General features: G+C 73.6%; 85 protein-coding genes (1 of these 85 only partly in view). 29 read left to right on the top strand and 56 right to left on the bottom strand.

Annotated features, from left to right (window positions below):
- Nucleotides 1–166: 166 nt before the first annotated feature.
- From ACFY3L_RS21810 to ACFY3L_RS21880, 15 genes are all read right to left on the bottom strand, one after another.
- On the bottom strand, nt 167–1,249 hold the full coding sequence (locus ACFY3L_RS21810; protein WP_389326737.1) for a methyltransferase: 1,083 nt from the start codon (nt 1,247–1,249) through the stop codon (nt 167–169).
- The gene (locus ACFY3L_RS21815) at nt 1,246–5,193 is read right to left on the bottom strand and encodes a type I polyketide synthase (protein WP_389326740.1); all 3,948 of its coding nucleotides are present in this window, start codon (nt 5,191–5,193) and stop codon (nt 1,246–1,248) included. Before ACFY3L_RS21815 ends, ACFY3L_RS21810 begins: the two co-directional genes overlap by 4 nt.
- Entirely contained in the window at nt 5,190–6,095 is a 906-nt protein-coding gene (locus tag ACFY3L_RS21820; protein WP_389326743.1) for a PEP/pyruvate-binding domain-containing protein, read from the bottom strand. Before ACFY3L_RS21820 ends, ACFY3L_RS21815 begins: the two co-directional genes overlap by 4 nt.
- A gap of 2 nt (nt 6,096–6,097) precedes the next feature.
- Nucleotides 6,098–7,966 carry a PEP-utilizing enzyme gene (locus ACFY3L_RS21825; protein ID WP_389326746.1) on the bottom strand — a complete coding sequence of 623 codons (1,869 nt, stop codon included), beginning with the start codon at nt 7,964–7,966 and terminating at the stop codon, nt 6,098–6,100.
- A gap of 27 nt (nt 7,967–7,993) precedes the next feature.
- Nucleotides 7,994–8,701, bottom strand: coding sequence for an HAD family hydrolase (locus ACFY3L_RS21830; RefSeq protein ID WP_389326749.1), 708 nt, complete (start codon nt 8,699–8,701; stop codon nt 7,994–7,996).
- Between the two features lie 107 nt (nt 8,702–8,808).
- Nucleotides 8,809–10,047, bottom strand: coding sequence for a beta-ketoacyl-[acyl-carrier-protein] synthase family protein (locus ACFY3L_RS21835; RefSeq protein ID WP_389326752.1), 1,239 nt, complete (start codon nt 10,045–10,047; stop codon nt 8,809–8,811).
- A complete protein-coding gene (locus tag ACFY3L_RS21840) occupies nt 10,047–10,289 on the bottom strand; it encodes an acyl carrier protein (protein ID WP_389326755.1) in 243 nt (80 codons plus the stop codon). Before ACFY3L_RS21840 ends, ACFY3L_RS21835 begins: the two co-directional genes overlap by 1 nt.
- Nucleotides 10,286–11,623 carry a beta-ketoacyl-ACP synthase 3 gene (locus tag ACFY3L_RS21845; RefSeq protein WP_389326758.1) on the bottom strand — a complete coding sequence of 446 codons (1,338 nt, stop codon included), beginning with the start codon at nt 11,621–11,623 and terminating at the stop codon, nt 10,286–10,288. The genes ACFY3L_RS21840 and ACFY3L_RS21845 overlap by 4 nt, the downstream gene beginning before the upstream one ends.
- A gap of 20 nt (nt 11,624–11,643) precedes the next feature.
- Complete coding sequence (locus ACFY3L_RS21850) at nt 11,644–12,606, bottom strand: AfsA-related hotdog domain-containing protein (protein ID WP_389326761.1); 963 nt, start codon at nt 12,604–12,606, stop codon at nt 11,644–11,646.
- Nucleotides 12,607–12,620: 14 nt separating this feature from the next.
- Nucleotides 12,621–13,745, bottom strand: a complete 1,125-nt coding sequence (locus ACFY3L_RS21855; protein ID WP_389326764.1) for a hypothetical protein — start codon at nt 13,743–13,745, stop codon at nt 12,621–12,623.
- Nucleotides 13,742–14,626, bottom strand: coding sequence for a hypothetical protein (locus ACFY3L_RS21860; protein WP_389326766.1), 885 nt, complete (start codon nt 14,624–14,626; stop codon nt 13,742–13,744). The genes ACFY3L_RS21855 and ACFY3L_RS21860 overlap by 4 nt, the downstream gene beginning before the upstream one ends.
- Nucleotides 14,623–15,225, bottom strand: a complete 603-nt coding sequence (locus ACFY3L_RS21865; protein WP_389326769.1) for a DUF6182 family protein — start codon at nt 15,223–15,225, stop codon at nt 14,623–14,625. The genes ACFY3L_RS21860 and ACFY3L_RS21865 overlap by 4 nt, the downstream gene beginning before the upstream one ends.
- Nucleotides 15,219–15,860, bottom strand: coding sequence for a hypothetical protein (locus tag ACFY3L_RS21870; protein ID WP_389326772.1), 642 nt, complete (start codon nt 15,858–15,860; stop codon nt 15,219–15,221). Before ACFY3L_RS21870 ends, ACFY3L_RS21865 begins: the two co-directional genes overlap by 7 nt.
- Nucleotides 15,860–16,753 (bottom strand): hypothetical protein, encoded by an 894-nt coding sequence (locus ACFY3L_RS21875; RefSeq protein WP_389326775.1) that lies wholly within the window; start codon nt 16,751–16,753, stop codon nt 15,860–15,862. Before ACFY3L_RS21875 ends, ACFY3L_RS21870 begins: the two co-directional genes overlap by 1 nt.
- Nucleotides 16,750–19,428 carry a PEP/pyruvate-binding domain-containing protein gene (locus ACFY3L_RS21880; RefSeq protein WP_389326778.1) on the bottom strand — a complete coding sequence of 893 codons (2,679 nt, stop codon included), beginning with the start codon at nt 19,426–19,428 and terminating at the stop codon, nt 16,750–16,752. Before ACFY3L_RS21880 ends, ACFY3L_RS21875 begins: the two co-directional genes overlap by 4 nt.
- Before the next feature lie 204 nt (nt 19,429–19,632).
- Here ACFY3L_RS21880 and ACFY3L_RS21885 point away from each other — a divergent pair, with 204 nt between their 5' ends.
- Nucleotides 19,633–20,502, top strand: coding sequence for an LLM class F420-dependent oxidoreductase (locus tag ACFY3L_RS21885; protein WP_389326781.1), 870 nt, complete (start codon nt 19,633–19,635; stop codon nt 20,500–20,502).
- Between the two features lie 33 nt (nt 20,503–20,535).
- On the opposite strand, the gene ACFY3L_RS21890 is transcribed toward ACFY3L_RS21885, so the two are convergent.
- The 3 genes from ACFY3L_RS21890 to ACFY3L_RS21900 all read right to left on the bottom strand — a co-directional run bounded on the left by ACFY3L_RS21890 (nt 20,536) and on the right by ACFY3L_RS21900 (nt 23,188).
- On the bottom strand, nt 20,536–21,228 hold the full coding sequence (locus tag ACFY3L_RS21890) for a MerR family transcriptional regulator (RefSeq protein ID WP_389326784.1): 693 nt from the start codon (nt 21,226–21,228) through the stop codon (nt 20,536–20,538).
- A gap of 24 nt (nt 21,229–21,252) precedes the next feature.
- Nucleotides 21,253–22,308 carry a 3-deoxy-7-phosphoheptulonate synthase gene (aroF, locus tag ACFY3L_RS21895; RefSeq protein WP_389326787.1) on the bottom strand — a complete coding sequence of 352 codons (1,056 nt, stop codon included), beginning with the start codon at nt 22,306–22,308 and terminating at the stop codon, nt 21,253–21,255.
- Nucleotides 22,309–22,372: 64 nt separating this feature from the next.
- The gene (locus ACFY3L_RS21900) at nt 22,373–23,188 is read right to left on the bottom strand and encodes a TIGR03084 family metal-binding protein (RefSeq protein ID WP_389326790.1); all 816 of its coding nucleotides are present in this window, start codon (nt 23,186–23,188) and stop codon (nt 22,373–22,375) included.
- Between the two features lie 313 nt (nt 23,189–23,501).
- Between ACFY3L_RS21900 and ACFY3L_RS21905 the strand changes: the two genes are divergently transcribed.
- Complete coding sequence (locus ACFY3L_RS21905; RefSeq protein ID WP_389326793.1) at nt 23,502–24,263, top strand: AraC family transcriptional regulator; 762 nt, start codon at nt 23,502–23,504, stop codon at nt 24,261–24,263.
- A 200-nt stretch (nt 24,264–24,463) separates the two neighbouring features.
- On the opposite strand, the gene ACFY3L_RS21910 is transcribed toward ACFY3L_RS21905, so the two are convergent.
- Together ACFY3L_RS21910 and ACFY3L_RS21915 are read right to left on the bottom strand one after the other, a co-directional pair.
- Nucleotides 24,464–25,297 carry a BTAD domain-containing putative transcriptional regulator gene (locus tag ACFY3L_RS21910; protein ID WP_389326796.1) on the bottom strand — a complete coding sequence of 278 codons (834 nt, stop codon included), beginning with the start codon at nt 25,295–25,297 and terminating at the stop codon, nt 24,464–24,466.
- A gap of 45 nt (nt 25,298–25,342) precedes the next feature.
- A complete protein-coding gene (locus ACFY3L_RS21915; RefSeq protein ID WP_389326799.1) occupies nt 25,343–26,269 on the bottom strand; it encodes a hypothetical protein in 927 nt (308 codons plus the stop codon).
- Between the two features lie 124 nt (nt 26,270–26,393).
- Here ACFY3L_RS21915 and ACFY3L_RS21920 point away from each other — a divergent pair, with 124 nt between their 5' ends.
- Together ACFY3L_RS21920 and ACFY3L_RS21925 are read left to right on the top strand one after the other, a co-directional pair.
- A complete protein-coding gene (locus ACFY3L_RS21920; RefSeq protein ID WP_389326801.1) occupies nt 26,394–26,582 on the top strand; it encodes a hypothetical protein in 189 nt (62 codons plus the stop codon).
- A 570-nt stretch (nt 26,583–27,152) separates the two neighbouring features.
- Nucleotides 27,153–30,260 (top strand): BTAD domain-containing putative transcriptional regulator, encoded by a 3,108-nt coding sequence (locus ACFY3L_RS21925; RefSeq protein WP_389326804.1) that lies wholly within the window; start codon nt 27,153–27,155, stop codon nt 30,258–30,260.
- Nucleotides 30,261–30,319: 59 nt separating this feature from the next.
- On the opposite strand, the gene ACFY3L_RS21930 is transcribed toward ACFY3L_RS21925, so the two are convergent.
- Nucleotides 30,320–32,461: an MMPL family transporter gene (locus ACFY3L_RS21930; RefSeq protein ID WP_389326807.1), complete on the bottom strand. Its 2,142-nt coding sequence runs from the start codon at nt 32,459–32,461 to the stop codon at nt 30,320–30,322.
- 144 nt (nt 32,462–32,605) lie between these two features.
- Between ACFY3L_RS21930 and ACFY3L_RS21935 the strand changes: the two genes are divergently transcribed.
- On the top strand, nt 32,606–33,274 hold the full coding sequence (locus ACFY3L_RS21935) for a winged helix-turn-helix transcriptional regulator (RefSeq protein ID WP_389326809.1): 669 nt from the start codon (nt 32,606–32,608) through the stop codon (nt 33,272–33,274).
- 178 nt (nt 33,275–33,452) lie between these two features.
- On the opposite strand, the gene ACFY3L_RS21940 is transcribed toward ACFY3L_RS21935, so the two are convergent.
- Nucleotides 33,453–34,640: a nucleotide disphospho-sugar-binding domain-containing protein gene (locus ACFY3L_RS21940; RefSeq protein ID WP_389326811.1), complete on the bottom strand. Its 1,188-nt coding sequence runs from the start codon at nt 34,638–34,640 to the stop codon at nt 33,453–33,455.
- 152 nt (nt 34,641–34,792) lie between these two features.
- Here ACFY3L_RS21940 and ACFY3L_RS21945 point away from each other — a divergent pair, with 152 nt between their 5' ends.
- Together ACFY3L_RS21945 and ACFY3L_RS21950 are read left to right on the top strand one after the other, a co-directional pair.
- Nucleotides 34,793–35,983 carry an acyl-CoA dehydrogenase family protein gene (locus ACFY3L_RS21945; RefSeq protein WP_389326813.1) on the top strand — a complete coding sequence of 397 codons (1,191 nt, stop codon included), beginning with the start codon at nt 34,793–34,795 and terminating at the stop codon, nt 35,981–35,983.
- Nucleotides 35,984–36,026: 43 nt separating this feature from the next.
- Nucleotides 36,027–36,464, top strand: a complete 438-nt coding sequence (locus ACFY3L_RS21950) for an SgcJ/EcaC family oxidoreductase (protein WP_389326815.1) — start codon at nt 36,027–36,029, stop codon at nt 36,462–36,464.
- 208 nt (nt 36,465–36,672) lie between these two features.
- Here ACFY3L_RS21950 and ACFY3L_RS21955 read toward each other — a convergent pair whose 3' ends face one another.
- On the bottom strand, nt 36,673–37,980 hold the full coding sequence (locus ACFY3L_RS21955; RefSeq protein ID WP_389326817.1) for an acyltransferase family protein: 1,308 nt from the start codon (nt 37,978–37,980) through the stop codon (nt 36,673–36,675).
- A 318-nt stretch (nt 37,981–38,298) separates the two neighbouring features.
- Here ACFY3L_RS21955 and ACFY3L_RS21960 point away from each other — a divergent pair, with 318 nt between their 5' ends.
- Nucleotides 38,299–38,745, top strand: a complete 447-nt coding sequence (locus ACFY3L_RS21960; RefSeq protein WP_389326819.1) for a hypothetical protein — start codon at nt 38,299–38,301, stop codon at nt 38,743–38,745.
- Nucleotides 38,746–38,803: 58 nt separating this feature from the next.
- On the opposite strand, the gene ACFY3L_RS21965 is transcribed toward ACFY3L_RS21960, so the two are convergent.
- From ACFY3L_RS21965 to ACFY3L_RS21975, 3 genes are all read right to left on the bottom strand, one after another.
- Complete coding sequence (locus ACFY3L_RS21965; protein ID WP_389326821.1) at nt 38,804–39,874, bottom strand: abortive infection protein; 1,071 nt, start codon at nt 39,872–39,874, stop codon at nt 38,804–38,806.
- A gap of 25 nt (nt 39,875–39,899) precedes the next feature.
- Nucleotides 39,900–41,987 (bottom strand): peroxidase family protein, encoded by a 2,088-nt coding sequence (locus tag ACFY3L_RS21970; RefSeq protein WP_389326822.1) that lies wholly within the window; start codon nt 41,985–41,987, stop codon nt 39,900–39,902.
- 202 nt (nt 41,988–42,189) lie between these two features.
- Complete coding sequence (locus tag ACFY3L_RS21975; protein ID WP_389326824.1) at nt 42,190–43,467, bottom strand: MFS transporter; 1,278 nt, start codon at nt 43,465–43,467, stop codon at nt 42,190–42,192.
- 269 nt (nt 43,468–43,736) lie between these two features.
- Between ACFY3L_RS21975 and ACFY3L_RS21980 the strand changes: the two genes are divergently transcribed.
- From ACFY3L_RS21980 to ACFY3L_RS21990, 3 genes are read left to right on the top strand one after another with little or no spacing between them, the layout of a single operon-like run.
- Nucleotides 43,737–45,026, top strand: a complete 1,290-nt coding sequence (locus tag ACFY3L_RS21980; RefSeq protein WP_389327362.1) for an FAD-dependent oxidoreductase — start codon at nt 43,737–43,739, stop codon at nt 45,024–45,026.
- Nucleotides 45,027–45,058: 32 nt separating this feature from the next.
- Nucleotides 45,059–46,450, top strand: a complete 1,392-nt coding sequence (locus ACFY3L_RS21985) for a nucleotide disphospho-sugar-binding domain-containing protein (RefSeq protein ID WP_389326826.1) — start codon at nt 45,059–45,061, stop codon at nt 46,448–46,450.
- A gap of 3 nt (nt 46,451–46,453) precedes the next feature.
- On the top strand, nt 46,454–47,596 hold the full coding sequence (locus ACFY3L_RS21990; RefSeq protein ID WP_389326828.1) for an aminotransferase class I/II-fold pyridoxal phosphate-dependent enzyme: 1,143 nt from the start codon (nt 46,454–46,456) through the stop codon (nt 47,594–47,596).
- A gap of 1,315 nt (nt 47,597–48,911) precedes the next feature.
- On the opposite strand, the gene ACFY3L_RS21995 is transcribed toward ACFY3L_RS21990, so the two are convergent.
- The 5 genes from ACFY3L_RS21995 to ACFY3L_RS22015 all read right to left on the bottom strand — a co-directional run bounded on the left by ACFY3L_RS21995 (nt 48,912) and on the right by ACFY3L_RS22015 (nt 54,903).
- Complete coding sequence (locus ACFY3L_RS21995; protein WP_389326830.1) at nt 48,912–50,522, bottom strand: MFS transporter; 1,611 nt, start codon at nt 50,520–50,522, stop codon at nt 48,912–48,914.
- A gap of 190 nt (nt 50,523–50,712) precedes the next feature.
- On the bottom strand, nt 50,713–51,333 hold the full coding sequence (locus ACFY3L_RS22000; RefSeq protein WP_389326832.1) for an anthranilate synthase component II: 621 nt from the start codon (nt 51,331–51,333) through the stop codon (nt 50,713–50,715).
- A gap of 4 nt (nt 51,334–51,337) precedes the next feature.
- Nucleotides 51,338–52,798: an anthranilate synthase component I family protein gene (locus ACFY3L_RS22005; RefSeq protein WP_389326834.1), complete on the bottom strand. Its 1,461-nt coding sequence runs from the start codon at nt 52,796–52,798 to the stop codon at nt 51,338–51,340.
- Nucleotides 52,799–52,810: 12 nt separating this feature from the next.
- Nucleotides 52,811–54,241 carry a phenylacetate--CoA ligase family protein gene (locus ACFY3L_RS22010; RefSeq protein ID WP_389326836.1) on the bottom strand — a complete coding sequence of 477 codons (1,431 nt, stop codon included), beginning with the start codon at nt 54,239–54,241 and terminating at the stop codon, nt 52,811–52,813.
- On the bottom strand, nt 54,238–54,903 hold the full coding sequence (locus tag ACFY3L_RS22015) for a flavodoxin family protein (RefSeq protein ID WP_389326838.1): 666 nt from the start codon (nt 54,901–54,903) through the stop codon (nt 54,238–54,240). The genes ACFY3L_RS22010 and ACFY3L_RS22015 overlap by 4 nt, the downstream gene beginning before the upstream one ends.
- Before the next feature lie 251 nt (nt 54,904–55,154).
- Between ACFY3L_RS22015 and ACFY3L_RS22020 the strand changes: the two genes are divergently transcribed.
- Both ACFY3L_RS22020 and ACFY3L_RS22025 read left to right on the top strand, forming a co-directional pair.
- Nucleotides 55,155–56,441 carry a phenylacetate--CoA ligase family protein gene (locus ACFY3L_RS22020; RefSeq protein ID WP_389326840.1) on the top strand — a complete coding sequence of 429 codons (1,287 nt, stop codon included), beginning with the start codon at nt 55,155–55,157 and terminating at the stop codon, nt 56,439–56,441.
- A 1-nt stretch (nt 56,442) separates the two neighbouring features.
- Nucleotides 56,443–56,652, top strand: a complete 210-nt coding sequence (locus ACFY3L_RS22025) for a DUF6052 family protein (RefSeq protein WP_389326842.1) — start codon at nt 56,443–56,445, stop codon at nt 56,650–56,652.
- Nucleotides 56,653–56,783: 131 nt separating this feature from the next.
- On the opposite strand, the gene ACFY3L_RS22030 is transcribed toward ACFY3L_RS22025, so the two are convergent.
- Entirely contained in the window at nt 56,784–57,938 is a 1,155-nt protein-coding gene (locus tag ACFY3L_RS22030; RefSeq protein ID WP_389326844.1) for an epoxide hydrolase family protein, read from the bottom strand.
- 151 nt (nt 57,939–58,089) lie between these two features.
- On the opposite strand from ACFY3L_RS22030, the gene ACFY3L_RS22035 reads away from it, so the two are divergent.
- The 3 genes from ACFY3L_RS22035 to ACFY3L_RS22045 all read left to right on the top strand — a co-directional run bounded on the left by ACFY3L_RS22035 (nt 58,090) and on the right by ACFY3L_RS22045 (nt 62,599).
- Complete coding sequence (locus ACFY3L_RS22035; protein ID WP_389326846.1) at nt 58,090–59,337, top strand: cytochrome P450; 1,248 nt, start codon at nt 58,090–58,092, stop codon at nt 59,335–59,337.
- A 12-nt stretch (nt 59,338–59,349) separates the two neighbouring features.
- Complete coding sequence (locus ACFY3L_RS22040; protein WP_389326849.1) at nt 59,350–60,957, top strand: 4-hydroxyphenylacetate 3-hydroxylase family protein; 1,608 nt, start codon at nt 59,350–59,352, stop codon at nt 60,955–60,957.
- Nucleotides 60,958–61,333: 376 nt separating this feature from the next.
- Complete coding sequence (locus ACFY3L_RS22045) at nt 61,334–62,599, top strand: hypothetical protein (RefSeq protein ID WP_389326852.1); 1,266 nt, start codon at nt 61,334–61,336, stop codon at nt 62,597–62,599.
- 43 nt (nt 62,600–62,642) lie between these two features.
- On the opposite strand, the gene ACFY3L_RS22050 is transcribed toward ACFY3L_RS22045, so the two are convergent.
- The 4 genes from ACFY3L_RS22050 to ACFY3L_RS22065 are packed head-to-tail and all read right to left on the bottom strand — an operon-like array spanning nt 62,643 to nt 70,212.
- Entirely contained in the window at nt 62,643–63,989 is a 1,347-nt protein-coding gene (locus ACFY3L_RS22050; protein WP_389326854.1) for a condensation domain-containing protein, read from the bottom strand.
- Nucleotides 63,990–63,991: 2 nt separating this feature from the next.
- Entirely contained in the window at nt 63,992–65,482 is a 1,491-nt protein-coding gene (locus ACFY3L_RS22055; RefSeq protein ID WP_389326857.1) for a tryptophan 7-halogenase, read from the bottom strand.
- A 13-nt stretch (nt 65,483–65,495) separates the two neighbouring features.
- Nucleotides 65,496–67,124 (bottom strand): tyrosine 2,3-aminomutase, encoded by a 1,629-nt coding sequence (gene cmdF / locus ACFY3L_RS22060; protein ID WP_389326861.1) that lies wholly within the window; start codon nt 67,122–67,124, stop codon nt 65,496–65,498.
- On the bottom strand, nt 67,108–70,212 hold the full coding sequence (locus tag ACFY3L_RS22065) for an AMP-binding protein (RefSeq protein WP_389326864.1): 3,105 nt from the start codon (nt 70,210–70,212) through the stop codon (nt 67,108–67,110). The genes cmdF and ACFY3L_RS22065 overlap by 17 nt, the downstream gene beginning before the upstream one ends.
- Nucleotides 70,213–70,367: 155 nt before the next feature.
- Here ACFY3L_RS22065 and ACFY3L_RS22070 point away from each other — a divergent pair, with 155 nt between their 5' ends.
- On the top strand, nt 70,368–70,622 hold the full coding sequence (locus tag ACFY3L_RS22070; RefSeq protein ID WP_344508689.1) for a phosphopantetheine-binding protein: 255 nt from the start codon (nt 70,368–70,370) through the stop codon (nt 70,620–70,622).
- Between the two features lie 72 nt (nt 70,623–70,694).
- Here ACFY3L_RS22070 and ACFY3L_RS22075 read toward each other — a convergent pair whose 3' ends face one another.
- The 16 genes from ACFY3L_RS22075 to ACFY3L_RS22150 form a co-directional block, all read right to left on the bottom strand.
- Nucleotides 70,695–71,378, bottom strand: a complete 684-nt coding sequence (locus ACFY3L_RS22075) for an O-methyltransferase (RefSeq protein WP_389326868.1) — start codon at nt 71,376–71,378, stop codon at nt 70,695–70,697.
- A gap of 63 nt (nt 71,379–71,441) precedes the next feature.
- Entirely contained in the window at nt 71,442–72,770 is a 1,329-nt protein-coding gene (locus ACFY3L_RS22080; protein ID WP_389326871.1) for a cation:proton antiporter, read from the bottom strand.
- Between the two features lie 12 nt (nt 72,771–72,782).
- On the bottom strand, nt 72,783–73,553 hold the full coding sequence (locus ACFY3L_RS22085; protein WP_389326873.1) for a class I SAM-dependent methyltransferase: 771 nt from the start codon (nt 73,551–73,553) through the stop codon (nt 72,783–72,785).
- 85 nt (nt 73,554–73,638) lie between these two features.
- Nucleotides 73,639–74,505, bottom strand: a complete 867-nt coding sequence (locus ACFY3L_RS22090; protein WP_389326876.1) for a maleylpyruvate isomerase N-terminal domain-containing protein — start codon at nt 74,503–74,505, stop codon at nt 73,639–73,641.
- Nucleotides 74,506–74,576: 71 nt separating this feature from the next.
- Nucleotides 74,577–75,515, bottom strand: a complete 939-nt coding sequence (locus ACFY3L_RS22095; protein ID WP_389326878.1) for a hypothetical protein — start codon at nt 75,513–75,515, stop codon at nt 74,577–74,579.
- Between the two features lie 78 nt (nt 75,516–75,593).
- The gene (locus tag ACFY3L_RS22100) at nt 75,594–76,595 is read right to left on the bottom strand and encodes an enediyne biosynthesis protein (RefSeq protein WP_360565905.1); all 1,002 of its coding nucleotides are present in this window, start codon (nt 76,593–76,595) and stop codon (nt 75,594–75,596) included.
- Nucleotides 76,592–78,568 (bottom strand): CRTAC1 family protein, encoded by a 1,977-nt coding sequence (locus tag ACFY3L_RS22105; protein WP_389326881.1) that lies wholly within the window; start codon nt 78,566–78,568, stop codon nt 76,592–76,594. Before ACFY3L_RS22105 ends, ACFY3L_RS22100 begins: the two co-directional genes overlap by 4 nt.
- A 299-nt stretch (nt 78,569–78,867) precedes the next feature.
- Complete coding sequence (locus ACFY3L_RS22110; RefSeq protein WP_389326884.1) at nt 78,868–80,247, bottom strand: cytochrome P450; 1,380 nt, start codon at nt 80,245–80,247, stop codon at nt 78,868–78,870.
- Nucleotides 80,244–80,783, bottom strand: coding sequence for a flavin reductase family protein (locus ACFY3L_RS22115; protein ID WP_389326887.1), 540 nt, complete (start codon nt 80,781–80,783; stop codon nt 80,244–80,246). Before ACFY3L_RS22115 ends, ACFY3L_RS22110 begins: the two co-directional genes overlap by 4 nt.
- A gap of 24 nt (nt 80,784–80,807) precedes the next feature.
- Nucleotides 80,808–81,245, bottom strand: a complete 438-nt coding sequence (locus tag ACFY3L_RS22120; RefSeq protein WP_389326890.1) for an acyl-CoA thioesterase — start codon at nt 81,243–81,245, stop codon at nt 80,808–80,810.
- Nucleotides 81,245–87,088: an SDR family NAD(P)-dependent oxidoreductase gene (locus tag ACFY3L_RS22125; protein WP_389326894.1), complete on the bottom strand. Its 5,844-nt coding sequence runs from the start codon at nt 87,086–87,088 to the stop codon at nt 81,245–81,247. Before ACFY3L_RS22125 ends, ACFY3L_RS22120 begins: the two co-directional genes overlap by 1 nt.
- Nucleotides 87,089–87,094: 6 nt before the next feature.
- Nucleotides 87,095–88,066, bottom strand: a complete 972-nt coding sequence (locus ACFY3L_RS22130; protein WP_389326897.1) for a DUF1702 family protein — start codon at nt 88,064–88,066, stop codon at nt 87,095–87,097.
- Between the two features lie 111 nt (nt 88,067–88,177).
- Complete coding sequence (locus tag ACFY3L_RS22135; RefSeq protein ID WP_389326900.1) at nt 88,178–89,173, bottom strand: DUF1702 family protein; 996 nt, start codon at nt 89,171–89,173, stop codon at nt 88,178–88,180.
- Between the two features lie 54 nt (nt 89,174–89,227).
- Nucleotides 89,228–89,806, bottom strand: coding sequence for a copper resistance protein CopC (locus tag ACFY3L_RS22140; protein WP_389326903.1), 579 nt, complete (start codon nt 89,804–89,806; stop codon nt 89,228–89,230).
- 2 nt (nt 89,807–89,808) lie between these two features.
- Entirely contained in the window at nt 89,809–90,375 is a 567-nt protein-coding gene (locus ACFY3L_RS22145; protein ID WP_389326906.1) for a hypothetical protein, read from the bottom strand.
- A complete protein-coding gene (locus tag ACFY3L_RS22150; RefSeq protein ID WP_389326909.1) occupies nt 90,333–91,454 on the bottom strand; it encodes a carboxymuconolactone decarboxylase in 1,122 nt (373 codons plus the stop codon). Before ACFY3L_RS22150 ends, ACFY3L_RS22145 begins: the two co-directional genes overlap by 43 nt.
- Before the next feature lie 306 nt (nt 91,455–91,760).
- On the opposite strand from ACFY3L_RS22150, the gene ACFY3L_RS22155 reads away from it, so the two are divergent.
- From ACFY3L_RS22155 to ACFY3L_RS22165, 3 genes are all read left to right on the top strand, one after another.
- Nucleotides 91,761–92,291: a DUF5987 family protein gene (locus ACFY3L_RS22155; protein WP_389327365.1), complete on the top strand. Its 531-nt coding sequence runs from the start codon at nt 91,761–91,763 to the stop codon at nt 92,289–92,291.
- Nucleotides 92,288–93,925: an FAD-dependent oxidoreductase gene (locus ACFY3L_RS22160; RefSeq protein WP_389326912.1), complete on the top strand. Its 1,638-nt coding sequence runs from the start codon at nt 92,288–92,290 to the stop codon at nt 93,923–93,925. Before ACFY3L_RS22155 ends, ACFY3L_RS22160 begins: the two co-directional genes overlap by 4 nt.
- Before the next feature lie 63 nt (nt 93,926–93,988).
- A complete protein-coding gene (locus ACFY3L_RS22165) occupies nt 93,989–95,041 on the top strand; it encodes a carboxymuconolactone decarboxylase family protein (RefSeq protein ID WP_389326915.1) in 1,053 nt (350 codons plus the stop codon).
- Nucleotides 95,042–95,098: 57 nt separating this feature from the next.
- Here ACFY3L_RS22165 and ACFY3L_RS22170 read toward each other — a convergent pair whose 3' ends face one another.
- The 3 genes from ACFY3L_RS22170 to ACFY3L_RS22180 form a co-directional block, all read right to left on the bottom strand.
- Complete coding sequence (locus tag ACFY3L_RS22170) at nt 95,099–95,548, bottom strand: SCP2 sterol-binding domain-containing protein (RefSeq protein WP_389326918.1); 450 nt, start codon at nt 95,546–95,548, stop codon at nt 95,099–95,101.
- 126 nt (nt 95,549–95,674) lie between these two features.
- A complete protein-coding gene (locus ACFY3L_RS22175) occupies nt 95,675–96,622 on the bottom strand; it encodes an acyltransferase domain-containing protein (RefSeq protein WP_389326921.1) in 948 nt (315 codons plus the stop codon).
- A gap of 21 nt (nt 96,623–96,643) precedes the next feature.
- Entirely contained in the window at nt 96,644–97,603 is a 960-nt protein-coding gene (locus ACFY3L_RS22180) for an SDR family oxidoreductase (protein ID WP_389326924.1), read from the bottom strand.
- Between the two features lie 86 nt (nt 97,604–97,689).
- On the opposite strand from ACFY3L_RS22180, the gene ACFY3L_RS22185 reads away from it, so the two are divergent.
- The 3 genes from ACFY3L_RS22185 (at nt 97,690) to ACFY3L_RS22195 (ending at nt 103,319) form a co-directional block, all read left to right on the top strand.
- Entirely contained in the window at nt 97,690–98,541 is an 852-nt protein-coding gene (locus tag ACFY3L_RS22185; RefSeq protein ID WP_389326927.1) for a helix-turn-helix transcriptional regulator, read from the top strand.
- 187 nt (nt 98,542–98,728) lie between these two features.
- Complete coding sequence (locus ACFY3L_RS22190; RefSeq protein WP_389326930.1) at nt 98,729–99,910, top strand: RCC1 domain-containing protein; 1,182 nt, start codon at nt 98,729–98,731, stop codon at nt 99,908–99,910.
- A 154-nt stretch (nt 99,911–100,064) separates the two neighbouring features.
- Complete coding sequence (locus tag ACFY3L_RS22195; RefSeq protein ID WP_389326932.1) at nt 100,065–103,319, top strand: tetratricopeptide repeat protein; 3,255 nt, start codon at nt 100,065–100,067, stop codon at nt 103,317–103,319.
- A gap of 59 nt (nt 103,320–103,378) precedes the next feature.
- On the opposite strand, the gene ACFY3L_RS22200 is transcribed toward ACFY3L_RS22195, so the two are convergent.
- Nucleotides 103,379–104,704, bottom strand: coding sequence for a condensation domain-containing protein (locus ACFY3L_RS22200; protein WP_389326935.1), 1,326 nt, complete (start codon nt 104,702–104,704; stop codon nt 103,379–103,381).
- Nucleotides 104,705–104,781: 77 nt separating this feature from the next.
- Between ACFY3L_RS22200 and ACFY3L_RS22205 the strand changes: the two genes are divergently transcribed.
- The 6 genes in view from ACFY3L_RS22205 to ACFY3L_RS22230 are tightly spaced (each overlapping or abutting the next) and all read left to right on the top strand, a layout consistent with a single transcriptional unit that may run on beyond the window.
- On the top strand, nt 104,782–106,284 hold the full coding sequence (locus ACFY3L_RS22205) for a class I adenylate-forming enzyme family protein (RefSeq protein WP_389326938.1): 1,503 nt from the start codon (nt 104,782–104,784) through the stop codon (nt 106,282–106,284).
- A complete protein-coding gene (locus tag ACFY3L_RS22210; RefSeq protein WP_389326941.1) occupies nt 106,281–107,738 on the top strand; it encodes a condensation domain-containing protein in 1,458 nt (485 codons plus the stop codon). Before ACFY3L_RS22205 ends, ACFY3L_RS22210 begins: the two co-directional genes overlap by 4 nt.
- Complete coding sequence (locus ACFY3L_RS22215; protein WP_389326944.1) at nt 107,719–108,741, top strand: thiamine pyrophosphate-dependent dehydrogenase E1 component subunit alpha; 1,023 nt, start codon at nt 107,719–107,721, stop codon at nt 108,739–108,741. The genes ACFY3L_RS22210 and ACFY3L_RS22215 overlap by 20 nt, the downstream gene beginning before the upstream one ends.
- Complete coding sequence (locus tag ACFY3L_RS22220) at nt 108,738–109,703, top strand: alpha-ketoacid dehydrogenase subunit beta (protein ID WP_389326947.1); 966 nt, start codon at nt 108,738–108,740, stop codon at nt 109,701–109,703. Before ACFY3L_RS22215 ends, ACFY3L_RS22220 begins: the two co-directional genes overlap by 4 nt.
- On the top strand, nt 109,696–110,829 hold the full coding sequence (locus ACFY3L_RS22225; RefSeq protein WP_389326950.1) for a 2-oxo acid dehydrogenase subunit E2: 1,134 nt from the start codon (nt 109,696–109,698) through the stop codon (nt 110,827–110,829). The genes ACFY3L_RS22220 and ACFY3L_RS22225 overlap by 8 nt, the downstream gene beginning before the upstream one ends.
- On the top strand, nt 110,826–115,343 hold the 5' portion of the coding sequence (locus ACFY3L_RS22230) for an amino acid adenylation domain-containing protein (protein WP_389326953.1). 1,572 nt of this gene lie beyond the right edge of the window; only the first 4,518 of its 6,090 coding nucleotides appear in the window; it begins with the start codon at nt 110,826–110,828; its stop codon lies off the right edge, out of view. Before ACFY3L_RS22225 ends, ACFY3L_RS22230 begins: the two co-directional genes overlap by 4 nt.

Below are 115,343 nucleotides of genomic sequence, written 5' to 3' on the forward strand. Positions count from 1 at the left end.
CTCCGCTGCGCTCCGGCGCCGGCCTGAGCTCCACCCTGTAGTCCCGATTCGCAGCCCTCCGCTACGCTCCGGACCGCTCATGCCGCCACCTCCGCTGCGCTCCGGCGCCGGCCTGAGCTCCACCCTGTAGTCCCGATTCGCAGCCCTCCGCTACGCTCCGGACCGCTCATGCCGCCACCTCCGCCACGAGCAGGCCGGTGGAGGCGGCGACCGCCTTGCTCTCGCGCAGCCGCAGGCCGGCCCCGGCGAGGAGCGCGGCGAACTCGGCCTCGGTGCGCTCGCGCCCCGGGTGCAGGGTCAGCATGATGAGGTCGCGGAGCTTGCCGTCGTGCGGGGTGTCGCCGGCCGGCAGGATCGCGTCGACGACGAGCAGGACGTCGCCGGGGCCCATGGCGCGCCGGACGTTGCGCAGGATCGTCGCGGACTGGGCGTCGTCCCAGTCGTGCAGGATCATCGACATCAGGTACACCTGGCCGTGCGCGGGGACCTCGGCGAAGAAGTCACCGGCGGCGAGCCTGGCCCGGCCCGCGACCCCGGCGGCGCTGAGCACCTCGGCGGCGTGCACGACGACATCCGGCCGGTCGAAGACGGTCACCTTGAGGTCCGGGTAGCGGCGCAGCAGCGCGGCGGCCAGGTGCCCGCGGCCGCCGCCGACGTCGACGAGCGAGCGGACACCGCGCAGGTCGTGCGCCTCGACGGTCGCCGCGTGCAGCTCCCGCGACAGGTCGCCCATCGCGGCGGCGAACACCGCGGCGCGGGCCGGGTCCTCGGCCAGCCGGCTCCACCAGTCCGCGCCGTGCAGGTGCGCGAACGCGGGCTCGCCGGTCCGGACGCTGTGCAGGAGCCCGCCGAGCGCGGCGTGCCGCTGGGTGTCGCCCCACAGCCGGGCCCAGTTGCGCAGCGACCCCTCCACCCCGTCGCGGAGCGCGTCCGAGAGCGCCGTTCCCCCGTACGTACGGGGCGCCACCTCGGTGAACACCCCCTGCGACGCGAGGGCCCGCAGCAGCCGGTGCAGGGCGTCCGGGTCGGTGCCGGTGTCCGTGGCGAGCTCCTCGACCCGGCGGGGCCCACCGGCGGTCAGGTCCGCGAGCCCGAGCTCCGCGGCGACCGCCACGGCCTGCGTGACCAGGGAAGCGTGCAGCATCCGCAGCATGCTCTGCCGCACCTCCCCTCGCACCCCGGCCACCTCGCCGGGCGCGGCCACCTCGCCGGGCGTGGCGCCCGGTGGTGCGGTCGTTGAGAGCGTCATCGCACACCTCCGGCGACTCGGTGATCGGCGACGTCGACGACATCCGCGGCGACATCGGTGACGGCATCGGTGGCGGCGCCCGCGGCGGCTCGGTCAACGGCTCGGTCAGCGGCTCGGTCGGCGGTGACCCGCTCGGCGAGGTAGGCGGCGATCGCCGCGACGCTCGGGCGGTCCCACAGCAGCGAGCTGGGCAGCGCGAACCGCGCCCGCCGGTGCAGCCGTTGCCGGATCGACTCCGACAGCAGCGAATCGACGCCGAGCTCCGACAGCGGGCGGTGCGCGTCGATCGTGGCGGGGTCGAGGCGCAGCTCGTGGGCGACGACCTCGCGTACCGCGGCCTCCACCTGCTCGGCGAGGTCGTCCCCGGTCAGCTCGGGCCAGCCGGCCACCTCCGGCGCACCGGCCTCCCCGGCCGGCACCTCGGCGTGCGACACCACGCCGAAGCGGACCCCGAGCAGCTCGGCGAGGACCACCCCGTCGAGACCCGCGACGCGGACGTCGACCACCGTGTCACCGGACGGCTCGACGGCGACGAGGTCGACCCCGACGAGCGCCTCGTCCGGCGGCGGCCCGGCGACCGCGACGTGCCGCAGCCGCCCCGGCATCCGCAGCCGGGCCGGTGCCGGGAACGTGACCGGTGCCGCCGACAGCCCCGCGTCGAACAGCGACGCCCACGTCCGGGCCGGCATGAGGCCGTCCGGGTCGGCGGCGATGCGGGCCACCACCCGCCCGCCGGTCCGCCGGACCTCGCGGACCACCCACGGGAACCCGATCCCGACGACGCCGATCTCGCGCAGCAGGTCCATCACCCGCTCGGCCGGCACGACCGCCGCCCCGGCCGGCGGCAGCTCCAGCCGCCCACACCCCACCACACCGTCGCCGGGGGCGGGCTTCTCGTCGGCGGTCGCGTTGGCGTGGGTGGCCCAGGCCGAGTCGGAGCCGCCCGCCAGCCGGGAGCTGAGGTGGACCGCGCCGTCCTGGCGGACGACCTGCACGTCGCGCGGGGCGCCCAGCGTGAGCGGCACGCGCAGCGTGACGTCGGTCAGGGCCGGCGTCCCGGCGGCCGCGAGCAGCGTCGTGAGGACCACGGCGGCGGGCAGGACCTCGGTGCCGAGGACCCGGTGCCCGCCCGGGTACGGCCGGCTCCCCTCGTCCAGCCGCGTCTGCCACAGCCACACGGGCGCGGTGCCCTGCACGACGGTCCGCCGGCCGAGCACGGTGTGGGCGGTGACGTCGTGCTGCTGCACGGGCTCGGCGGCGGCGGGCTCCGGCTCGGCCCAGAAGCGGCGGTGCTGCCACGCCATCGGCGGCAGCTCCGCGCGGCCGCTCCCGGGGAAGACGCGGGACCAGTCGACCGGCACGCCGTGGCAGTACAGCGCGCCCAGGGTCGCCAGCATCGTCGCCCGCTCCGGCTGGTCGCGGCGCAGGGTCGGCAGGACGGTCGCGCCGCCGGCGGTCTGCAGGATCGAGTGCGCGACGACCGGGTGCGTCGACACCTCCAGGAACACCCGGTGCCCGTCGTCCGCGGCGGCCTGCACGGCCTCGGCGAAGCGCACCGGGTTGCGCAGGTTCGCGGCCCAGTAGGCGGCGTCGCGCGGCGGGTCGGCCCGCGGGTCGGACAGCGTCGTGCCGTAGGCGGGGACCGTGCCGGTCCGCGGGGCGGTCCCGACGGCGAGCAGGCCCGGGACGAGCGGGTCCATGTGCGGGCTGTGGAACGCGACGTCGGTGTTGACCCGCCGCGCGGTGAGCCCTTCGGCACCCCATGCGGCGAGGACCCGGTCGAGGGCGGCGGCGTCGCCGCTCAGTACGGTCGACGAGGGCGAGGCGGAGATCGCGGCCACCACGTCCGGTGCGCCGGCCAGGCGCGCCGCGGCCTCGGCGAACGGCAGCCCGGCCAGCGCCATCGCGCCCTGACCGGCGGCCTGGCGCAGCAGCCGGGAGCGGCGGCAGACGAGCCGGGCGGCGTCGGTCAGGTCGAGCCGGCCGGACACGACGGCGGCGGCGATCTCGCCCACGGAGTGGCCGATGACGGCGGCCGGTCGCAGCCCGTACGACATCCAGACACGCGCGAGGCCGACCTGCATCAGGAACGTGAGCGCCTGCACCCTGCCCACCTCGTCCAGGTCGCCGTCGGCGATCACCTGGCGGGGCGACACCCCGAGCTCCTCGCGGTAGACGGCGTCGACCTCGGCGAACGTGCGCGCCAGCGCCGGCTCGGTCGCCAGCAGCTCGCGGCCCATGCCGGCCCACTGCGCGCCGTGACCGGAGAACACCCAGACGACCGGCGTGTCACCGCCGCGCGCCGCGCGGCCACGAACCACACCGTCGCCGCGCGCCGCGCGGTCGCGGACAGCACCGTCGCCGCGCGGCACGCGGCCACTGACGACACCGTCCGCGGGGCGGTCGGCGGCCAGGGCCGCCAGGCGCGCGGCGAGCTGGTCCCGGTCGGCGGCGACGACGGCGGCGCGGACCGGCAGCCCGGTGCGGATGCGGCCGAGGCTCGCACCGACGGCGTCGAGCGGGTCGCCGCCCGCCGCCACCCAGCCGGCGAGGCGGTCCGCGGTGGCGCGCAGCCCGGCCTCGGTCGCCGCGGACAGCGGGAAGAGCCCCACGCCGTCCGGCGCGGGCACGTCCGGGGTCCTGGCGGGCGCCTCCTCGATGATGAGGTGGGCCAGGGTGCCGCCGTAGCCGTAGTTGCCCACCCCGGCGCGGCGCGGGCGGCCGGGCATCCGCGGCCAGGGGGTGCGGTCCCGGGTGACGCGCAGGCCCGAGCCGTCCCACGGGATGCGCGGGTTGAGGCCGGTCCGCGACAACGTCGCCGGGATCATGTCGTGGCCGAGGGCGAGGACGAGCTTCATGACGCCGACGACGCCGGACGCCGCCTCCAGGTGGCCGAGGTTCGACTTCACGGAGCCGATGAGGCACGGCTCGTCGGCGGCCCGGCCGGCGCCGACGGTCGCGGCGAGCGCGGCGACCTCGATCGGGTCCCCGACGCCGGTGCCGGTGCCGTGCGCCTCGATGTAGCCGATGGACTCCAGCGGCACGCCGGCGTTGCGGGCGGCCTGGCGCATCAGGTGCGCCTGGGCGGTCTCGCTGGGGGCCATGATGCCGTTGGTGCGCCCGTCCTGGCAGACGGCGCCGCCCCGCACGAGCGCGAGCACCTGGTCGCCGTCGCGGATCGCGTCGCTGTGCCGCTTCAGCACGAGCACCGCGCAGCCCTCGCTGCGGACGTAGCCGTTCGCGGCCGCGTCGAACGCCTTGGACGTGCCGTCCGGTGACAGCGCACCGGCGGCCTCGAGGATCAGCGCGAAGCTCGGGCTGGCCACGAGCATGACGCCGCCGGCGACGGCGAGCGACGTCTCACCGGCGCGCAGGCTCTGGCACGCCTGGTGGACGGCGACGAGCGACGCGGAGCAGGCCGTGTCGACGGTGATGCTCGGGCCGCGCAGGTCCAGCGCGTACGAGACCCGGTTGGCGACGGCGCACATCGACGCGCCGATGCCCGTCCAGGCCTCGACGTTGGGCAGGTCCTCCAGCAGCCGGCGGCCGTAGTCGTCGCAGCAGACGCCCATGAAGACGCTGCCGTCGGTGCCGGCCAGGGTCGCGGGGGCGATGCCCGCGTGCTCCAGCGCCTCCCAGGCGACCTCGAGCGTGACCCGCTGCTGCGGGTCCATGAGCTCCGCCTCGCGCGGCGAGATGCCGAAGAACTCGGCGTCGAACCCGGCGATGTCGCTCAGGTAGCCGCCGGCGCGCACGGCCCGGGCGACGGCGGCCGCGTACGCCGGGCCCCGGGCGGCGTACGCGTCCCACCGGCCGTCGGGCACGGCGCCGATCGCGTCGCCGCCCTCGTCCAGCAGCCGCCACAGCGCTTCCGGCGCGTCGACGCCGCCGGGCAGCCGGCAACCCATGCCGATGATGGCGATCGGTTCCGCGCTGGTGTTCATGTCAGCCCTCCTGGACTCTGCTGGGTGGGGCCGGCGGTGACCGCCGCGCCGATCCACGCGGTGACGCCCTGCCCGGCGGCGAAGCGCGGCGGGCGGGCGCGGTTGGACCAGACCGTCTCCGGGCGCCGCTGCAGCAGCACGAGCCCGTCGTCGCCGAACGCGAACTCGACGTCCTGGGCGCGGCCCTCCTCACGTTCGACGCGCTTGCCGAGCGCGGCCAGCTCGAGGACCTCGTCGTCGCTCAGGCACAGCCGCGCCCGCCGCGCGCCGCCGACCGCGACGGCGAGGTGCCCGCGGCGGTATTCGATGCGTTTGTCGCCGGCGACCCGTTCGAGGACGGTGAGGCCGATCTTGTCGACCGTCCACCGGTCCGGGGTGATCTCGCCGCCGACGACGGCGAGGCCGAGCCCCCAGCCGGCCTCCACGACGATGCGGGACCGGTCGCCGGTGACGGGGCTGACGGTGAACATGACGCCGGCGGCGCGGGCGCGGACCATCCGCTGCACCACGACCCCCATCCCGATGCCCGGGGAGCGCGCGGTGCCGGTCCAGCACCGCCGGACGTGGTCGAGGACCGCCTCCGCGCCGGTGACGTCGAGCCAGGTGTCGAACCTGCCGGCGAGGCTGGCCGTGGTGCCGTCCTCGGTGGTGCCGCTGGAGCGCACGGCGACGGCGATGTCCTTGCCGCCGCCGAGTCGCGTGTACGACTGGCGCACGGCCTCCGCGACGGCCGCGGGAACGGTGCCGCGGGCGGCGACGAACGCCCGGTGCGCCGGCACGGTGACGACGAACCCCGGGGACACCGGCAGCCCGGCCCTGGCCAGCCCGGCGAGCCCGGCCGCCTTCCCGCCGGCGACGGCGGGGTCGGCACAGGCCGGGTCGTCGAGCGCTCGCGTGTACACGGTCACGCCGCCGGTGCCGCGCCGGAATCCGGCCGAGGCGCCGCGGCGCGGAGCACCGTCACCTCGCCGGTGGTGCCGTCGAGGCGGACCTCGTCGCCGGTGCGCAGCCGGACCGTGGCGAAGCCGGTGCCGACGACGGCCGGCAGCCCGTACTCGCGGCAGACGATCGCGGCGTGGCTCATCATCCCGCCGATGTCGGTGATCACACCGGCCACTGTGGACAGTGCCGGCCCCCACGACGGCGCGGTGATCGGGCAGACGAGGATCTCGCCGGGGCGCACGTCGCCGAGCTCGCGCTCGTCGCGCAGCAGCCGCACGGTGCCCTGCGCGACGCCGGGTGACCCACCGATCCCGCTGACGGCCGTGTCGTCGCCGGCGTCGGTGCCGCCGAGCCAGGCCTCGACCCGTTCGGTGGTGATGCCGTAGTTCATGATCGCGAACGGGTCGGTGACCTCGTCCGGCGGCAGCCCGTAGGCCAGCTGCGGCGGCGCGGCCCGCAGCGCGGCGACGATGCCGCGGCGCCGCCCGACCTCCGCCGCCCACCGCCCGGCGCCGCGCGGCGCCACCCCGATCGCCCACGACTGCACGACGTCGTGCAGGACGGCCTCGAGCTCGAAGCGGTTGAGGAAGAACAGGTCGTCGCGTTCGCGGGCGAAGCCGGCGGCGACGAGGAAGTCGCCGAGCTCCCACAGCTTGCGCCACAGCACCGCGTGCGCCCAGTGCTCGACGTGGATGTTATGTTCCTCGATGTACGGGAAGACCCGGCGGGCCAGGGCGAGCAGCTCGTCGAACTGGGCCGCCTCGTCGGCGGTGAGCAGCGCCCGGTGCTCCGCGACGATGGCGTCGCGCTCGGCCCGCAGCCTCGCCACCGGCCGGCGGATGTCCTGCCCGGCGCGCAGCCGCTCGGCGTAGCCCGCGATGCCCGCGAGGGGGATCGCCGGGTTGCCGATCCAGGTGTCCTGGTCGTGGCCGAAGCCGTACTCGGCGAAGTAGTGGAACCAGGGGTCCTTCGCCGCGTCGTAGGCGGCCAGCCAGCGCCGCCCCGCCTCGGTGCCGCCGAGCGCGTCGAACACCTTCTGCGGCGCGTCGGCGACGAGCGCCTGGTCGAAGCCGTGGTCGACGCCGAGCTGGACGGCGAGCGCGGCGAGGTCGCGCAGCTCGTCGTCGGGGCGGAACGCCAGCACGTCGATCCCCGCGACCATCCGGGCGATCCGCTGCTCGCCGATCTCCGGGAACGCCTGCTTGCAGAACTGGAAGAACGCGATGTAGCCGCCGTACCCGAGGTTGAGGAACTCGAAGTGGTGCTGCCACACCAGGAACAGGTCGTCGATCAGCCGCCGGTACGCGGCGACGACGTCCCAGCCGGTGGAGCGGCCGCGCGCCTCGGTGACGACCTCCATCGGCTCCAGCTCGGGCAGCGGCGGGAAGGACACCTGCCGCATGTCGTCGACGACGGCGGCGACCTTCGCCTTCCACCGGTCGTACAGCTCGTCCCAGTGCTCGTAGTAGTAGCCGGCGCGGGCCTGGAAGTGCTCGGCGCGGCGGGCGGTCTCGGCCGAGTCGGTCACCGGGACGGGGGCGATGTACACGTAGCCGTGCTGCACCCGCAGGTCCAGGCCGAGCGACGACGGCAGGGCGAAGATGCGGGTGCTGTTCTGCCCCGCGCCGAGGTACGCGGCCTCGGCCACGACGCTGCCCAGCGGGTAGCAGCCGCGGGACCAGTGCATCGTGTCGGCGAACCACAGCCGGCCGTCCTCGGCCTGGCGGGTCTCGGCGTCGGGCACCAGGTAGTACGGGTACATCGCCGCCCAGCCCTCGCCGCCGGGCGGTGGCGCGATCTCGTGGAAGGACGGGAACCGTCGCTCGGCCATGACTGACCTCCGTTCGCTTGTCGCGGGTCAGTCCAGACCCTGCCAATGGGTGCCGGCCGCCAGCTCCTCGTCGATCTTCTGCACGAGGTTCTGGTCGATCCGGCGGATGTCCTGCACGGTGTGCCGCACGCCGGTGCGCTCCATCTCGGCGCGCTGGAAGTTGTGCGGCAGGCCCGCCGGCACGCCGGCGAACCCGGTGCCGAGCGCCTTGCACACCTCGGCGACCCGGTTGATGTCGTCGATGAACAGCGCCTGGTGGTACTGCAGGCCGAAGACGTCCCGGACGATCTCCTTGACGCCGGGGCGGACGTCGTTGACGTCGACGTAGGGGATCTCGGCGTCGAAGTAGTGCGCGAGGTGGCCGAGGTGGGTGTCGAAGGTGTACTCGCGGTGCCGCCCGCCGTAGCAGGTCAGCCGGGCGCCGGTGGCGTGCAGCGCGGCCAGCATCTCCTCGGCGCCGGGCAGCACCTCGACCGGGTGGTCCTTGAGGTACTCGTCGCGCTCGCGGAAGAACGCGGCGATGGTGTCCTTCGCCGACCACGGCAGCCGGCACGCGAGCGCCATGTTCTGCCCGGCGGCGAGCTGCGGCGAGCCCCACACGCCGCGTTCGACCTCGGCGGTGTACGTGCCGCCGTGCTTGGTGACGAACCGTTCGATGACGGGGCTGTACGTGTCGTTGAGCAGGACCCCGTCGCTGTCGATGGCGATCAGCCGGATCGTGCGCAGTGCGGTCATCGTCCCTCCAGAAGGTGTCGGTCACGCGTTCGATCAGGCCCTCGCCCGGCCTGGTCGGGCCCTGGTCAGGCTCGGTCAAGCCCTGGTCAGGCCGGGTCAGGCTTTGGTCAGGCCCTGGTCAGCACCAGTGCCGCGTTGTGGCCGCCGAAGCCCATCGAGGTGCTGACCGCGACGTCGAGGTCGGCGGCGCGCGGCGTGCCGTGGACGACGTCGAGGTCGAGCTCGGGGGCGAGGCGGGTCAGGTTCGCGGTCGGCGGCACGCTGCGGCCGGCGAGGGCCAGCGCCGTGTACGCGGCCTCGATCGCGCCGGCCGCGGCCAGCGGGTGGCCGGTGACCCCCTTCGTGGACGTCACCAGGGGGCGGGCGCCGAGGACCCGGCGCAGCGTCCGGCCCTCCACGAGGTCACCGATCGGGGTGGAGGGGCCGTGCGCGTTGACGTGGTCGACGTCGGCCCCGCCGACGCCGGCGTCGCGCAGTGCCGTCCGCAGCGCCCGTTCGATGCCTTCGCCGCCGGGCTCGGGCGCGGTCGGGTGGTGGGCGTCGGTGCTGGCGCCGTACCCGCGGACCACGGCGTGGATCGGGGCGGTGCGGGCGCGGGCGTCCTCCTCCCGCTCCAGGACCAGCACGGCGGCGCCCTCGGCGGGCACGAACCCGTCGCGGTCGGCGTCGAACGGCCGGGACGCCCGGGCCGGATCCGCGGACCGCCCGGACAGCGCGCCCATCCGGCCGAGCCCGGCGACGGCGAGCGGGGTCAGCGCCGCCTCGGTGCCGCCGGCGAGCACGACGTCACAGTCGCCGCTGCGCAGCAGCTCCCTGGCGGCGCCGACGGCGGTCGCACCGGACGCGCAGGCGGTCGCGGTCACCCAGCTGGGCCCCTTCGCGCCGACGTCGATCGCCACCTGCCCGGCGACCATGTTCACCATGTACATCGGCACCGTCAGCGGCGACACCTGCCGCGGGCCGCCGTCGAGCAGGGCGGCCTGCGCGGCGAGCAGCGCGGGGATGCCGCCGAGGGAGTTGCCGATCACCACGCCGACGCGGGCACCGTCCCAGGTGCGCGGGTCGCGGCCGGCATCGGCCAGGGCCTGCCGGGCGGCGACGATCGCGAACTGCACGAAGCGCTCCAGCTGCCGTGCGGTGAACCCGCCGAGCAGCGCACCGGGGTCGAAGCCCGGGACCCGGCAGCTGAAGTCGACCGGGCCGCCGGCGAGGTCGGGATCGGGCGCGGCGCAGGAGACGCCGGACCAGACCCGCTCGCGGTTGGCGGCGACGCCGATCCCGGCCGACGTCACCAGGCCGAGGCCGGTGATCGCCGCACCGAAGCCGTGCCGGGTCGCGGGCGGCATCAGGCCACCGCTCCCCTGGCGGCGAGCACCCCGGCGGCGTCGGTGACGGTCATCGTGTCGTGCAGCGCCCCGTCGTCCAGCGGCACCCGGAACTGGTTGCCCAGCACCAGGATCAGCTCGACGAGCACGAGCGAGTCGAAGTTCAGGTCGGCGAAGGTCGCACCGGGCCGCAGCGCACCCGCGTCGACCTTGAAGTCCTCCACCAGGATCTCGGTGATCCGTGCCTCGATGGCCTGCATCATCGTCCTCTCGACGGGTCGGTCCCGGCGCCCTCGACGTGGCGGCGCGCGGCGGGTGACGGCTCGGGCCGGGCGGCCCGCACGGACGGGTCAGCGTGGCGGCGCGCGGCGGACGGCGGCTCGGGCCGGGCGGCCCGCGCGGACCGGTCAGTGTCGCGGCGCGGGGCGGCGGGTGGCGGCTCGGACGGGTCCGGCGCCGCCGGCGGGGCGGGCTCGGGGGCGGCCGGGAGTGGCGGGGTGGGCAGGTCCGGCCAGACGGTCGCGGCGGAGCCCCAGGTGAGGCCGCCACCGAACGCCGCCAGCACCACCCGGTGCCCGGCCCGCAGCCGCCCACCGGCGACGCCGTCGGCGATGGCGAGGGGCACCGACGCGGCGACCGTGTTGCCGACCGTGGCGATGTTGCTGACGAACCGGCCGGCCGGCACCCGCAGCTCGCGGGCGACCGCGGCGAGGATGCGGGCGTTGGCCTGGTGCAGCACCCAGCGGTCGACGTCCCCGGGCGCCCAGCCCGCGTCGGCGGCGCTGTTCCGGGCCGTCGCGGCCATCCGCGTGACGGCCTGGCTGAACACGGCCCGGCCCTGCATGCGGAAGTACAGGTCGCTCTCCTTGACCGGCTGCCCGGTGGCCCGCTGGCGGGACCCGCCGCCCGGGATCTCGATCAGCTGGTGCCGACCGCCGTCGCTGCCGAGCCGCAGCCCCGTCAGCGCACCGGGCTCGCCGGCGGCACCGGCGCGGAGCACGACCGCGCCCGCGCCGTCGCCGAAGACGGCCCGGGTGGTGAGGTCGTCGGGGTCGAGCACGGTGGTGAACGCGTCGGCCCCGATCACCAGGGCGCTGCGCGCGGTCCCGGCGGCGAGCAGCCCGGCCGCCGCGGCGAGCGCGTACAGGAACCCGGTGCACACCGCGCCGACGTCGAACGCGGCCACCGGCCCGAGCCCGAGCCGGGCCGCGACCTGCGGAGCGACCGCCGGGCTGAGCTGGTCGGCGGTCCCGGTCGCCACGACGACCGCGTCGACCCCGCCGACGCCGGCGTTGGCGAGCGCCTGCCGGCCGGCGGCGACGGCAAGGTCACCGGTCGCCTCGCCGGGGCTCACCACGTGCCGCCGCTCGATGCCGGTCCGGGCCCGGATCCACTCGGCGTCCGCCTCCCACCACGCGACGAGCTCCTCGTTGGGCACCACGACCGCCGGCAGGCACGCCCCGACCCCGGCCACCACGGCGGCCGGCACCCCGCCGTCCGGCCCGACCGGCCCCGCGGACGCCGTCGCGGGCGTCATCCCGGGCGCCGTCCCGACCGGCGTGCCCGATGCCGTGCCGGGCGCTATCGCGGGCGTCATCGCGGGCCTCATCGCGGGCCTCATCGGGGGCCTCGGTGCGCGGCGGCGACCGTGACCCGGGCCGTGGCGACGTCGGCGCCGAGCTGCCGGCAGCGCACGTCGACGGTCCAGCCGGCCGGGCCCGCGCCGACCGGCTCGGCGGTCAGCGTCAGGGGCACGTCGAGCTCGGCGTACCGGGCGAAGGTCGCGTCGAGCGCGACGAGGCTCGTGCGGTCGGGCCCGGCGCCGCCCCACGCGTCGGTGGCCAGGACGGCGAGCTGCCGGGCCGCCTCGGTGAGCACCATCGCCGGCACGTGGTCCTGGGCGTGGTCGAACAGGCTCGGGTTCTCCACCGGCACCCGCAGCCGCGCGGTGACCGGACCGCCCGCCGCGCAGACGTCCAGCAGGACCGCGTCGGTGGCCCGCAGCCGGCCGACCCGCCGCGGGTCCACGGGCCCGCCCGGCGTCGGCGGCAGGCCGTCGGAGCTCGGCGGCGGGTCGCCGCCGGGGCGGGCGCGGCGGCGCACGGAGGCGTACGCGGCGGCGGTCACGTAGCGCACGTCCATCCGGACCTGCCCGACCCACGCGTGCCGCGCCCACAGCCCGAAGTCGTAGCTCAGGCCGCTGAGCCGCCCCCCGATGCGGGTCTCGCCGCCGGTGCCGGCGGTCAGCTCCAGCTCGGTCCGGTCGTCGCCGGGCGCCGTCACGGGGAACCGCGCGGACCACGCCCGCAGCACGAACCGGTCGCCGGCGGGGACGCCGAAGAGCACGTGCGCGGCGTACGTCTCGGCCTGCCGGGCGCACTCCAGCAGCAGCAGCGGGTCCAGGTCGCGGCTCGGGCCGGTGTGCCCGCCGTAGTGCGGGTGCGCCGGCGGGAGCAGCGCCGCGGCGACGAACCCGCCGTCGCCGGTGGGCACCAGGTCGGCGAGGAACGTCTCGCCGGCGTGCCGGCGGTGCAGCAGCGCGCGGTCCACCGTCGTGGCGTACCGGAGCGGCGTCGACATCGAAGCTCCTCTCCTCAGACCAGGACCGGGTCGCCGAGCACGGCCGCGAGCAGGGCGGCGGCCGGGGTCACCGGATCGCGGGCGAACAGGGTGGTGAGGCACCGGTGCGGGTCGGCGTAGGGCGCCGGGCCGGCCAGCCGCCGGGCCGCGGCGGCGACCTCGTCCGCGGCCGGGGACGCGCCGGCGACCTCGTCGAGCAGCCGGCCGGCCCGCCGCACCCAGCGGTGCAGGTGCCGGCGCGAGAACGAGTCCGGCGTGGTCCGGCTCAGCCCGGCCACGAGGTAGCAGCGCAGCCCGAGGGCGACCGCGTCGGCGCCGTGCTCGGCGCGCAGTGGCCGGGCGTAGTCGTCGAGGGTGTAGCCGCGCCAGTCGCCGTGCCGGGCCGCCCGGGCGACCCCGCCGATCGGCACCCGCGGGAACTCCAGGCGGGTCACCCGCGCCCCGAGCACGCCCAGCACGTGGGCGACGATGCGGTAGTCGGTGCGCAGCTCCACGTCGTGCAGCAGGACCACGTGGTCGTGGCCGGGCAGCCGCGGCACCAGTTCGCCGAGCGTCGACATCAGGTAGTTGGCGTGCCCGTCGGCGGTGACGGCGGTGCGCAGCGGCAGGCCGGCGGCGGTCGCGTCGAGGAACACCGGCGCCCCGAACGGGCGGCCGTCGACGCACACGTGATGCGCCGTCAGCAGGTGTACGAGGTCGTCGACCGGCAGCACGGGCGGCCGGGGGTCGGCCAGGCCGGCGTCGGCCATGCCGAGATCGCGGTAGTGGCGCCGCCAGATCTCCAGCACCCGCAGGCTCGCCGGGTGCGCCCAGCCGCCGGCGGCCCGGCGCACGTACGGCGCGATCGCCTCGGCCGGCGCCCGGGGCGAGCGCTGGAACAGCACGTACAGCTCGCCGATACCGGCCTCGCCGAGCGCGTCGAACGCGACGTCCGGGTGCCGGCGGTCCAGGTACTCCCAGAATCCGGCGACCTGCCGGCTGCCGGCGTGCGCGATCGGGTGGTAGAGCAGCGTGACGTCGGTGAACGCCGACGTCGCCCGGTGGAGCACGTCCGCGGAGAGCAGCAGCTTCAGGTGCGACGGGGTGAGCGGCTTCGTCGGGCTGGCGGTCACCGGAGCCACCAGCACGCGAGCGGTCACCGGATGTCCTCGCGATCGGCGGCGGCGAGCGCGGCACGCAGGCGGGCGATCGTCGCCTCGGCCTCCGGCACCGTGCAGTAGCCCGGGTCGGCGATGAAGCCGCGGCCGCTGGGCACGTCGCCGACCCGCGGCACCAGCCACGTGTGGAAGTGCTCGGCACCCTCCATGCAGGAGAACACGTGGACGCGCGGCGCGCCGGTCGCCGCCTTCAGCGGCCCGACGAACCGGCGGATGAGCGGGCCGATCGCGGCGGCCTCGGCGTCGTCCATCTCGGCGAAGTCCAGGAAGTGCCGGTAGGACTCGATGAGCAGCGTGCCGGCGGGCCAGTAGGCGGTGGGGCCGTGCCCGACCCGGAACATGCCGTCGGCGACGAGGTAGCCGCCGGGCGGTGCGGTCGTGCCGCCGTACGCCGGAAGGGTGCCGCCCTTGTACTTGACGCAGATGAGGCACTCGTGCGGGATCGGCGCGTGGTGGCTCAGCAGCCGGCTGAACGGGTCGCGGAACTGCGCGAGCGGCTCGAGCTGCGCGTGCCGCATGTACCAGTCGTCCAGGGCCGCGGCGGTGCCGGCCGGGTCCGCGACCCGCTGCGCCTGCACCGCCTCCCAGCGCCGCCGGGCCTGCTCGGCGTCGACGCCCTCCAGCCGGGCGACGTCCTCCCACGAGCCGCCGCCGGCGCGGACGTGGTGGACGATGGCGTCGCGCAGCAGCGGCAGCTCGCCGGACAGCAGCGCCCACAGCCGTTGCGCGACGTCGGGGTCCGGCGCGGCGACGGCGACGCGGAACTCCTCGGCGAGGTCCCTCAGCCGCGTGGAGAGCGCGAGCCGGGCCAGGTCGGCGTCGGTGAAGTCGGTGACGTCCACGGTGGTGCCTCCGCTCGTCATGAGGTCTCACTCAGCCAGGTGTACGGCCGCAGCGCCCCGCCCGGCCCGGGCAGCACGCGCGCGTACGCGGCGGCACCGAGGCCGGCCGGGTCCAGCGCGGGCCGGTGCAGCAGCCGCAGCGGCTCGTCCGGGTCGAGCCGGCCCAGCAGCACCGCCTCGGCGACCGTGTGGTGCAGGTGCACCAGGTAGTCCACAAGGGACAGCCCGGCGGTGGCGATCCACAGTGGACGGCCGGTGGCGCCGTCGGGCAGCTCCGGCAGCCGGCCGGTGACGGGCCGGAGCAGCCGCACCGGTCCCGGCCGGTGGGCGCCGGTGAAGGGCCCGAGCCAGGCGGCGCCGCCGGCGATGAGCCGCACGTCGCCGGGCCGCAGGTTCACCGGGTCGCCGAACAGGAACACCGTGCGGGTCCAGGAGCGCCGCCACCGCCGCGCCTCGCCGGTGCCGAGCCCGGCGGCGAAGCGGGCCGCGCCGGCGGCCAGGCCGGCCGGGTCGAGGCCGCGCAGCACCACGAGCACGGTCGTGTCGGCGGGCTCCGGCGCGCCGCCGGTGACCCAGTCGACCCGGTCCGCCAGCAGGTCCCCCAGTTCCCGGGTCAGCATCGCGGCGCTCCGATCGCGGCGGCCACCTTGGCGAGGACGGCGTCGGGGCAGGCAGTCGCGTCGAGCACGGTGACCGGCAGGTCCCGGATCTCGGCCAGCATGGCGGTGCGCAGGTCCCGCTGCATGCGGACGAACCCGTCGCGGGTGGCGGCCGGGCCGTAGTGCTCGAACGCCGTGGCCCGCGCGCCCTCCCCGGACCGCCGCCACGTGACCTCGGGCGGGACGTCGAGGTAGACCACACCGGCCGGCTGCGGCATGGCCCGCCACGCGGCGAACGTCGGCTCGTGCGTGACGCCCAGCAGCGTGCACGCGGCGAGCACCTTGTAGTAGTACGAGTCCATCACGACCGGGCCCGCGTCCGGCTCCGCCGCCGCGACGCGCCGCAGCAGCTCGTCGCGCTGGTGCAGGATCACGGCGTGCAGCACGGTCAGGACCAGCTCGGCGGAGTAGCGGGTGCCCGCGTGACGCAGCGCCTCGTCGACCCAGCAGCCGCGCAGCGTCCGTACCAGGGGATGCGCGTCGAGGAAGGCGTCGTCGTGCGACACGACCTGCCAGCCGACCTCGTCGCGCACCCGGGCGAGGGCCGAGGACTTGCCGGCGAAGTCGGGGCCGAGCAGCACCCAGAAGTCCGTCATCAGAGGTGCCCTTTCGTGAGCCAGCCGACGAGCAGGAAGCTGGTGTACATCGCCGGCACGTAGGCCAGCGTCGGCAGCAGCGGCCACCGGGTCGCGCCGGCGGCGAACCGGGCCGCGGCGAGCCCCGGCAGCAGCAGCGGGGCGAGGATCAGCCAGCCCCACCCGGCGCCGTGCCACGGCCGCAGCGCCACGAGCACGATGGCGGTCGCGGCGAGCGCGGCGCCGAACGCGGCGAGGGACGTGCCGTCGGGGCCGAGGACGGTGACGTAGCTGCGTTCGCCGTCGCGCGGCGCCCGGGTCGCCTTGCGCCCCAGCTCCATGCACAGCGCCGCGACGGTCACCGCCAGGATCACGACCGGCCCGGACCCGTCGGCCCGCACGCCCTCGGCGCGCAGGAAGCCCGCGTACACGTACAGGCTGAGCATCGACAGGATCGGCAGGTTCACCGCGAGCTGCAGGGCGAGCTGCCCGCGCCGCGGCCACCCGGCCCGCCGTTCGAGCGTCACGACGAGCGTCGTGTAGGCCATCTGCCCGGCGAGGATCGCCAGTGCGGCGCCCCGGCCGGCGTTCAGCGCGAGCAGGGCGGCGCTGCCGGCGGCGACGAGCAGCACCAGGTCCCGCTCCGCGACGAGGCCGCTGGGCAGGGGGCGGCCCGGGTTGACCCGGCGGTCGTAGTCGGCGTCGCGGATGTCGTCCAGCGCCCGGATCAGCAACATCGTGACGACCAGCGTCACGCTGGTGACGGCCAGCTCCCGGCCGGGCCGCCACACGCTCACCGGCGCGCTCAGGCAGGCGAACAGGGCGGTCAGGCCGAGCGCCCACGACAGCGTGTACGGCAGCTGCACCGACGGGCGGTAGGCGGCCGCGACGTAGCGGCCCCACCGGCCGATCACGGCGCGCCGTCCAGGATCCGCACGACGCCGGCGGCGCCGTCGACCTCCAGCAGCGCCCCGTCGGGGATGCGGGTGGTGGCGCCGGCGACGGCGACGACGGTCGGGATGCCCAGCAGCCGCCCGGTGACGGCGGTGTGCGACAGCAGGGTGCCGCGCTCGACGACGAGCGCCTTCGCCGACATCATCAGGAACAGCCAGCCCGGGTCGGTCTCGCGGGCGACGAGGATGCGGTCGCCGGTCTCCTCCGCGGTGACCGACGGGTCGAGCACGACCATGGCCCGGCCGCGGACGGTGCCGGCGCTGGACGCCAGGCCGGTCAGCACGGCGCTGTCGGCCACATCGGACGCCGGGCGCGCGACGTCGGTGAGGGCGAGCGTCAGCGGCCGGTCCGCGACGGTCTCCAGCCGGGCCGGCAGCTGCCGGTCCTCGGCGGTCCACCGCTCCCGCTCCGCCGCCCGGACCGCCGCCAGCCCGCGCAGGTCGGCGCCGGGGACGGTGCCGTCGAACGCGCCGAGGACCTCCTCGACGGTCAGGTCGAGCACGTCGCGGGGCCGGTCGAGGCGGCCCGCGGCGACCAGGTGCTCGCCCTGGCGCAGCAGCAGCGCCCGCAGGTCGCCGATGAGCTGGCTGCGGCAGAACCTGGTGTCCTCCCGGTTGCGCAGGAACGTGCGCATGCCGTCGAACAGGAACCGCAGCACGGCCCGCTTGACCGGGTTGCGGCAGTGCCGGCGCAGCTCCTGCCACGCCTCGGCGCGCACCCGCTCCCCCGTGGCGACGCTGGCGGCGACGGTGCGGCCCTGGCGCAGGTACGCCCGGACGGCCGGCAGGACCGTCCACGGCGCCTGCCGGGGCGTCACCGACTCGAGCTTGTTGTCCTGGATGGCGCGGTCGCCGTAGCGCTCGATGTGCTCGCGCAGCAGGACCGCGACGGTGTCGCCGTAGGCGCCGCCGCTCAGCCGCGCCCAGAGCCGCTCGGTGTCGTCCCCCGCCGCCAGCAGCGCCTCTCGCAGCGGCGGCACGTCCGCCACGTGCTCGGCGATCGCGACCAGTGAGTGCACCGCGAGGGCGGAGCGGTTGACCGGGCCGCCGCTGAGCATGCCGTTGAGGACGCTGCGGTCCGCGTCCGGCGCCCACCGGCGCAGCGCGCCGTTCGCCGCCCACGTGGACGCGAAGAGCGCCAGCCCGTTGATCAGGGTCAGGCCCCAGCGCTCGCCGACCTCCGTCCACAGTGTCCGGTAGGCGGCCACCACCTCCGACGGGCTCATCCGGGCCACGTCCAGGTTCGCGTGTCGCTCGTCCCACCAGCCCAGGAACTCCCGGATGCGGCGCGGATGGCCGGCCAGCCGCCAGCCGATCTCGGCCAGGCTCAGCACCTTCGTCACCGGGCCCACGCGGCGGCGCCCCGGGTCCCGCCCGGCCAGCCCGAGGCCCTGCTCCCAGGTCGGGAACAGCGGGCGGAAGCAGCGCATCATGCGGTGCAGCCGGTACCAGTTGTCGATGGCGTAGTAGATGTGCCCGTCGAGGTACCCGATCATCTGCGCCAGCAGCGGCCGGTGCGCGCGCAGCGTCTCCGCGGGCACGCCCATCCTGCGGTACAGGTCGGTGAACCCTGCCTCGATGAGCGCCCGGCCCATCGAGTAGGTCAGCGCGCAGCTGACGCCGGGGAACGTCTCGGTCGCGTTGTTGTTGTCCCACAGCAGGGTCGGCGCCGCCGCGGCGCTCACCACGGGCCGGGCCTGGACGAGGTGGACCCGCCCGTCGGCGGTGATGGTGCCCTCGATGTCCTGCGGGCCGCCGAAGTGCTCCTCCACCCGCAGCGCCAGCGCGGCCAGGTCGAGCACCTCGGCGTCGCCGAGCACCGGCAGCGCCGCGCGCTCCGGGTCGACGGGGATGTCCACGACGCCGGCCTCGGGGCGCAGCGGGTCGCGGCCGACGGCGCGGGTCTTCGTCTCGACGCGCGACTCGACGGCGCGGGTGGCGCGGTCGACGAAGAAGTGGTCGACGTCGGCCTTCTCCTGCACGACGCCCTCGCCGATGCCGTACGCGGCGGCGATGACGCACCGGTCGGCGCCGTCGCGCGGGTCGCGGGTGAACGCGACGAACGACCGCTCGCCGAGCACCATGCGCTGCACGCCGACGGCCACCCGGGCGGCGAGCGGGTCCATGCCCTTGTGCAGCCGGTAGAGCACCGCCTCGGGGTTGAACGCCGACGCCCAGCAGTCCGCGACCCGGTCGGCGACGTCGGCGCGGCGCACGTACAGGAAGCTGTCGCTGAGCCCGGCGAACGGGTCGGTGGCGGAGTCCTCGCCGACGCCGCCGGCCGCGGGCACCACGCAGGCGCGGACCGCGACCAGCCCGCCCGGGCCGGCGATCGCGTCGAAGCGCTCGTCCAGCAGCCGGCGCAGCGCGTCCGGGACACCGGCGCGGCGGACCGTCTCGCGCAGCTCCCGCGCCCGGTCGACGGTCGCGCCGCCGGCGGCCTCCCCGGCGGCGGCGAGCACCGGCCCGACGACGGCGTCGAACACCGGGGCCGGCACGCACACCAGCGGCGGGACGGTGAACCCCGCGGCCGCGAGCTCGGCCTGCCGGGCGAACTTGTTGCCGCACAGCGTGGCGTCGGCGAGCATCGGGTCGTCGGCGAGCCAGTCGAGCTGTGCCAGGTCATGATTGTCCAAGGCGATCCCCCCGAAGCCGCTGTGTGCTGGTGCCGGCAGATCACGTGTGCGCCGCGACTCGGCGGCGGGGATCTGCGGGTGAACGCGGCGTGAACGCGTTGAGGAAAGTCAATCACGGGCGACCGCGCGGCAACTTCTCATGCAGTGCTCAATCGACCTTCGTCCACTTCCACCCCCGCGACGGCGCGCCGTAGGTTCGGCGGCATGAAGATTGGCCTGCACATCGCGGACTTCACCTATCCGGCCGGCCCCGCCGGCCTCGCCGACGACCTCACCCGCATCGTCGTCGCCGCCGAGGAGGCGGGCTTCGCCCGGGTCAGCGTCATGGACCACGTGTGGCAGATCCCGGCCGTCGGGCCCGTGCACCACGACATGCTGGAGGCCTACACGACACTGGGGTTCATCGCCGCCCGGACGTCCACTGTGGAGCTTCTGGCGTGGGTCAGCGCGGTCACGTACCGCCATCCCGGCATGCTCGCCAAGCTCGTCAGCACCCTGGACGTGCTGTCGAAGGGCCGTGCCTGGCTCGGCGTCGGCGCCGCCTGGAACGGCGAGGAGGCGGCCGGGCTCGGGCTGCCGTTCCCGCCGCTGTCCGAGCGCTACGAACGGCTCGACGAGACCCTGCGGATCTGCCGGCAGATGTGGAGCGGCTCCGAGGCACCGTTCGAGGGGCGGCACTACACGCTCGCGCGCACGCTGAACGCCCCGCAGCCGCTGCGCCGCCCGCCGATCCTCATCGGCGGCGGCGGCGAGCGCCGTACCCTGCGGCTGGTCGCCCGCCACGCCCAGGCGTGCAACCTGTTCGCCGGCACCGACCTGGCGCACAAGCTCGACGTGCTGCGCGGGCACTGCGCCGCCGAGGGCCGCGACTACGACGACATCGAGAAGACGGTCCTGGTCCAGCTGGACCCCGGCGACCGGGGCGAGCACATCGACGCGCTGCGCGCCCGGCTGGAGGGCTTCGCCGCGCTCGGCTTCGCCGAGGCGCACTGCTGGCTGCCCCGGATGTGGCAGACCGAGCGCCTGGCGCTGCTGGGCCGCGAGCTCGTCCCCGCCGCCGCGGCCCTGCGCTGACCCAGCCGGTCTCCCGGTGCGGGCGTCCGCGGCCTACGCGGCCGCGGACGGTGCCGGCGCGGGTGGTGCCGGCACGGACGGCACTGGCACGGACGGTACCGACGCGGACTGCACCGGCGTGGACGGCTCGGAGCGGCTGGAGAGGTGGTGCTCGACGGCGAGACGGCGCAGGGCGTCGAACGCCGCGTCCAGGGTCACCAGGCGGGCCATCATCGTCGCCCGGCCCGACTCCGCGGGCAGCAGCTCGAGCTGCCGGGCGACCAGCCGCTCGGCGGTGTCGGCCAGCACGGCCAGGTCGGTGCCGTCGAGCAGGGCGACGGCGTGGGCGAGCAGGTCGCGCTCGGGCCCGTCCGGCTTGACCTGCCAGCCGCAGCGGTCCAGCAGCGCGTCGACCTCGGCGGGCGCGGCGGCGGGCGTCGGTGTCTCGGTCGCCGGCGGCCGGACGCCACGCGCCCGGCCGAGGACGCCGTAGAGCTCCGCGGTGGGGACCGCCGGGTTGTCGAGGGCCTGCAGCACTTCACCGGCCGCGGCGATGCTGAGCTGGCCCATGCCGGTCAGCACCCGGATCAGCCGGAGCCGGGCCAGGTGCGCGTGGCCGTACACGGCCTGGTTGCGCGCGGTGGGGGTGCCCGGCGGCAGCAGGCGCTCCCGCAGGTAGAACTTGATCGTCGGCACCGGGACACCGCTGCGACGGCTGAGCTCGGAGATGCGCATCGCACTGGGCATGGGCTTCCTCATCCGTAGCGGTGGTCAGCCGGCGAGCCGGTACTGCGGGGCGGCGGTGGAGCGGCCCAGCACAGTGGTGAGGTCGTCGAGCTGCCGGGCGAGCGGCAGCAGCTCGGCACCGGTCAGGGCCTGGCCCCCGTCGCAGCGGGCCTGCTCCGGGCGCGGGTGCACGTCGATGATGACGCCGTCGGCGCCGGCCGCCACCGCGGCGCGGCTCAGCGGCGCGACCAGGTCGCGGCGGCCGCCGGAGTGCGACGGGTCGACGATGACCGGCAGGTGCGACAGGTGCTGCACCAGCGGGACCGCGGCGATGTCGAGGGTGTTCCTCGTCGCCGGCTCGAAGGTCCGGATCCCGCGCTCGCACAGCACGATGTCGAGGGTGCCGGCGCGCGCGATGTACTCCGCGGCCATCAGCCACTCCTCGATCGTGTTCATCATGCCGCGCTTCAGCAGCACCGGCCGGCCGGCCGCACCGACCGCCTGCAGCAGCGGGAAGTTCTGCATGCTGCGCGTGCCGATCTGCAGCATGTCGGCGTAGCTGGCGACCAGTTCGACGTCGCGGACGCTCAGCACCTCGGTGACGACCGGCAGGCCGGTGCGGTCGCGGACGTCGGCGAGGATCTTCAGGCCCGCCTCGCCGAGGCCCTGGAACGCGTACGGTGACGTGCGCGGCTTGAACGCCCCGCCGCGCAGCATGGTCGCGCCGGCCGACCGGGCGATCTGCGCCGCCTCGGTCGTCTGCGCCGCCGACTCGACGGCGCACGGGCCGGCGATGAGGGTGAACGTGCCGGGGCCGATCGTGACGCCGCCGACCTCGACGACGGAGCGGTCCGTGCGGTGCTCGCGGCTGACCAGCTTGTAGGAGGTGGAGACCCGCCGGACCCGGCGGACCCCTCGCATCTCGTCGATGCCGAGCGTGTCGATGAGTGCCAGGTCGCCGGTGACGCCGATGAAGGTCCGCCCGGACCCACCGGCGACGCTGAGGCGGCCCACGCTCGCTTCGCCGCCCGCTGACTCGACGGCCGCGACGACGGCGTCCACGTCGTCCGGGGTCGCGTCCAGGGACATCACGATGACCATCAGCGACATTCCTCTCGTCGGCGCGCACCGCCGGGCACGGCGCCCGGCGGTGCGGGGCGGGTCGTCAGGCGAGCTGGTGGGGCTTCGCGAACTGTCCGGGCGCCCGGCCCTTGCCGGCCGGGCCGCGGTAGGCCTGGGCCACCTCGAGCCACGCCTGCGCGTCGGCGCCGGTGGCGACCAGGTCGAGGTCGGCGTGGTGGCGGCGGCGGGTCGCGAGGAGGCACAGGTCGACGGCGGAGCCGGTGATCGACTGGGTCGCGCCGTCCGGCCCGAACACCCACTGCGCGCCGGAGGGCGCGGTGACCTCGAAGCGGAACTGCTCGGCCGGCGGGGTCAGGTCGTTGGACTGGTACCCGAACTCCCAGGTGTGCACGACGAAGCCGACGACCCGCTTGAGGCGGTCGGTGTGCTGCCGCCGCACCCCGAGCGCGTCGGCGATGTCCTGGCCGTGGGCGAAGAGCTCGGTCATGCCGGCCGCGCACAGCACGGGCGCGGGGATGGGCCGGACGAGCCACGGCACGAGGGTGCCGTCGGCGACGCCGGCGAGCGCGGCGGTCCCGGCGTCGCGCTCGGCCCGCCAGCGGGCGATCAGCGCCTCGCGGGGCAGCACGAGGTACTCCTCCAGCGCGGCGTTGACGGCCTTGTCGAAGGCGCCGAAGCCGGTGCCGATCCGCTGGGTCAGCGCGGTGAACGCCTCCGGGGTGCCGGCCGCCAGGCCCGCGATCCGGAAGACGAATGCGAGGTGGCCGACCTGGTGGGCCACCGTCCAGCCCTCGGCGGGGGTCGGCAGCGTCCATTGGGACTCGTCGAGGTCGGCGACCATGCGGTCGACGGCCTCGGCCTCGGCGGTGAGGTCGGCGATCACGTCCTGTGCGGTCACGGTTCAGCCTCCGGTCGAGGGGGTACGCGGGGAACGGGTCGGATGGACGAATCAAGCCTGCGGCGGGCGGGGCGCCGTGTCTTCTCCGCCTGTGCCGTGTGGCCGCCGTGCCTGTCCGCGGGCCTGCCGCCGCACCGCCGCTGGAGCCCTGCTGAAGTCCCGATGGAGTGTCGCTGGAGTCCGCGTACTCGCAGGCTGTGGGGCCTTTCGAGCGCCACTTGCCGGACGTTGCCGGTGCCGAGCCGGGGGTCCTACGGTCACAGGACGCAGCACACGTTCGGTCGTTGCGAACCACCGCCGAATGGAGAGAGCCATGGACAGTGTTTCGGAACGGGCCGTCGGGCGCGCGATCGACGTGATGGTGGCCAATCTGGGCGAGCCACTCACGATCGACGACATGGCCGCGAGCGCGATGTTCAGCAAGTTCCACTTCACGCGGGTGTTCCAGCGCGTCACCGGGGTGTCGCCGGGCCGCTTCCTGTCGGCGCTGCGGCTGGAGGAGGCGAAGAAGCTCCTCGTGTCGACGCCGTGGACGGTCGCCGACATCAGCCACCGGGTCGGCTACAACAGCATCGGCACGTTCAGCTCGCGGTTCAAGAGCAGCGTCGGGGTGTCGCCGACCGAGTACCGCCGCCTCGGCGGCCGGGATGTCCGCACGCCACGCTCCCCCTACGACCGCCCGGGCGGCGCCACGATCCACGGTCAGGTGCTGCCGGCCGGCGACCGCGAGATCGGCGTCCTCTTCATCGGCCTGTTCCCGGACCGGATCCCGCAGGGCCGCCCGACGCGGTGCGCGACCCGGCGCGGCGCCGGCCGGTTCGTCATGGAGCACGTGCCCGCCGGCACCTGGCACATGATGGCCCACTCGGAGCCGGTGGGCGGGTCGCCGATGCTGGTGGGCATCGAGGGCCCGATCGTCGTGCACCACGACGGCGACCGGCTGCTGGCGAACCTGTGCCTGCGCCCCCGGTCGGTCTTCGACCCGCCGATCCTGACCGCCCCGCTCAACTCGCGGGCGCTGAACGTCCAGCACCTGCCGGTGAACGCCGACGTGGCCCTGCCGGCGGCCGCGTGAGGAGTGTTCCCCCGCTGCGCGCCCGCCGCGACCTCGAGCCGCGACGGGCGCGCACGTCGTACGGCCGGGCGGGCTCGACCCTCCGGCCGTGTGTCGTGCGCGCCCGTCAGGACGACGCTGGGTTCGGGCTCAGATCCGCACACGGCCGCCCCGCCGTCCGGCGTGGGGCGGCGGTCTGCGGGGTCGTGCCGGAGCGGCGCTCAGCCGGCGAGGCTGGTCGGCTGCCGCCAGGCGGCCGACGTGGTGAAGTTCGGGTCCTCGACCGCCGGGTCGCCGCGCAGGATCGCCCGCTGGAGACGGCGCAGCGGCGGCGAGGGGTCCACACCCAGGTTGGCCACCGTCAGGGTCCGCACCCGCTGGTACGCCTCCAGCGCCTGACCCTGCCGGCCGGCCCGGTACAGGGCCAGCATGTAGAGGGAGTAGAAGTGCTCGTGCAGCGGATAGCGCGCGCACAGCGTGGCCAGTTCGCCGATCAGCTGATGGTGCCGGCCGAGCCGCAGGTCCGTCTCGATGCGCAGGTCCAGGTCGCTGAGGCGGATCTCCTCCAGGCGCGTCGTCTCGAGCCGCAGCTGCGAGCCGGCGGCGATGTCGGCGAACGCCTGCCCGCGCCACAGCCGCAGGGCGGCGGCGAGCTTGGCGGCGGCCTCCTGGTGGTCCTCGCGGTCGGCCGCCTCGTGCCCCTGCGACGACAGCTCCAGGTACCTGGTGGCGTCCACGTCGTCGGGGGCGACGTCGAGCACGTAGCCGCACCGGCGGGTGATGAGCACGTCACGCGGCGAGCGGTGCCCGCCGGCTTCGAGAGCCTGCTGGATCTTCTTGCGCAGCTGCAGCACGTACGTGTGCAGCGTCGGCACCGCGCTGCGCGGCGGGCAGCTGCCCCAGATCTCCTCCAGCAGCGTGGAGATGGTGACCACGTGCCCCGCATTGAGGGCCAGCATGGCCAGTAACTGGCTGGGCTTGTTGGCTGTCGGCACCACGGAGGCGCCGGCGACCGAGACCTCCAGCGGACCGAGGACCTTGATGTCGACTCGCATGGCTACTTCTTCCCTCGTGTGGTGGTGCCGGGCATGACGGGCCTCTCATCCGACCGGACGGCCGAGGCCGAGCCGGCGCGCGAGTTGGTGCAGCCGCCCCGCCAGCGGCAGGATCAGCAGGCCGGCGCTGAGCAGCTCGACGACGACGATCGCGTCGAGATGCGGCCGGCCCCGGTGCAGGCCGGTGAGGACCTGACCGAGGTCGGCGTCCACCGGGCGGGCGTCGTGCCTGCCCGCCGCCGTGGCGCCGAGGTCGAGGTACATCTGCGGGTCCGGGGCGCCGGTGAGCAGGCGGGCGTCGTCGACGAGGTGGACCTGGGCGCCGTCGGCGAAGCCGGCCGGCAGCTCGAGGCCCGCCGCGTTGACGACCAGCGCCCCCTTGGCCAGGTGCGTGCCGGTCGGGGCGTCGCCCACGTCCCCGGTGACGATCACCAGGTTGGCACCGAACAGCGCCTGCTCGACGCTCGCCGTCGAGGTCAGCCGCGCGCCGGCGAGCTCGAGCTGATCGAGCACGCGCGGGTCGAGCGGGGCCGCGTCGGTGGTCCCGCCCGGCCAGACGGCGACGTGGCTGATGTCGCGCGTGTGCTGGGCGTTGACCGCCAGCTGCACCTCGGCGGCGAGGCCGGAGCCGAGCACGCACGCGGTGATGAGGCCCGGGCCCAGCAGCTCCCGCACGGCCAGGGCGGTCAGCGCCGCCGCGCCGAGCAGGCGGAGCATCTCCGCCGGCATGAGGCTGCGGTCGCCGGTGCCGGACAGCTCGCACAGCACGAGCGTCTCGGTGACGTTGCCGGCGTCGGTACCGGCGTCCGCCGGCGTCCACGGCGTGAGGGTGCACCAGTAGGCTGCCGCGCCGGGGACACCTGCCGATGCACCCGGCGCGACGAGCTCCTCCGCCAGGACGTCCAGCGGGTTCATCATCGCGCCGGCGCGCCGCAGCTCCTCGCCGGTGAACAGGAGGATCGGATCAGCCATGTGCACCGCTTCTCATGCGCGCCGTGATTTTGCGCACCGAGCCTGCACGATTTCGCTTTCCGTCTGCCATCCATCCGCTATCAGGGCCGAGAAGACCATTGATTGTCGATAGATGCTTCACCGAATGCACGACCCGATGAACTCCTTCCCAGACGCCGACGGCGGCGCTGAAAAGAAACGCACATGGGGAGGAAATGTAATGTTCACCAATCGTAGGTTCATCGGCAGGCTCTTCCTCGCTGCGGCCACGGCGGTCGCACTGGTCAACACGATCGCGGCTCCGGTGGCCATGGCCTTCGAGCCGTGGCACTGACGCCGCGGGCGGCAGCTCCGTGGCGGCGCCGCACTCGCCGGTGACGGTCGGGCGACCACGCGCGACGACAGGTCCACGAAGGCGTCGACACGACGGCCGGACCCGATCCCCCGATCGGCCAGCGACCGCCCAGCGAGCCCGGCGACCACCACGAGCGGCCCGGCCGACCGAGACCATCGGCGGCCGGGCCGTTTCGGCGCGTCCGGCCCCCGGCCGGGCCGGCGCCGCCGCTCTACACTGAAGCGGCGATTCGACCATCCACCGAACAGTCATGCACAAATCCACCGAAGGGACATCAAGTAGCGTTATTCGCGGCACGCCCGCTCCGGATCGCGGATCGCCAGAACTCGCCACGAAAATATGCTTCAATCGACGTAGGCGAATTGCATTTCGGATCGGCGCAAGCCGGGAAGATCTGCTCATGGCGCCTGCGTGCGATGCTGGAGCACCGCGACGGCCCCGGCCGTCGACCCCGGCGAACGCACGCCAGGCCGCACAGAGCATATCGAACGGGGGGTCACACCAGGTGGCACGGTTGCGAAGCTCGTCCTCGGCCGATCGGGAATCCGAATGAAGTTCAGAATCCTCGGCCCGCTGGAGCTGGTGTGCGGCGGGGACGTGGTGAACATCGGCGGCCCCCGCCTGCGGGTGGTGCTGGCGATGCTGGCCCTGAACGCCAACCGGGTGACACCCGTCAACGCCCTCATCGAGGCGGTCTGGGAGCAGGACGAGCCGACCACCGCCCGCGCGCAGATCCAGATCTGCATCTCGGCGCTGCGCAAGCACGTCACCGGCGCCAACGGCTCGGCGACGATCCGCACCCGGCCGGGCGGCTACATGCTGGAGATCCCCGACGCGGACCTGGACCGCACCGAGTTCACCGCGCGGGTGCAGGAGGCCCGCAAGCACGCCGACGCCGGCCGGCCGGCGGAGGCCTCGACCGCGCTGCGGCAGGCGCTGGCGCTCTGGCGAGGCAACGCGCTGTCCGATGTGGACAGTCCACTGGTGCAGCGGGGCGCCGCCCAGCTGGAGGAGGACCGGCTCTCGGCGATCCAGGAGCTGGCCCGTCTCGACCTGGAGCTGGGCCGTCACCACGAGATCGGCGGCGCGCTCGCGACGCTGGTCGCCGAGCACCCGCTGCGCGAACGGCTGTACGAGCTGCTCATGCTCGCGCTGTACCGCTCCGGCCGGCAGGCCGAGGCCCTCGAGGTGAGCCGCCGCGCCCGGGCCACCCTCATCGACGAGCTCGGGATCGAGCCGGGCGCCGCCCTGCAGCACCTCGAACGGGCCATCCTCAACCGCGACCCGTCGCTGGAGGTGCACCCCGGTGCCCCGCCCGCCGAGCAGAGCACCGCGCCGGCGGCACCGCGGCGCGCTGGACCCGAGCTCACCGTGCTGGTGCCCAACCAGCTGCCGCGCAGCATCGCCGACTTCACCGGGCGCGAGGCCGAGATCGCCGAGATCACCCGCATCCTCACCGACGCGCCCAGGCAGGGCGACGCGCGCTACGCCATGCCGATCGTCGCCCTCGCCGGGAAGGGCGGCGTCGGCAAGTCGTGCCTCGCGGTGCGGGTCGCCCACGAGCTCAGCGACCGCTTCCCCGACGGGCTGCTCTACGCCGACCTCCAGCACCCGGCCGACGAGGACCTGACCGGGGCGCTGCTGACCCGCTTCCTGCGGGCGCTCGGCGTGCCCGGCTCCGCGATCCCCGACGACGTCGAGGAGCGGGCCGAGCTGTACCGCAGCCGCCTCGCGCACCGGCGGGTGCTGGTCGTCCTCGACGACGTGTCCGGGGAGGAGCAGATGCAGCGGCTGCTGCCCGGCAGCCCGACCTGCGCGGTGATCGCGACGAGCCGGATGCGGCTGTCCGGGCTGCCCGGCGCGTACCTCGTCGACGTCGACGTGTTCGACACCGCCAACTCGATGCGGATGCTGTCCAGGATCATAGGGCCGGTCCGGGTCGAGGCCGAGGAGCAGTCGGCGCTCGCGCTGATCGACTTCTGCGACGGCCTGCCGCTGGCGCTGCGCATCGCCGGGGCCCGGCTCGCCTTCAAGCGGCACTGGCGGCTGGAGACGGTCGTCGCCCGGCTCGACGACGAGGCGCACCGCCTCGACGAGTTCAGCCACCGCGGGCTCGAGCTGCGCTCCACCATCGGGCTGACCTACCGCGTGCTCAGCCCGCGCTGCCAGCGGCTGTTCCGGTTGTTCGCACTGATCGAGGCGCCCGACTTCCCCGGCTGGACCGCCGCGGCGCTGCTCGACAGCCCGCTGCGCGAGGCCGAGGACGTGCTGGAGCAGCTCGTCGACGCGCAGCTGCTGGACACCGTCGAATATCCGGGCGAGCGGATCCGGTACCGCTTCCACACACTCATCCGTGCCTACGCCCTGGAGAAGATGGCCGAGCAGGAGCTGGCGCAGGAGCGCGACGAAGCGCTGTCCAGGGTGCTCGGCGCCTGGCTGGGCCTCGCCGAGGACGCCTACCGCAAGGACCACGGCGGCGACTTCAACATCCTGCACGGCACCGCACCCCGCTGGCGGATCGAGGGCGTCGAGCTCGACATCATCGGCAGCCCCCTGGAGTGGTGGGAGACCGAGCGCCGCGCCCTGGTCGCCGCGGTGCGCCAGGCGGCCGCGACCGGGCTGGACGAGCTGTGCTGGGACATCGCGCTCACCTCGGCCGGGCTGTTCGAGGTGAAGGGCTACTTCAGCGACTGGCAGGAGACCACCGAGCTGGGCCTGGCCGCCGCGGAGCTCGCCGGCAACAGGATCGGCCGGGCCGCCATGCTGTACTCGCTGGGCTGCCTGCACATGGTGCAGAAGCGGCTCGCCGAGGCCAGGCAGTGCTTCGGCACCGCGCTGGGCATCTTCCGCGCCGCGGGCCACGTGCACGGCTGCGCGCTGGTGCTGCGCGAGTCGGGCATCGTCGACCGGCACCAGGGCCGGTTCGCCGAGATGCTCGACAAGTTCCAGGAGGCACGGCGGCTGCTGCAGCACGTCGGCGACGCCACCGGCGAGGCGCACGTGCTGCAGAGCCTCGCCGGCTACTGGGTCGACGAGGGCGACACCGCGCAGGCGCACGAGCATCTGACCCGGGCGCTGGAGCTGTGCCTCACGGCCCGGCACCTGCGGGGCGAGGCGCAGGTGATGCACCGCTTCGCCGAGCTGTACCTGCGCACCGACCAGGTCGAGCTGGCCCGGCAGTCGTTGCACCGGGCCCTGCTCATCGTGCGTGACCTCGGCGACCGGATCGGCGAGTGCTACACGCTCTACGGGCTGGGCGTCGTGCGGCACCAGGAGGGCCGCCTCGACCAGGCGCAGACGACGTTGCAGCACGCGCTCTCCCTTGCTCGTGAACTCGGTGAGCGGATGGTCGAGGCCAAGGCGCTCTACGCACTCGGCGAGATCGTGCTCGCCAGGGGTGCCTACTCGGCCGCCGCCGCCCACCTGCTCGACGCCGCCCACCTGCTCGACGAGCTCGACTCGGCGATGTGGCACGGCAAGACCCTCAGCCTGCTCGCCGAGGTGCACCGCAACCAGGGCGAGTTCGAGCTCGCCCGGGCCGAGACCGAGCAGGCCAGGATGCTGCTCACCGACGTGAGCTCCCGCGACGCCGCCTACCTGCTGGTGCAGCTGGAGACGACCCGGGCCGCCCTGGACGCGGAGCAGATCACGCGCTGACCCGGCGCCGCCGCTGCTGGCGGGGCGCCGGGCCGGCGGCGCGGATCATTCGATGCGGGTCACGAGACCAGGTCCGGCTGCCGCGGGGTGCCCTGGCCACCGGCCTGCGCGGGGATCGGCTCGACGTCCTCGGGCACGTCGGCCTTGGCCGCCAGCTTCGAGGGCCACCAGAGGTGCCGCCCGGCGTCCAGGCTCAGCGCGGTGACGAGCACCGAGCGCACGATGAACGTGTCGAGCAGGACGCCCAGCGCCACCGCGAAGCCCATCTCGGCGAGGAAGACCAGCGGCAGGCTGGCCAGCACGCCGAAGGTGGCGGCCAGGACCAGGCCGGCGGAGGTGATCACGCCGCCGGTGACGGCCAGGCCGACCAGCGCACCCCGCCGCGTCCCGATCCGCAGCGCCTCCTCCCGGACCCGGGTGACCAGGAAGATGTTGTAGTCGATGCCCAGCGCCACCAGGAAGACGAAGACGTAGAGCGGGAAGCTGCTGTCGACGCCGGCGAAGCCGAACACGTGCTCGAACACCAGCGTGCTGACGCCCAGCGCGGCACCGAAGGACAGCACCACCGTCGCCATGAGCAGCAGCGGCGCGACGATCGCCCGCAGCAGCACGCAGAGGATGAGCAGCACCACCACGAGCACCAGCGGGATGATCAGCCGGTTGTCGTGCTTGGTGGCCCGGTCCATGTCCAGGCTCATCGCCGTCGGCCCGCCGACCTTCGCGTCGGCGCCGGCGACCGCGTGCACCGCCGCGCGCAGCCGCACGATCGTGTCGTCGGCGGCGGCGCTGCCCGGCTGGGCCTGTAGCGTGCCCTCGATCAGGGCGAGCCCGTTCTTGACCACCGGCTCGGTGACGTCCACGACGCCGGCCGTGCCGCTGATGCCCGCCTTCAGTGCCGCGGCGCTGTCGGCCTTGCCCACCACCACGACCGGCTCGCCGGAGCCCGCCGGGAAGTGCTTGGACAGGACCTTCATCGCGCTGATCGACGGCTGCTCCGTCACGAACGTGTCCTCGGCGGACAGGATCCTGACGTTGAGCTGGGTGAGGCCGAGCGCCATGACACCGAGCACGAGCGCGGTGCCGATCCAGACGGTGCGCGGGCGGCGGGCGATCCGCTCGCCGAGCCGGGCCCAGACGCCGTGCGCGCTGGGCTCGGCGGAGCCGACCTGCGGCTTCTTCGGCCAGAACAGCCAGCGGCCGCAGATCACCAGCAGCGCCGGGAGCAGGGTCACCGCGACGAGCAGGCCGACGGCGATGCCGACCGCGGCGACCGGGCCGAGGCCGCTGGTGGAGTTCATGTCCGCGAACAGCAGGCACAGCATGCCGATCGCGACCGTGGCCGCGCTGGCCACGATGGCCGGTGCCGCGCGGCGCAGGGCGACGGCCATCGCGGCGTGCCGGTCCTCGTGCCGGCGCAGCGCCTCGCGGTACCGCGCGATGAGCAGCAACGCGTAGTCCGTGGTGGCACCGAAGACGAGCACGGTGAGGATCGAGGAGCTCTCACCGGTCGCGGTTACGCCGGCGTTCTTCGCCAGCAGGTAGATCACCGCCTCCGACGTGACGAGCGCGATCATCGCGCTGATCACCGGCAGCAGCCACAGCACCGGGCTGCGGTAGATGACCAGCAGCAGCACCACCACGACCAGGACGGTGGCGAACATCAGGGTGAAGTCGGCACCCTCGAACGCACTCACGTTGTCGGCGGTGAAGGCGAGCGGCCCGGCGATGTGCACCGTGAGTCCGGTGTCGCCGGCGGACGCGATGGCCCGGATCGCCTTGACCCGGTCGAGCGCCTTCGCCGGGTCGTCGGTGGTGACCTTCACCGGCACCACGACCTGCAGCGCCTGGCCGTCCTTGGCCTCGACGGGCGGGGAGACCTCCCCCGCGATGCCGTCCACGCCGGCGAACTTCGCCACGTCGGCCTTGACCTTCTCCAGGTCGGCGGGGGTCGTCCCGGACGGGCGCTCGTAGACGACGACCGCGGGTGCCACCTCGGTCGGCTGGAACTGCTTCTGCAGCTCGACGACCTGGGTCGACTCGGCGCTGCCGGGGAGCCACTGCGCGATGTCGTTCTTCTGCACGCCCGTGAGCTCACCCGACAGCGGCGACAGGCCCATGAACAACACGAGCCACACGCCGAGCACGATCCACTTCGTCCGGCGCCCGCTGATGAGCCTCGCGACTCCAGCTACACGCTCCATGACTCCCCTCCCCCGGTCTGCACGACCTCGGTTGGCTTCCTTGGTTGGGTTCGGCACCGTACATCGGTACTAGTTCATTTCTAAAAGCTAGCTTGCTAGAAACAAGCATACGGCGTCAAGCGCATCACGCAGTACGATCGGGTGATGAGCAAGCGAGCGTATGGGCAGTTCTGCGGCATCTCACGCGCGCTCGAGCTGATCGGGGAGCGCTGGACGTTGCTCATCGTCCGGGACCTCCTCGTCGGCCCGCGCCGCTACACCGACCTGCGGATCGGCCTGCCCGGCATCCCGACCAACGTGCTGTCCGACCGGCTCAAGGACCTCGAGCGCAACGGCCTCGTCCGCCGCAGCCTGCAGGCGCGGCCCGGCGGCGCCGTCGTCTACGAGCTGACCGACTACGGCACCCAGCTCGAGCCGGCCGTGCTCCAGCTGGGCAAGTGGGGGGCCGGCGCCCTCACCGACCCCGGGCCGGACGAGGTCGTCACGCCGGACTCTCTGGTCATGGCCCTGCGCACGACGTTCGAGCCGGCCGCCGCCGTGGGTGTGCACGCGGTCCTGGAGCTGCGCTTCGGCGAGGTCGTGGTGCACGCCCACATCGACGACGGGCGGCTCGAGGTGCACCCCGGCGGGCTCGACACGCCCGACCTCGTCATCGAGGCAGGACCCGTCCTGCGGGCGGTGATGGCGGGCGAGGTCGCCGCCGACGACGCCGTCGCCGGAGGCGACGTCACCCTCACGGGCGACGAGACGCTGTTCGCGCGGTTCGCGGAGCTGTTCCCGATCAGGCCACGCCCACCCGTCGCTGCGGCCTGACCGCGGCGGGTGCGCCGCGCGACGCCACCCACCAGGCCGCGCCCCACCAGGCCACGCCCAACCGACGCCGCGGCCTGACCGTGGTGCGTGGCCCGCGCGGCACCGCCCGGCAACCCGTGCCCCACCAGGCTGCGTCCGTCCGTCGCCGCGGCCTGACCGCGCAACGGCCTGCGCTCCATCAGGCCACGTCCGCGCGTCGCCGCGGCCTGATCGTGCCGGCGGGCAGCCCGCGGGCGACGCCGCCCAGCAGGTCGACGACCGCCGCCGGGGACGGCTGGCGGGCGATCTCCGCGGCGACGGCGCGGGCCGCCACCGCCGCCTGACCCGCACCGCGCCGCTCGCCGAGCAGTGCGGCGCAGGCCGCCACGGCATCGGGCACGGTCAGCTCGTCGGGCAGGATGCAGGCACCGGCGCCGGAGCGGGCGACCGCCTCGGCGTTGTCAACCTGGTCGTCGAAGACCGGGATCACCAGCTGCGGGACGCCGGCCATGAACGCGGTCAGCGCGGTCCCCTGCCCACCGTGGTGCACGGCCAGGTCGCAGGTCTGCAGCACCTGCCACAGCGGCATCCGCCCGACCTGACGGGCGACCGCCGGCAGCGGCGGCCAGGTCGCGGCGACCGCGTCGTCGACGGCGACGACCACCTCCACGTCGAGCCGCCCGAGGCGCTCCAGCAGCGGCACCACCACGCCGGTGACGCCGTCGGCGCCGAGCCGCGGCAGCACCGTGCCGAGCGTCAGGCAGATCCGCGGCCGGCGCGGCGGCGCCCACAGCCAGGACGGCACGCGCGCGTCGCCGTTGTACGGCACGCAGCACATCCCGTGATGGGCCGCGGCATGCCGCAGCCGCAGGCTCGGCGGCCACGGGTTGAGCACCTCGCGCGGGGCGGGCAGCGCGGCCAGGCCGTGCCGCTCGAGACCCTCCGCGAGCTGCACGGCGGCCCCGGCCCGGTACTCCGCCAGCCGCGCGACCCCCCACTGCAGCTCGACCTGCGGCACCCCGCACACCGCGGCGGCGATCGGCCCCGCGAACTCGGCCCGCTCGCTGACGATCACGTCCGGCCGCCACGCGCGGACGAGCTCCAGCATCCCGGGCAGCGCGGACGCCGCGATCCGCCCGAACGCGTGCCCGTTGGCGAGCCGCCGCTGCTGCAGGTCCTCGGGGATGCCGGCCGCCGTGGTCAGGTCCACGAAGTCGATCGCCGGGCCGCACGACGCGACCGGCAGCCCGGATCTCGTCACCTCGGGCAGGAAGTTGTCCGACGTCGCGACGAGGACCTCGTGCCCGAACGTGCGGCAGCTCCAGGCGAGCGGCACCAGCGGGAACAGGTGCCCGGACAGAGCGACGGACGTGAACAGCACGCGCATACCGGTCAGCATCCGCCGCACGGCACCGCGCCGTCTTCTTCCATCGAGCCATCGCGCACCGTGCGTGTCCGTTCCCGCACGGCAGGAGATGCACCGCCATCGGGCGCGATGCGACGGTCGGAGCGTCCCGCAGCAGCTGTGCCTAGGAGGAGATGGTGACCACGACCGAAGTCCCCGACCGCGAGGAGCTCGTCCGCCGGGCGGCAGCCCTGCGGCCGACCCTGCGTGCCCGCACGGGCTGGGCGGAGGAGCACCGCCGCCTGCACGACGAGACCATCGAGGCCCTCGCGGACGCCGGGCTGTTCAAGCTGCGCACGCCGAAGCGCTACGGCGGCTACGCGGCGGACGCCGCGACCCTCGTCGACGTCGCCACGGAGCTGGGCCACGCCGACAGCTCGACCTCCTGGGTCACCGCGGTCTACTGGATCCCCACCTGGATGGCGGGGCTGTTCCCGCAGGCCGTCCAGGACGAGGTGTTCTCGACCCCGGACGTGCGCATCTGCGGCACGCTGAGCCCCAGCGCGCTGGCCCGCCCCGCCGACGGCGGCATCGTCGTCAACGGCAAGTGGGGCTTCATCAGCGGCGCGCACCACGCGCACTGGCAGGAGATCATCGCCATCCTGGCGCCGGAGAACGGTGAGCCGTACCCGGTGATGGCGCTCGTGCCGATGAGCGACCTGCTGGTCGTCGACGACTGGCACACGACGGGGCTGCGCGGCACCGGCAGCGTCTCCACCGTCGCGCAGGAGCTGTTCATCCCGCAGGAGCGGGTCGTGCCGCTGCCGGCGGTGCTGCAGGGCTCCGCGGCCGGCGCCGGCAACGGTGCTGCTACGGAGACCATGCACCAGGTGCCGCTGCTGCCGGTCGCCTCGGCGTCCTCGGTCGGCACCGTCCTGGGCATGACCCGCGCGGCGAAGGAGAGCTTCTTCAAGCGCCTGCCCAACCGGAAGATCACCTACACCGGCTACGAGTCCCAGCGTGACGCGCCACTCACCCACTTCCAGGTCGCCGAGGCCGCGACGAAGAGCGACCAGGCGGCGTTCCACGCCCACCGGCTCGCCGCCACCGTCGACGAGAAGGCGGCCGCGGGCCTGCCCTGGAAGCTGGAGGAGCGGGCCCGCGCCCGGGCCGACATGGGCACCGCCGTCCGCCTGGCGAAGGAGGCCGTGGACATCCTGGCGTCGGCCAGCGGCGGCTCGTCGGTGTACCAGGACGTGCCGATCCAGCGCATCGCGCACGACCTGCACACCATCAACCTGCACGCGCTGATGAACCCGAACACCAACGCCGAGCTCTACGGCCGGGTCCTGTGCGGCCTGGAGCCCAACACCCTCTACATCTGACCGGCACCTGATCCGGACCGACCCGAACCGACAGGAGACTGGCATGACCACCACCACCCAGGGCCCGGCCGCGGACCAGGTCGCCGTCGCCGGCCTCACCCAGCGGGTCATCGCCGCCTGGGCCTACGGCGACGGCGACGGCTTCGCCGACGTCTTCACCGAGGACGGCACGATGATCCTGCCCGGCATGTACCGCAAGGGCCGCGAGGAGATCCGCGCGTACCTCAAGGACGCGTTCGCCAACCAGTACAAGAACACCCAGGTCACCGGGAAGCCGATCGACATGCGTTTCCTCGGCGACAGCGTCGTGGTGCTCCAGACGCAGGGCGGCGTGCTCGCGGCCGGCGAGTCCGAGGTCTCCGACGACCAGGCGATCCGGGCCACCTGGCTGGCCGTCAAGCAGGACGGGGCGTGGCGCCTGGCCGCGTACCAGAACAGCCCGGCCTTCAAGAGCCTGCCCACCCCGGGCACGCAGGGCTGACGGACCTGCCGCGAGAATCCCCTCGACCCTCCTCGCGGCGGCGCGACGGCCGGATCCCTTCAGGGGATCCGGCCGTCGTCGCGTCCGCCCCGAGCGGTGTCGCGCCCGGTCCGGCCGGTACCGACGCGACAGAAGCCAACGGGAAACGACAGAAGCCAACGGAAAAGGGCCGGTCCACTCAGGACCGGCCCTTCTCATGCGCGGTGGATCACGGCGCGGCCGGCACCTCGACCGCCTGGCCCGTCTTGATCGCGGGCTCGGCCGGCGGCGCCTCCGGCTTGCGCCGGCCCAGCTTCGACAGCGGCTGCTCCAGCAGGTAGTAGCTGACCGCGGAGACCGCGATGGTGCCCACGGTCGTCCAGGTCAGCAGCCACCAGAAGTTGGCCGCGCCGTAGAGCTCCGGGCCGAAGCCCGGCGTGTTGCCGAAGAGCGGCCCCTGCTTCAGCAGCAGCGAGACCACCACCATGTGCCACAGGTAGACGCCGTACGAGATCCGCCCGACGAACCGGATCGGCCGCGGGTTCAGGGTGAGCTCCATCAGCCGCGAGCGCACTCCGGGGACCGTCAGCGGCGCCACGATCAGGCCCGCGAAGAGCAGCACCAGGGCGTGGATGAGCAGCTCCTGGTTGAACGACGCCCAGTCGCCCATGCCGAGCTTGCCGAAGAACCGGTTCAGGTTCGCCACGAAGACGACCAGCGCCAGCGCCCACAGCACGTTGGGGTGCCTGGCCACGAACGCGTAGCTGCGCGGGGTCTTGCCGCTCACCTGGTGGTACGCCGACACCGTCGCCAGCAGCATGCCGATGGCGAACGCGTCGTAGTAGCCGAACGGCCAGTACCAGAGGTTGTAGACGACCGCGGTGTCCAGCTGCGACGGCACGTTGGTGTAGACCGTCCACGCGAAGCCGACCACCGCGAAGAGCGTCAGCGGCGCCAGCATCCGCCGCCGCTTCGCCTCCAGCGTCGCGGCCTTGCGCGCGTACCGGCCGATCAGCACGGCGATGCCGGGCAGGATCAGGTAGAACAGCATCTCCGCCGGCACCGTCCAGGTCGGCACGAGACCGGTGATCCAGGGCGAGTTCGGCCAGTAGAAGTGCATCAGCAGGTAGGGCCGCGCCGCGTACCAGAACCCGTCGATTTTGTTGATGTCGAAGACGAGCAGCGCGAACGTGACGACCACCCAGTAGGCCGGGATCAGCCGCAGGAACCGCCGCCACCAGAAGGGCCGCGCCGGCGGATGCTTGGTCCCGGCCAGCACGGCACGGGCGAAGGGCCGGTAGAGGAAGAACGCCGAGAGCACGAAGAACGGCGCCAGGCAGACGGACAGGCCGTCGGCGAGGACCGTCCAGATGCCGTGCGTCGGCAGGTCCAGGAAGCTGGTCAGACCGGCATAGAACGCGACATGGTAGACCACGACGCCGAGCGCCAGGTAACCGCGTAAGCCCTCCAGCTTGTGGTCACGTCTGGTCTCGCCGGCGTTCTCGGTGCGCACGCCGGCGGCAATGGGTGCCGTCATTCTCGCTCCTCATCTGTTCATCGGCACAGCGGCGGAAAATGCGGCCGGTTAATCGTCGAGAATCGCCGTCGCAACGCTCGGATATCCCCGCCGGTCATACCGGCGTCCAGTGGCGAAAGGGGCCGCGCGAGCCCCTTCCTCGCTTGCAGAATCTCACTCCTACGGATGACGGGACGTATTTGAGATTGCGCAGTTCGCTCCGCTGCCGCGCTCTCGCTGCGACCGCCCCGCGTATCGGACTATGCTGGCCGGGCCCGGAAATGCGGCGACCAACATCAAGTCGCGAGGGCTATCGGAATCCGCGAACAGGGGAGATCCATGACTGAAACCAAGACCGAGACCAAGCCCGACGCCGCGCTGCGCAGGCTCGAGAAGCTCCTCGGCACGTGGGAGGTGAGCGGCGACGCGACCGGCACGGTGACCTATGAGTGGGGCCCGGGCGAGAAGTTCGTGCTGCAGCACGTCGACATCACGCTCAACGATCACCACATCGTCGGGCTGGAGGTCATCGGGCGGCTGCTCCCGTTCGGCGCGGAGGAGCCGAGCGAGGAGATCATGTCCCGCTTCTACGGCTCCGACGGCGAGACCTACGACTATGTCTACGAGGTGAGCGAGGACGGCAGCACGCTCACGATCTGGGGTGGGGTCCGCGACTCCCCCGCGTACTTCAAGGGGACCTTCGACAAGACCGGCACCAAGAACGAGGGTGCGTGGGTCTACCCGGGCGGCGGCGGCTACACGTCCAACATGACGAAGGTCAAGTAGGCCGCGAAGAAGCAGAGACGGGCCGGGTGCGCGCACCCGGCCCGTCGTCGTGTCCGCGTCAGGCGACGGCCGCGGCCTTGTACGAGCCGTAGTAGCCGGCGATCGCGTGGAACGACGCCTTCGGTTCGTACGTGTACGGCGACGCGGGGTCGGCGATGCGCTCCCGGATCGTCTTGACGATGCACAGGCTCGCCGTGTCGAGGTCCAGCCGCGGGTCGTCCGGCGAGTGCGGGTGTGTCGGGTGGATGAAGTCGGTGACCGTCACCCCGCGGATGCCGGCCTCGTCGAAGATGCCGAACATCTTGGTGTGGAAGGCCGCCTGCGCCTCCTCGTCCCGCTCGATCCCGTCGAGGATCTTCAGCTCGTCGAAGTCGCTGCGGTCCACCACGTCCCAGAAGAAGAACGCCTTCTCCTCCGCACCGCGGTAGGTGGCGGTGCCGAAGCCCGCGATGTCGATCGGCTTGCCCCAGCTGCGGTACCGGTCGATCTCGGCCGCGTGCTGCTCCGGCGTCAGGTACCGCGGCTGGTAGTAGTACATGAGCCCGATCGCGTCGAACGGTGCCCAGTCGACCTGCTCGAACGGCGCCGCCGAGTAGCTGACCTCGCCGTTGAAGACGCCGCGCGCCACCGTGGCCGCCTCGGAGAGGAAGGCGTTGAGCCGCGGCGCGGCGTCGGCGAGGTCGGCGGCGCTCTGCGGGCTCAGCAGGTAGTGGTCGTTGTCGGAGTAGATGTTCGCCATGCGCTGGTGGTAGTGCTCGCCGGGGGTGATGCCGCCGGTGAAGATCGTGTGCGCGGCGCCGACGGTCAGCGCGACGTCGGCGCCCTCCAGGCGCAGGGTCTCCGCGAGCCGGCCGACGTCGGCCAGGTGCCGCAGGATCTCCTCGCGCGGGTGGTCGACCAGCCGCGGGTCCAGCAGGACATGCAGCCCGTGCCCGATCGCCGCCCGGGCGGCGGTCTCGAGGCGGGCGAGGTCGGTGCCGTACACGGTGACCGCGTTCGCGTTGAGCGCTTGCGCGATCATCGCGATCTGGGTGCGGATCTCGTCGTCGCCGACGGTCCTCGACAGCTCCCCCTGGCCGGTCGCGAAGTTGGAGCCGACGTCGTAGGCGACGCCACGGTAGGTGAACATGTCTGCGTCCTCTCAGGGTTGCGGGTCAGGGGTTCAGGTCGTTGCGGCGGGGGCCGGTCACGGTGAGGCTCCAGCCGCCGGCGAGCTGCCGGGTGTTCGGCCCGGGCAGCAGCCGCTCACCGGGTGCGGGCGGCAGCTGGGCGCTGTGCTGCTGGCCGGGGGTGAGGAAGACGTTGCGGGCCAGCTGGCTGCGCGGGATGTCGGTGTTGCGGGCGATGACGTCGCCCAGGCTCACCCGGTAGTCGATGCCGAAGAGGTTGCGCACGAGCGGCAGCAGCGGGTCGTTGGCGAAGAAGAACCGGTCGCCGTCGCGCAGCGCCTGGAACTGCTGCCTCCAGATCGCCAGCTGCAGCTCGCCGAACTCGGTGCCGGGCACATGCTGCTCGGCGATCAGCCCGGTGAACGCGTCGACCTGGTCGACCGTGCCGTAGATCGCCTTGAGCCGCGCCGCCGTCGTGGTGCGCCGCACGCCGCGGACCGCGTTGTCGGCCTGGGCGGTCGTGGCGTGGCCGTTGATGTCGTACAGGGCGGTGTAGTCCATGATGTTCGGGTCGTTGATCTCGTTGCCGGGGGTGAGCAGCGGATCGGCGGGGAACTCCTGCGTCGCCTCGCCGGTGATGGCGGTGAACGACGTCTTCGGCGGCAGCCCGTACGCGGCCCGCAGCTGGTTGTAGGTGCCCAGGCCGTGGTCCCGGCCGCGCTCGATGTCCACCGCCGCGAGGTCGTTGACGCCGGCGATGCAGGTCGGGCCGGACGGGTCCTCGGCGCAGCCCGGGTTGCCGGAGAAGTCGAACACGCCGTTGCGCATCAGGTTGTTGATGATCTCGTCGTTCTTGTTCTGCGGGATCGAGCTCACCCCGCGCAGCACCGGGCCGAGCTGGAGCCGTTCGAGCAGGTCCGGGTTGAAGAACGTCTCCTCGCCGATCGGCACCGACAGCACGACCTGGCCGCCGGTCTTGCTCACGGTGACGCCGACGGAGGCGAAGTAGTCGAGGTCCGCCTGGCTCCACCGGCCGGGCTCACCCTTCATCGTGTAGTGCGTGCCGATCATGCTGTGCGCGCGGTACCCGACGGTGGCGAACTCGTTGGTCACCCCGGCGTCGACGTTCGGCTTGTAGCCGGTGTAGGCGGGCAGCCGCACCCCGAGCGACGGCAGGAACTCCTGGTAGGTGATGTACTGCAGCTCGGCGATGAGCACCGCGCGGGCGACCTGGAACTTGTCCTGCTCCGACATCCACGACGGCAGCTTCGACACGATCCGGTTGTGCTCGCGGTTGAACAGCGTGTGGGTGGCCAGCAGCCCGGGGTTCTCGTTGGCGCGCTGGTCACCGGCGATCGCGACGACCTCCGGGGTGGCGAACAGCGACCCGACGACCATCGGCGGCGCCGTCTCCCAGTTGCCGCGGCTGGCGGCGCGGGGCAGGTAGCCGCCCGGCATGAGCAGGCGCGCCCCGTTGTTGGCCGGGTTGCCGTCGACGGTGCCCTCGCGCAGCCAGTCCAGGCGGGCGTCGGCGTTGCTGTAGACGGTCGCCGCGTCGATGTAGGAGCTGATCGCGTTGATCTGCTCGCGCGGCACCGTGACGCCGGTGCCCTCCTCGGCGATGGACCGCTCGAAGAACAGGAACCCGAGGTCGTTGCGCGAGGTCTCCAGCGGGTCGGCGTTGTTGAACGGGATGTTCGCCTCCTCGCCGGACGGACCGGTCTGGCGCCGGCCGACCCGCTGGGCGATCGTGTGGTCCAGGAACTGACCCCAGACGAAGCCCCACTGGCTGACCCCGCGCTCCGAGTACAGCTGCTGCGAGCCGCCGTTGATGACGCGGTTGCTGATGTACCGCGTGTTCGGGCCGCCCTGCGCCTGGTTGACCCCGTCGGCGTAGTGGTGCTGGCCCACCCGCGGGTAGATGGTGTTCGTCCGCCCCCACTCGGGGTGCGACCGGTTGTTGGCCCCGCCGTCGAGACCCTGCGCCTCGACGATGCCGAAGATGCCGCCGCCGGCGGGCACGGCGCCCTCGGCGGCCGAGCCGGTGCCCACGACGCTCGCGGTGACGAACGCGAGGACCAGCGCACCTCCTCGGCGGATCCGCTGCCCGCGGGTGCGGGTGGACTGCACCATGACTGTCTCCCCTCTCGGATTCGCACTGGACGTCCGGCACCACGGTCCACATCGGACCCTCACCGCTGAGGACCGCTTCGGCGTGCCGGCGTCCGGACGTACCCGAGTCTTCACTGCATCCACGGGCATCGAGTTCTTGTCACGTGCGGCCTCGCCCGCTTGGACCGGCGCTCCAGAGCCGCTCGATCCGGGGTCGATCCGCCTACCGCACGCCCCTGATCGGGCGCACCAGCACGGCCGAGCCGACGCCGACCACGGCCGCCAGCCAGAACAGCGTCGAGTAGCCGCCCAGGTGCAGGATCACCGGGCCGGACAGCGCCGGGGCGAGCAGCCCGGCGAGCGTGACGGCCAGGTTGATCAGGCCCATGTCCTTGCCCCGCCCCGCCGCCTCCGGCAGGACCTCGGTGACGAGCGCCTGGTCGACCGACATGTAGACACCGAACCCGAGGCCGAGCAGCACCGCGGCGATCAGCGCCGCCGTCCACGTCAGCGACACCGCCAGGGTGGCGCACGCGGCCGCTTGGAGCGCGGCGCTGACGATCGTCAGGTTCTTGCGCCGCAGCCGCCGGTCCGAGATCCGCCCCATCGGCACGCTGGCCAGCGACGCGACGATGACGTACACGGTGTTCAGCAGCAGCACGCCGACCGCCGGATCGGCGTAGTGGATCTCGTCCTGCAGGAAGAAGTACAGGTAACCGGAGAACAGCCCGTTGGCGAGGAAGAACAGGAAGCGCCCGCTCATCGCCCACCAGAAGTCGGGGTGCTGCCTGGGGCTGACCCACAGCGACCCGGCGAGCGCCCGCCACGTGAACGGCGCCCGCTGCGCGGGCGTCAGCGGCGTGCCGCGGGTGAACAGCGCGAAGGGCAGCACGCCCAGCACCATCAGCACGCCCATCGTGACGTAGCCGGCGGTGACGCCGGTGACCGCCACCGCGACCAGCGAGATGCACACCAGCAGGCCCAGCGAGCCGCCGACCCCGCCGCCCCAGGCCGACACGGTCGCCCGCTGCCGGACCGGCACGTCGTCGGGCACGACCGCGACGAGGCTCGTGCTGAGCACCGCGATCGCCAGGCCCGCGACGACGGCCGTCAGCAGGTAGCCGGCGACCGTGGTCTGGAACGCCTGCGCGGCGAAGACCGCGCCGGTGCCCAGTGCGCCGGCCAGGATCCACGGGTGCCGGCGGCCGGAGCGGGCCGTGGTGCGGTCCGACAGCGCCCCGAACAGCGGGCTGAAGAGCAGGGCGACGAGCCCCGTCAGCACCCCGGCGAGGGCGAACATGCCGACCTTGCCGGCCGGGTCGACCCGCTCGGCCAGCTGCGGGCCGACGACGGAGGCGGCACCGTACACGAGGCCGGACAGCATGAAGTTGGCCAGTGACCACAGCAGGATCCACCGTGCGGTGACGCGACGGGTCGGCTCCTCCAGCGCGGGGACGGCGGCCACACCGGTCTGTTCCGAGGCCGCTTCGGAGATGGTCATCGTCGATCTCCTTCCATAGACGCACACCAGGGCGAGCCCGGGACCCTCCGGCACCGCTGCACCGCTCACACCGCACTGTCGCCGCAGCGCGGGCGGCCCGCATCTCCCGCCGTGCCGACCCTCGAGGGGCCGGGCGGCACGCATTTCAGGAGATGCGGGCCGCCGCGCGGCGGTGTGACGCTACTTGGACGAAATTGCCCGGCGATTGCAGGAGGTGACCCGCTGTGGCCGATCATGTCGGAGGCCGTGCCGTGGTGCTGGGCGGAGGCATGGGCGGGCTGCTCACCGCCCGCGTCCTGGCCGAGTCGTTCAGACAGGTGTCCATTGTGGACCGCGACGCGCTCATGGGCGTGGACCGGCCGCGCCGCGGCGTGCCCCATGCGCGGCACGCGCACGCACTGCTGGCCCGCGGGCAGCAGATCCTGGAGGAGCTGTTCCCGGGGCTGCGCCAGGAGCTGATCGACGCGGGCATCCCGGCCGGTGACATCGCCGGCAACCTTCGCTGGTACTTCAACGGCCGCAGGCTCGCCCCCGGCAGTGCCGACCTGCTGAGCGTGTCGGCGACCCGGCCGCAGCTGGAGGCGCACGTGCGGGCGCGGGTCGCCCAGCTGTCCAATGTGGATTTCATGGAGCGGTTCTCCATCAACGGGCTCGTCACCGGCGCCGGCGGCCGGGTCACCGGGGTGCGGGTGCAGAGCGACGACTTCGGCATCGCGGCGACGCTCGACGCCGACCTCGTCGTGGACAGCACCGGCCGCGGCTCGCGGACCCCGGCGTGGCTGGAGGAGCTCGGCTACGGGCGCCCGGCCGAGGACAAGGTCAAGGTGGACCTCGCGTACACCACCCGGCACTTCCGCCTGAAGGACGACCCCTACGGCACCGACCTGTCCATCAACCCGGTCGCCAGCCCGGCGAACCCGCGCGGCGCGTTCTTCCCGAAGCTGGCCGACGGCTCGTCACAGCTGTCGCTCACCGGCATCCTCGGCGACCACCCGCCGACCGACCCCGAGGGCTTCATGGCGTTCGCCAAGACGCTCGCCGCGCCGGAGATCTACGAGGCGATCCAGGACGCCGAGCCGCTCGACGACCCGGTGACGTTCAAGTTCCCCGCCAGCGTCCGGCGCCGGTACGAGCTGATGCGCCGTTTCCCCACCGGCCTGCTCGTGCTCGGCGACGCCGTGTGCAGCTTCAACCCCGTCTACGGGCAGGGCATGACGGTCGCCGCGCTGGAGGCGTGGACGCTGCGCAACATGCTCGCGCACGGCCCGGTGCCCGACGCGCGCCGCTTCTTCCGCGAGATCGCCAGGATCGTCGACGCGTCCTGGACCATCTCGGCCGGCGCGGACCTGGGCTTCCCCGGCGTCGAGGGCGACCGCACCTTCCAGGTGCGGATGGGCAACGCGTACATGGCCCGCCTGCACGCCGCGGCCGTCACCGACCCCACCGTCACCGCCGCGTTCTTCCGGGTGGCCGGCCTCGTCGACCCACCCACCGCGCTCATGCGCCCCGCCATGATGCGCCGCGTCCTGGGCGCCCCCAAGCACGCCCGCGCCGCCTGACGCTCCCGCCTAGCTCCCCGAAGGAGATTCCGATGCGAGTCCTGTTCACCCCGTACCCCTCGGTCGCGCACCTGCTGCCGATCGTGCCGCTGGCGTGGGCGTTCCAGAGCGCCGGGCACGAGGTCCGGGTGGCGTCGCATGCCGGCTTCATGCCACAGATCGCGGCGACCGGCCTGACCCCCGTGCCGCTCGGCGACCCGGACTCGCACGAGGCCAGGCTGCGCGACGACGCCCGCCGGCCGGCCGAGGCCGCCGAGGTGCTGCGCTACGCCGACGTCATGGGCCTCGACGCCGTCGAACGCGAACACTGGATCACCTTCTACCAGTACCTGCTGAACCCGATCGCCGACTACGTGCGCACCGACCTGCCGGAGTGCGCCGACCTGGTCGCCTTCGCCCGCGCGTGGAAGCCCGACCTGGTGCTGTGGGACGAGCTGTTCTACGCCGGCCCGGTGGCGGCTGCGGCCAGCGGCGCCGCGCACGCCCGCTTCATGCTCGGCCCGGACGAGATCGCGTGGAGCGTCGACCGGCTGGAGGAGCACGCCGCGGAGCTCGTGGCGGCCGGCCTGTCGGCCAACCCGCTCGCCGACGTCATGCGCCCGATCGCCGAGATCTACGGTCTCGAGGTTGACCGGGAGCTGATGCTGGGCCAATGGACGCTCGACCCGATGCCGGAGCGTTTCGGGCCGCCGACCACCGAGAAGGTCGTGCGGATGCGGTACGAGCCCTACAGCGGCGCGCAGACCGTCCCGGCGTGGCTGAACGAGCCGCCGCGCCGCCCGCGGGTCGCGTTGACCCTGGGCGAGTCGACGCGCCGCTTCGTCCCCGGCGACTGGGACCGCACCCCGAAGATCCTCGAGGCGGTCGCCGGCCTGGACATCGAGGTCATCGCCACCCTCAACGCCCTGCAGCTGCAGGGCCTGGAGTCCATCCCGGACAACGTCGTGGTGGTCGACTGGGTGCCGCTGACCCAGCTCCTGCCGACCTGCTCGGCGATCATCCACCACGGCGGCATGGGCACCTTCGCGGCCAGCCGCGCCTACCGGGTGCCGCAGCTCGTCTGCGACACCGAGGAGTCCGTGCTCATGCGGCAGGAGAAGGTCGAGGCGCCCACCTACACGATCGGCCGGGAGTTCGGCGTGCGCGAGGAGACCGAGGTCGAGACGACCCAGTGGATCGTGCCGGCGAAGAAGCTGGAGGCGACCTGGACGTCGGAGTACGTCATCGCCAACCACGCCGGGGCCCGGCTCAACCATCGCGCGCTGACGGTCGAGGAGATCGGCAAGCTGATCCTCCAGGTCGTCGGCGAGGGCGTCTACCAGGACGGCGCCAACGACATCTACGAAACCTGGCTCGCCACCCCCGCGCCCGCCCAGGTCGTCAAGATCTTCGAGGGCCTCGTCTCCTTCCGAAAGGACCGGTGAGCGATGGAGCCGCTGTTCGCTGAGCACCTCCACGTGGGCCGGCCGAACGTCGGTGACCGCGGTCGCTTCCTCGACCGGATCAACGGCGCCCTGGACCGCCTCTGGCTGGCCAACAACGGGCCACTCGTGCAGGAGTTCGAGGCGCAGGTCGCGGCCGTCGCGCAGACCCGCTTCTGCGTGCCGGTCGCCAACGCGACCGTCGGCATCCAGATCGCGGCGAAGGCGGCCGGGATCGGACCCGGCGACGAGGTGATCGTGCCGTCGTTCACCTCGCCGGCGACCCCGCACGCCATGGAGTGGATCGGCGCGGTGCCCGTCTTCGCCGACGTCGACACCGAGACCGTGACCCTCGACCCGCACCACGTCGAGCGGCTCATCACCCCGCGCACCAAGGCCATCATCGGCGTCCACGTCTTCGGCCGGCCCTGCCACATCGACGAGCTCAGCGCCCTCGCCGACCAGCACGGCCTGATCCTGCTGTTCGACGCCGCGCAGGCGCTCGGCTGCACCTACCACGGCCGGCCGATCGGCGGCTTCGGCGACGCGGAGATCTTCAGCTTCCACGCCACGAAGTACCTCAACAGCTTCGAGGGCGGCGCGATCGTCACCAACGACCCCGACCTGGCCGAGGCGGCCCGGGCGATGCGCAACCTGGGGCTGGACGAGCACCGGGAGCAGACGTACCTCGGCATCAACGGGCGCATGACGGAGGCGTCGGCCGCGATGGGGCTCACGTCCCTGGAGTCGATGCACGCCTTCATCGACGTGAACCGCCGCAACGCCATGCTCTACCAGGACGGCCTGTCCGGCGTCCCCGGCGTCACGCTGCGCCGGCAGGCACCCGGCGAGCGGGCCAACCACCAGTACGTGGTCATCGAGACCGACGCCCGCGACGCCGTGCACGACCTGCTGCTGGAGCACAACGTCCTGTCCCGCAAGTACTTCTACCCCGGCTGCCACGACATCGAGCCGTACCGCTCGAACCGGGCCCGCCACACGCCGCTGCCGCTGCCGCGGACCGAGGCCCTGTGCGACCGCGTCCTGTCGCTGCCGACCGGCACGTCGATCGGCCCGGCGGAGATCGCGGGCGTCTGCGACATCATCCGCACCGCCTGCCGCCCGCTCCACCAACGCCTGGCCGCCTGACCCGCTCCTCCCCCCTGAAGCCGCCCCGCCTCCCCCCGGCGGGGCGGCTTCGTCCGCTATCCCCCGTCCACAAACCTGCCACGGTTGTGCCAGGCCCTGTCCCGTTGATCGAAGGACAGCTCCGGCCGCCCGGACGACCACCCCGCGCCGTGGATCACGCGACGGCGGCCCGAGCCACGAACCCGACGGCGATGCGGAAGCACCGACCGCAACCCACCATGAACCCGCGAACCGCGAAGATCGAAGGACAGCCCTGGCCGCCCGGACGACCACCACAGGACTTGGATCACAGCCGAGGCGCCGCAGCACCACGACGGCGGGGGGTCGCAAACCACGACGGCAACCGCGGCGCCGGCATCCGGAACGGCATGCACTGGTCGTGACAGCCAACGGCGGTGTGGAACCACCGAATGACGCCCTCGACGGCGCTGGACCATGCAAGGACGGCGGCCGCGGAACATCACCGCAACCACGCCACGGACCGCAACGACGCCACCCGGGCGCCCTGCCCCGGCCTCGGCCGGGTGGACAGAACCCACCCGCCACGCTGGCCCGTCCCCGCAACCGAGCGACGCCGCGAACCGCGAAGATCGAAGGACAGCCCTGGCCGCCCGGACGACCACAACCCGACTTGGATCACAGCCGCAGCGGCGGAGCACCTCGGCACGGACCACAACCACACCACCCGGGCGCCGACCCCGGCCCCGGCAGGGGTGAACAGAGCACACCCGCCGCGCTGGCCCGTCCCCGCAACCGAGCGACGCCGCGAACCGCGAAGATCGAAGGACAGCCCTGGCCGCCCGGACGACCACAACACGACTTGGATCACAGCCGCAGCGGCGGAGTACCTCGGCACGGACCACAACCACACCACCCGGGCGCCCGACCCGGGCCCCGGGCCCCAGCGGAAGAACCCACTCACCGCGCTGGCCCGTCCCCACAACCGAGCGACGCCACGAACCGCGAAGATCGAAGGACAGCCCTGGCCGCCCGGACGACCACAACACGACTTGGATCACAGCCGCAGCGGCGAAAGGCCTCGGCACGGACCGCAACCACACCACCCGGGCGCCCGACCCGGCCCCCCGGGCCCTGGCCCCGGCGGAAGAACCCACTCACCGCGCTGGCCCGTACCCACAACCGAGCGGCGCCGCGATCCGTGACGATCGAAGGACAGCCCTGGCCGCCCGGACGACCACCACGCGACTTGGATCACGGCCGCGGAGGGGCTGAGGTGCCTGGAGGTGCGGGTCATTGCAGCGGAAGGCGGCCCGGCACGAGCGTGCCGGGCCGCCTTCAGCCGAACAGGGAGCGGTCAGACGGGCTGGACCTTCTCGGTCTCGGGGGCGGGGACGTCCTCGACCGTGTCGGCCGGGGCCCCGTGGCCGTGGCCGCCCTGGCCCGCCATCGGCGGCACGCCGCGCAGGGTGGCCACCGCCAGGACCGCCAGGCCGACGAAGACGACCCCGCAGACCGCGGCCACCATGTTGAGCTCCGCCGTGAAGGCCGTGCGGGCCGCGGCGACCAGCGTGTCGCCGACCGCGCCGGGCAGGGACTGCGCGACGAACAGCGCGGCGTCCGCGGTCTCCGCCGCGGCGTCGCCGGCGGGGGTGCCGGCGATCTCCGGCGGGACGACCATCTCGCGGGTGTAGACGGCCGCGCCGATGCTGCCCATGGTGGCGATGCCGACCGCGACGCCCAGGTCGCCGCTGGTGGTCTGCAGCGACGACGCCGAGCCGGCCTTCTCCGGCGGGGCGGCCGGCACGACCAGCTGGCTGACCACCGGGCCGACCGGGCTGACCCCGAAGAAGACGATGCTGAAGCCGACGATGAGCATGGCCAGGCCGGCCGCGACGGTGAGCTGGCTGAGCACCGTCATGCCGATGGCCGCGATGATGGCGCCGCCGGCCACGACGTACGCGGGGCGGACCTTCTGCGCCATGCCCTGGCTCATGCCGATGCCGATCAGCAGCGCGAACGTCGGGACCAGGATCCACAGGCCGCTGCTGAGCGGGCTGCGGCCCTCCACGACCTGCAGGAACTGGGCCAGGAAGAAGCCGGCGCCGCCCTGGACCGCGCCGATGAGCAGGGCCAGGACCAGCGCGCCGCTGACCGCCTTGATCTTGAACAGGCGCACGTCGAGCAGCGGGTCGGCGAGCTTGCGCTGGCGCTGGACGAAGACGGCGCCGAAGACGAGGCCGCCGATGAGCGTGACCACGGCCGTCGCGGTCCAACCGTACGCCGCCAGCTCCTTGAACCCGTAGATGACCGGCAGGATCGCCAGGAGCGAGAGCGCGACGCTGAAGAGGTCGAGCCGGCCCGCGTTCGGGTCCTTGAACTCCGGCAGCAGCACCCGGGCGGTCGCGACGACCAGCAGCATGACCGGCGGGCCGATCAGGAACACCGAGCCCCACCAGAACCACTGCAGCAGGACGCCGCCGACGACGGGGCCGAGGGCGACGCCGAGCGTCAGCGCCGAGGCCCACACCGCGATCGCGATGCCCATCTCCTTCGGGTTCTTGAACATCTGGGTGATCAGCGCCAGCGTCGACGGGATGAGCGTCGCGCCGGCGATGCCCAGCAGCGCCCGGCAGACGATGAGCATCTCCGGCGTGGTGGCGAACGCCGCCACCGCCGACACCAGACCGAACGCGGTGGCGCCGATGACGAGCAGTTTCCGCCGGCCGATGCGGTCGCCGAGCGTGCCCATGGTGACCAGGAACCCGGCGCTGAGGAAGCCGTAGATGTCACCGATCCACAGCTGCTGGCTGGCGCTCGCGTCGAGGTCCGCGGTCAGGTTCGGCAGTGCCAGGAACAGCACGCTGATGTCAATCATGCCGAGCATCGACGGGAACCCGAGCACGGCGAGCCCGAGCCACTCGCGCCGGGTCGCCTTCACCTCCGGGCCTTGCGTGTTCGTTGCCATGTCCCCTCCTCGTCTGAAGCCGCGTCACCGCATGTCGGACGAGGCCCTCGCAGCCATTGTTCGGGGGGTCAAGGGCCGGGACATCTTCTCGATTGCTGTCTACGCAGCCACGAGCTGCCTACGCGGCCACGAGCTGTCTACACGGCCACGAGCTACGCGGCCGCGAGCTGCCTACGCAGCCACGAGCTGCCTACGCGGCCTCCAGCTCGCGCGCCGCCTCGTACCGCCATGAGGGGAACGTCGCGCAGAACTTGACGAAGTTGTTCAGCAGGTGGGCGCCGTTCTGCGTGCAGATGCTCTCGGGGTGGAACTGCACCGACTCCACCGGCAGCCACCGGTGCCGCAGCGCCATGACGTAGCCGTCGTCGAGGGACCGCGCGCTGACCTCCAGACACGAGGGCACCGTGTCCTCGACGACCACCAGCGAGTGGTACCGCGTGGCGTGGAAGTCGTCGGCCATGCCGCGGAAGAGCCGCCGCCCGTCGTGCCGGATCCGGCTGGTCTTGCCGTGCATGAGGTGCTCGGCGGGCACGACCGTCGCGCCGTACGCGCGGCCGATCGCCTGGTGCCCCAGGCAGACGCCGAGGATCGGGACCTCGCCGGCGAAGGCCCGCACGATGTCCACGTGCCCCGAGTCGTCGGGGCTGCCGGGGCCCGGGCCGAGCAGGATCGAGTCGGGCCGCACCTCGCGCACCTCGTCGAGCCGTAGCGCGTTGGAGCGCACCATAATCGGTTCGGCGCCGGCCGACATGAGGTACTGCCGGATGATGTAGACGAAGCTGTCGAACGCGTCGACGACGAGCACCCGCACGATGTCAGTCCTCCTGTAACAGTTCGCGGCCGGTGACCGCCCAGAAGGCGGCGCTGAGCTTCGCCAGCGTCTCGGTCCACTCCCGCCCGGCGTCGGAGTCGGCGACGACACCCGCCGAGGCGCGGGCGCGGTACTCGCCGTCGTGGTGGATCAGCGTGCGGATGCACAGGGCCAGGTTCAGGTAGCCGCCCACGTCGATCAGGCCGAGAGCGCCCCCGTACAGGCCGCGCCGGCTGTGCTCCATCGCCTCGATGATCTCCATGGCGCGGATCTTCGGCGCGCCGGTCATCGTGCCGGCCGGGAACAGCGCCGGGATGACGTCGTAGCTGTCGACCTGCTCCTCCGCCTGCCCGGTCACGGTGGACACCAGGTGCTGCACGTGGGAGTACCGCTCGATGGTGAAGTGCTCCGGCACGTCCAGGGTGTCGCGCCGGCAGATCCGGCCGACGTCGTTGCGGCACAGGTCCACCAGCATCGTGTGCTCGGCGAGCTCCTTGGGGTCGGCGAGCAGCCGCCGGGCCGCCGCCTCGTCGCCGTCGGGGCCGCCGCGCGGGACGGTGCCGGCGATCGGCCGCATCAGCACCAGCCCGTCCTCGACCCGCACGAAGAGCTCCGGGCTCGCGCCGACGAGGGTGTGCCCGCCGAGCGCCGTCAGGTACATGAACGGCGAGGCGTTGCGTTCCCGCAGCCGCTGGTAGGCGTCCAGCGGCGGGGTCGGCGTGCGGACCGTCAGCTCGTGCCCGATCTGCACCTGGTAGATGTCGCCGATCGCGATGTGCTTCAGGCACGCCTCGACCGTCGTGAGGTAGTCCTCGCGGGCGGTGTCGTCGCTCCACCCGGTCACCTCGGCGAGCCGGGGCGGGTCCACCGGCGGGGCGCCGGCCAGCAGCTCGACGATGTCGTCGGTGAGGGCCGGCCAGGCGTCGCTGTCGAACAGCAACAGTTCCGACGAGGAGGCGCCCACCTCGTGGGTGAGGCAGCCGCGGTACAGCACCAGGTGCACATCCGGCAGCGACGGCTCCTGCTCGATGAGGAACGGCAGCTCCTCGATGTACCGCACCGCGTCGTAGCCGAAGTAGGCGAGGAACCCGAAGCTGAACCGCGAGGCCGAGCCTTCCGCGTCGAACGTTCCCTGTACCGCGCGAAGGAACGCCCACAGGTCGGTCATGGCGGGCAGTCGCAGGACGCCGTCGGCGGCGGCCAGCAGGCCGCGGGTGCGCTCCAGCACCGCGTCGCGCAGCGCCGGGACGCCGCCGACGCTGACGGCGCCGCGGGTCACGGAGACGGTGAGCAGCTCGCCGAAGCCGATGAACTCGTGCCGGGAGTCCTGCCCCGGGCCAGTCGCGGACTCCAGCAGGTAGACCTCGCCGGGGCCGAACCGCGAGGCGAGCGCGGACCATGCCGCCAGCGCGCCGGGCCGCGGGATCCGGTGCCGGCGCGTGTGGACACGTACCTGGTCAAGCATGGGAATCCCCGTTCACGTCGTGATCGCGTAGCGGTGCGCAACCTCCCGGGCGGCCAGCACCGCGGCGTCCGGTGCCGAGCGGTTGTCCAGGATCCGTGCCGCCTTCCAGCTCACGAACGAGCCGGTGCTGGTGACCGGGTCGAGGTCGGTCTCCACGGTGATGCCGGCGTGCACGCCGGTGCGCTCCCGCAGCCGGGCGGCGATGGCGGCGCCGATCGCCGCGGGGTCGCCGGCGAGCTCCGGCACCAGGTCCATCCGGACGGTGACGGTGTCCTGGGTGCCGTCGTGGTCGAGCACGATCTGGTAGCCGAGGCAGCCCCGGACGCCCTCGAGGACGAGCGCCTCCAGCTCCGCGGGCTGCAGGTCCGCGGCGCCGACCCGGATCCGGTCGGCGGCGCGGCCGAGCACCTCCACCACCGGTCCCGGCAGCGGCGCGCCCGGGCGGGCGGGCCGGACCCTGACGAGGTCGCCGGTGCGGTACCGGATGAGCGGCTTGATCCCGTCGACCAGCATGGTCAGCACGAGCTCGCCCTCGCCGAACGGCCCCCGCGAGGCGCCGGTCCGCGGGTCGACGACCTCGGCGACGTAGTTGAGCCCGGCCAGGTGCATCTCGCCGGTGTGCGCCCCGGTCGCGATGCACAGCGCCTCCTGGGAGCCGTACAGCGTCGGGTACACGGTCGCGTCCGGCCACAGCGACGACACGTTCGCCCGCAGCTGCGGCGTGCAGATCTCGCCGAGCACCAGGAACATCTTGATCGGCAGGCGGCGCAGGTCGTACCCGTAGTGCAGGGCGGCCTTCGCCAGGCTCAGGCACAGCGCCGGCGCGCAGACGACGACCTCGACGCCGAGCTCCTCGATGAGCCGCAGCGCCTTGCGGAACCCGACCCGCGGCGACTCCGGCCAGATCTTGACGTGGCAGGCGCCGACCGACTCCGCGACGGCGGTGAACACGTCGCCGAACGCGTACAGCTCCGACGGCCCCATGAGCCCGATGACCGGCATGCGGTCGCCGAAGCGGTGGCGCAGCAGCCGGCGCCACGACTGTTCGACGGCGCGGTTGCTGGTCAGGATGTCCTTCGGGCCGCGCGGGCAGGGCGTCGAGGCGCCGGTCGTGCCCGTCGTCTCGTAGTAGATGGCGGCCTCGGACATCGGGCCCGACAGCACCCCGTACATCTCCCGGCGCAGGTCGTCCTTCGTGGTGAAGGGCAGCGCGGCGAGGGTCGAGGTGGTGACGGCGTCGACGACGATCCCGGCGAGGTGCTTGCGGTAGAACGGCGACCGGGTCGTGACGTGCTTGAGCACGGTCCGTAACCGCTCGTCGTGCCAGGCGCGGAGCTCCGCTTCGGACAGCGCACCGGCGTAGTACCGCACGGACAGGTCGTCGTAGCGGGCCCGGAAGCCGGCCGGCAGCCGGACCCCTGTGGTGGAGGTCGCGGCGGTCACAGGCTCGCCCGGAGCTCGTCGAGCGGCAGGCCGACCCGCTCGTTGCGGTCGCCGACGTCGAGCACGTCGGCCCGGCCGGTGAGCGCGCGGTAGTTGTTCAGCAGCTCGATCATGTCGACCATCCGCTCGACCATGCGGGTGACGTTGGTCAGGCCTTCCTCGTCCTTGGCGTAGTCGCCCTTGTGCAGCGCCTGCACCTCGGCGGGGAACCCGCTGCCGACGATGATCATCCGGTTGAGCAGCACGTTGGCCATGAGCTGACCGGTGACGTCGCTGTTGTTGTACCGGCGGGCGACGGCGATGACGCCCGCGACCTTGTTCGACAGCGGCCGGTCGAAGCGCAGGTAGCCCACGCCGGCCCGCTCGATGAAGGTCTGCATGAGGCTGGAGGTGCCGAAGCCGTGCACGGGCGCGGCGTAGATGATGCCGTCGGCGGCGACCATCTTGTCCACGACGGCGGGGATGTCGTCGGTCTGCTCGCAGCGGATCGGCCGGTCGTTGCAGTCGCCGCACGGGCCGCACCGCAGCATCCGCAGGTCGCGCAGGTCGATCGTCTCGAACGCCGCGCCGCGGTTCGCGGCCACCGCGGCCGCGTGGCGCAGGACGCCGGCGGTGTTGCCGTCGCGCTCCGATCCGTTGATCGCGACGATCTTCGGCTCCATGGGTGGCGCCTCCTCGAGTGGCACGGGACGTGGCTTCGAGCGTCGTTCGGGGCCGCCCGCCGCCGCATCTTGCAACGTGCGGTGATCGTCAGGCCCGACCGGCCTCCGCCAGGACGGGCGCGTCCGGCGACGCGGCACGCAGCGAGATGCGCACGCCGGCCGCGGCAAGACGCGCACGCAGCAAGATGCACGGCCCGGCGCCGCGCCCAACGATGAACGATGAAGATCAATCGAGGGCGAGGGGGCCACCCATGGGAGGCGAATACTGGAACCGCAGGACCGAGACGATGCCCCGGCCGCAGCTGCGCGAGTGGCAGTGGCGCAAGCTGCAGGTCGCCCTGCGGCACGCCGAGCGCTCCGCGTTCTGGAGTGAGCGGATCCCGGCGGGCATCGGCTCGCTCGACGACTACTTCGCACGGATGCCGCTGACGTACAAGAAGGATCTCATCGCCGCGCAGGAGGTGGCGCCGCCGTACGGGACGCTGCCGTCGACGGACCCGGCGCTGGCGATCCGCCACCACCAGACCAGCGGCACCAGCGGCAACCCGCCGGTGCGCTCGTTCGACACGATCCGCGACTGGACCTGGTGCGCGGACGTGTACGCCACGGCGCTGTACGCGCTCGGGGTCCGCGAGCACCACCGCGGCATGGTCGCGTTCGGCTACGGCATGTTCGTCGGGTTCTGGGGCATGCACTACGCGCTGGAGCGGATCGGGGCCACGGTCATCCCGGCCGGCGGCTTCGACTCGCAGGCCCGCATCAGGCTGATGATCGACCAGCGGGTGTCGGTGCTGGGCTGCACCCCGAGCTACGCGCTGCGGCTGATCGAGACGGCCAAGGAGATGGGCGTCGACCTGCGCCGCGACGCCAACGTGGAGATCATCATGGCGGGCGGCGAGGCCCGGTCGAAGGCGACGACCCAGGCGATCGCGCACGGCTTCGACGCCGAGGTGTTCAACGCGGCCGGCACCACGGAGCTCGGCACCACCAACATGTTCGAGTGCCGGGTCAACCGCGGCGGCTGCCACAGCATGGAGTCCACCGTCATCGACGAGGTGCTCGACCCGGTGACGAAGGAGCCCGTCGCGTACGGCGAGCAGGGAGTCCGCGTGTCGACCGGGATCGGCCGGGAAGGCATGCAGCTGTTCCGGCACTGGACCGAGGACCTGGTGATCCGCCGCCCGTGGCACGAGTGCGCCTGCGGGCGCAGCTGGGACTGGTTCGACGGCGGCATCCTCGGCCGCGCCGACGACATGCGCAAGATCCGCGGCGTGTCGGTCGAGCCGGTCATGTTCGAGGAGGTGCTGCGGCGCTTCGACGAGGTCGGGGAGTTCCAGACGGTGCTGCGCACCGTCCGCGGGCTCGACACCGTCGTCCTGCGGGTCGAGCCGGTCGGCACTGCGGGAAGCGACCTGGCGGCGCGCATCGCCGACACCGTCAAGCGCGAGTGCAGCATCCGTCCCGATGTCGAGATCGTCGAGCCCGGCAGCCTGCCGCGGTTCGAGCTGAAGGGAGCGAGGTTCCATGATGAGCGGTGAGATGAGCGGTGAACTGACCGGCCCGCAGGAGCAGCGGCTGCTGGAGTGCTACCGGACCCTGCACACGCTCGCCGAGGTCGACGTGCCGGCGGTGCGGGCCGCGGTGCGCCGGGCCGTCGCCGAGCTCCAGGTGGCCCTCGAAGGGCAGGCGGTCGTGTTCGAGTTCTACTCGCACCAGTGGGACGAGGCGGCCCTGCCCGTCGCGGCCTAGCACCACCCGAACCGCTCGTGCCCCGGCCCGTCGGATCGGGCCGGGGCACGAACCTTCAGGTGGCACCGGCCGCCGTAGCCGACCGGCCCACCGAGTCCTCACCGCCGTGTCACCGCCGTGTCACCGCCGTGTCACCGCAGGGTCCGGGCGAACGTCCGGATGTCCGCGACGAGCGCCTCCGGCTGCTCCAGCGCCGCGAAGTGCCCGCCGTCCGGGTGCTCCGTCCACTGGGTCAGCGTCGGCAGGGCCTTCTCCGCGAAGGTCTTGATCGGGCGGGTCGCGTCGTGCGGGAACACCGCGACGGCGACCGGCATCGCCAGGTTCCACGGGCCGCCCCAGGTCGCCACGAAGTCCGCCGTCGTCGGCGTGGTCTCGTAGTAGATCTGCGCCGACGACCCGGCCGTCGCGGTCAGCCAGTACAGGGTGACGATCGACAGGATCGTGTCCCGGTCGATCACCTCCTCCGGCCGCTCGACGGCGCCGGTCCACTCGTAGAACTTCTCGACGATCCAGGCGAGCTGGCCCACCGGAGAGTCGGTCAGCGCGTACGCCAGGGTCTGCGGACGGGTCGACTGGATCTTCTGCCAGCCGATGCCGTCCTCGGCGAAGTGCGCGCCGTGGCCGAGCCGCTCCAGGTCGCCGGCGTCCAGCGACGCGACGGCGGCGGGGTCCGGCGGGAACGTCACGAGCATGTTGATGTGCACCCCGGCGGCGTGCTCCGCGTCGGCGAGCCCGAGCTGCAGCGAGATGACCTTGCCCCAGTCGCCGCCCTGCGCGATGTACTGGTCGTAGCCCAGCGAGCGCATGAGGTCGGCCCACGCGCGGGCGACCCGGGCGACGCTCCAGCCGGCCTGGCCGGTCGGGCCGGAGAAGCCGAACCCGGGGATCGTCGGGATGACCACGTGGAACGCGTCCTCGGCGGTCCCGCCGTGCGCCTCCGGGTCGGTGAGCGGCCCGATGAGGTCGAGGAACTCCAGCACCGACCCCGGCCAGCCGTGGGTCAGGATGATGGGCGTCGCGCCTTCGTGCCGGGACCGCACGTGCACGAAGTGCACCGTGGCGCCGTCGATCTCCGTGATGAACTGCGGGTGTGCGTTGAGCTTCGCCTCCGCGGCCCGCCAGTCGAAGCGGGTCCGCCAGTAGTCGGCGAGCTCCCGCAGGTACTCCAGCGGCACGCCGCGCGACCAGCCGGGGCCGGGCCCGGCGTCGGGCCATCGGGTGGCGGCCAGCCGGCCGCGCAGGTCGTCCAGCTCGGACTCGGGTATGTCAACCTGGAACGGTCGCATCGGCGCACCACCTCAACTCGGCGTGATCTCCTGCTGTTGTCCGTAGCGTCGCACCCGGGCCCCGGCCACCCCATCTCCTGTTGTGCCCAGGTGCATCCGGTGCGCACGGCATGAGATGCACACCGCCGCGACCTCGGACGACAGTGATGCCATGACGGTGACCCATTCGACCGAGACCGATGTCGCGCCCGATGCGCCGCCGGCGTATCCGTTGCAGCGCGAATGCCCGTACAAGCCGTCGGCCGGCACGGCGAAGCTGCGCGAGCCCGGCCCGATCATCCGGGTCCGGCTGTACAACGGCCGCACCGCCTGGCTGGTGACCGGCCCCGCCGAGGTCCGCGCGCTGCTCGCCGACCCGGCGATGTCGAGCATGGCGACCTGGGACGACTACCCGGTCATCGACGAGAGCCACCTGCACATGCGGGCCAGCAAGGAGATGGCGCAGGAGGTCGAGGGCGGCTTCCCGGAGGTGCTGTTCGGGGTGGACCCGCCGGTGCACACCCGGCAGCGCAAGATGCTGCTGCCGAGCTTCACCAACCGCAAGGTGCAGACGCTGCGCCCGATCATCCAGCGCATCGTCGACGAGCGCCTCGACGCGATGCTCGCCAAGCCGCAGCCGGCGGACTTCCTCGCCGACTTCGCCGCGCCGGTGCCGATGATGGTGGTGTGCCTGTTCCTGGGCGTGCCGTACGCCGAGCGGGACTTCTTCGAGGGGCCCATGCACGACCTGGTGGTGCCGGAGAAGGCCGAGGCGGCGTGGGAGGAGTTCACGGTCTACCTGGAGCGGCTCGTCGACAAGAAGATGACCGAGCCCGGCGAAGGGCTCATCGACGACCTCATCGCGAGCCACGTGCGCAACGGTGAGCTGTCCCGCGACGAGCTGGTCGCGTTCGCGATGGCCATCCTCATGGCCGGGACGGTCACGACCACCAGCGCCATCGCGCTCGGCACGCTCGCCCTGCTCGACCACGAGGGCCAGTACGAGGCGCTGGTCGCCGACCCGAGCCTGGTCCCGGGGGCGATCGAGGAGATCCTGCGCACGGTCAACCTCGTCGAGCAGCTGTCGCGGGTCGCGACCGCCGACGTCGAGATCGGCGGCGTCACCATCAAGGCCGGTGACGGCATCCTGCTCAGCTGCGCCGCGGCCAACCTCGACCCGAGCGTCACCTCGCACCCAGACGAGTTCGACATCACCCGCCCGCCGACCGGCGCCCTCGCCTTCAGCTACGGGCTGCACCACTGCATGGGGCACAACCTGGCGCGCCTGGAGCTCGAGGTGGTCCTGCGGACCCTCGCCGACCGGGTGCCGAAGCTGCGCCCGGCGGTGCCGACGGCCGAGATCCCCTGGTACTTCGACTTCACCGTCTCGCGCCTGACGTCGTTCCCCGTCACCTGGTAAGGAGCCGGAGCGATGGAGTCCCAGCCAGCCACCGGGCCGTCCACCGAGCCGGCGAGCGGGCCGGCCGCGGCCGGCGACGCCCGCGTGACCCGGCCGTTCACCGGCGACGAGTACGTCGAGTCGCTGCGCGACGGCCGGGAGGTGTACCTGTACGGCGAGCGCGTCGCCGACGTGACCCGGCATCCCGCGTTCCGCAACCCGGTCCGGATGACGGCGCGGCTGTACGACGCCCTGCACGACCCGGCGACGCACGACGTGCTCACCGCGCCGACCGACACCGGCAGCCGGGGCTACACCCACCGGTTCTTCCGGACGCCGCGCAGCGCGGAGGACCTCGTCGCCGACCAGCAGGCGATCGCCGCGTGGGCCAGGCTGAGCTACGGCTGGATGGGCCGCAGCCCGGACTACAAGGCGTCGTTCCTGGGCACGCTCGGCGCCAACGCCGACTACTACGAGCCGTTCGGCGACAACGCCCGGCGCTGGTACCGCGAGTCGCAGGAGAAGGTCCTGTACTGGAACCACGCGATCGTGCACCCGCCGGTCGACCGGTCCCGCCCGCCGGACGAGGTCGAGGACGTCTTCGTGCACGTGGAGCGGGAGACCGACGCCGGCCTCGTGGTGTCCGGCGCGAAGGTGGTCGCGACCGCGTCGGCGCTGACGCACTACAACTTCCTCGCGCACTATGGGGTGCCGGTGCGCAAGAAGGAGTTCGCGCTCATCGCGACGGTGCCGATGGACGCGCCCGGCATGAAGCTGCTGTGCCGCCCGTCCTACGCGGCGACGGCGGCGGTGATGGGCAGCCCGTTCGACTACCCGCTGTCCTCCCGCCTCGACGAGAACGACACGATCCTGGTGCTGGACAAGGTCCTCATCCCGTGGGAGAACGTGTTCGTCTACGGCGACCTCGGCAAGGTCCAGCTGTTCTCCGGCCAGTCCGGGTTCACCGAACGCTTCACCTTCCACGGCTGCACCCGCCTGGCGGTCAAGCTCGAGTTCCTGGCGGGCCTGCTGCTGAAGGCCGTCGAGATCACCGGCACCGACAGCTTCCGCGGCGTGCAGAGCCGCCTCGGCGAGGTCCTCGCCTGGCGCAACCTCTTCTGGGGGCTGTCGGACGCCGCCGCGCGCAACCCGGTGCCGTGGAAGGACGGCGCGGTGCAGCCGAATCCCCAGTACGGCATGGCGTACCGCTGGTTCATGCAGATCGGCTACCCGCGCATCCGCGAGATCGCGCTGCAGGACATCGCCAGCGGGCTCATCTACGTCAACTCCAGCGCGGAGGACTTCAAGAACCCGGCCGTGCGCCCGTACCTGGACAAGTACCTGCGCGGTTCGAAAGGCGTCGACGCCGTCGACCGGGTGAAGGTCATGAAGCTGCTGTGGGACGCGTTCGGCTCCGAGTTCGGCGGCCGGCACGAGCTCTACGAGCGCAACTACTCCGGCAACCACGAGAACACCAGGGTGGAGCTGCTCAACGGGCAGATCGCCGGCGGGCAGACCGAGCAGTACAAGGCATTCGCCGACGCCTGCCTGCGCGAGTACGACCTCGACGGCTGGACCGCGCCGGACCTGGCCTCCTTCGACGAGCTGCGCAAGCTCTCCTACGGCGGCCTCAACAGCTGACCTCCTCCTCCAACGGCCCCGCCCCTTCCCTCGAAGGGGCGGGGTCTTTTTGTCTGTGGGAATTGAACATCGGCAATTACCACGTAGCGTGACCAGGCGACTACGAAAGCATTTTGAAAGAAGATTGAGCATCGCTGGAGTGTCAGTATTGAACCAGTCAAGAGATGGACGGAGGTGAATAGAATGAAGAAGATCGAGGTTCGCAAGCTGGAGGAGATCAAGACCAGCGCCAACATCACCGCGAACGCCGCGTGCCCGGGCACGGACCCCGTCTGATTCGGACGGTAAACGGCATCAAATCAAGTGGGGGACCGGGGAAGATTCCGGTTCCCCACTATTGGTGCGCAGCGGAAGAATTGCAAGATTGGAGTGACCAGTGACCCAGCTCGGCGCATCGTACAAGGCCGACACGACCGTTGCCGTCCTGCCGTTCCAGCGTCGCCCGGAAGGAGACGAGATCGTCATCGGCGACCCGTCCCGCGGCGCCTTTCTCGCCCTGCCGAAAGACGGGGTCGACCTGCTCGACTGGCTCGCCGCCGGCGACACGATCGGCGAGGCGGCCCGCCGGTACGAGGCCCGCTACCACGAGACCCCGGACATGGAGGACTTCCTCGCCGTCATGACCGCAGAGGGGTTCATCGCCGGCGACCGGCCACGCGAAGAAGAGCCCCACCACCACGGGCCGAAGGGGCGCCGGCTGCGCAAGGTCAGCCTCGACTGGATCTCACCGGCGGTCGCCCGGCGGCTGACGAGCGGCCCGGTCGTGGCCGCCTGCCTGCTGCTCATCGGCGGCGCGACGGCGATCATGCTGGCCGACCTGTCGCTGTTCCCGAGCACCGACGTGCTGCTGTACCCGCACGGCAACTTCGCCGTGCTGAGCCTCACCGTGCTCGCGCTCACGCTCGGCGCCACGTTCCTGCACGAGCTCGCCCACGCGACCGTCGCCCGCGCCGCCGGCGTGCCCGTGACGCTCGGCATCAGCAACCTGATGTACGTGATGGTGGCCCAGACCGACATCAGCGGGCTGCGGATGGCGTCGAAGGGCCGGCTGTTCCTGGCCTTCCTCGCCGGGTCGATCGTCGACCTGGTCTCCGCGTCGCTGCTGGTGCTGACGCTGTTCGCGGACCGGCACGGGGTCATCGCGATGGCGCCCGCCGGGCGCGAGTTCGTCGGCGCGCTGCTGCTGAGCTACGTCTTCCGGGTCTTCTTCCAGTGCTTCTTCTACCTGCGCACCGACCTGTACTACCTGGTGTCCACCGCGCTCAACTGCCGCAACCTCATGTCGGACACCGAGACGATGCTGCGCAACGGCGTCCTGCGGCTCATCGGCAAGCGCGCGCACGTGACCGACCAGTCCGGTATCTCCCGGCGCGAGCGCACCGCGATCCGCACCTACTCGGTCTTCTACATCGTCGGCCGCGGCTTCGCCGTCATGACGCTGCTGACCGTCTTCGTGCCCATCATGGCCACCGTCGTCACCGAGTTCGTCACCTGGACGTCCGGCGGGCGGAGCCACCTCACACCGCTCGACTTCGTGCTGATCCTGGTGCTGATGCTCGGGGTGTACGGCGTGGGCGTCGTCATGTGGGTCCGCGGCCTCATCCACGGCCTGGTGAAGTTCGGCAGGACCGTCCGGGCATGAGCGAGGGCCGCTGCGGGATCCGCAGCGGCCCTCGTCTGTGTGTTCAGCCCCGCTCGACCTCGGTCCGCAGCACCTCACGGAGCCGCGTCATGATGTCCACGACGGTCGACTCGTCGAACATGTCGGTGTAGCCGACCCGCCCGCCGATGCCGCCCGCCGGGTGCAGCTCCGCGGAGACGAGCATCCCGTCGGGGATCTGCGACCCGGCCGCCGAGCTGATCGTGCGCCGGCGGATCGCCGCGAAGCGCAGGTCGGCGACCTGGTCCTCGCCGCGCATGAAGGGCGACTGGATGACCTGGAAGACCACGGGCGCGGCCCGGGGCGTGACGACCGAGGCCATCAGCTCCGGCGCCTCCCCGGCCAGCTGCAGGAACGGCAGCTCGTGCCGGTACGCGGCGAGGCAGGAGCGGCGGACCGCGGCGACCGCGTCGGTGAACGTCTCGCAGCCGGACAGGTCGACCCGCAGCGGGGTGAAGTTGTAGAACGTGCCGATGACGTCGGCGGTCCACGCCGGCCCGCGGCCCGGCATGAACGTCGGCACCACCAGGTCGGTCTCGCCGGTCCGCTCGCGCAGCACCGTCAGGAACGCCGCCATCAGCACCATGAACGGGGAGCTGCGGCTGGTCCGCGCGAACTCCTGCACCGCCGTGTCGAGTTCGTCCTCGAACATGTACCGGTGCCAGCCGGTGGTGTACGCGCCGGTGGCCCGGGGCCGGTCGTTGGCCAGCGGGGTCATCCGCGCGCCCGCCAGCTCCTCCCGCCAGAACGCCCGCGCCGCCCGCGACCGGGCGTCGTCGGCGTGCTCGAGCTGGTGGGCGACGAACTCGCGGTACTGGCGGGCCGGCGGCAGGTCGACCGGCCGGCCCTCCTTGCGGGCGGCGTAGAACGCGGCCAGATCCCGCATCACCAGGTGCACCGAGTAGCCGTCCACCGCAGTGTGGTGTGCCATGTAGGCCAGCACCGAGTCCTTGGCGTCGAAGCGGCCCAGGTACACCCGAAGCCCCGGGATCTCGTCGATGCCGAGCTCGTCGTCCTCCTCGATGGCGTTGATGAACGCCTCGGCGACGGCGTCACGGTCCTCGGCCGAGGGGTCCAGGTCGCTGATCACGAGCCGCGGCGCCGACGGTGGGTGGATCTCCTGGTGCGGGTCGTCGGGGTCGAGCACCAGCCTGGTGCGCAGCGTCTCGTGCCGGGCGACCACGTCGTGCATCGCACCGTGCAGCGTGTCGAGGTCGATCTCGCCCTCGACCCGCCACCCGGCCACGACGGTGAAGCGGGGGCCGAACGGGCCCCATCCCCCACCGCCGTCCATGAGGCGCAGGAAGTCCAGCTGCAGCGACAGCGGCGCGCGCTCGACGCCACCGCTTTCGCCTGCGGAGATGTCGGTCATCGTCACGCCTCCTTCGGCGTCGGGAGCGACCAGTGCATGCCGTCCGCCGACGGCACCAGCCCGCCGTCGCGGACGGGCGGCGTGGGGCGGTCGCTGCGGCCGAGCGCCGCCTGGATCTGGATCTGGTGGCCCTCCTTGACGATCGACCGGACCAGCGAGGTGTTGAGGATCTCCTGGTTGCCCGCGCCCTCGACCCTGCGGTCGATCGCCGCGGACAGCTCCTGCGCCGCCTCCGCCCGAGCGGTGTACGTCTCGGGGTCGACGAGCGCGCCCTCCTGCGAGGCGCCGCCGCCGACGAGGTTGACGAACGACTCCGCCGCCGGCGTCGTCTCGGCCGTCACCTTCTTCGCCTTCCAGAAGTACGACTCCTCGTCCTGGTGCATGTCGTAGAACGCGACCAGGAAGTCGTGGAACCGGCTGTACTCGGCGCGGTAGCGGTGCTCGAACTCGCTGAAGACGGTCTCCTCGGGGATGTCCGTCCCCTCGGCCAGCGCCGTGTTCAGCGACCTGGCGGCGAGCAGCGCCCCGTACGTCGCCAGGTGCACGCCCTGGGAGAAGACCGGGTCGATGAAGCAGGCCGCGTCGCCGGCGAGCACCAGACCCGGCTTCCAGAAGCGCTCCTGGAGGTAGGAGTAGTCCTTGCGGACCCGGATGTCGCCGTAGACCCCGGTCGTGACGCGCGTCGCGTCGGACAGCATGTCCGCGATGAGCGGGCACTGCTCGATCAGCCCGAGCAGCGCCTTCTCCTTGTCGCCCTGGACGCGCTCCAGCTCCTCCGGCAGCAGCACCGCGCCGACACTGGTCAGGGTGTCGCTGAGCGGGATGTACCAGAACCAGCCGGCCTCGAAGGCGACCGCGAGGATATTGCCCGAGTACGGCGGGTCGAGGCGCTTGCCGCCCTCGAAGTAGCCGAACAGCGCCAGGTTGCGGAAGAAGTCGGAGTAGACCCGCTTGCCGCCGCTGTGGCCGTGGATCCGGCTGGTGTTGCCGGACGCGTCCACAACGTAGCGGCTGCGCACCTCGTGGCGCTCGCCGCCGGCGTCGGTGTACCGGACCCCGCAGACCCGGCCGTCCTCCTCGATGACGTCGACGACCGTCGACTCCTCGCGCACGTCGACGCCCTTGGCCCGGGCGTTGTCGAGCAGGATCTTGTCGAACTTCATCCGCTCGACCTGGTAGCCGGTGGAGGAGTCGCCGGCGAAGTTCTGCGACAGCGAGAAGTCGAACGTCCACGGCTCCGGGTTGCTGCCCCAGCGGAACGTCCCGCCGTGCTTGATCGGGAAGCCGGCCGCGGCCAGCTCCTCGGTCACCCCGAGCAACTTGCAGATGCCGTGCACGGTCGAGGGCAGCAGCGACTCGCCGATCTGGTAGCGGGGGAACCGCTCCCGCTCCAGCACGAGCACGCGGTGGCCCTGCTGCGCCACCAGGGTGGAGACCGTGGAGCCGCACGGCCCACCGCCGACCACCACGACGTCGAAGGTTTCAGAGGTCATGATCAATGCCCTTCTAGCGCAGCTCGACGTCGGCGGCCGCGACCGCGGCGACGAACTCGCCCCGGGCCAGCGCCGCGGCGACGATCTCGATGTCGTCGGACATGTAGCGGTCGTGGTCCAGGGTCGGCACCAGCGAGCGGACGTGGTCGTAGGTCGCCTTCGCCGCGGGGCTCAGCCCGTCGTAGCGCTTGGAGATGTCGACCGCCTGCGCCGCCGCGAGGTACTCCACGGCCAGGATCTTCTCGTTGTTCTGCAGCACCCGGCGGGCGTTGCGGGCGGAGATGAGGCCCATGCTGACGACGTCCTGGTTGTCGCCGTTGGACGGCACGCTCTGCGTGCTGGCGGGCCCGATGGTGCGGTTCTCGGCGATGAGCGCGGTCGCCGGGTACTGCGCGCCGGCGAAGCCGCTGTTGAGCCCCGGGTCGCCGGCGACCAGGAACTCCGGCAGGCCGTAGGACAGGTGCCGGTTGAACAGCCGGTTGGACTGCCGCTCGGACAGCACCCCGAGCTGGGTGAGCGCGATCGTGACGAAGTCCATCACGAACGCGATCGGCTGGCCGTGGAAGTTGGCGCCGTGGAAGATCTCCTGCCCCTCGAAGAACAGCGGGTTGTCGTTCGCCGAGTTCAGCTCGATGTCGAGCTTCGTCGTCGCGTGGTAGAGGGTGTCCCGGACGGAGCCGAGGATCTGCGGGATCGCCCGCAGCGAGTACGCCTTCTGCAGGTAGATCTTCGTGCGCTGCACCCCGTCGGCGTGCAGCTTGCCGTCGCCGCCGGCCTTCTCGCCCGCGTCGGCGACCTGGCGGCGCAGGTCGGCGTGCTCGACGGTGAGCCGGCTGCCGGCCATCAGCGCGCGCATGTTCGCGGCCGTGTCGATCTGCCCCTGGTGCGGCCGGGCGATGTCGTGGCCGGCCGGCAGGAACGGGCTGGTGGAGCCCTGCAGCGTCTCGATGACCAGCGCGGTCACCAGCTCGTGCTGGCGGACCTGGGTCATCGCCCGGCCCACGACGAGCGCGCCGAGGCCGGTCATGCCGGAGGTGCCGTTGATCAGCGCGAGGCCCTCCTTGAACTGCAGCTGCAGCGGCTCGATCCCGTGCTCGCGCAGGACCGGCCCGGTCGGGACCTTCTTGCCGTCCTGCAGCAGGTAGCCCTCGCCGATGACGGTGCTCGCGATGTGCGACAGCGTCGCCAGGTCACCGCTGGCGCCGAGCGAGCCGATCTCCGGGATCGCCGGCGTCAGGCCGAGGTTGAGGTAGAGCGCGAGCCGCTCCAGCACGTCGGGGCGCACCGCGGAGTACCCCTTCGCGAGCGCGTTGAGCCGGGCGGAGAGGATGGCGCGGGCCTCGTCCTCGGCGAACAGCGGCCCGACGCCGGCGCTGTGGCTGCGCACCAGGTTGGTCTGCAGCTCGGTCTCGTTCGAGGTGGACACCAGCATGTAGATCATCTCGCCGTAGCCGGTCGTCACCCCGTAGATGGGGATCTCCTGCGCGACGATGTCCTCGAACATCCGGCGGCTCTTGGTCGCCCGCTCCAGCGACGAGGTGGCGACCTGGACCGGCGCGTGCTCCTCGGCGACCCGCCTGACGCCCGGGATGTCGAGGGTCTCGCCGTCGAACACGACGGCCTGTTCAGACTGCTGATTCAACGCACTCTCCTTCGGTTCGGTGTGGCCGCGACGGCGGGTGCCCGGCCGCGACGTCCTGGCGGGCACCCGCGGCCACGATCGCGGTGGCCAGTCCGGTCAGCGTTGGGTTGGTGAGGCACTGCTGCAGGGGCACGTCGACGCCGAACCGCTTACGGATCAGGCCAGCGAGCCGCAGCGCGTCCAGGGAGCCGGCGCCGGCCGCGGTGAACGACGCGCCGGGGCCGGCGGGCGGCGCACCGAGCACGTCCTGCCACAGCTGCGCCACCGCGGTCTCCGCCCACGTCCACGGGCGATCGGCGGCGGGTTCCCGGCTCCCCTGGGGTAGCCGGGCGGGCAGCCGGGACCGGTCGACCTTGCCGGCGACGTTGCGCGGCAGGGGGCCGGTCATCGGTTCGAACTGCACCAGCACCAGCGCGGCGCCGAAGCGCCGGCGCAGGTGGGCGCGCCAGGCGGCGACGGCCGGGTCCGTCCCGGGCGCCGGCACCACGTGGGCGACCAGGCCGACGACGAGGCCGTCCCCGTCGGTGGCCGGCACGACCGCGCACTCGGCCACCGACTCGTGCCGGGCCAGGGCCTCCTCGACCTCGGCCAGCTCGATCCGGTTGCCGAGCAGCTTCACCTGGAAGTCCTTGCGGCCGCGGAACTCCAGCCGCCCGTCGTGCCGGCGCCGGGCGAGGTCACCGGTCCGGTACACCCCGATGCCGGGGTCCGCGCCGTCCAGCGGGCGGAACGCCGGGCCCGGCGGCGCGCCGACGTAGCCGTCGGCCACGTACGGGCTGCGGATCACGATCTCGCCGGTGACGCCGGCCGGGCAGGGCCGGTCGGCCTCGTCGAGCACCAGGACCTCCCGGCCGGGGATGGCCCGCCCGATCGGTGCCATGCCGTGGACCGGCGCGTCGATCGCCGCCCACGTCGCCGCGACCGTCTCCGTCGGGCCGTACACATTGGACAGTCGCAGGCCCGGCAGCGCGGCGCGCAGCCCGTCGGCGAGGGCGGCCGGCAGCGCCTCGCCCATGAGCACCAGGTGCCGCAGCGCCCCGAGCCGGCCGGACGCGGCGGTCATCGGCGCCAGCAGCTCCTTGGCGAAGCTCGGCACCGTCTGCAGGAACGTGATCCGCTCGGCGGCGAGCCATTCGGTGAACCGCTCGGGGTGCACGCGGACACGCTGCGGCACGGGGCACAGGGTGGCGCCGGAGATCAGCGCGGCGAACGCCTCGTAGAGGCTCGGGTCGTGCTCCGGGGCCACCCAGTGCGCGACCCGGGCGCCGGGGCGCAGGTCGAACGTCGCGGCCATCCACGCGGCGAACTGCGCGAACGCGCCGTGCGTCTGCGCGATGCCCTTCGGCTTGCCGGTGGAGCCCGACGTGTAGGCGACGTAGGCGGTCCCGTCCCGCCGCACCACGGGCGCGGCGGGGGCACCGGCCGGCGGGTCCGCCGTCAGGGAGCCGACGTCGAGGACGAGGCCGTGGATCTCGGCGCGGTACCAGCCCGCGAGGGGGTCGGTCTCGCCGCCGCCGTCGACCAGCAGGCACGCGGGGCGAAGCTCGCGCAGGGCGGTGCGGCCGCGCTCGCCCGCGTCGCCGGTCCCGAACCACAGCAGGTGCCCTCCGGCGCGCAGCGCGGCGAGCGACGCGACGATCTGCCGCGGGCCGGGCGCCATGCGCACCGCGACGGCGCGCCCGCCGGCCCCGGCCGCGCGCAGGTGCGCGGCGACGGCCGCGACGGAGCGCTCGAGGTCGCCGTAGCCGAGGGAGACGCCCCCCGCCGCGTCCGAGACCGCGGCGGTGGCCGGGATGCGGTGCGCGACGGCCCGCACCGCCTCGTGCACGAGCGGCGCGTCCGCGTGCGGGTCCGCCGGCGGGCCGGGCACCCACGGGGCCACCGCGGCGTCCATCGGCAGGGTGCGGGCGTCCCCGTCGGGGTCGGCGATCGCGGCCAGCAGGAGGGTGCGCAGCTGCTCGAGGAGCGCGGCCGCGGCGGGTCGCTGGTCCTCGCCGCGGAAGCCGAGCGTGCCGCTCAGCCCGAGTGCCGGGTCGACGGTGGCGGTCAGTGTCAGGTCGCAGGTCGCCCAGCCGGTGTCCACCGGCTCGGGGCGGACCACCGCGCCGGGCAGGCGCAGCACCGCCTCGGGCGTCTCCCGCACGGCCAGGACGGCGTCGCACAACGGCACCGGGCGGGCGTCACCGTGGGCGTCCAGGGCCCGCAGCAGCTCGCCATAGGGCAGCTCGCGGTGCGCCAGGGCGGCGTCCGTGGTGGCGGCGGCGCGCAGGACCCGCGCCCGGAACGTGCCGGCGCCGGCCAGGTCCCCCGGGAGCACGAGCAGGTTGTCGAACGCGCCGGCGACGCGCGGGGCACCGGCCGGGCGGAGGCTGACCGGGGCGCCGACGGTGACCAGGGCGCCGCCGTCGTAGCGGCACAGCAGCGACTGCAGCGCCGCGAGGAGGACGGCGAACGGGGTGGTGCCGGTGTCGCGGGCGAACCCCGTGACGACGGCCGCGGCCTCCGGCCCCCAGTCGAAGCCGACCGCACCGCCCGGCGCCACGGGGGTGGTGTCGCGGTCCGGGCCGAGCGGGTGGCTCACCGGCGGCGTGGGGCGGACCGCGCCCTGCCACCAGCGCAGCGCGTCGGCGTCCCAGCCGCGGTGGGGCTCGGTGCGCGGGGACCGCGGCGCCGCGCCGGCAAGGCGCTGCGACAGCTCCTCGACGACGAGGTCCATCGTGTCGTCGTCGGCCACCGTACGGTGCAGCACGACCGTCACCCGGTGCCGGTCCGGCCCGGTGCGGGTCAGGATCAGGCGGGCCGGGAACCCTTCCCAGGCGAGCGGTGCGGGCGCGTCGAGGACCGTGAACGACGCGGGCTCGGCGGCCGCGATCACCGGCACCGGCAACGCATCGAAATCGGCATCGGCATCGGCATCGGTCACGGTGGTGCGCAGCGGCTCGTGCGCGGACAACACCGCGAGCCAGGCGGCGCGCAGCGCGTCGATGTCCACGGGGCCGCTCACGGCGAAGCCGCGGCAGACGCGCGTCGCGGCGGTGCCCGGCGCGAGGCGCTCCAGCACCCACCAGCGGGCCGGCGATCCGTTCATCGCGTCCTCCTTACGACGGACGAATCGTCACACGCAGCGGACATCGATTGCTTCTCAAGGAATGCGGGGCACACAGCGCATTTCGAAGGATGCGCGTCGATGGCTGCGGTGCCGACGATGAGCGGGGAGTCACCTGCCTGGAAGGAGCACGTCCCATGGTGCAGAACACTGGCGCGGCAGATCCGTCCGTCGTCGAGCAGCGCGTCGAAGAGGTGTGGCGGGACGTTCTCGGCATGCCCGAGGGCGGGCAGCACCTGACCTTCTTCGAGCTGCACGGCCAGTCCATCTCGGCGGTCCGCATCGTCGGCCGGCTGGAGGACGAGCTCGGCGTCACCGTCGACTTCGGCCTGCTGTTCGAGGACCCGGACCTGGCCACGTTCACGAAGGCCGTCGTCGCGCTGACGAGCTGAGCGGCGTCCACAAGCGACAGACACGACGAACGGCGTGCACGCCCCGGGGCGTGCACGCCGTTCGTCGTCCCGCTACCGCTTGCGCGCGATCGTCAGCCCGTCGGCGAGCGGCAGCATCACGGCGTCGAGGCGCTCGTCGGCGGCGAGCGCGGCGTTGAAGGCGCGCAGGGTCTCGGCGCACCGCCGCTGCGCCGGGGTGCCGGCCCGGGACGGGTCGACGACCCAGCCGTCGAGCAGCACGTTGTCGGCGACGAGCAGCCCGCCCGGGCGCAGCAGCGGCACCGCGAGCGCGTGGTAGCGCGGGTAGCTCATCTTGTCCGCGTCGACGAAGACGAGGTCGACGCTGCCGGGCTCGAACCCGGCGAGGGTCCGCCCGGCCGCGCCGAGCCGGAAGTCGATGCGGTCCGCCACCCCGGCCCGGTCCCAGTGCTCGCGCGCCAGGGGCAGCCACCGGTCGGACACGTCGCAGGTGACGACCCGGCCGCCCGCGCCGACACCTTCGGCGAGGGCGAGGGCGGACAGCCCGGTGAAGGTGCCGATGTCGACGGCCAGCCGCGCCGGCACCAGCCGGGCGAGCATCGTCAGCAGGGTCGCCTGCGCGGCGGTCGCCATCATCCCGGCCTCGTCGCCGAGCTCGCCGGCGCGGGCGATGAGCCCGGTGACGGCCTGCCCCGGCGGTGTCGTGCAGGCCGCCACGTAGTCGCCGACGTCCTGACCGGCGAGCAGATGCTTGGTGTCCTGGATCCCGGTGGTCATACCATCATCGTCCACTGTGGATGCGCTGGGACGCATCCGTGCCCGTGCTGTCCACCATGGACGCTAGCGGTCGGTGCGGCCGTTCGCCGGGATCAGGCCGCTCCACATGTCGTGGTCGATCTCGCGCAGCCGCTCGTCCTCGGTGCCGGCGATGCGGTTCATGGCGTGCCGCAGCAGTGGCGGGGCGACGACCGACGTGACGATCGCGACCAGCACGATCACCGTGTACCCGGCCGTGTCGAGCACCTTGAGGCGCAGCCCGGTCAGCGCCACGATCACCTCGATGACGCCGCGGGAGTTCATCCCGGCACCGAGGGCCAGGCTCTCCCACCGGGTGAGCTTCCGCAGCCGCGCACCGAGGTACGCGCCGGCGAACTTGCCCGCGATCGCCACCGCCAGCACCGCCGCGGCCGTCAGCGCGACCTGCGGGCGGGCCAGCGCCGTGAGGTCCATGCGCAGCCCGGCGGTCGCCAGGAACAGCGGGGCGAGGACGGCGGAGACCACGGTGCGCAGCCCCGCCAGCTTCGGCTGGGCGGCGCGGGCGCCGGTGATCAGCAGACCGGCCACGAACGCCCCGAACACCGGCTCCATGCCCAGCGCCTGCGTGGTCGCGGCGCCGAGCAGCACGAGGACGACCGCGGTGGCGACCGCCGGGGTGTCGGCGGGCCGGTTCGCAGCGGCCGCCATCAGCTTGCGCACCAGCAGCCGGCCGAGGGTGGCGGCGAAGGCGAGGAAACCGACGAGGTACAGCACCGAGGCCGTGACGGTGCCGGCGCTGACCCCGACGGTCGCGGCGGCCGCGACCACCGACAGCAGCAGCCAGCCGAGCGCGTCGTCGATGAACGCGGCGGCGAGCGTGAGCTGCCCGATGTTGCGGTGCAGCAGGCGCATGTCGGTGAGCGTCTTGGCGATCACCGGGATCGCCGACACGCACATCGCCACGCCGATGAACAGCGCGAACACCCCGCGATCGCCGGGGCCTCCCGGCACGACCGGCAGCGGCAGCACGTACCCGAGAGCGATGCCGGCGGCGAGCGGCAGCAGCAGCCCGCCGAGGCTGACGGTGGCGGCCGTGACGCGGAGCCGGCGCAGCAGGCCCGGGTCGAGGTGGGTGCCGGTGACGGCGACGAGCAGCAGCACGCCGAGCTGGCCGACGGCGTCGACGAGGTGCATCTGCGCCGGCGAGCCGAACAACCGCTCGGTGACGCCCGGGGCGAGGTGCCCGAGCACCGACGGGCCGATGAGCACACCCGCGGCGAGCTCACCGACCACGGCCGGCATCCTGACACGTTCGGCGAGCGCACCGAGCAGCCGCGCGGTCAGCAGCAGCACGGCGAGCGCCACGACGAACGCGATCATCTGGTGCGGGGCGAGCGGAGGAACGATGGTCACCGTGGCGCCGCCCTACTTGCGCACGCCGGCGAACAGGCCGGGGGCGTTGTGCGGGTCGGTGCCGAGCCGCCACGGGATGTCGAGGAACTCCACGGCGCAGCCCGCCTTCTCGAACGCGGCGGTGTACTCCTCGCGGGTGAACAGGTTCATGTAGAAGTAGTCGGTCCACTCCCTGATGCCGCCCTCGGACGTGGCGACGGTGAAGCGGATCTCGACCCGGGTGGCGAGGCCGTCGCGGGTCGAGTGGGTGACGCGGGAGATGACCCGGCCGGGCTCGCGGACCAGGTGCCCGCCGACGTAGCCGTCGAGGAACTGCTCGGGGAACCAGCCGGGCTCCACGATCAGGACCCCGCCGGGCTCCAGGTGCGCGGCCATCCGGGCGATCGCGGTGTCGAGCTCGGCGGTGGAGGCCATGCACGCGACCGAGTTGCCGAGGCACACCACCGCGTCGAACGTGCGGCCCAGGTCGAAGTCGCGCATGTCGCCGGCGTGCACCGCGACGCCGGGCAGCTTGCGCTGGGCGACGACGCGCATCGCGGGGGCCAGCTCGACGCCTTCGACGTGCTCGAACACCTCGGCGTAGCGCACCAGGTGCGCGCCGGTGCCGCTGGCGACGTCGAGCAGGGTGGTGGCGCCGGGGTGGCGGGCGCGCACGTGCGCGGCGATGTCGTCGGCCTCGGCCTCGAAGCTCTTGCCGCGGCTGCGGAAGACGAGATCGTAGATCTCGGTGTGGTCCTGGCTCCACCCGGCATGGGTCTGCGTCCGGTCCTGCTCGAATGCCATTGCAACCTCCGTGGATGAGCGGATCTGCACCTATTCTTCGATTCCCGGGGTCGCGCTGGCTTCCGCTGCTGTGCGGACCTGAGCCTCACGGCCTGGCGTTGTTCGGCATGTGTACGACGCGGAGGAACGACCGCAGCCGCCACGGACGCGGCCCGCCGACCACCACGTCCCGGCCGGCGGCGGCGCGCAGGGCGCTGATGCGGCCGAAGAGCATGAGGTTGAAGCGCGCCGGGCGGAACGTCAGGCTGACGTCGTAGGGGTCGCCGGGCGGCGCGACGCTGACCCGGCCCTCGTGCAGCTGCAGGATGGCCGTCGCGGTGTGCACCGAGCGGAACTCGACGGCGATGCGGTGCCGCGGCATGCGGACCGCCTGGTTGAGCAGCGCGCCGTACGAGTTGCGGATCATGTCGACGAGGAACAGCTCGAAGAAGAGGGCGGCGTCTGCGTCGGGCATCGGCCACGGCAGGCCGGCCGCGCGCGCCATGTCCCAGCCGTGCACCAGCATCTCGTTGACGAGGTGGGCCAGCACGCCGGCGACGGTCACCTGCGCGTCGCCCAGCCACGTGACGGTCGAGGCCGGGTCGGCGTCGCGGGTGACGAGCAGGATGCGCTCGATCGCGGTGCGCAGCTCGCGCGTGACGACCCGCGGGTCGCGCTCGGTCAGGTGCCGCATGACGCGGGAGTTGGCGTCCGCCACGGTGTCGACGTTGGTGCCGGAGAGCAGCTCGCGCAGGCCCGGCACGGGCAGCGGCGGCGCGTCGGGGTCCAGCAGCAGCAGGCACAGCTTGGCGATGGACAGCACGTGGGCGGCGGAGTCGGCGATGGACCACTCCGCGGTCGCCATCGCCGCGGGGTCGGGGGCCCAGTTGACCAGCGACTCGAAGCGCCGGCCCGTGTCCGCGACGGCGGTGCGGGTCTGCTGCCAGCGGTCCTGGAGCACGACGACGGTCATGGGTCACCATCCGCGGAAGTCGTATTCGGGGCCGCGGACGCGACCCCGAGTGCACGAAGGGACGTGAGAGGTCAGGCGTTGTACCACATGGTGGGGAACCATCCGATGCCGAACATCGCCGGCAGGCGGACGTCCCAGTAGACGACGTTGAACACGCCGAGCGCGACGAGCAGGCTGCCCGTCACCACGGCGGCCCGCCGCGGGCTCGCGCCGAGCCACGACAGGAAGCGCCCCCGGGTGAGGAGCACGACGACGGCGAAGACGGCCGCGACGAACACGACGTTGCCCACCGACTGCAGCACGAAGGCGAGCGAGCCGTAGAGCGGGTTGTCGGTGTCCGCCGCGTAGTGGAAGAGCTTGTTGAACAACGGGTACGGCCGGCCGATGAGGAAGCCGCCGACGAGGCCGCCGAGGACGACGACGCGGGCGGTGGGCCGGTCGCGGAACAGGTCCGGCAGGACGCCGAGCGCGGCCAGGCCCAGGTAGATCAGGGCGAGGCCGATGAGGCCGAAGACGACCGAGGACTGCAGGAGCCGGACCGGCACGTCGCCGACCTTGTCGGTGGACAGCTGCGGCAGCCGGTCGCCGAGCAGGACGCCGACGAAGCCGTACACCGCCGACACCGCCACCATGCCGACGGTGAGCCACCCGAGCGGGCGCAGGAGCCGCCGCAGCGGGCCGCCGCGCTGGCCGGCGCCGGCCTGTGACAGCGGGCCGACGGACGCCGCCATAGCGATGTTGCAGGCGGTGAAGGTGCCGGCGAGCCCGGACACGAACGCGAAGACCAGGCCGGCGGTGGTGCCGGCGATGGCGGTCTTCTTCGCGTCGTGGCCGAGCAGGTTGTTGGCGACGTTGTCGCCGATGACCGAGTCGACGAACTCGTAGGACCAGAGCACCGCCAGTGCGATGCCGGCCAGGATGCTGAACAGGACGACCCGGCCGTTGCGGGCGCGTCGGGGGGTGAGGTGCGGGCCCGGCGTGACGCCGGTCCGCAGCTGGGTGGTTGCCACGGATCCTCCACTGTGGACGACATGGGAACGCGGCCGGTGCGGGGACACCGTTGTCCCCGCACCGGCCGGCGTGCTGCCTCAGGTGGTGATGACGGCCGTCCGGCGCTCCCGCAGCCACTTCGCCCACCAGAACAGGCCGCGGGCGGCACAGACGATGGTGACGGCGAAGAACAGCGTGTAGACCACGTTGGCCAGCAGCAGCGCGCCGTAGACGAACGCGACGCTGGAGCCGAACATGAACTGCGCCTTGCCCGACGTCGGGGTGGTGCCCGGGTCGGTGATCATGTAGTTGGTGAAGAGGATGAACGCGACGCCCGTCATCGGGCCGAGCGCTGCCCACAGCGCGACGTCCCACACGTAGTGCCGGATCAGCGCCTGGATGACGAACGCGCCGACCCAGCCGACGATGAGCGCGACCCGCTTGGTCAGCAGCGAGTTGAGGATCGTGCCGGCGGTGAGGATGACGGTCGGCACCACGATGCGGATCACGTCCGGGACGTGCTCGGTGAAGTGGTACGGCGGTGCCACGTTGACCCAGCCGAACAGCACCAGCGTGACGGTGATGCCGAAGTTCGACGGGTTCATGAAGTGCCGCAGCCGGCCCTTGATCGGGGCCCGGAACAGCACCTTCTGCCCGACGGCCACGACGACGGCGAAGGCGATCGGCCAGTACACGTCGTTGGCGTAGAGCAGCATGTTCGCCGCGAGCGCGGTGATGTGCGACGGCAGCAGGAACGTGTAGAGGCCCCAGCCGCCGTGGCCGGAGTACCCGGGGGCGCGCCGCTCCGCCTTCGCCGCGATCCACTCCACGACGAGCTCCGTCGAGTAGCCGATGGCGAGGGAGAACAGCGGCCACGTCCACGGCTGCTCGAAGCCGAGCACGGTGTAGCCGAGGATGTTGAAGATGCTCATGGAGATCGCGAAGTTGCGCAGTGCGAGGTACCGCGGGTCGCGGCCGTCCACGCGCGGCGGCGCGCCCGACGGGGTCGACACCGTCACCGTCGCCTTGGTGGGAACCGCTACGGCCGGCGAGACCGGCGCCTCGGTCGGGAGCTTGACGCGGGGCTGCACGTCGGTCATGACGGCTGCACCTCCTGGGCTTGCGTGGTCAACATGAGGGTGTGCTGGCCGGGGCTCAGCTGCAGCGTCTGCATGTGCATGGCGCCGGTGTTGTCCAGCCAGCACACCTCGGCCGAGACCGGCTTGCCGTTGTTGGCGCCGAGCCCGAAGTGCTGCTGGAAGCCGCGCTTGCCGGAGTGCCCGCCGCCGCCGTCGAGCTGCGACACCTGGGTGCGGCCGTCGGCGGTGGTGACGCGCACCTGGGCGCCGTAGGCGGGCGCGCCGGGCAGGCCGCCGGTCGCGGAGACGCCACCGGTCGCCGGGCGGTACAGGTTGAGGCTGAGGTACTCGCCGCTGCCGGCCTTGGTGTTGCGGTAGTAGGACGGGGCGCCCCACTGCCGGGCGATGGCGAAGTCCTGGGCGCCGTCGCCGTCGACGTCGGCGACCGCGACGCCGCGGCTCGGGATGTCGGACGTCATGCCGAGCTCTTTGGCGACGTTGACGTACCGGCCGTTGGGCTCCTTGGCCCAGAACGCGAACGGCTGCGAGCCGGCGATGTCGTCACCGGGCTTCGCGTTCGGCCACATCTGCGGCTCCTGCAGCAGCAGGTCGTTGGTCATCGCCAGCTCCTGCAGCCACGACCAGCGGTTGATCTTGCCCTTGACGAAGCCGGTGGTCTGCACGAGCGACAGCCGGCCGCTGTTGTCGAAGTCGGCGGCCTTGGCGTCCCAGCCCCAGCCGACCCAGGCGATGTTCGCCGAGGCGGCCTTGTTCTCGAACGGCGCCCGGCCGTCCTTCAGCGCCGCGGCGGCCTTCGCCGGGTTTGCCGCGGTGTTCTGGTAGTAGAGGTTGCTCTCCTCCAGCCCCCAGCTGGTGGTGATGTTGCTGATGAACATGTCGAACTGCCCGTCGCCGGACAGGTCGCTGAACTCGATCGACATGCCCTTGAAGGAGTCGTGCCCGACGACGAGGGACTTCGGCGTGAAGGCACCGCGCTCCCCCTCGACGAGGGCGAACTTGATCTGGCCGGGCGTGGAGACGTTGCGGAAGAAGCGGTCCCGGCCGAAGTCGTTGGCGAGGTACAGCTCCGGTCGCAGGTCGCCGTCGAGGTCCGCGGAGCCGGCCCCGAGCGTCCAGCCGGTCGCGGCCGACGGCGGGATCGCCTTCTGCTCCACGTACGTGACGCTGGGCTCGTCGCCGCTGCTGGCGGCCTCCCAGTGCAGCACGTGCGCGCCGCCGGCGTTCTCGGCCCGCGACATCGAGTGGTTCATCTGGACGTTGGGGTCACCCTGCGGGTCGAGGACCTGGGTGTCGGGGAAGTAGTTGAAGACGCCGATGTCCACGTGCCCGTCGCCGTCGAAGTCGGCGACGTTCACCGCGTTGGTGTTCCACAGCGGCCCGCCGTAGCCGCCGGACGCCGTGTTCGACGCGGCGATCAGCTCGGTGGGCCGGAACGCGGCCATCTCCAGCGTGGTCGCGCCGGGCTTGTGCATGTACAGCACCGGCGTGCGGCCCCAGTAGTAGACGAGCAGGTCGGTCCAGCCGTCGGCGTTGTAGTCGCCGGGCACGCAGCCCATCGGCGCCATCGTGGCGCTGGTCGGCAGCGGCGCCGGGTTCAGCACGAACGGCGCGTAGGTCGCCCCGCCCTGCGGCGCCGGCGTCACGATCGCCGAGTCGCTGCGGGTGTCGACGAGACACAGGTCGTTGGATCGGCCGTTGCCGTCGATGTCGTTGACCGCGACGGCGGCGCCGACCGATGAGATCCAGGCCCTGATGTGCTCGTACTTCGGGTTGACCTGGCGCACTGTGTGCTGCGGCAGGCCCGGTGGGAGTGCGATCTGCAGCTCGGTGAAGGAGTACCGGTCGGCGATGGCGTTACGGGTGGCCGCCGACGCCTCGGGCAGCTGGGCCGCCACGTACAACGCGGCGACGAGCACCAGGACGAAGGCGCCTGGGATGAGCCGGCGCAGGACGCCGACAGGTTGCGGTGGCACAGTTCCCCCTTGAGGTCGACGGCATGTCGCCCGCGGATGCGCGGCCGGACACCTGCCTGATTGACCGGCGGAGATCCCGCAGGCTGGTCGAGGACCGCCGCTCCTGCGGCGCAATCCATCGAACTATCGCTATCGTTGCGGCGGGCCGGAGCAAAGTCTTCTCGGCAAGTGCTCAACGGCGTTCGTCGATCTCCCACCCTAGCCACGCCCTAGTGGGACGCTATCGGCGCACCCCTTTGCGCACAGCGAAACGCCCGCCGGAGCAACAGCTCCGGCGGGCGTCCACATTGGACATACGGTCAGCGGGCGAGGGTCACCGTCATCGGCAGGCCGCCGCGGATGCGCAGCGACAGCATCGGCTCGGGGACCACCCGGTGGCCGGGGTCCTTCTCCAGCTTCAGGTCCCGGCACAGCAGCGCGAGCACGAACGCCGCCTCCATCATGCCGAGGTGGTTGCCGACGCAGAACCGCGGCCCGGCGCCGAACGGGATGTACGCGTAGCGGGGCCGCTCCGCCGTGCCGGTCGGGCGCTGCGGGTCGAACCGCTCCGGGTCGAAGCGCTCCGGCTCCGGCCAGAAGTCCGGGTGCCGGTGCAGCGTGAACGGCGACACGAGCACGTCGGCGCCGGCCGGCACCCGGTAGCCGCCGACCTCGTCCGCCGCGAGGGCCTTGCGCGGCAGCAGCCACACCGGCGGGTAGAGCCGCATGACCTCCTCGAGGACCATCGAGGTGTACCGCAGCTGGTGCAGGTCCTCGAAGACCGGCAGCCGGTCGCCGAGCACCGCGACCGCCTCCTCGTGCAGCCGCTGCCGCACCTCCGGGTGCTCGCCGATGAGGTACAGCGCCCAGCTGAGCGTGCTGGCGGTCGTCTCGTGCCCGGCGAGCAGCAGCGTGACGAGCTCGTCGCGCAGCCGCTCGCGGCCGACGGCCGGGTCCGGCTCGGCGTCCGCCGAGACGATGAGCCGCGACAGCACGTCGTCGCGGTCCTCGGTGCGGGCCCGCCGGCCGCCGACCAGCTCGTCGACGATGGCCTCCAGGCTCCGGCGGGCCCGGCGGAAGCGCAGCTGCCGGGGCAGCGGCACCCAGGTCGGCACCGCGCTGAGCGTCTCCAGCTCGAACATCGCCTGGTCCTGCACCGCGGCGAACGACTCGCCGATCCCGCCGAACCGGCTGAGGTCGGCGTCCAGCAGCGTCCGGCCGAGCACGCCGAGGGTCAGCGTGGTCATCTCCTCCGGGACGTTGACCGGACCGGTCCCGGCCCGCCGGCGCAGCCGCTCGACGAGCTTGGCGCCCTCCTCCGCGACCGCCCCCGCCTGCGCGGCGATCCGCCGGCTCTGGAACGCCGGCTGGATCACCTTGCGCTGCTTGCGCCACAGCTCGCCCTCGCTGGTGAGCAGGCCGTCGCCGAGCGCCCGGCGGGCGTGGACCAGGCCGATGCCCTTCTGGTAGTTGCCGGCGTTGTCGGCGAGCACGTGCTTGGCGTGGTCGGGGTGGTTGAAGAAGTACAGCGTCTTGTGCCCGACCGCGAGCCGGGACGCGTCGCCGTAGTCCTTCGCCGCGTCGGTCATCATGCCGATCCGGTCGCGGGTCATCTTCACGAGCATGCCCATGGCGGTGATCCGCGGGCTGCTGGGCGGATACAGCGGCCCGGCAGCCCGCCGGCGGTCGAGCGTCGTCACGTCGTCACCTCGGTGCGCTCCTGGCTCAGGTGGTGGAACTTGCCGGAGTGGAACAGCAGCGCCTCGTCGTCGACGCTGCGGTGCATCGACAGGACCTCGCCGATGAAGATGGTGTGGTCCCCGCCGTCGTACGTGCGCCACAGCGCGCACTCGAAGTGGGCCAGGGCGCCGCCGACGAGCGGCGCCCCCGTGTTCGGTCCCGGCGCCCAGTCGACGACGTCGAACTGGGCCCAGCCCAGCGGCCGGCGGCGGTCGGCGAAGTACCGGGCCAGGCTCTCCTGCTCCGAGGAGAGCACCGACACGGCGAACGCGCCGACCTCGCCGAGGGTGCCGTGCATGACCGCCTGCCGCCCGACGCAGATCGACACCAGCGGCGGGTCGAGCGACACCGGGGTGAAGGAGTTGGCGGTCATGCCGTGCGGTGTGCTGCCGCCGACGGTCACCACGGTGACGCCGGTGGCGAACGCCCCCAGGGCCCGCCGCAACGATTTCGGATCGGTCACCGCGTTCAGCGGCGGCCTTGGCTGGACGTCCACGCGCACCTCCTGCTCGCGCAGGCCCTAGACCCGGGCCATCGACGTGTATGGCTCCAGCGCCCGGGCGAGCGCCTCCGGCACACGAGCCGGCACCGTCCTGGTGTTCGGCCCGCGCATGCAGGCCACCCGCTGGCCGCCCCGGGCGACGAGCAGCTCGCCGCCGGAGTCGACGCGCACGTAGTCGAAGCTGAACTCGATCTGGGTCTGCGCCAGCTCCACCAGCCGCATCCGGATCGACAGCTCGTCGAACGCGGTGATCTCGGCGAAGAACTCGCAGCCGACCCGCAGCGTGAAGAGCTTCAGGTCGTCCTGCAGGTCCGCGAGCACCTCGGGCGCCTTCGTCTTGAGGAACAGCTCCCGGCAGCGGCCCTGCCAGCGCAGGTAGTTCACGTAGTACACGTTGCCGACGAGGTTGGTCTCCTCGAACCCGACCGTGTGCTGGTACTCGAAGTACGACTCCATCACGCCTTCCCTCCTGCGTCCGCGGCCCCGGTCAGGACCGCGAACACGACCGGCGAGCCGACGCCGCGCACGGTGGTGGCGAAGGTCGCCACGCACGCGTCCCCGGCCGAGTAGACGACCCAGCCGGCCCGCGCCGACGGCAGCAGGCTCAGCGGCCCGAGCGTCGAGCGGCCCGCCTTCTGCACACACTCCACTGCCGCCCACACCCGCGTCGCCGCGGTGTCGGTGTCCTCGCCGGTCAGACCGGCGGCGAGCTCCGCCAACCCGGCGTGCTGGCCGAGCAGGCCCTGCCACTCCTGCGCCGTGCGGGCGGTGACCGTCTCGAGGTCGCAGCCGAGCACGCCGGGGGCGGCGGTGCACAGGGTCAGCCCGGCGCCGTGCGCCGCGGAGACCGTGCGCGGGTCGTCGACCTCCGGCTTGCCGTCGGGCCGGTACCGCACCTCGACGCCACGGCCGAATGCCCGCCCGGCGGCGATCGCGGTCCGGGCCCGCCGCTGCTCGACGTGGTCCTCACCGCCGGCCGCACCCGCAGGACCGTCCGGCTCGACCGCGACCGCGACCCTGGTGCCGACCAGGTCCTCGAGGGTGCGCTCCAGGTAGGAGCCCAGCAGCGGCGCCACCCACGGTCCCCGGCCGTCCAGCTTGCGCACGGCCCGCAGGTGCAGGCCGTCCCACCGCTCGACGACGGTGCCGGCGGCGTCGCGCAGCGCGATGTCGTAGATGTACAGGTCGCCGTCGTGGCTGCGCTCGGTGGCGCAGTACCGCAGCCCGGTCGCCGACGTGAGCCCCTCCCCCGCCGGGTAGATGCGCTCCACACCCGCCGGCAGCAGGGTCGCGTCGGGGACGCAGACCTGGTTGCCGTGCATGAGCGCGTCCCGCACGCCGGGGTCGCCGAGCAGCAGGCGGTCCGGCAGGTACCCGGCGAACCACCGGGTGTCCGGGACGGCGGCCAGGTCGGCGTCGACGTCGCGGGCCGCGACCCGGTGGTAGGCGCGCAGCCGCTGGAACCGGCCACCCTGGAAGAGCACCCCGTCGTAGAGCTCGGTGCGCGGGTCCAGCGGCACCGCCGGCAGGGTGTCGGCCTGCACGGGCGGGCCGTCGGGGGCCTCGCCGCGGTCCAGCCGCAGCCGCGCCCGGAAGTGCTCGGCGGCGAACTGGGTCTCGGCGCTGCGGATGACGACCTCGACGGTGTCGTCGGCGGTGACCACCGCGGCGACCCGGATGACCGTGCTGCCGTCCGGCGGCACCACGATCGGCCGCAGGAACCGCGCGTCCTCGATGACGGGCACGCCCTCGTGGCCGGTGACGGCGGACGCGACCTGGGCCATCGCCTCCATGCCGAACACCGCCGGGAAGAGCAGGTTGCCGTCGAGGAGGTGGTCGGCGAGGTACAGGTCGGTGCCGGCGCTCAGCTCGGTCTCGCAGACGAGCTCGACGCCGTGGTAGCGCACCAGCGGGCGGTCCACGAAGCGCAGCAGCGGCAGCTCCGGCTTGTCGTAGCGGACGGTGTCGATGCCCGTCGTACGGCCGCTGATGACGACGACCGACGGGGCCTCCGGGTCGGCGAGAAGCCGCCGCAGGATGGCGATGCCCTGGTCGGGGGTGACGGGGACGACGCCCTCGCGGGTCAGCGACTCCACCACCGACAGGCGCTCGCCCATGCCGACGCCGGACCACACCGACCACTCCATGCAGATGCTGCGGCAGTTCGGGTGGTCCCGGCCGGTCTGCACGGTGAGGTCGGCGAGCCATTCGTTGGCGGTGGCGTAGTGCGCCTCGCCGCGCAGGCCGGCCCGGCCGATGATGCTGCCGAGCGTCACCAGCAGCTTCAGCCGGGACGGGTCGACCGCGTCGAGGACGGCGCGCAGCCCGTCGATCTTCGGGGCGAACGTGCGCCGGAACGCGGCCATGTCGAGGCTGGTCACCGAGGCGGGCTCGTTGCGCCCGGCGCCGTGCAGCACGGCGGTGACCGGGCCCAGCTCCGCGGTGAGCTCGGCGACGGCCCGGCGGACCGCGGCGGCGTCGGTGACGTCGGCCTGCGCATACCGGACGGTGATGCCGTGCTCGGTCATGCGGCGCAGGTTCGCCGACAGCTCGGCGTCCTGCGCCGGGTCGGAGCGGCCGAGCAGCGCCAGCGCGGCCCCGCTGTCGCTGGCCATGGCGAGGGCGCACTCGGCGGTGATGCCCTTGCCGCCGCCGGTCACGAGCAGCACGTCGGTGCGGGCGAGGGGCACGTGCGTGATGGCCGGCTCGACCGGCATCGCCCGCAGCGTCGGCACCCGCCGCACGCCGCCGAGGTCGTAGTACGCCTCCGCGAAGCCGTTCGTCGCGGCGACCTCGGCGACGACCCACCCGACCGCGGCCGGGACCGCCGGCACGTGCACCACCGTGGTGGTGAGGTGCGGCGCCTCCAGCCGGACCGTCTTGGCCAGGCCGGCCGCGCCGCGGCCGTGCTGCACGAGCACGAACCGCTTGCCCGTCTCCCGGCCGGTCACCGCCGCCTTGGCGCCGTGCAGCGCGAACTGCAGCTGCTCCTCGGTGCACTGCTCGGGCAGGCAGACCAGCAGCCCGGCGCCCACCCCGGCGCGCTCCAGCTCGCGGCGCAGCGGCTCGGCGAGCGGGTTGCCGGCGTCGGCGTAGACCTGCCAGTGGCCGTCGTCCTGCGGCGCGGTGCGCGGCGGCAGCGGCAGCTCGTCGAGGTCCAGCGACCACGGCCGGGCCCACGGTGCCGCACCGGCCACCTGGGTGGCCGCGGACGCGGCGGCGTCACCGTGCTGAGCGGTCGCGGCGAGCGTGTCGAGCGCCTCCGCGAGCTCCTCGATGGTCGCGGTGGCGAGGTTCGTCGGCAGCTGCGCCACCGGCAGGTTCATCTGCTGGGCGACCTGGTTGAGCACCTGGCCGACGGTGATCGAGCTCAGGTGCAGGTCGTCCAGCAGGCGGCTGCCCGTGCCGACCAGCTCCACCGGCAGCTCGGCCCGCTCGGCGGCGAAGCGCCGCAGCAGCTCGACGCTGGACTCCGCCGGCCGGTCCCCGGGGGCCCGCACGTCGCCGCCGGCCGGCGTGACCGGCTCGGCCGTCGGCTGCGGCACCACCGTGAGGGCGGCCCTGCGGCGCACCACCGGCGCCGTCGGCGCCTGCTCGCAGGGGCTGGCGAAGAACGAGAACGTCGCGCCGACCGCGACCGGCCGGAGGAGCCGACCGTGGAACAGCGCGCTGTCGACCGGCGCGGCGCCCACGATGTAGGCGGCCGCGACGGCCCGCAGCAGGCCCGCGATGGACTCGTCGTCGGTGTCCAGCGCCACGGTCGGCACGTCGGTCACCGACGCCGCCAGGTGGCTGAGCACCCGGCCGGGGCCGACCTCGATGAACAGGTCGATGTCCTTGGCGGCCAGCTCGACCGCCTGGTTGAACAGCACCGGATCGGTGATCTGGCGGTGCAGCAGCGTGGCGATGTCGGTGTCGCGGGTGAGCACGTCGCCGGTGACGGTGGAGACGACCCGCCGGCCGACCGGGGCGAAGTCCTCCTCGGCCAGGGCGGCACCGAACGCCGCCGCGGCCGGGGCGACCAGCGGCGAGTGGAAGGCGTGCGACACGTGCAGCCGGGACCACTGCACGGCCGCGGCCGCGGCCCGCTCGCACACGGTGTGCACCGCGTCGACCGGCCCGGCCACGACGGTCTGGTTCGGTCCGTTGTACCCGGCGATGACGACCGGCAGCCCGGCGACGAGCGTCTCGACGACCTCGGGGCCGGCCGCGATGCCGGCCATCGTGCCCGACGCGCTGTGCTGCGACATGGTGCGCCCGCGCAGGGCGGCGACGCGCAGCAGCGCGGCCTCGTCCATCACGCCGGCCCACTGCAGCGCGGCGAGCTCGCCGAGGCTGTGCCCGACGGCGACGGTCGCCTCGATGCCCAGCGTCGACATGACCCGCAGGCCGGCCATCGCGCCGGTGACGATGCGCGGCTGGGCCACCTCGGTGGCGACGACGTCGCCGCCGACCGGCAGCGCCGCGTCGACGTACACCTCCTCCGCCTCGGCGAACCGGCGGCGCAGCGCCCCGCCGGAGACGCCGCGACCGGAGCCCTGGCCGGGGAACAGGAACCCGACCTTGCCGGGCCCGCTGGCGTGGCCGAGGAAGCAGCGGCCGTCGGCGGCGAAGTGGGTGGTCTCCCCGGCGTCGAGGATCTCGCACAGCCGGCGCAGGCCCTGCACGGCGTTGTCGGGCGAGGAGGCGATGACGGCGGCGCGGTACGGCAGGTCCCGCAGCCCGTTGTGCAGCGTGGCGGACAGGTCCGACAGCTGCGCGTAGGAGAGCTTCGGCACGAAGTGCACGAGCTCGTCGAGCTTCTCCCGCAGCTCCTGCGCGGAGCCCGCGTCGGCCAGCAGCAGCTCGACGTCCTGCAGCGAGGACGCGAGCGCCTTGGTGCGGCTGTCCAGCGGCACCCGCCGGCGCGGCGCGGTGTTCTCCAGCACGATGTGGGTGTTGATCCCGCCGAAGCCCATGGCGGTGACGCCGACGCGCACCGGCGTCTCCCGCGGCCACGGCTCGGCCTTGCGCAGCACCCGCAGGGCGGGCGCGTCGCCGGTGAGCACCTCGTGCGGGTCGCGGGTACCGATCGCCGGGGGCAGCACCTGGTGGTACGCCGCCAGGGACGCCTTGATGAGCCCGGCGACGCCGGCGGCGGCCTTCGTGTGGCCGATCATCCCCTTGATCGAGCTGATCGCGGCCGGCGCGCTGTCCGGGTCCGCCTCGCGGCGGGCCTCCGACAGGGCGGTGAGCTCGGTGGCGTCGCCGACCTTCGTGCCGGTGCCGTGCCCCTCGAAGAGCGCGACGGTCTCGATGCCGAAGCCGGCCCGCTCGTAGGCGCGGCGCAGGGCCAGCTTGTAGCCGCTGGCCTCCGGCCGGGTCATGCCGCCCTTGCCGTCGGAGGAGATGCCCCAGCCGGCGATGGACGCGTAGATGCGGTGCCCGGCGGCGACCGCCTCGGGCTCGCGCATGAGCACGACCATGCCGCAGCCCTCGCCGGGCCAGAAGCCGTTGGAGCCGCGGTCGTAGACGCGCATCTCGCCGGTGGCGAGCGCGCCCGTCTTGGCGAACCCGATGATCTCGAACGGGTCGATGGACAGGTCGACACCGCCGGCGACGGCGACGTCGGCCTCGCCGTCGATGAGCGCCTTGCACGCGGTCGCGACGGACAGCAGCGACGACGAGCAGGCGCCGTCGACGGTGTACCCGCCGCCCTTGAGGTCGAAGTGGTTGCAGATCCGCCCGGCGATCGTGTTGGACAGCGCGCCGGCGAGGGTGTCCTCGTCGATCTCCGGGAACGGCGACTTGTACGCGTCCTCGAAGTCCGCCAGGAAGCTCTGCAGCTGGTCGTCGTCCCAGTCCTGGGCCTTGAGCGCGGCGGTCACCATGCGGCTCACGTACGGCCAGCGCAGCCGCATCTGGTTGGCGCGGGCGAACTCGCCGGTGAGGCTGTTGCCGACGACGACCGCGGTGCGCTCGCGCGGCAGGCCCTCCGCCATCGGGAAGCCGGCGTCGGCGAGCGCGAGCGCGGCGATGTCCAGGGCGAGCCAGTGGGTGAGGTCGGTCGCGCGGTACGTGCTGCCGGCGATCTTGTACGCGATCCGGTCGAACTCGTAGCCGTCGATGACGGCGGCGAGCCGGGCGTAGAAGCGGTCCCTGGCCTTGGGGTCGGCGTCGAAGTAGTCGTCCAGCCGCATCCGTTCGTCGGGCAGCTGGCGGAACGCGCGGCGCCCCGCGAGCGCGTTCTCCCACAGCTCCCGGGGGGACGTGGCGTCCGGGTATCGGCACGCCATGCCCACCACGGCGATGTTGGTCATGTCAGGTCACCTTTCCGTGGCCGGCACGAGCGCGTGCTTGATGCGCTGCCGCCAGATCTCGTAGGCGGGGATCTCGTCGTCGAAGGGCAGCCCGATGAGCGCCTCGTCGGTCACCTTGGCCGCGGCGGCGGTGGACTGCTCGCAGAACACCCGGGTCGCGATCTCGTTGTGGGCCACGACCAGCCCGGCACGGACCCGGGCGCCGGCCGCGAACGCCGAGCCCTGTGCCACGTCCCCGGCGTACGGCCCGGCGGCGTCGCGGAACCAGGTCAGCTCGGCCTCGTCGGCCCCGCCGGCGTAGGTGGCGGCCAGGCCCGCGCCGGCGTACAGGTCGGCGCGGCGGCGCTCGTCGAACTTGTCGAACGCGGCGACGACGCGCCGCGGGTCGGTGCCGCACACGAACCAGGTGGCCCGCCCGACCCCCTGGTCGGTGGCGCGGGCGGCATACCAGGACGGCCCGTCCGCCGGCCACGGGAACGACTCGTCCTGGTAGCACTCGTGCACGTAGCGCTGGGTCTTGAAGTAGGCCTGGTGGAAGCCGTAGCCGTCCAGCACCAGCCAGCGCAGCAGCGGATCCGGCGCGTGCAGCGTGTTCCAGCGGAACTTCGGGATCCGGGCCATCGCCCAGCCCACGCCGACGTACACCATGTAGATGTGGTCGTCGGCGGGGCCGGCGAGGAAGTCCTCGACGTGCCGGCGGCCGCCGACGGGCAGCCCGTCGCGGACGGCGAAGGCCATGGCCGCGCCCTCGTAGGCGAAGCCGCGGTAGGCGTGCGGGATGTCGGCGAGCCGCGCGTCCGCCTCGGCCGGGTGCCCGACCTCGGCGGCGATCGCGTACCCGGCGAGGAACTGACGGCCGACGTTCTCCAGCCGGTCGCGTGCCTCGGCGTTCTTCACGTGAAAGCCCCGGACATCCATTTTGGTTTCCGAGACGTTCGGCGTCAGGACGCGCCGGCGGAGAGATTGAAACATCGTCATTTCGGGTTCCCCCAGACAGAACGTTTCACAAATTGTCGTCTGCCTATATGGGTGACGTCATCTCCGCCATTGCGACCGTTGCATTCCGCCAAACTCGGCGAGTGCCGGTTCCTACCGCACGGACGCGGCCGGCACTGCGACGGCCGCCCGGATCCTGCGGCGCCACGTCTCGTAGTCCAGCTCACCGGTGGACCCGGTGGAGGGCTCGACGGCCACTTCGTCGGCGAGCTGGGCGGCCCGGGCGACGCTCAGGTCGGTCAGCGCCGCCACCGCCACCGCGGTGTGCCCGGGCTCGAAGCCGGAGAAGACGCGGGCCTTGGCCGCGAAGACCGAGCCCTGCGCGACGTGGGTCCAGTGCTCCCCCGACTCGCGGCGCAGCGCGGCGAGCCCGGCCGCGTCGCTGCCGCCGGCGAACGTCGCCGCCAGCCCGACGCCGCTCCACAGGTCGGCCTGCCGGTCGGCGGCGAAGCGGCCCACCGCGGCCGCGACACCGGGCACCTGCCCGCCGTGGATGAACCACAGCGCCCGGCCGATGCCCTGGTCGCAGGCCCGCTGGAAGTAGTCGGCGCGGCCCTGCCACGGGTACGGCGCCAGGCGCTCCTGCCGGTCCACCCACCGCGCGGTCTGGAAGTAGGCGCGGTCGAAGCCGTAGCCGTCGACGGCGAGCCAGCTCATCGTCGGGTAGTACGGGGTGCCGGTGAGGTCCGGCAGGATCTTCTTCCACAGCGGGCGCGGCAGCCGGGCCATGGCGAACCCGATGCCGATGTAGGTGAGAAACGTGTGCGGCACCGCCGGCCCGGACAGCAGGTCACGGGCCCGGTGGCCGCGGCCGCCGGCCATCGCGTCGAGCACCGTGACCGCCATCGTCGCGCCCTCGTAGGCGAAGCCGCGCATCTCCGGCTCCACCAGCTCCAGCCGCTGGACCAGCTCCGCCTGCGTCCTGGTGTCGATGCCCCACTCGAAGCCGACGAGGACCGCCTGCGGGATCGCCTCGAGCCGGCGGGTCACCTCGGTCGGCTCGACCGGGAACCCCCGCTGCGCGAAGGAGACTTCCTTGAACGACGGCGTCAGCACCAGGCGCCGCAGGGAACCGAGTGTGCTCGGCATGGTCGTGCCTCCTCAAACCTGGATCGGTCCGGCCGGAGGCGGGCGCCTCGGGCCTCAGGGACGTCGCAGCCGGCGTCCCTGGCGCCGCAGCACCGCGTACGCGAGCGCGACGAGCAGCACCGCGTCGACGACGAGCAGCGCCATGTTCATCGGGTCGTCGCTGACGTGCTGGTGCCCGGCGGCGGCCACGTCGGCGCCCGGGTCACCCCCGCCGACCGGCGCGGCGGTCACACCCACGCCGAAGCGGGTCACCGCCGACAGTTCCGCACCGCCGGCCAGCCGGACGTGGTACGCGACGAGGTACGTGCCGCCGGTCAGCGCGACGGGCACGGTGAGGGTGCCCCCGTCCAGCCGGACGGGGCCGGTGGTCACCGGAACGCCGCCCTCGGTGGCGACGGCCAGGTGGTAGTCGTACGCCGCGAGCTCACCGGTGAAGGTCGCGGTCACCGCGGTCGGTGCGGTGGTCACGGTCGCGCCGTCGGCGGGGTCCATCGTGGACAGCCGAGCCGGCGCCGGCTCCGCCAGCAGCGCGAAGGCCAGGACCGCGGCGGCGACCGCCCCGACCAGCCAGGCGACCGGGGAGCGCAGGGCCGAGCGGAGCCCGCGGGCGCGGGCCCCCCTCGACGTCGTCACGGTCATACGGCGCCGGCCGCGACCAGCGGCCTGGCGCAGTTGCACGGCGCCGCCTGCGCCTCCGCACGGTTCGGGCGCAGGTGCAGGATGACCGCGACCACCATCGGCAGGAAGACGATGGTGTTGTAGAACAGGTGCAGCTCCACCCGCGGGAACACCGTCTGCAGGACGCTCGTGGGCACCGCCTTGCCGAACAGGAAGTGCCCGGTCTGCGCCTGCAGGAACAGCAGCAGGTGCTCGATGTGGTGCCAGAACTGGATCGCGAGGGCGATCGTCCACCAGGCCCGGGCCCGGCCGGTGAACGCCGCCCGCAGCGCGAACAGCGCCACCAGCATCACCAGCGCGTAGCCGTAGTGCAGCCATTCGCTCTTCACCAGCCACGGGTAGGCCAGCCCCAGCACGCCGCGCGACTCCTTCAGCGGCCAGTGCAGCACCCAGATCTGGTACGCCTGCGCCAGGTGCTCGGCCCAGTGCGCCAGGACCACCACCATGAACAGGTTCAACCCGATGCGGTGGAAACGGCCGTTCAGGCCGCCCTGCCGTCCCCCCGCCAGCTCGACTCTCGCCACTTCGACTCCTCTACTCTGCCGGTGGTGCTCACAAACGACGGCGCCGCGGTGCGGGCCGCCGCCATCCGGTTGCCGATCAGCCGCGACGCGGCGAAGGCGGACCACGCGACGGCGTCCACGAGCGCGGCGTCGGCGGGCTCGACCCGGCGGAACTCGGCGACCGTGCCCTCGTCGACCTGGTAGGACGACAGCGCCGTCAGCAGCGCCAGCCGGCCGGCGGGCCGCTCGTGCGGCGGCAGGTCGGCGATCAGGTCCTCGCACCACTGCGTGCTCAGGCCGGTGTCGTCGCCGCGCCACGCGTCCAGCTGGTCCAGGACCAGCCGGCGCACCGAAAGGGGCAGGGACCGGGCGCCGGCGAACTCGAACGCCTGGTAGGAGCGGGCGATCGCGGCGGCGATGTCCCGGTTGGCGCCGGCCCAGGCCGCGTCGACCGGCATCGGCGCGGGGGCGAGCAGCCCGACGGACCGGCCGGCCTCGCGCGGCGTGCGCAGAGTCGGGCGCAGCAGCCGGCTGATGCCCTGCTTCATCCGCCGCCGCGACCTGGGCCCGAGGCCCGGCGGCAGCAGGAAGTTGGAGAGGAACACGTTCACCATGCGGCTCACGTAGTGGAAGGCCACGACGACGCCGAGCAGCTCGGCGCGTTCGGTGGCGCTCAGCCCCGCCGGCTCCGGCGCGGCGCCGTCGAGCTGGTGCCCGGTGCGGGCCCACGCGGTCACCGCGCGCAGCTCGGGGTCGCGCATCGCCTCGACCCGGTCGCCGGCGACCGCCTCCGCGTCGTGCTCGCCGGTCAGGTCGTACATGCCGACGCTGTGCATCTCCACGCAGTAGGGGCAGATGTTGGCGACCGCGACGGCGGCGGCGACCGCCTCCTTCGCGTCGCGGCCGACCGTTGGCCCGGCGAGCGGCTCGCGGGTGAGCATCCAGTAGGCGGCGAGCAGGTCCGGCGACGGCGAGTGCAGCTGCGCCGGCGGGACCACGAGCCGCATCTCGTCGGCGACCTGTGCGTAGACCTGCGCCACCACACCGGAGGCCGCCGGTAACGACACCGGCGTCACGTACCTGACCTGTCGCTGGATCACCGAGGAAGCCACCCGACTGATGACCACAGCCGCCTCCCGTCATCTTCGGGCTGCACTGCCCGCAGCACCCGCTGCTGGGCCACACTAGCGACGCGACAATGCCGCTGGACATAGCCGAACATCGACATGACACAAACAGCGCATGATTGAAGAACAGTCAATTCCGCAGCACGGCCGGAGATGCATTTCCGTGATGTGGGCGGGCAGGATGCCGCTAACTCTTCTCGCCTTATGTCAGGAGTTGCCGTGCAATCCGACACCACTGTCGCAAGTGTGTCCGATGTGGACATCGAGCCGCTCCAGGCGATGACCATCGAGGCGTACGCGGACACCATCATCCCCGGGGAGCAGCGGCACCCCGGCGACCGGGTGTGCGCGGGTGCGGCGCCCGGCGGCGGCGCGGTCGCCGCCGGCGCGCTGGAGCTGCTGACGTGGTCCGCCGGCGGGCTCGCCGAGCAGCTCGGCACGTTCGCCTTCCTGCTCGACATGCACGCCACCGAGTACGCCGCCGAACACGACCTGACCCTCGACGACGACGTCCCGCCGTTCGTGGCGCTGGACTTCGAGCACCGCACCGCGCTCGTGCGGCGGCTCACCGACCCCGGCCACCCAGAGAAGCAGATCTGGGTCGGGCTGGCGCTGTTCAGCAACATGGCCTACGACAGCGCCGCGCACCTCAACACCACCGACGCGCTGGCGGCCGGCCACCCCGGCCTGCTCGCGATCGGCTACGCGGCGCCGGACGCCGACGGACTGTGGCGGTTCCCGCGGTTCTCCTACGGCCGCCAGCTGGCCCCCATCCACCCGAACACGACCCCGACCGGGAGCCCGGCATGACGTACGTGGAATCGACCGACGTCCTGGTGATCGGCAGCGGCTTCGGCGGCGCGATCACCGCCTACCACCTCGCCGCCGGCGGCGCGAAGGTGGTCGTGCTGGAGCGCGGCCCGTGGCTGGAGGCCGGCGAGTTCGACCACGACTTCAAGCTCGGCTCGTCCTACACGCGGGCGTTCGACTTCGTCGTCGGCGACGGGATGAGCATCCTCGGCGGCAACTGCGTCGGCGGTGGCAGCGTCGTCTACTTCGCCACGATGCCCCGCGCGCCGCGGTTCGTCTTCGAGCGCCACGGCAGCATCGGCCGCCGGATGTGGCCCGCCTCGATCACCCGCGACACCCTCGACCCGTGGTACGACGTGGTCAGCGAGGCCCTGCCGATCACCCCGCAGCGGTGGGAGCAGATCCCCTACGCCGGCGGCCTGTTCGCCGCCGCGTGCGCGCACGCCGGGCGCACCGCCAACCCGTCGCCGTCCGCCGTCGACGTCGGCAAGTGCACCAACTGCAACTGGATGATGGCCGGCTGCCGCTTCGACGCGAAACGCTCCCTGCTGCTCAACTACCTGCCGGCCGCGCTCGCGCACGGTGCGGAGATCCGCCCGCTGCACGAGGTGCAGCGGCTGACCCGGCACGACGACGGCTCCTACCGGGTGCACTACCGCGTCGTCGACGACGAGGACTACCGGATCCTGCACGAGGAGGGCGCGATCGACGCGAAGATCGTCATCGTCGCCGCCGGCTCCGGCGCCACCCCGGTCATCCTGCAGCGCTCCGAGGCCGACCTGGGCACCATGCCGCACGCGGTCGGGCGCTACTTCTCCGGCAACGGCGAACGGCTCAACACCGCGGTCTTCAACGAGGACCGGGTCCGTGACGTGCTCGGCCTGGACCGCGGCGACGGGGTGCCCTACGAGGCGTACCAGATCGGCCGCGGCCCCACCGTCGCCAGCTGGGACAAGCTCGACGGCTCGCTGCCGGAGTACGAGCGCTACTCGCTGGAGCAGCTGTACTTCCCGCCCGGCCTCGGCACGATCCTGGCGCAGGTCAAGGACCCGTCCGCGGCCAGCTGGTTCGGCGTGGAGAAGAAGGAGATGCTGCGGACCTGGAAGTCGTGGCTGACCATCTTCACGATGTCGGAGGACGACAACGAGGGCGTGTTCGGCCCGCCGCCGGAGACCGGCAACGCCCACCGGATGTCGCAGCAGATGCTCGGCCACGGCCCGCTGTCGTACAAGCCGACGAAGAACACCTGGCGCGGCTGGGACCTGTCCGACGCCGACGTCAAGGACATCCTGGAGCGCGACGGGCTGGCGCAGGTGACGCCGTGGACCAACGACCTCATCGGCGCCTACACCGTCCACCCGCTCGCGTCGTGCCGCATCGGCGACGACCCGGCGACCTCCGCCCTCGACGACACCCACGAGCTGCGCGGCCACCCCGGCATCTTCGTGACCGACGGCTCCGCGGTCCCCGGCGCCCTCACCGTCAACCCGGCGCTGACCATCTCGGCCCTCGCCGAGCGCGCGGTGCCCGGCATCGTCAAGGCGCTGCAGGCCCGCGGCGTCGCCGTCACCTACGGAGCACCGTCGCCGACCGGCCAGTCCGCCGCCCGGCGCCCCGCGCTCAACCGGTCCTGAGCTCTTGCCGTCGGAGCCCGCCGGACCCTCCGGCGGGCTCCTTTTCATCTCTGTGAGGCTTCCGTGTCCCTGTTCACCCGTGCGGCCGGGCGCATCGCGCTGACCCACGTCGGTCGCGTGACACCCGTCGAGCCGTCGTCCGCGACCGGTCTCGTCGATCAGGTGTACCGCCAGGTCGAGCGCGACTTCGGCATGCTCGCCCCGCCGGTCGCGCTGCACTCGCCGGCGCCCGCGGTGCTCGCCGGCGCCTGGACGATGCTGCGCGAGACGCTGCTGGTCACCGGCGTGGTGCCCCGCGCGACGAAGGAGGCGGTCGCCGCGGCCGTCTCGACGGCGAATGCGTGCCCCTACTGCGTCGAGATCCACGGCGCCGCCCTCACCGGCCTCGGCGGCGGACCCGACGCCCAGGCGATCGCCGCCGGCCGGCTCGACGACGTCGCCGACCCGGGGCTGCGCGCGATCGCCGGCTGGGCCCGCGACCCGGTCCTGCGCGGCGCGGTGCCGTTCCCCGCCACGCAGCTGCCGGAGCTCGGCGGCGTCGCGCTCGTCTTCCACTACATCAACCGGATGGTCAGCGTCTTCCTGCGCCCCTCGCCGCTGCCGCCGCTGCCCGCCTTCACGCGCCGCGGCACGCTGTGGGTGGCCGGGCGGATGATGGGCACCTTTGCCCGCCGCGAGGCCGCCCCCGGCGCGTCGCTGGACCTGCTGCCGGCCGCCCCCGTGCCGCCGGACCTGGCGTGGGCCGGGCAGACCCGCATCGCCGACGCGTTCGCCCGGGCCGGCGCGGCCGTCGAGGAGGCAGCCGTCCCTGTGGTGCCGGAGCGCATCCGGTACCTGCTGCTGACCCGGCTGTCCGAATGGGACGGCAGCCCGCCGGGCGTGTCGGCGTCCTGGGCGGACGCGGCCCTCGCGGGCGTGCCCGACGACGAGGTGGCCGTGGGCCGGCTCGTCCTGCTGACGGCGCAGTCGGCCTACCAGGTCGGCGACCGCGTCGTCGGCGCGTTCCGCGAAGGCGACCCGCGCGACGCGTCGCTGGTGGCGGCGGTCTCGTGGGCGGCACTCACCGCGGCCCGCTGCATCGGCGCCCGGCTCCCCGACGGCGCACCGGCCGTCTGACACGAAAGACCGGCGGCGCTGTGCATCACGCGCCGCCGGTGCTGGTCGTGCCGCGATTCAGGCCTTGGGCACGTCGAACAGGTTGGGGACCCGGGCGGTGAGGCCGATGTCGCCCTTGGCCTTCATCTTGCCGAGCATGAACAGCGCGATCGGGTTCGCGTTGCCCGTCACCATCTTCAGGAAGTCGACGGCGCCGATGCTGAGCTCCAGCGTCGGCGTGCGGTCCGGGCCGGGCGACAGCGTGCAGGTGCGGTCGGCGATGACGAGCTCGTAGGTGTCGGCGCCGCCGTCCGGCCGGTCCCCGACCTTCCAGTGCAGCACCGCGTTGGTCGAGCCGGCCCGGTCGGCGCGGAACACGCCGGGCATCCGCACGAACACCTCGTCGAGCACCGCCCGGCGCTGCTCGCCGGTCATGAGCCGGCGCAGGTCCCCGGTGGAGCTGCGCTTCACCACCTGGGCGAACTCCGCCTGCGGGAGCGTCGCCGGATTGACGTCGGGCACGGTCATGGCTTTCCCCTTCCACCACCCGCCGCATCAAGCCGATGCAAGGCGGCTCTGCCCAGCACCCTAGACATCGACGCCCGCCACCACGTCTCCATCCGTGCGGGCTTCACCGCAGCGTCTGTGCGGGCGTCACCGCAGCGGGAAGCGCCCCTTGCGCCACTGGAAGTGGCCGCCGGCGTTGAAGTGCTCGACGACGGCACGCTGCAGCGCGGTGGTCCGCGGCAGCTGGTCGAGCGGGGTGGTCAGGGTCCGGAACACGAACCGCCGCACCTCGACGTCGGGGTCGATCCCTTCCGCCGCCTCGTACGGCTCCAGCTCGAACCTGCGCTGGAACTTCACGATGTTGGAGTCCCCGGGCAGGTACTCCAGCAGCTGCGGGTCGAGCAGCCACGACCCGCAGGCGAACTCCGTGTAGGCCTCGTCCGGGAAGTGCCGGGGGAAGAACGCGCGCGCCTCGTCGAGGGACGCGTCGACCGCCGCCGGCGTCAGCGGGCCGGAGTCGGGCACGTGCAGGTCGATCGCGCCCGCGCCGCGCTGGTGCTGCAGGCGCCCCAGCTCGTAGACGCCGCCCCGCCAGTGCAGGCTCAGCCAGGCCTGCATGACCGGCCAGCCCTCGCCCCGCATCCGCCGGTCGACCGCCAGGTTGCGCCCGAGGTCCGCGAGCGTCGCCCACGACACCTCCTCGGCGACGCCGTGCTCCCGGTGGTACCCCATGACGGCGTCCACCAGCGCCAGGTAGACGTACACGTAGAGGTGCCGCCACGCGGGCCCCCGGTCGCGCGGCAGCTCCGGCCCGGGCACGAGCCAGCCGTACCCGCCGAGGTCCGCGCGCACGAGCGCGACCGAACGGTCGAGCAGCCACCGCAGCTCGTCTGTCCACAGTGGAGCGCCGGGGTCCGGCCAGCCCGCCATGATCTCGGCGGCGTCGTCCGGCCCCACCCCGAGCCGCTCCAGCATCGCGGGCGCGGCGCCCTTGGCGGGCAACGGCGCCGGCGAAGGGTCCCCGGCAAGGCGGTGCACCCGCGCGATCTCCTCAGCGTCCACCCCGAGCCGGGCGGCGATGTCGTCCAGGTCCACGCGGACGACCCTACCTCGCGACTACGTTCCGGACGGGGACAGCGTCGCCGGGAACGCGACCCGGGTGAGACGCTCGGAGACCTCCCAGACGCGGCGGGCGTCGGCCTCGCCGCGGAGGCGGGTGTAGACCGGCTGCTCGGCGGGGGCGCCGGAGAGGTGCTGAAACCCGCTCGGGCCGTAGAGGCGGCCGCCGCCCGCGTCCGGGGAGGTCGCCGCGTACAGGGCCGGCAGCAGCGCGGTCTCGACGGTGCCGACGAGGATCCCGCGGCGGCCGAGCGCACGGACGATGCGCCCGCCCAGCGTGGCGCGGGCCCGGCCGACCTCTGGCCGCGCCTGCAGCAGGCTGGTGGCGGCGACGCCCGGGTGGGCGAGGTTGCTGGTGATGCCCCAGCCGCCGGCCCGGCTGCGCCGGTCCAGCTCGAGGCCGAACAGGCCGAACGCGATCTTCGACTGGCTGTATGCCCGCATGCCGTCGTAGGAGCGTTCCCAGTTCAGGTCCTCCCAGTTGATGGCGTTCTGGTTCGCGGCGATGCTGATCTGCGAGGTCACGCGGGCGCGGCCGGCGCGCAGCAGGGGCAGCAGGTGGCCGACGAGCGCGACGTGACCGAGGTGGTTGGTGCCGAACTGCAGCTCGAAGCCGTCGGCGGTGGTCTGCCGCTCCGGCGGCGTCATCACCCCCGCGTTGTTGACGAGGATGTGGATCGGGCGGCCTTCGTCGCGCAGCGCGGCACCCAGCGCGGCGACCGAGGCGAGCGACGACAGGTCGAGCTCCCGCAGCGACAGGACGGCGTGCGGGTGCCGCTGCCTGATCGTCGCGACCGCGGCCTCGCCCTTGCGGCGGTTGCGCACGGGCATGACGACCTCGGCGCCGGCGGCGGCGAGCCGGGCGGCCAGGCCGAGCCCGACGCCGTCGCTCGCACCCGTGACGAGGGCCAGCTGTCCGTTGAGCGCGGGGACGGTGATGTCCGGTTTGCGTGTCATGCCCCCACTGTGCGCGTGATCCGCGGCCGTATCCACGGCCTCTCAATCCCAGGCTCCGCGCCGGCGACGGTGGTAGAACCGAAGACATGATCGACCGTGCCGGGCTCGCCGGCTTCCTGCGGCGGCGCCGCGAGTCGCTGCAGCCCGAGGACGTCGGCCTGCCGCGGGGGCAGCGCCGCCGGACCGCCGGCCTGCGCCGCGAGGAGGTCGCGACGCTCTGCCACATCTCCGCCGACTACTACAGCCGGCTGGAGCGGGAGCGCGGGCCGCACCCGTCCGAGCAGATGATCGCGTCGATCGCGCAGGGCCTGCACCTGTCGCTCGACGAGCGCGACCACCTGTTCCGGCTCGCCGGCCACCGGCCGCCGGTGCGGGGCACCACCAGCGCCCACATCAGCCCCGGCCTGCTGCGCATCCTCGACCGGCTCGCCGACACGCCGGCCGAGGTCGTCACCGAGCTCGGCGAGACGCTGCGGCAGACCCCGCTCGGCGTCGCGCTCACCGGCGACCTGACCGGCTACACCGGCCCGGCCCGCAGCATCGGCTACCGGTGGTTCACCGACCCCGCCTGCCGGGCCAGGTACCACCCCGACGACCACGCGCTGCACTCCCGCGTCTTCGCCTCCGGGCTGCGCGCCACGGTGACGCTGCGCGGGCAGGACTCGTGGGCCGCCCATCTGCAGCGCCTCCTGCTCGAGCGCAGCGAGGAGTTCCGGGCCGTCTGGGCCGAGCACGAGATCGGCGTGCGCTACAGCCACGTCAAGCGCTTCATCCACCCCGAGGTCGGCCTCCTCGAGCTGACGTGCCAGGCGCTGCTCGACTCCGACCAGGGGCACTCCCTGCTGGTCTACACTGCGGTCCCCGGCAGCGAGAGCCACGAGAAGCTCCAGCTGCTCTCCGTCATCGGCACCCACCAGGTCGTCGGCACCGAGGCGTGACGAGGACGCGGCCGTGTCCCGGGTCAACCCGCCACCGTACCCGGGCGGCCGATTGACCGCTGTAAGTTTCGGCGGCCGGCCCAGGCCCGTGGCGGCGCGGCGCCCGCGGCGTTGCCCTCCCGGCTCGCGCGACCGTAGCGTCCCCGCGATCAAGGTCGTGCATCGACGTCGGTGAGGAGCACATCACATGGGCAGACATCAGGAAGGCCGGCTGCGGGCCCGATTGCGGCGCTCGATCGCCGTGGCGGCGACCATCGCGGGCGTCGCGCTCGGTATCACGGCGTTCGCCGCCCCCGCAGCGGCCGCCGCCCCGACCGTTTCGAGCGTCGCCGCGGGCTACGCGCACACCTGCACGATCCGCACCGACGCGACGCTGTGGTGCTGGGGCAGCAACTGGAGCGGCGAGCTCGGTGACGGCACCAACGACACCAGGACCACGCCCACCCGGATCGGCACCGCCACCACGTGGGCCGGCATCGACGCCGGCAGCAGCCAGACGTGCGGGGTGCGGACCGACCACACGCTGTGGTGCTGGGGCAGGAACAACCGGGGCCAGCTCGGCGACGGCACCACCACGAACCGCAACGCCCCCGTCCAGGTCGGCACCGCCACCACCTGGGCGAGCGTCAGCACCGGCGACGCCCACAGCTGCGGCGTCCGCACCGACGGCTCGCTGTGGTGCTGGGGTTTCAACCGCCTCGGCCAGCTGGGCACCGGCACCGCTGACTACTACCTGACCTCGCCGGTCCGGATCGGCACGGCGTCCACCTGGGCGAGCGTCACGGCCGGCTACGCGCACACCTGCGGCACCCGCACCGACGGCACCCTGTGGTGCTGGGGCGACAGCTCCAGCGGGCAGATCGGCACGGGCACCCTGGCCTACTCGACCACCCCGGCGCAGGTCGGCACCGCCACCACGTGGAACGGCGTCACGGCCGGCTACGCGCACTCCTGCGGCACCCGCACCGACGGCACGCTGTGGTGCTGGGGCAACAACGGCTACGGCCAGCTCGGCGCCGCCGGCCCGCTGCAGTCCGCTCCTGTGCAGGTCGGCACCGCCACCACCTGGAACAAGGCCAACGCGGGTGACAACACGACCTGCGGCTCCCGCACCGACGGCAGCTTCTGGTGCTGGGGCAACAACATGGCCGGCGGCCTGGGCGACGGCACCACGACCAACCGCTCCACCCCCACCCAGGTCGGCACCGCGACCACCTGGACGCCCGGCTTCGTCGTCAACTACCACACCTGCGGGATCCGCGCCGACGGCAGCCTGTGGTGCTGGGGCAACAACGGCAACTCGCAGCTGGGCGACGGCACCACCACCCAGCGCAACACCCCGGGTCAGGTGACCATCCCGACCATCTGACGCTCGCGCCCCATCAAGTGGGCGGGTGCCACCGGCTGCCCCGTGATCAGCCGCGGCACCCGCCCACCGAGGTGCCCCACGATCATCGGGGGCGCGTCTTTCCGCGATCTTGCAATGCGAAACCCGCACCCCGGCCGTACTAGGCTGGGTGCCGGTGGAGACGAGGGCTGATCAGGACGGCGAGTTCGGCGGGCTGCTGCGCCGGCACCGCCGGGCGGCCGGCCTCAGCCAGCGGGAGGTGGCCGAGCGGGTCGGCGTCAGCGTTGCGGCGGTCCGCGACCTCGAGCAGGGCCGCACCCGCCGGCCGCACCGCCGCTCGGTCGACGCGTTCATCACCGCGCTCGGGCTGACCGGCGAGGACGGGGCCGCGTTCCGCCGTCTTGCGCTCGCCGGGGGGAGCCCGCCGGCCCGCCCCGCCGCCCCCGACGCGCCGGTGCGGCTCGGCATCCTCGGACCGCTGACTGTGCACCGTGGCCCCGAACCGGTGCCGGTCGGCCGCAGCGCCCGGCGCGCCGTGCTCGGCCGGCTCGCGCTGTCGGCGAACACCGTGGTGCCGCTGGCGGACCTGGTCGACCTGCTGCGGGACGGAGGGAATCCGGAGAACGCCGCCAGCGCGCTGTACACGCACCTGTCGCGGCTGCGCGCGGCGCTGCAGCCGGCCGGCCGCCGCCGGTCCGCGACCATCCACCGGACCGGTAGCGGGTATCAGCTCGACCTCGCCGACGACCAGCTCGACCTCAGCGAGTTCCGCCACGCCGTACGCCTGGCCGCCGCGGCGCCGCCGGAGCGGGCGTTGGATCTGCTGGACCTGGCCGCCGGGCACTGGCGGGCCGGACCGCTCGACGACATCCCCCAGCTGCGCGACCATCCGCTCGTCACCACCATCGTGGAGGAGCGGATCGCGATGGCGCTGCGGTACGCCGAGCTGGCGCTCGCCGCCGGGCAGGCCCGCCGCTGCCTGCCCACGCTGCGCGACCTCGCCGCCGCGAACCCGCTGCACGAGCTGCTCCACGCCCACCTGATCGCGGCCCTGGCGGCCGAGGGCCGGCAGGCCGACGCGCTGAGCGCCTACGCGGGCATCCGCCGCCGGCTCGTCGGCGACCTCGGCGTCGAGCCCGGCGCCGACCTGGCCGCCACGCACCGGCGGGTCCTGCGCCAGGAGCCGGCGGTCACGACCGCGGCCGGCCCGTCCCGGCCGGCGCCGGCGCAGCTGCCCGCCGACCTGCGGGCGTTCGCCGGGCGGGCCGGCGCCGTCGCGGCGCTCGACCGGGTCGCCGCGTCCGCCGTCATCGTCGTCTCCGGCACCGCCGGCGTCGGCAAGACCACCCTCGCCGTGCACTGGGCGCACCGGGTCCGGGCCCGGTTCCCGGACGGGCAGCTGTACGTCAACCTGCGCGGCTTCCACCCGACCGGTGCCGCGGTGGGCGGCGCCGAGGCGCTGCACGGGTTCCTCACCGCGCTCGGGCTGCCGCCCGGCCGCATCCCGGCGGAGCTCGAGGCGCGGTCCGCGCTGTTCCGCACCCTGCTCACCGGCCGGCGGATGTTCGTGCTGCTCGACAACGCCCGCGACGCCGAGCAGGTCCGCCCGCTATTGCCGGCCGCACCGGGCTGCCTGGCGCTGGTCACCAGCCGGCACAGCCTCACCGGGCTCGTCGCCGCCGAGGGCGCCGAGCCGGTCCAGCTCGGCCTGCTCACCCACGACGAGGCCCGCGCGCTGCTGACCCGCCGGCTCGGCGCGGACCGCACCGCCGCCGAGGCCGAGGCGATCGACACCATCGTCGAGCGGTGCGCCCGGCTGCCGCTCGCGCTCGCCGTCGCCGCCGCCCGGGCGGCGGTCAGCCCGGGCGTGCCGCTCGCCCGGTTCGCCGCCGACCTCGCCGACCGCCTCGGCGCGTTGAGCAGCGGCGAACCCGGGACCGACGTGCGGGCCGTGCTCGATTGCTCGTACCGGCAGCTGACCCCGGCCGCCGCCCGGCTGTTCCGACTCCTCGGCCTCCATCCCGGGCCCGACCTCGGCGCGGCCGCCGCCGCCCGGCTCGCCGGCCTGGACCCGCCGCGGGTGGCGCCGCTGCTCGCCGAGCTCACCGGCGCTCACCTGCTCTCCGAACCCGCCGCCGGCCGCTTCGCGACGCACGACCTGCTGCAGGCGTACGCCGCCGAACGCGTCCTGGCGGAGGACTCCGAGCCCGCCCGGACCGCGGCCCTCGACCGCCTCGTCGAGCACTACGCGCACACGGCCGCGGCCGCCGTCGGTGCGGCCCTGCCCGGCGAGCCGGCCCCGCACGGCACCTTCGACGACCCGGCCGCCGCGCGGGAATGGCTCGACCGCGAACGCGCCAACGTCGTCGCGCTCGCCGTTCACGGGCGGCCCGCCGACACGGTCGCCCTGGCCGCCGCCATCCACCGGTACCTCGACCTGGGCTACTACGGCGAGGCGCTGGTCCTGCACACCCGGGCCCACGAGGTCGCCCGGCGGCTGGGTGACCGCGCCGCCGAGGCCGGCGCGCTGAACCGGCTCGGCATCACCTACCGGCGGTCCGGCCGCTTCGGCGACGCCGCCGAGCTGCACCGCCGGGCACTGGAGCTGTGCCGCGCCGCCGGTGACATCCCGGGCGAGGCGCACTGCCTGGAGCTGCTCGGGACCGCGGTGTGGCGCCTCGGCGACTACGAGCGCGCCCGCGAGTACGTGCACACCGCCCTCGACAGGTACCGTGCCGCCGGCGACCGCCTCGGCGAGGCGACCCAGCTCAACAACATCAGCGTCGGCAACCGGCAGTTCGGCGACCTCCGCGCCGCGGCCGACGGCCACCGCCGGGCCCTCGTCATCCTGCGCGACCTCGGTCACCGGCTCGGCGAGTCGTACGCGCTGGACAACCTGGGCCTGGTCCACCAGCAGGCCGGCGACCACGAACAGGCGGCCGACTGCCACGAGCAGGCCCTCGCGATCTGCACCGACATCGGCTTCCAGGCCGGCCAGGCCGCCGCGCGCAACAGCCTCGGCCGCGCGCTCGTCGCCCTCGGCCGGCCCGGCACCGCGATCGCCCACCACCATCAGGCGCTGGCGCTGTTCCGCGAGATCGGCGAGCGCGCCAACGAGACCGAGGCCGTCAACGGCCTCGCCGCCGCGCTGCTCGCCGCCGGCGACCCGGAGGCGGCCCGCGACCGGTTCGCCGAGGCGCTGACCCTCACCGACCACACCGGCGACCTCCTGCAGCGGGCCGTCGCGCACGACGGCCTGGCCAGGACCCACGTCACCCTCGGCGACCCGGCTGCCGCCCGCCGCCAGTGGCGGCACGCCCTGACGATCTACACCGACCTCGGCCTGCCCGACGCCGCGCGCGTCACCGCGGACCTGCGCCGCCTGGCCCACGACACCGGTCCGGACCCTGAGCCGTCTGGCGGCGCTTGACCACGACGCCGGCACGGCCACCCCACAGGCGCCGGTCGTGCCCGCCGCCGGCCGGGCGCCTACCCGGCGGCGCGCACCAGGGTGGCCTCGATGTGCCGGAGCATGTCGCCGGCCGCCGGTGCCCACGCCGTGTCACCGTGGCAGGCGATCGTCATCAGCGCGGCGCCCGGGCGGTGCTGGACCGACAGGATGTACCGTGACCCGCCGGGCCGGTCGGGCTGCTCGGTGACGCGGTCCTGCACAGCCGGGTCGGTGAAGGGGATGGCCTCGGCGCCGAGCGAACGGCTGTTCGCCGCGCTGCCCACGATGGACGCGTCGATGTAGTTGAACCGGGCCACGGCCGCGCCCGTCCCGGCGAGCTCACCGAGGACCTCGGCGCTGACCGCCGCGGCCCGGGCGGGGTCGAGGTTGGCGAACCGGTGGCCGTGCAGCTGGTTGCTGGCCGTGGCCGCCAGCCGCGCGGCCAGGTCGCCGGTCCCCGGCACGAGGACGGGCACGGGCATGACCGCCTTGCGGACCGAAGCCTGCGTCCCCGCCGACAGCCGGTTCGCCGCGAGGGTCCGGACGCCGGCGCACGGCGAACCCTCGACCAGGCCGATCGCCGAGCCGAACGCGGTCAGGTAGACCGCCGACACCGGCACGCCGGTGCGGGCGGCGACGGCCTGTGCGGCCCGGGCGGCGTGCGCCGAGGCGAGCCACCGCGACCGCAGCACCGGGTCCGCCGGCGCCGGCCCGCCGCTCGGGTGCCAGCCGGACAGCCCGTCGCGCAGCGCGCCCAGCTGGCGCCGCCAGTGCGCCTCGGCACGATCGGCATGGGCCCGGCCCGGTGCGGACATCTCCCACTCGGCCGTTTCCAGGGGCTGCTCCGGTGCGGGCCGGCCGTCGAACGCCGGGCGGCCGCTCATCCGGCTCCGCAAGGCTTGCAAGAAGTCACCGCGGAGCACCCGCATGCCCCATCCGTCGACCGCGGAGTGGTCGGCGACGATCCCGATCCGCCGCACGGCGCCGGCGGCGACCGCCAGCACGAAGAGCACCGGCTGCTGCTCGCCGAGCCGGAACGCCGTGGCCGCGGCCGCCGCGATCGCCTCGTCCGCCTCGGCGCCGGCCGGCGCGACCCGCACCACCTCGCCCAGCCGCTCCGCCGCCGGGAGAACGTGCTGCTCGCGACGGCCGGGGCCGGTCACGGGCAGGAGGGTCCGCAGACCTTCGTGCCGATCGAGCAGGTCGCCGATCGCCGCCAGCGCGACGCCCACCGGCGCGCCGGCACCGTCGACCACGCTGGTGAAGTTCGCGGCGGACGACCACGGCGAGTCCGCGTCGATGCCGACGTCAAGGAACCACTCACGTTGCGCGCAGGTCAGCGGCCCCCGTCGTGTCGGTTTCATTCTCGTTCCTGTTCAGTTTCTAAAGTCGACTGCGATGGATATTGCAGGACTTCACTGCGTCATGCAACCCTGTTGCCGTGGTTTTGCACGCCGCCCCGACAACGGTGCCCCGCCTCCTCGCCGGCCGATCGACATCGGAGCCGGACCGCGAGGCGCTGGTCGTCGACGGCGTCGGCGCGCTGACCTTCGGCTCCTGGCAGCGCCGTGCCGCCGACCTCGCCGAGCGGCTGCGGCAGTGCCGCGTCGCGCCGGGCGACCGTGTCGGCCTGCGGTTCGGTGCCGCCGAATGGCTCGACTTCGCGGTCGCGTACGTGGCGGTGCAGCGCCTGGGCGCGGTCGCCGTGCCGGTCTCCGACGACGCGGCGCCCGCCGAGCTGGCGCACGTGCTCGCCGACTGCGCCGCCGCCGGGCTCGTGCACGGGGGCGGCGCCGTCGACTGGACCGGCGGGTGGGCGTACGCCGCCGGTGACGACGCCGGCGCGCGGTGCGGCGAGGACCGGTCCACATCGGACGGTCTGGCCCAGATCCTGTACACGTCCGGCACGACGGCGCGGCCCAAGGGCGTCGCGGCCACCCACGCCAACGTCACCTACGGGTCGGGCGCGCGGCACCGGCCGTTCCGGCACTCGCGCCACCTGCTGCACGCGTTCGCGATCGGCACGAACGCGGCCCAGGTCATGCTGATGACCGCGCTGCTCGCCCACCCCGCCGTGGTGACGCTGCCGCAGTTCACGCCGTTGCGCTTCGCGCGCGCCATCGCACGCTGGTCCGCCGGCACGGTGTTCGTCGTCCCGGCCATGGCCATGGAGCTGCTGGCTGTGGCCGAGGGCCACGACCTGAGCAGCGTGCGGCTGCTCGGGTCGGCCGCCGCGCCGCTGCCGGGGCCGGTCGCCGCCCGCCTCGTGGCCGCGTTCCCGAACGCGACGATCGTCAACTACTACACCTCGACCGAGGCCGCCCCGGCGCAGACCGCCATGACGTACGACCCGGAGCGCCCGGACAGCGTCGGCAGGCCGATCGCCGGCGGTGGCCTGCGCGTCACCGACGACGACGGGCGGCCCTGCGCGCCGGGCGAGATCGGCGCCGTCTGGATGCGCTCCCCCGCCCCACCCCGCACGTACTTCGGCGGCACCACGAAGACCGGCACCACGACAAGCGAGACCACGACGAGCGGCACCACGACGAGCGGCGCTGTGTTCCAGGACGGCTGGGTCCGGATGGGCGACGTCGGCTACGTCGACGCCGACGGCTTCCTGTTCCTCGTCGAGCGGGACGGCGACGTGGTCAAGACCGGCGCCCACCGGGTGTCGACGCTGCAGATCGAGGCGGCCATCCACGAGCACCCGGCGGTGGCCGACGCCGCCGTGGTCGGGCTGCCCCACGAGGTGCTCGGCGTCGAGCTGGCCGCCGTGATCGTGGTCAGCGGCGACGCGGAGCTGACCCCGCCGGCGCTGCGGGCGTTCCTCGCCGACCGCCTCGCGCCGCACGAGATCCCATCCCTCGTCCACGTCATGGACAGGCTTCCGCGCAACCGCGGCGGCAAGGTCGACAAACGATCCCTGCGAAGGAGCCTGACATGATCCAGGCGTCCGCGGTCCAGCACGGCATGTGGATCGCCGTGTCCGGCACCGTCCCCACCGCCTACCACATGCCGCTGGTCGTCACGTTCGCCCACGATCCGGATGCCGGGCTGCTGGCCAAGTCCTGCGCGGCCGTGGCCGAGCGGCACGCGCTGCTGGCCGTCGCGGTCGCCGAGCGCGACGGCGTCACGTACCTCACCCGGGCCACCGCTCCCGTCCTGCGCGTGGCGGGGCCGGACGAGCCGGTCGAGGAGGAGGCCACGCGCCCGTTCGACCTGGGTGCAGGGCCGCTCGTCCGGTTCGCGCTGTTCGGCCGGGTGCTGGTGGTCACCGCGCACCATCTGGTCTTCGACGGGCTCTCCAAGGAGGTGCTGCTGCGGGATCTGGCCACCTTCTACGCCGGTGAGATCCCGGCCCCGCTGCCGCGCTCCGCCGCGGAAGAGCTCGCCGCCGAGGCGGCACGGCTGGCCGGCGGCCGGGCCGCGGCGGAGGAGTTCTGGTCCGGCCGGTGGGCCGAGCCGCTGCCCGTGGTCGTCGGCGACCACGTCCTCACCGGGCGCGACCACGGGGCCGGTCAGGTGCACGCGTTCGAGCCGCCCGTGCCTGACCTGCCGGGGCTGACCCGGTTCGAGACGCTGCTGGCCGCGGTCCACGCCCTGCTCGGCGGGCACGGCAACCCGCGCGTCACGACCGGCGTCGACGTGTCCACCCGGGAGCCCGGCGCGTCGGGTGTCGGCCCGTTCGCGACCGAGCTCCCCGTCGACTCGCGGCCCGACCCGGACTCCCCGTTCGCGGAGTTCGCCGCCGGACTGCGCGCGACCCTCCGCGCGATGTACCCGCACCGGGCGGTGCCCCTCGCCCGTGCGGTGCGCCGGCTGCGGCCGCACGCCGCGATCGCGCCCGTCTCGGTCAGCTACCGCCGGGTCGGCGCCGCGCCACGGTTCGACGGCGCCCCGGCGGCCGTCGACTGGCTGGCGTTCGCCGGCAGCGTGCGTGGCGACCTGCAGCTGCAGGCGGTCGACGACGGCACGACGGTCACCGCCCGGCTGCGCCACTCGGCCGCCGCGGCGCCGGTCGCCGCACGGTTCGCCGACGACCTCTGCGCGGTGCTCACCCGGGTCGCCGCCGCTCCGGACACCCGGCTGCGCGACCTGGTCGCCCCGGGCACCTCGAACACCACCGCACCGCCCGTCACGGTCGAGGCTCAGGCCGCCGCGCCGGCGCCGGCACGCGGCGGCGAGCTCGTCGAGCCGGTCCTGGCCATCTGGCGCGACGTGTTCGGCGACCACGCCATCGGCCCCGACGACGACCTGTTCGACCTGGGCGGCGACTCGCTGACCGCGACGCAGATCATCGCGCGGATGCGCAAGACGCTCGGCATCGACGTCGACATCGACACGTTCTTCGACCACCCGACGGTCAACGGAGTCGTGGATGCCGTCAGCGCGCACTGAGGCGTCCGACCGGGCGGCGATGCTGCTCATCCGGCACTTCGAGACGGCGCTGCTCGACCTCTTCGCGCGCGGCGAACTGTCCGGCACCACGCACACCTGCCTCGGCCAGGAGTACGTGCCCGTGGCCGTGAGCGGCCTGCTCGAACCGGACGACCACGTGCTGAGCAACCACCGCGGGCACGGCCACTACCTCGCGCGGTTCGACGACCCGGAAGGGCTCCTCGCGGAGATCATGGGCCGGGCCGGTGCCGTGTGCCACGGCGCCGGCGGAAGCCAGCACCTCCACCGGCGCGGCTACCTCTCCACCGGGGTGCAGGGCGAGAGCCTGCCGGTCGCGGCCGGGCTCGCGCTGCACCTGCGCCGCCACCGGCCGGGCGCGCTCGCCTGCGCGTACATCGGCGACGGCACCTGGGGCGAGGGCGCGGTCTACGAGGCACTCAACATCGCCGCGCTGTGGCACCTGCCGCTGCTGGTCGTGGTCGAGCACAACGGCATCGCCCAGTCGACGCCCACCGAGCACGCCATGGCCGGCACCGTCGCCGGGCGCGCCGCCGCGTTCGGCCTGGCCCACACGCTGGTCACCGCGACCGGCCCGGCCCGCATCCGGGCGGAGCTCGCGCCGTTGATCGCCCATGTACGAACCGGCGCACCGCTGATCGCCGAGTTCCGCGCCCCGCGGCTCGGCCCGCACAGCAAGGGCGACGACACCCGCCCCGCCGGCCAGGTCGCGGCGCTGGCCGACTGGTACCCGGCCGTGGCCGCCGCCGCGCCCGACCTGGACCGCGCCCAGCGCGACCGCGTCGCCCGCGTCGTCGCCGACGTGTCCGCCCGCCCGGCCGCCGAGTGGACCGGCCGGACGCCCGTCGCCGAGGTACCCGCCCAGGGCGGGTGGACCGGCCGGACGCCCGTCGCCGAGACACCTACCCAGGCCGGGCTGAGCGGCCGGACGCGGCCGGACCGCGTCGCCGAGATGCCTGCCCGGGCCGGGTGGGCCGGCCGATGAGGGTCGCCGAGAACATCAACGCCGCGCTGCACGCGGTCCTGGCGGGCGACGAGCGGGCCTATCTCATCGGCGAGGACCTCCTCGACCCGTACGGCGGCGCGTTCAAGGTCGCGCGCGGGCTCTCCACCCGGTTCCCGGACCGGGTGCTGTCCACCCCGATCAGCGAGTCGGCCATCACCGGCATCGCGGCCGGCCTGGCCCTGGCCGGCGACACCGCGATCGTCGAGTACATGTTCGCCGACTTCCTCACGCTCGGCCTCGACCCGCTGGTCAACTTCGCCGCCAAGTCCGTCACCATGTACGGCGAGCGGCTGCCGATGCGCATGGTCGTGCGCTGCCCCAGCGGCGGCGGCCGCGGCTACGGCCCGACGCACAGCCAGACCCTGACGAAGCACCTGATCGGCGTGCCCGGCCTCGCCGTGTTCGAGATGTCGCCGTTCCGCGACGCGGCCGAGGTGTTCGCCGACATGCTGGCGCTCGGGCAGCCGTGCGTGTTCGTCGAGGACAAGATCCTCTACACCCGCCGGATGTACACCGTGCCCGCCCCGTTCACGGTCGAGGTGCGCGACGGCGTGGCGTACGCCGGGACCGGGGAACGCCCGGAGCTGGTCCTGATCGCGCCGGGCGGCATGGCCGAGCGTGCCCTCACCGCGCTGCGCATGCTGCTGATCGAGCAGGAGATCGCCGGGCTGCTGGTGGTCCCTTCGCGGCTGTACCCGGTGCGCCTCGACCTGCCGCCCGTCCCGCACGTCGTGGTGGCTGAGGACGGCACCGCCGGCGGCACCTGGGGCGCCGAGGTCGCGCATCACGTCCATGCGCGCCACTTCGCGGATCTGGCCGCGCCCGTGACGCTCGTCCACGGCGCCGACGCCGTCATCCCCGCCGCGCCGCACCTGGAGCGTCAGGTGCTCGTGAGCGCCGGCACCATCTACGACGCGCTGGTGAGGACCGTCCGTGCCTGAGATCGCGGTACCGAAGCTCAACACCAACGACGACAGCTACGTGCTGCTCGCCTGGCTCGCCCCGGACGGCGAGGCGGTGCCGGCCGGCGCCCCGGTCGCCGAGGTGGAGACGTCGAAGGCGGTCGAGGAGCTGACCGCCGCGACGGGCGGCGTCCTGCGCCACCGCGTGGTGACCGGCGCCGAGATCGCCCCCGGTCAGGTCATCGCCCTCCTCGACGACCCTGCCGCCCGCGGCGGGGCACCGGCCCCGCGACCGGCCGGCGGCGAAGGCCCGACGATCACCGCGCCGGCCCGCGCCCGCATGGCCGAACTCGGCGTCACCGCCGAGCAGGTCGCCGCGCTCGGCCGCCCGATCGTCCGCCGCGCGGACATCGACGCCCTAACCACCGCGCCGCCCGCGGCGGCCGAAAGCCCAGCGCCGCCCGCGGCGGCCGAAAGCCCAGCACCGCCCGCGGCGACGGCAAGCCTGTCCCGCAACCAGCGTGCGGTCGCGCGGACGGTGGCCCGGTCGCACGCCACCGTCCCGGCCGCGTACACCGCGATGACGATCGATGTCGACGCCGCCCTGGAGCGGATGCCCCGGCTGACCCGCGCGGTGCGGCGGCCCGTCGGCCTCGCCGAGCTGTTCGTCGCCGCGATCGGGGCGGTGCACGCCGAGCACCCGGGGTGCTTCGCGAGGCTCGACGACGACGGCCACACCCTGCACCCGGCCGGCGCCGCGCACGTCGGCGTCACCGTCGATCTCGGCGAAGGCCTGTACGTGCCGGTGGTCCGGGACGCCGGCACCGCGACGGTCGCCGAGATCGCCCGGGCCCTCGCCAGGTTCCGGGTCACGGCGGCCGGCGGCGCGTTCCGTCCGTCCGAACTGGACGGTGCGACCATCACGCTGACCCTCCATCAGGACGCCCACGTGAGCCTGGCCATCCCGATCGTGTTCCCGGGCCAGACGTGCGCGGTCGCGGTCACCGCCCCGCGGCCCGAGCTGTACCTCGGCGACGACGGCCGGCCGGCGACCCGCACCGTCGCGCAGGTCGGTCTCGCCTACGACCACCGCGTCGTCAACGGCCGCGAGGCGGCGCGGTTCCTGGCCGCGCTGGCCCGGACGCTGCAGGAGGAGCCGCGATGAGACCGCTGCTGCCGGCCCAGGAGCGGCTGTGGTTCCTGCACCAGCTGGATCCGGCCGACGCGTCGTACCACCTGCCGCTCGTCCTGCACGTGCGCGGCCGCCTGGACCGGACGGCGCTGGAGCGCGCGCTGGACGCGGTGACCGGCCGGCACGAGACGCTGCGGAGCCGGGTCGAGCCGGCCGACGACGCGCCCGTGCTGGCGCCGGCGGCCGGCGAGGTCCGGCTGGAGACCGCCGTCGCGCCCGGCCTGGACGACGCCCGCGACCTGGTCGCCGCGTTCGTCACGCGCCCGTTCGACCTCGCCGCCGGCCCGATGCTCCGCTGCCTGCTGATCGGCGTCGGCCCGGACGAGCACGTGCTCGCGCTCGCCGCCCACCACATCGCGGCCGACGGCTGGTCGCTGCAGGTGCTGCGCCGCGATCTCGACGCGCTGTACCGGGCGTACACCACCGGCACCCCGGCGGAGCTGCCGGCGCTGCCACCGGTGCCCGCTGGCAGCGCCGCCCGGGCGCCGGACCTCGGGTACTGGACGCAACGGCTGGCCGGCGCGCCGGTGCTGGACCTGGCGACCGACCGGCCCCGCCCCCCGGTGCGCCGCGGCCGCGGCAGCTCCGTCGTCTTCGACCTCCCCGTCGACCTGCTGCGCCGCCTGGAGGCCGTGGCCCGGGCCGAGCGCACCACCGTGTACACCGCGCTGGTCGCGGCGTTCTCGCTGCTGCTCGGCCGGATGAGCGGGCAGGACGACGTCTGCCTCGGCACGCCGGTCCTCGGCCGCGACGACCCGGACCTCGACGACCGCGTCGGCTGCTTCTCCGAGACCCTGGTGCTGCGGACGGACCTGTCGGGCGACCCGACGTTCCGCGCGCTGCTGCGGGCCGTCCGCCGGACGGTGCTCGGCGCGCTGAGCCACGCCGCCCCGTTCGAACGCGTGGTGTCGGCGGTCGGCGCGCCCCGCGACCGCAGCCGCACCCCGCTGTTCCAGGCCATGATCATGTACCTGCGGCAGGAGCAGGACCGGCCGCGCCTCGGCGACCTCGACGTCGAACTGCTGGACCACCCGTTCGACGTCGCCCGCACCGACGTGTCCCTCGACGTCATCCAGGGCCCCGCGGCCGCGGTCGGCGTGCTCACGGTCGACCGTGACCTGTTCAGCCCCGGCACCGCGCAGCGGTGGATCCGCCGCCTGCTCGTCCTGCTCGACGACACGGCCCGGCGGCCCGACGCCCCGATCGGTGACCTGCGCCTGCTCGACGACGACGAGCGGCGCGAGGCGCTGACCCGGTGGAACGACACCGGCGCCGGGCAGACCACTCCGCTGGTCGCGGAGCTGTTCCGGGCGCAGGCCCGGGCCACGCCGGACGCGGTCGCGGTCACCGGCGACGGCGCCGACCTCACCTACCGCGACCTCGACGCCGAGGTCGACCGGCTCGCCGCCCGCCTCCGCGGACGCGGGCCGCTGATCGGGGTCGGGCTGTCCCGGCGCCCGGCGATGGTGGTCGCGCTCCTCGCGGTCTGGCGGGCCGGCGCCGCCTACCTGCCGCTCGACCCGGCGTACCCGGCCGACCGGCTCGCGTTCGTCATCGCCGACGCCGGCGTCGGCACGGTGCTCACCGAGCCGTCGTTCGCCGACCGGTTCGGCGCGGCGACGCTGCTGATCGACGCCGCCGGCGAGGAACCGTGCGGCGCGGTCGCCCCGGCCGCCGCCGGGCCGGACGACCCGGCCTACGTGCTGTACACGTCGGGGTCCACCGGACGGCCCAAGGGCGTGGTCGTGCCGCACGGCGCGCTCGCCGCGTTCGTCGCCGCGATGGCCGACGTCACCGGACCGCAGGCCGGCCGCGCGTGGCTCGCGCTCACCTCGCTGTCGTTCGACATCTCCGGTCTCGAGCTGTTCCTGCCGCTCAGCCGCGGCGGCCGGGTCGTCGTCGCCGGCGACGCGCAGACCGGCGACGGGACGGCGCTGCGGGCGCTGATCGCCGCGACCGGCGTCACCGACGTGCAGGCCACCCCGTCCGGCTGGCGGATGCTCCTCGCCGCCGGCTTCGACCACGACGTGCCGGCCGCGCTGGTCGGTGGTGAGGCGTTGCCGGCGCCGCTCGCCGCGGAGCTGCGCGGCAAGGTCGGCCGGCTGACCAACGTGTACGGCCCGACCGAGACGACGATCTGGTCGACGTACTGGCCGGTGCCCGGCGGCCCGGCGGCCGTCACGATCGGCGGCCCGATCCCGGGCACCCGGGTGTACGTCGTCGACGGGCGGATGCGGCCCGTGCCCGCCGGCGTGCCCGGTGAGCTCGTCATCGCCGGCGCCGGCGTCGCGCTCGGCTACCTGCGGCGGCCGCGGCTGACCGCCGACCGCTTCGTGCCCGACCCGTGGGGTCCGCCCGGAGCACGGATGTACCGCACCGGCGACCGCGCCCGCCGGCTCGCGGACGGGACCCTGGAATTCCTCGGCCGGCTCGACACCCAGGTCAAGGTGCGCGGCCACCGGGTCGAGCTGGGCGAGGTCGAGACGGTGCTCGCCGGTTGCCCGGGCGTCGCCGCCGCGGTCGCCGCGGTCCGCGACGACGCGCTCGCCGCGTACGTCACGGCCCGCCCCGGCGCCGGCGTCGACCCCGGCGCGATCCGGGACGCGGCCCGCGCCACGCTGCCGGCCTACGCCGTGCCGGCCACGGTCACGGTGCTCGACGCGCTGCCGCTCACCCCGAACGGCAAGGTGGACCGGGCCGCCCTGCCCGACCCGCGACCGTCCGCCGCCGCCGCGTACGTGCCACCGCGGACCGCGGCCGAGACGCGCGTCGCCGCGGTGTTCGCCGAGGTGTTCGGCGTCGCGGTGGGGGCGCACGACGACTTCTTCGCGCTGGGCGGGCACTCGCTGCTGGCCGTCAAGGTCGCGGCGCGGCTGCCCGGCCTGACCGTCCGCGACCTGTTCGACCATCCGGCGGTCGAGGCCCTCGCCCGGCGGCTCCCGGCCTCCCTCGACGCCGGTGCCGGCGCGCCCGGCAGTGCGCCGCCGCTGTCGGACGCCCAGCGCCGCCTCTGGTTCCTGCAGCGGCTGGACCCGCACGACGCCTCGTACAACATGTTCCTGGTGCTGCGCCTGCGTGGCCGGCTGGACCGCGGCGCGCTGCGGCGGGCCCTGGACGCCCTCGCCGACCGGCACGTCGCGCTCCGGTGCGCCTACCCGGAGGTCGGGGGCGAGCCGGCCGTCGAGGTCGGGCCCGCCACCGTGCCGTTCGAGGAGCTCGCGCTGGAGTCCTCACCCGAGCCCGAGGCGGCGGCCCGGGCCGCCGTCGCGGACCGGACGAACGCGCCGTTCGACCTGCGCGGCGGCGCACCGGTGCGGGCCTCGCTGCTCCGGCTCGCCCCCGACGACCACGTCCTCTGCCTGGTCGTGCACCACATCGCGGGCGACGGCTGGTCGCTCAACGTGCTGCGGGAGGACCTCGCCGCGCTCTACGCCGGCCGTCCGTTGGCGCCGCTGCCACCCGTACCGGCGAACAACGGCGACCAGGAGGCCGGCCTCGCGTACTGGCGGGACCGCCTCGCCGGACCGGCCGTGCTCGACCTGCCGACCGACCGGCCCCGCCCGGCCGAGCCCACCCACCGCGGCGCGTTCCTCGGCGCCCACCTGCCCGCCGGCGTCACCGCCCGCCTCGAGGACCTGGCCGGCCAGGCCCGCACCAGCCTCTTCGCCGTGCTGCTCGCGGCCTATCAGGTGCTGCTCGCCCGGCACACCGGCCAGTCCGACGTCCTGGTCGGCTCGACCCTGGCGGCCCGGGACCGGGTCGAGATCGAGCGGGCCGTCGGCTACTTCGCCCGGACCGTCGTGCTGCGCGACCAGGTCGACCCGGCCGAGCCGTTCACCGGCCTGCTCGGCCGGGCCCGCGAGTGCGTGCTGGACGCGCTGACCCACGCCGAGGCGCCGTTCGAGCGCCTCGCCGCCGGGGCGGTCCCGCTGTTCCAGACCATGTTCGTCCTGCACACCCAGGACGAGGGCACCCCGGTCGACCGGTTCGCCGACCTGCACGCGTCGTTCTTCGACTCCGGCTACCGGCAGGCCAAGTTCGACCTGATGCTGGAGGCGTGGCGGGCCGCCGACGGCCTGACGCTCGTCTTCGGCTACGACACCGACCTGCTCGACGCGACGACCGTCGACCGCTGGGCCCGCCGGTTCGAGATCCTGTGCGCCGGCATCGCCGCCGACCCGGGCGTCGCGGTCGGCGCGCTGCCGCTGCTGACCGCCGACGACGAGGCCCTCGTCGGCTCCCTCGCCGCCCCGGCACCTTCCCCGCCGCAGCCGCTGACTCCCGGGCTGCCCCGCCTCGCGGCGCCGGACTCGGTCGCGGTCCGCTGCGGTGCGCAGTCGCTGACGTACGCCGAACTCAACCGCCGGGCCGACGCACTGGCCGGCGCACTGGCAGACGCACTGGCAGACGCACTGTCCGGGCCGATACGGGCGGCGGCCGTCGCTGGTCCGCCGGTCGTCGCCGTCGCCGCGCACCGGGACATCGGC

It is taken from the genome of Dactylosporangium sp. NPDC000521, from assembly GCF_042898305.1.
Classification (GTDB): Bacteria; Actinomycetota; Actinomycetes; order Mycobacteriales; family Micromonosporaceae; genus Dactylosporangium.

Bases quoted from the DNA above. Each gene is read 5' to 3' on its own strand.
- ACFY3L_RS21995 (WP_389326830.1), bottom strand. From the start codon at position 50,522: ATGGCAACGAACACGCAAGGCCCGGAGGTGAAGGCGACCCGGCGCGAG.
- ACFY3L_RS21870 (WP_389326772.1), bottom strand. From the start codon at position 15,860: ATGACGGACTTCTGGGTGCTGCTCGGCCCCGACTTCGCCGGCAAGTCC.
- ACFY3L_RS21915 (WP_389326799.1), bottom strand. From the start codon at position 26,269: ATGGCTGATCCGATCCTCCTGTTCACCGGCGAGGAGCTGCGGCGCGCC.
- ACFY3L_RS21960 (WP_389326819.1), top strand. From the start codon at position 38,299: ATGACTGAAACCAAGACCGAGACCAAGCCCGACGCCGCGCTGCGCAGG.
- ACFY3L_RS21835 (WP_389326752.1), bottom strand. From the start codon at position 10,047: ATGCCGCCCGCGACCCGGCACGGCTTCGGTGCGGCGATCACCGGCCTC.
- ACFY3L_RS21885 (WP_389326781.1), top strand. From the start codon at position 19,633: ATGAAGATTGGCCTGCACATCGCGGACTTCACCTATCCGGCCGGCCCC.
- ACFY3L_RS22170 (WP_389326918.1), bottom strand. From the start codon at position 95,548: ATGACCGTGCCCGACGTCAATCCGGCGACGCTCCCGCAGGCGGAGTTC.
- ACFY3L_RS21965 (WP_389326821.1), bottom strand. From the start codon at position 39,874: ATGTTCACCTACCGTGGCGTCGCCTACGACGTCGGCTCCAACTTCGCG.
- ACFY3L_RS21980 (WP_389327362.1), top strand. From the start codon at position 43,737: ATGGGCGGGCTGCTCACCGCCCGCGTCCTGGCCGAGTCGTTCAGACAG.
- ACFY3L_RS22190 (WP_389326930.1), top strand. From the start codon at position 98,729: ATGGGCAGACATCAGGAAGGCCGGCTGCGGGCCCGATTGCGGCGCTCG.
- ACFY3L_RS22135 (WP_389326900.1), bottom strand. From the start codon at position 89,173: ATGCCGAGCACACTCGGTTCCCTGCGGCGCCTGGTGCTGACGCCGTCG.
- ACFY3L_RS21950 (WP_389326815.1), top strand. From the start codon at position 36,027: ATGACCACCACCACCCAGGGCCCGGCCGCGGACCAGGTCGCCGTCGCC.
- ACFY3L_RS22065 (WP_389326864.1), bottom strand. From the start codon at position 70,212: ATGAACGGATCGCCGGCCCGCTGGTGGGTGCTGGAGCGCCTCGCGCCG.
- ACFY3L_RS21930 (WP_389326807.1), bottom strand. From the start codon at position 32,461: ATGGAGCGTGTAGCTGGAGTCGCGAGGCTCATCAGCGGGCGCCGGACG.
- ACFY3L_RS21935 (WP_389326809.1), top strand. From the start codon at position 32,606: ATGAGCAAGCGAGCGTATGGGCAGTTCTGCGGCATCTCACGCGCGCTC.
- ACFY3L_RS22155 (WP_389327365.1), top strand. From the start codon at position 91,761: ATGACCATCGAGGCGTACGCGGACACCATCATCCCCGGGGAGCAGCGG.
- ACFY3L_RS22200 (WP_389326935.1), bottom strand. From the start codon at position 104,704: ATGAAACCGACACGACGGGGGCCGCTGACCTGCGCGCAACGTGAGTGG.
- ACFY3L_RS21990 (WP_389326828.1), top strand. From the start codon at position 46,454: ATGGAGCCGCTGTTCGCTGAGCACCTCCACGTGGGCCGGCCGAACGTC.
- ACFY3L_RS21850 (WP_389326761.1), bottom strand. From the start codon at position 12,606: ATGTCGACGCCGCTCCGGTACGCCACGACGGTGGACCGCGCGCTGCTG.
- ACFY3L_RS21830 (WP_389326749.1), bottom strand. From the start codon at position 8,701: ATGACCGCACTGCGCACGATCCGGCTGATCGCCATCGACAGCGACGGG.
- ACFY3L_RS21860 (WP_389326766.1), bottom strand. From the start codon at position 14,626: ATGACGAGCGGAGGCACCACCGTGGACGTCACCGACTTCACCGACGCC.
- ACFY3L_RS22210 (WP_389326941.1), top strand. From the start codon at position 106,281: ATGATCCAGGCGTCCGCGGTCCAGCACGGCATGTGGATCGCCGTGTCC.
- ACFY3L_RS21925 (WP_389326804.1), top strand. From the start codon at position 27,153: ATGAAGTTCAGAATCCTCGGCCCGCTGGAGCTGGTGTGCGGCGGGGAC.
- ACFY3L_RS22040 (WP_389326849.1), top strand. From the start codon at position 59,350: ATGGAGTCCCAGCCAGCCACCGGGCCGTCCACCGAGCCGGCGAGCGGG.
- ACFY3L_RS22090 (WP_389326876.1), bottom strand. From the start codon at position 74,505: ATGACCGTCGTCGTGCTCCAGGACCGCTGGCAGCAGACCCGCACCGCC.
- ACFY3L_RS21840 (WP_389326755.1), bottom strand. From the start codon at position 10,289: ATGATGCAGGCCATCGAGGCACGGATCACCGAGATCCTGGTGGAGGAC.
- ACFY3L_RS21810 (WP_389326737.1), bottom strand. From the start codon at position 1,249: ATGACGCTCTCAACGACCGCACCACCGGGCGCCACGCCCGGCGAGGTG.
- ACFY3L_RS22025 (WP_389326842.1), top strand. From the start codon at position 56,443: ATGAGCGGTGAACTGACCGGCCCGCAGGAGCAGCGGCTGCTGGAGTGC.
- ACFY3L_RS22160 (WP_389326912.1), top strand. From the start codon at position 92,288: ATGACGTACGTGGAATCGACCGACGTCCTGGTGATCGGCAGCGGCTTC.
- ACFY3L_RS22030 (WP_389326844.1), bottom strand. From the start codon at position 57,938: ATGCGACCGTTCCAGGTTGACATACCCGAGTCCGAGCTGGACGACCTG.
- ACFY3L_RS22185 (WP_389326927.1), top strand. From the start codon at position 97,690: ATGATCGACCGTGCCGGGCTCGCCGGCTTCCTGCGGCGGCGCCGCGAG.
- ACFY3L_RS22055 (WP_389326857.1), bottom strand. From the start codon at position 65,482: ATGACCTCTGAAACCTTCGACGTCGTGGTGGTCGGCGGTGGGCCGTGC.
- ACFY3L_RS22220 (WP_389326947.1), top strand. From the start codon at position 108,738: ATGAGGGTCGCCGAGAACATCAACGCCGCGCTGCACGCGGTCCTGGCG.
- ACFY3L_RS22180 (WP_389326924.1), bottom strand. From the start codon at position 97,603: ATGACACGCAAACCGGACATCACCGTCCCCGCGCTCAACGGACAGCTG.
- ACFY3L_RS22130 (WP_389326897.1), bottom strand. From the start codon at position 88,066: ATGACGATGTTTCAATCTCTCCGCCGGCGCGTCCTGACGCCGAACGTC.
- ACFY3L_RS22050 (WP_389326854.1), bottom strand. From the start codon at position 63,989: ATGACCGACATCTCCGCAGGCGAAAGCGGTGGCGTCGAGCGCGCGCCG.
- ACFY3L_RS21920 (WP_389326801.1), top strand. From the start codon at position 26,394: ATGCACGACCCGATGAACTCCTTCCCAGACGCCGACGGCGGCGCTGAA.
- ACFY3L_RS21865 (WP_389326769.1), bottom strand. From the start codon at position 15,225: ATGCTGACCCGGGAACTGGGGGACCTGCTGGCGGACCGGGTCGACTGG.
- ACFY3L_RS21905 (WP_389326793.1), top strand. From the start codon at position 23,502: ATGGACAGTGTTTCGGAACGGGCCGTCGGGCGCGCGATCGACGTGATG.
- ACFY3L_RS21945 (WP_389326813.1), top strand. From the start codon at position 34,793: ATGGTGACCACGACCGAAGTCCCCGACCGCGAGGAGCTCGTCCGCCGG.
- ACFY3L_RS21970 (WP_389326822.1), bottom strand. From the start codon at position 41,987: ATGGTGCAGTCCACCCGCACCCGCGGGCAGCGGATCCGCCGAGGAGGT.
- ACFY3L_RS21975 (WP_389326824.1), bottom strand. From the start codon at position 43,467: ATGACCATCTCCGAAGCGGCCTCGGAACAGACCGGTGTGGCCGCCGTC.
- ACFY3L_RS21955 (WP_389326817.1), bottom strand. From the start codon at position 37,980: ATGACGGCACCCATTGCCGCCGGCGTGCGCACCGAGAACGCCGGCGAG.
- ACFY3L_RS22125 (WP_389326894.1), bottom strand. From the start codon at position 87,088: ATGACCAACATCGCCGTGGTGGGCATGGCGTGCCGATACCCGGACGCC.
- ACFY3L_RS22120 (WP_389326890.1), bottom strand. From the start codon at position 81,245: ATGGAGTCGTACTTCGAGTACCAGCACACGGTCGGGTTCGAGGAGACC.
- ACFY3L_RS22215 (WP_389326944.1), top strand. From the start codon at position 107,719: ATGCCGTCAGCGCGCACTGAGGCGTCCGACCGGGCGGCGATGCTGCTC.
- ACFY3L_RS21815 (WP_389326740.1), bottom strand. From the start codon at position 5,193: ATGAACACCAGCGCGGAACCGATCGCCATCATCGGCATGGGTTGCCGG.
- ACFY3L_RS22035 (WP_389326846.1), top strand. From the start codon at position 58,090: ATGACGGTGACCCATTCGACCGAGACCGATGTCGCGCCCGATGCGCCG.
- ACFY3L_RS22015 (WP_389326838.1), bottom strand. From the start codon at position 54,903: ATGGAGCCGAAGATCGTCGCGATCAACGGATCGGAGCGCGACGGCAAC.
- ACFY3L_RS22070 (WP_344508689.1), top strand. From the start codon at position 70,368: ATGGTGCAGAACACTGGCGCGGCAGATCCGTCCGTCGTCGAGCAGCGC.
- ACFY3L_RS21910 (WP_389326796.1), bottom strand. From the start codon at position 25,297: ATGCGAGTCGACATCAAGGTCCTCGGTCCGCTGGAGGTCTCGGTCGCC.
- ACFY3L_RS22100 (WP_360565905.1), bottom strand. From the start codon at position 76,595: ATGACCGACGTGCAGCCCCGCGTCAAGCTCCCGACCGAGGCGCCGGTC.
- aroF (WP_389326787.1), bottom strand. From the start codon at position 22,308: ATGGTCATCGTGATGTCCCTGGACGCGACCCCGGACGACGTGGACGCC.
- ACFY3L_RS21825 (WP_389326746.1), bottom strand. From the start codon at position 7,966: ATGGCCGAGCGACGGTTCCCGTCCTTCCACGAGATCGCGCCACCGCCC.
- ACFY3L_RS21890 (WP_389326784.1), bottom strand. From the start codon at position 21,228: ATGCCCAGTGCGATGCGCATCTCCGAGCTCAGCCGTCGCAGCGGTGTC.
- ACFY3L_RS22075 (WP_389326868.1), bottom strand. From the start codon at position 71,378: ATGACCACCGGGATCCAGGACACCAAGCATCTGCTCGCCGGTCAGGAC.
- ACFY3L_RS21940 (WP_389326811.1), bottom strand. From the start codon at position 34,640: ATGCGCGTGCTGTTCACGTCCGTCGCTCTGTCCGGGCACCTGTTCCCG.
- ACFY3L_RS22085 (WP_389326873.1), bottom strand. From the start codon at position 73,553: ATGGCATTCGAGCAGGACCGGACGCAGACCCATGCCGGGTGGAGCCAG.
- ACFY3L_RS21845 (WP_389326758.1), bottom strand. From the start codon at position 11,623: ATGACGCCCGCGATAGCGCCCGGCACGGCATCGGGCACGCCGGTCGGG.
- ACFY3L_RS22020 (WP_389326840.1), top strand. From the start codon at position 55,155: ATGGGAGGCGAATACTGGAACCGCAGGACCGAGACGATGCCCCGGCCG.
- ACFY3L_RS21985 (WP_389326826.1), top strand. From the start codon at position 45,059: ATGCGAGTCCTGTTCACCCCGTACCCCTCGGTCGCGCACCTGCTGCCG.
- ACFY3L_RS22005 (WP_389326834.1), bottom strand. From the start codon at position 52,798: ATGCTTGACCAGGTACGTGTCCACACGCGCCGGCACCGGATCCCGCGG.